The organism is Lysinibacillus sp. NPDC047702 (assembly GCF_050272555.1).
In the GTDB taxonomy this organism is placed as follows: domain Bacteria; phylum Bacillota; class Bacilli; order Bacillales_A; family Planococcaceae; genus Lysinibacillus.
This window is the reverse complement of sequence record NZ_JBNNMG010000003.1, coordinates 57,672-173,014: the sequence shown is the minus strand read 5'-3', so window position 1 is coordinate 173,014 and position 115,343 is coordinate 57,672. Positions and strand designations below refer to the sequence as shown.

Sequence of the window (115,343 nt, the reverse complement as noted above, 5' to 3'; positions counted from 1 at the left end):
GATCTGTTTGGAATGTAGTTTCTCATGATGTAAGAAAGAGTACTTCTATTGATAGCCTTTAGGCTATTGTGAATTTTTGCTCTGCCTTCGGCAGTAAAGTTACATACCACTTGGGAGAAACCAAGTGTCTTTCTCCAACGTTGTGCATGGATGGGGACAAAGACCATATTTTGTATTTTAAATAGTTTGGACTTGTAACCCCCATATCTTTTCTGTAAAGTCTTCGTCATCTCATGGAAACTTGCCTCTGTTCGAATATTCTTTAGTTGATTGTATAACGTCTTGCGTAAATGTAGATTTAACTCATTCAAGTTGATTGTAATTTGAGTTGCAGCTGAGTAATAGTTTTGGATTCCCATTACAACGGTATTAAAGTTCCAAACTGTCTGAATGCAAGGCTTTCTCTTGATTACTTTTATTGCTTCTTTAATCTTTTGAAAAGCATTTGCTTTAGCCTTTTTTGACATATCAGACTTTGCTACATAACCAAATCTGGTCTTACCTTTTCTTATGGCTTTCATTGAAAACCCTAGAAACTCTGATGAGTTTTTCTTCAAATTAACTACCTTTGATTTTTCTTCACTTGTTTCCAAGTGTAATCTCTTACTCAAGAAATCTTTTAACGCATTGTACATTTTAATTGCTTGTGACCTTGTGCGACACATTACCTTAAAATCATCCGCATAGCGGACAATAAAACACTCTTTCAAACTCGATTTCTTTAATTGCTGATACTTACTACCATTGGTCGAGTAGGTATATTTACTTTCAAATGTTTCCCACTGGTCACTAACCCACCAATCCAACTCATTTAACACAATGTTAGATAATAATGGCGACAGAATACCACCTTGCGGTGTACCTTTTGTAGGGATACCTTCTCCTACAATCTCTGCTTTTAGTAACCTAGATATAATAGAAAGAAGGGATTTATCCCTGATACCTAATGACCACATTTGTTTTAAAAGTTTGCTATGATTTACATTATCAAAGAAACCTTTAATATCTACATCAACACAATGATATAGTCCAGATTGGTTAATCAGAAATTCAAGTCTAACTTTAGCGTGATGAGTGTTTCTGTTCGGTCTAAAACCATAACTATGTTTATGGAATTTAGCTTCACAAATTGGCTCTAAAATTTGCAGTACGCATTGTTGAAAAATCCTGTCCCAAATCGTAGGTATTCCTAGTGGTCTAGTTTTATCTACTCCTTTTGGGATGAAAACCCGTCTAACTGGTTGTGGTTCATACCATTTGAACATAGCTTGAACTTTTTCTATTACATCTTCTACTCGTAGATGCACAACATCTTTAATTGTTAATTTATCAATTCCAGCAGTTTCACTACCTGTATTTCTTTTGATGTTTCGGTAGGCTAGACGTATATTATCCTTAGAACTCATTAATTCTGTTAAATTATAGAAATGATGACCACAAACACTTTGAGCGTAGAGTGTATCGAAGCAATCTTGCATACCATAATACTCATTGTGTCTCAGTTTCTTCCGTTTCAATAAGTCGATGACTCCTTTCGGAGTTAAACCTCTTTTAGTCTCACAAGAACCTTATTAACTTATTAATCAATAAAGAACTGCCTTACTTGGTTGAATAAATCTTTATTAGTCTAGTGGCTATCCCTCCATGTGGATTAAACATTTCATTGGTACTATGCCACCACTTTCACTGATATTAAAGCAAGTTATACAACAACTAGTTTCATTGATGTTTTCCTCGCCAACGTTTCATTAGAAGTAAGTCCTCCACGTTATCAGCTTACAACGTTGAATTATATCTATTATAGAATGAACTTAGGTGCTTCCTCTAAGCCTGTTAACTCTCATACGCCTGTAACGTATCATGGCTTTTCATATTAGCTAGTTTTACTCACCCACAGCTAACCTCACAATTTGGTGATATACACATTTCTATGTATTGCAGTTATAGACCCGTACATTCAGAAGTTCGTCAGCTTAACCTTTTCTTGTAGGTTTATTTGCATCCTCACCATATCCATTCAACTCAAGCATCATGAACTACACCACTCCATCGAGTAGGCTTTCGTCAGCCGTACTGTTACGGTAATTTCTCACGCCTTTTCACCGAGCTTATAACACAATCATTCTTACTAAATCCAGTGCTATTCGATTAAGAGAGAACCCTTCCGAGCGTTACCTCATCATTTGATTCTTCGATATAACCCTTCAATTCCGTAAGGAACTGTCTAGCCTTTACCTGAGTGATGTGACCACCCTCAATTTAAGCTAGAAACATTTCGCACAGCCAAGCTGCATCATTAAAACAGCTAATGTCGAAATCTCTTTCTTCAATGGCGTAGATGAGCACATCATTCAAATGATCATGAAGGAGCTGAATAAACAATGAAGCATGATTTTACGAGCGTGCAGAACATCTATATTATTTGTGGTAAGACAGATATGCGAAAAGGCATTGATGGACTCGCTACACTTATTCAGGATTCTTTTGAACTGGATCCCTATAGTGATTCCATCTTCTTATTTTCTGGAACGAGCAAGGATCGCTATAAATGTTTGTACTTCGATGGGGATGGCTTTGCCATACTTTATAAACGGCTAGAAAATGGGAAACTACAATGGCCAAAAGATGAAAAGGAAGTGCGTAACCTCTCACAGCAGGAGCTTCGTTGGCTCTTAGAAGGATTATCGCTCCAGCAGCCAAAGGCAATTTCGAAATCTGCAACAGGTGTCTTTTAAATCTATTCACCTAAGTGGTATAATCATCCATAACTTATACTGAATGAAATGGGGTGAATGATTTGGAAAACTCTTCGACAACAGAAAAAGTAATCCAGTTACTTGAAGAACAATTAGCATACATGAAAAAACAAAATGAAGAGCTTTCAATAAAGCTAGATCATTCGTTGTCCCAAAACAAGGCATTAGCGGAACAAATTCGCCAATTAACAAAAGCTTTATACGGTTCTAAATCGGAAAAATCAAAGTATCAAGCACCGGATGGGCAAGGCTCTTTATTCGAAGACGACCCATCTTTTAGCGAATCTGAGCACACAGAAGAACAAAGCACGTCAACTGTTACGTATACAGTTGTTCGTAAACTACATAAGAAAAAACGAAATGATTCGTTTCGTGCTGGAATGGAAATAGAAAAAATTCATCATCATCCTGAAAACACACAATGCGACTGTTGCCTTGGTCAAATGACCGAAGCCGGTACAACGATTGCGCGTGAAGAAGCAAAATTCATTCCAGCAAAAATGATGCGCATCCAGCATATTGAACATACCTACGAGTGCAAGCACTGTAAAATGGATGCCACATAAAAAGCACAAATGAAACGTGGGAAAGCTCCGCAAGCTGCCATTCAGCGAAGTATTGCAGGACCAACTGTTTTAGCAAAGCTTATTTACGATAAGTTTATTCAGTATTTACCTCTTTACCGTCAGGTGAAAGAGTGGGAACGTTATGGGCTTCTTACAAATGATAAAAACCTATCAAACTGGGTTATTCGTGCTGCAGAAGATTGGCTTCTACCGATTTATGAACAGATGAAGCAGATGTTAACGATGAAATCAGTACTGCATGTGGATGAAACATATGCGCAAATTATCAATCGGTCAGACGGAAAATCAGGACAATCAAATGCCTACAATTGGGTGTTCCGCAGCGTGCCAAACCAAGGTCCTATCATTGTCCTTTTCCAAAGTGCTTTATCAAGAAGTCGTACTGTATTAGAAGACTTTACAAAAGGCTTTAAAGGAACCGTGATTTGTGATGGCTATTCTGCATACGGGAATCTACCTGGTATCACGTTCGCCAACTGTTGGGCGCATGTGCGACGATACTGGCTGAAAGCTGATAGCAAAAACGGGCAAATTGGTGTGGATTTCTGTGACCAACTGTATCACCTAGAACGTCAATTTAAGCATCTTTCACCAGGTAAACGCCGAAAATCACGACAAAAACATTCAAAACCAATTGTAGAGAAATTCTTAAAATGGGTGGATGAATCACCTTTCTTCGGAAAAAATGCCTTAGCTAAAGCTGCCGAATACACATTAAATCGTGTACATGGATTAAAAGCTTTTCTGTTCGATGGTCGAATTGAGATAGATAATAATCCAGCTGAAAATGCGATTCGCCCAAATGTGATTGGTCGCAAGAACTGGCTTTTTTCTGTTAGTGAAGCCGGTGCTAAAGCGAATGCGATCTGTTTAAGTTTAGCTGAAACAGCCAAAACAAACGGCATTGATTTCTATCAGTACCTTGTGAAGCTATTAACGGAGCTACCAAATTTACCGATTCAACAACAGCCAGAGATCTTACAAGATTACATGCCTTGGTCGAAAAATATCCAAGCCACATGTTCAAAATAGCCAGCTATCTGAAAAAAACTCAGATAGCTGGCCATTCGTCATGCGTACCGATAAGGTGCGCTTATTTTTGTATTTCGGGCTTACGTATCATTAAAACAACTGGTATTGAAATCTCCTTCTTCAATGGCGTAGATGAGCGCATCATCCAAATGATCATGAAGGAGCTGAATAAACAATGAAGCATGATTTTACGAAAGTGCAGAACATCTATATTATTTGTGGCAAGACGGATATGCGAAAAGGCATTGATGGTCTCGCTACACTTATTCAGGATTCTTTTGAACTGAACCCCTATAGCGATTCCATTTTCTTATTTTCTGGAACGAGCAAGGATCGCTATAAATGTTTGTATTTCGATGGAGATGGCTTTGCCATACTCTATAAACGGCTAGAAAATGGGAAACTGCAATGGCCAAAAGATGAAAAGGAAGTGCGTAACCTTTCACAACAGGAGCTTCGCTGGCTTTTAGAAGGATTATCGCTCCAGCAACCAAAAGCTATTGCAAAATCAGCAAAAGGTGTCTTTTAAATCTATTTATCAAGATGGTATAATCATCCGTATCCGATACTGAACGAAATGTGGTGAATGATTTGAGAAACACTTCTATTACAACTGATAAAGTTGTTCAACTTCTTGAAGAACAATTAGCGTATATGAAACAGCAAAATGGAGATTTATCTAAACAAAATAAAGAATTACTGCAACGAATTGAAGCGTTGACTGAACAAGTTCGCCAATTAACAAAGGCGTTATACGGTTCTAAATCAGAAAAGTCAAAGTATCAAGCACCGGATGGGCAAGGCTCTTTATTTGAAGATGATCCGTTTTTTAGCGAACCTGAGCACACAGAAGAACAAAGCACGTCAACTGTTACGTATACAGTTGTTCGTAAACTACATAAGAAAAAACGAAATGATTCGTTTCGTGATGGAATGGAAATCGAAGAAATTCATCATCATCCTGAAAACACACAATGTGACTGTTGCCTTGGTCAAATGACCGAAGTCGGTACAACGATTGCGCGTGAAGAAGCAAAATTCATTCCGGCAAAAATGATGCGCATCCAACATGTTGAGCATGCCTATGAGTGTAGGCACTGTAAAAAAGATGTCCTGCAAAAAGCACAAATGAAACGGGGAAAGCCCCACAAGCTGCCATTCAGAGAAGTATTGCAGGACCAACTGTTTTAGCAAAGCTTATTTACGATAAGTTTATTCAGTATTTACCTCTTTACCGTCAGGTGAAAGAGTGGGAACGGTATGGGCTGCTTACAAATGAGAAGAACCTATCAAACTGGGTTATTCGTGCTGCAGAAGATTGGCTTTTACCGATTTATGAACAGATGAAGCAACTGTTAACGATTAAATCAGCACTGCATGTGGACGAAACGTATGCGCAAATTATCAATCGGTCAGACGGAAAACCAGGGCAATCGAATGCCTACAATTGGGTGTTCCGCAGCGTGCCAAGCCAAGGACCAATCATCGTTCTTTTTCAAAGTGCATTATCGAGAAGTCGTACTGTACTAGAAGAATTTACAGAAGGCTTTAAAGGAACCGTGATTTGTGATGGTTATTCGGCATACGGGAATCTTCCTAATGTCACATTCGCTAACTGTTGGGCTCATGTGCGACGTTATTGGTTGAAAGCCGATAGCAAAAACGGGCAAATTGGCGTGGATTTCTGTGACCAACTGTATCGCCTAGAACGTCAATTTAAGCATCTTTCACCAGGTAAAAGAAGAAAATCACGGCAAAAATATTCAAAACCGATTGTAGAGAAATTCTTAAAATGGGTGGATGAATCGCCGTTCTTCGGAAAAAATGCCTTAGCTAAAGCTGCCGAATACAAATTAAATCGAATACATGGATTAAAAGCTTTTCTGTTCGATGGTCGAATTGAGATGGATAATAATCCAGCTGAAAATGCGATTCGTCCAAATGTGATCGGTCGCAAGAACTGGCTTTTTCTGTTAGTGAAGCTGGTGCGAAAGCAAATGCCATCTGTTTGAGTTTAGCAGAAACAGCCAAAACAAACGGCATTGATTTTTATCAGTACCTTGTGAAGCTATTAGCGGAGCTACCAAATTTACCGATTCAACAACAGCCAGAGATCTTACAAAATTACATGCCTTGGTCGAAAAATATCCAAGCCACATGTTCAAAATAGCCAGCTATCTGAAAAAAACTCAGATAGCCGGCCATTCGTCGTGCGTACCGGGAAGGTGCGCTTATTTTTGTATTTCGGGCTTACAATATAGGATTTTAAAAATACAAAAAGTGACCGATATATACAATACACGCTAAAGGTCGAATGATATCATACATAATTAAGAAGTTACTATAGAATAGAGGAAATAATAAGATGAATATACTAGAAAATAAAGTTGTATTAGTAACAGGTGGTACGGGGTCTTTTGGTAAAAAGTTTGTCAAACAGGCCTTAAAACTTAATGTGAAGAAAATTATTATATTTAGTCGAGATGAATTGAAGCAGTACGAAATGAGACAACAATTTCATGATGAACGTATTCGTTTTTTTATAGGGGATGTTCGCGATAAGGAGCGTTTAGTTCGTGCGTTTGATGGAGTAGATATTGTTGTTCATGCTGCTGCGATGAAGCATGTGGATGCCTGTGAATATAACCCGTTTGAGGCGATAAAAACGAATATTCATGGAGCACAAAATATTATCGAAGCTGCTATTGACTGTGGTGTCGAAAAAGTAATTGCTTTGAGTACAGATAAAGCATGTAGTCCAGTTAACTTATACGGGGCAACAAAGCTTGCTTCGGATAAATTATTTGTTGCGGCTAACTCTTATGTTGGTTCAAAAAAAACAGGTTTTTCTGTCGTGCGTTATGGCAATGTGGCTGGTAGTCGGGGAAGTGTAGTCCCCTTCTTTAAACAAGTAAGAGAAACTGGAACAATACCAGTGACTGATCACCGTATGACACGATTTTGGATTACTTTAGATCAAGGCGTTCAGTTTGTGATTGATAGTCTGGAACGCATGCATGGTGGTGAAATTTTCGTACCTAAAATTTCAAGTATGAAGGTGATGGATTTAGCTAAAGCGATTGCGCCCGATTGTGATATAGAAATAGTAGGTATTCGACCTGGAGAGAAGCTACATGAGGCTATGATTATGGAAGACGATGCCCGACATACTGTAGAATTTGATGATCATTATGTCATTCAGCCAGAGTTTCCATGGTGGTCTAAAAAATTTGCAGAGGGAGGCAAGACATTACCGGAAGGATTTGCATACACGAGTGATAATAATACGGAATGGTTAACGATTGAACAATTGGAAAAGCTGTCGGAGGAAATATCATGATTGCGGTTATAGGTGGAGCAGGCTATATAGGTTCACATACAGTGAAGTATTTAATACAGCAGGGAAAAGATGTAGTAGTGTTTGATAATTTAAGCACGGGTCATAAAGAATTTATCCCTTTAAATATTCCTTTGGTCGAGGGTGATTTAGCAAATAAAGAGGATTTACAAGACTTGTTTAACCAATATCCTTCAATCGATACAGTTGTTCATTTCGCTGCTTTTGCATATGTTGGCGAATCTGTTGAAAAACCAGCTATGTACTATCAAAATAATGTTGTCAATACGATTCATTTATTGGATATGATGCTACACTATGAAGTGAAAAATATTGTGTTTTCTTCTACCTGTGCAACTTATGGTAACCCTATAGAGTGGCCGATAACGGAGAAGCATCCACAAAATCCGATTAACCCATATGGCCGTACAAAATTAATGATGGAGCATATTATAGAAGATTATTCACATGCATACGGTTTGAAATTTGTGGCACTTAGATACTTTAATGCAGCTGGTGCCGATATTGAATGTAAAATTGGTGAATGGCATGAGCCAGAGTCACACTTAATTCCACTTGTGTTAGATGTTGCAATTGGAAATAGACCGTCTATCTCGATATTTGGCAGAGATTTCGATACCGTGGATGGTACCTGTGTTCGTGACTATATTCATGTTACAGATTTAGCAGATGCACATAGCAAAGCTGTTGATTATTTAAAGGGGAATGGTGAAAATCTTACATTAAATTTAGGTAATGGTTTGGGTTATTCTGTGTTAGAGATTATTCAAATGATTGAGAAAGTCACAGGCTGTAGCATTCCAACTGTACTTACAGAGCGTCGCGCAGGAGATCCGGCGAAACTTATTGGCTCAGCAGTAAAGGCTGGGGAATTACTAGGTTGGCAACCGCAATATGACTTAGAGAAGATTATTGAAACGGCATGGCAGTGGCATGTGAAGCAATTTGGAGGCACAAAATGAAACGTATATTAGTAGCAGGTGGAGCAGGTTTCTTAGGCTCGCATTTAATTGATAGACTTGTAGAACAAGGACATACAGTTATATGTATGGATAATTTACAAACAGGTGCAATGGCTAATATTAGCCATGTACTAGATAAAATTCAGTTTGTTCAGCATGATATTACAGAACCTTTTCCTGCATTAGGACAGTTTGATGAGATTTATAATTTAGCTTGTCCAGCTAGCCCTATACATTATCAGGCAGACCCTGTTCATACATTTAAAACAAGTGTATTAGGTGCTCTGAATATATTAGAGCTTGCTCGTAAAACAGGTGCAAAAGTATTTCAGGCTTCTACGTCTGAGGTTTATGGAGACCCTTTAGTACATCCACAGCCTGAGCAATATTGGGGACATGTTAATCCGATTGGCATCCGCAGTTGCTATGATGAAGGAAAGCGCGGTGCAGAAACGTTATTTTTTGACTATGCACGTATGTATGATATCGAAATTAAAGTAGTCCGCATTTTTAATACATATGGTCCAAGAATGGATGCTAGGGACGGACGTGTTGTGAGTAATTTTATAGTCCAGTCCTTACTGAACAAACCTTTAACTATATATGGTGATGGCAAACAGACACGCTCTTTCTGCTATGTAGATGATTTGATAGAAGGTTTTTTACGATTAATGGTAACAATAAAAGAAGTTACGGGTCCTATAAACCTTGGTAATCCAAATGAATTTACAATGCTTGAACTCGCAGAAAAAGTTGTGAAATGGACAGGAAATGATACACCATTACAATTTGAAGAGCTTCCGCAAGATGACCCAAAACAACGTCGACCGATCATTGCTGAAGCACAACGTATCCTAGATTGGGAGCCGAAAGTCATGTTAGATGAAGGGCTTCAGAAAACAATCGCTTATTTTGCGAGTAAAGTGTAGGAGAGATGAATGATGCAAAGAGTACGTAAGGCAGTAATCCCAGCAGCTGGCTTGGGAACAAGATTTTTGCCTGCAACAAAAGCACAACCGAAGGAAATGCTACCAATTGTAGATAAACCTACGATTCAATATATTGTAGAAGAAGCAGTAGCATCGGGAATTGAAGATATTATTATCATTAGTGGACGCAACAAACGTTCAATCGAAGACCATTTCGATACGAATTATGAATTAGAACATACATTGGAAATGAAAGGGAAGCTAGATGATCTTAGAGAAATCGAAGCTATTTCAAATCTAGCGAATATACACTATATACGCCAAAAAGAAGCAAAGGGCCTTGGAGATGCCATTTATTGCGCACATCGTTTTATCGGAGATGAGCCATTTGCTGTTTTATTAGGCGATATTATTTTGCAAGCACAAACACCTGCGTTAAAACAATTAATTGATACATATGACCGTGAAAAGGTTTCCGTTATTGGTGTTCAACAAGTACCGATGGAAAGTGTCCATCAATATGGTGTCATTGATCCTGCTACAGATATACAAGAGGGCAAGGCAATGGAAGTAAAGGGCTTTATTGAAAAGCCTTCGAAAGAGGAAGCTCCCTCAAACTACGCTATTATGGGGCGCTATGTTCTAACACCTTCTATTTTTGAAAAATTGAACGAAACTAAACCTGGTGCAGGTGGAGAAATCCAGCTAACGGATGCAATCCAATCTTTAAACGAAGAAGAACGAGTAGTTGCACAGGATGTTGTAGGGCAATTATATGATATCGGTAGTAAGATTGGCTTTGTCCAAGCGACGTTAGACTTTGCACTGCAACGTGAGGACTTAAGAGATGATGTTCAAGCTTACATCAATATGAAAGCAGGGGTAACAAAGTGAACGTAGCTATTATTGGAACGGGATATGTCGGCTTAGTAACAGGCGCCGTGTTATCAGAAATCGGGCACGTTGTTGCTTGTTTAGATATTAACGAAGAAAAAATTAATACACTAAAAAAAGGGCAATCACCAATTTATGAACCGGGATTAGATGAAATACTAGCACGTAATATTGCGGCAAGTCGTTTATGCTTCACAACAAATGCTCAAGAAGCATTTGCACAGGCAGATATTATCTTTATAGCTGTCGGTACACCTCAAGGAGAAGATGGGGCAGCGGATTTGTCTTTTATCGAACAAGCAGCTAAAGATATTGCGATCAATGTAGATCATAATGTGATTGTTGTTGTGAAAAGTACGGTTCCCGTAGGTACGAATGATAGAGTGGAAGAAATACTTCATGCGAATATGCTAGCGGGTTTACAAATTCATGTAGTATCTAATCCGGAGTTTTTACGAGAAGGGCATGCAATTAACGATACATTTTACGGAGATCGTATTGTGATAGGAGCAGAAAATTCAATTGCTAGTGAAAAGGTAGAAAGTTTGTTCAAATCACTAAATATACCAATTATGCATACGAATCGCCGCAGTGCAGAAATGATTAAATACGCATCAAATGCATTTTTAGCAGTTAAAATTAGTTACATCAATCAAATTTCTAATTTATGTGATGCACTAGGCGCAGATGTGAATGCAGTAGCAGATGGCATGGGCATGGATCATCGAATAGGTCGTGCGTTTTTGAATGCTGGATTGGGCTATGGTGGATCATGTTTTCCAAAAGATACAGAAGCCTTAGCATACTTGGCACGTGAAAATGATGTGAAATTAAGTATTGTAGAATCAGCTATACAAGCAAATGATGAACAACGCTATATTTTTGTGGAAAAGGTATTAAACCATTTTAATCGAGATATTGTAGGGAAAAAAATGGCAGTATTAGGGCTAGCATTCAAGCCAAATACAGACGACATGCGTGAAGCCCCGTCTATAATGATTATTAAAGAATTAGTGGCAAGAGGTGCTGGAATTTCAGTGTATGACCCAGTTGTAAAGAAATCCTCGTATTTGGAGAGTGTAGAAGTAACGTATGCTGCTACTAAGGAAGAATGTGTGAAGGAATCCGATGCAATCTTACTAGTTACCGAATGGCAAGAGTTTATCGAAGCAGATTGGGTTAAACTAAAGTCGTATTCTAACAATGCGATTGTCTTTGATGGAAGGCATACACTTAAAATTTAGTGACTACTGGAGGTGGATGAAGTGAGCAATTTTCAAGTTGAAGTACTGGAAAGTAAGCTAGGAATGCCTACTTTACAAGTAGAGGTAGATGATAAGAAACTGATGCTTCATAGTAAATATAATCCGATCCAAGAAGCGGAGCGTTTTATTGATTCTTTGAAAGAAAGAATCGAGAATGCGGAGCATATTTTGTTCTATGGAGTGGGACTCGGTTATCATGTACGTTATTTTTGCGAACAGTTCCCTGAAAAACTAGTGTCAGCTTACGAGCCAATTACTGATATTGCTAACTTATGTTTGAAATTACAATCTAGAACTGGATTCCCGAAAGAAAAATTAGTACATTTTTTAACAGAAGATAAAGAGAATTCATTACAAGAAAATTTACAGCAATTAAGAGAATTAGTACATCGAAAATTTATAATTATTACTTTACCTGTATATGAAAGACTTTTCTCTGTGACAACCGAACAATTTAATCAGTCATTCCGAGACTTCTTACTAATGGTAGGGAATGATATGGCAACAATTGCTAAATTTTCGAGACGTTGGACTGTAAATGCATTGATGAATCTCCCTCATACATTGAAAGACCCGAACTTTTTGCTACAAAAGAAGCAATTTTTTAAGGGGAAACCGGCGATCATTGTGAGTGCCGGGCCTTCTTTGGATGAGGAATTAGAAAACTTGAGCTATATAAAGGAGAATGGTTTAGCCTATATTTTTGCAGTGGGATCAGCCAATATGACACTTATTAAACATAATATTTATCCTGATGCTGTTATTACATATGATCCACAACAACATAACTATAGACTGTTCGAAGAAATTACTAGTCGAGGCATTAATTCTATACCGATGATTTATGGTACTACTGTTGGTTATGAAACATTGACTCATTACAGAGGACCGAAGCTGTATTTTGTAACATCGCAGGACAAAATTACACAAAAATTTCATAAAGAACAGCTACCTATTATATATGATGCACCATCTGTCGCACTAATAGCAATGCAGCTATTAAATGTACTTGACGTTAGTAAAATTATACTTGTTGGTCAAAACTTTGCATTTAAACAAGACAAATTTTATGCTGAAGGCATTGCTCGCTATGATGCTGAAAAAAAGGCTATATCTGATAACTCAATTCAAGCAAAGGATATCGTCACTAAGTTTGAAGTAGAAGATGTGCATGGAGGAAGCGTACAAACAACCTCGAATTTCGTACAAATGAAAGCAAATATGGAATTGTATTTACAGTATGTCAAAATGCCAGTTATAAATACAACAAATGGTGGAGCGGCCATTAAAGGAACGGACTATCAATCACTGAAGCAATTAATAGCTGAGGAATTAAAAAACTCAGTTGTAATGGATGATTGGTATAAGACATCGGAATCCAAAATTTCTAGCATTGTAAATAAGACATCGATAGGAGAGTACCGAAGTGATTTTGATTCTTTTGCACAGATTTTCGAAGAATTGAAAGTGTTTCTAATCGAGTTTAAAGAAGGACTTTATAATTTGGAAATGACTCAAATTCAAAAGAAACTAGAACATGTGGATAATCTTTTTCAACAATATCACCAAAATAGTTTCTATCAAACGTCTATTGAACAAATAGCACAGCGCTCAAATGAAAAGTTAACGGCAGAGTTAAAGCTTGTTAGTAGGTTAGACACTTCGGAAGAAAAGGCAGCAAGAGTTATCGAAGTGTATATGAATTACTTGGGTAATTGTCAGTTAATTCACAAAGATATTGCTAAAGTCGTAAGTAATTATACAATTCCGAGCATTGATGAATTACTTGATACGAAAAATTACATAGCGACTTCAGGTATATTCCAATACGAGGGAGAATGGCATAAAAAGATGCCATTTAAAGTAGAGATGCCGCCCAACCTGACTGATGGAGAAAAAATAGTATGGTATGAACAAAAGCTACTAGAAGACCAAATTGAACTGCCAATTTCATTTGTAGAGGCAGCTCATAAGGGCTCTAAAATTCATTTCCGTTTTAGTGGAGAAAAGGTAGTATTATATGGGAAGAATCAATCAAAAAATACATTAAAACTTAGAGTGCAGGTAGATAATAAGAGTACTACAATTACTATTAAAGAAACTACTGAAGAAGATTTGTATGATTTATTCATCCGAAAGGAAATATGTGCATTCACAGGTCTAAAAAATGAAATGCATAACATCACAATTGAAATACTGTCTGACAATCCGAGTTTTCTGTTTCAGGCTATTGGAATTGAGAAAGCGGGACGAGCGTATCATATTCATGAAGTTGAACATGTTGAGGATTTAGAAATTGGTAAGCGCATCCGTTGTCATTATAAAGCTACTCACAATACAGTTGGTGAGTTTAATTATATAGGTAAAGAAACAGCTAATTATCTACCAGCAGAAGCTTCTGCAGAACCAAATGGTGATTTTTACTTTATTATGGTAGATGAAGTTAGCGGACTAAAAAAGTTAATTTCTGATCGTAATATCCAAAATTTTATTTCATGGAAAACTATAAAATCCGGAATAACAAATTTTAAAATTTCGAAGGAAAGATTTAATTTAAGACTGTTAATTGATAGCAATAAATCTGATCGAGATATAAAAAGCGAATGGAATAGGTATATAGTTTCTACTAGTGATTCTATACAGTGGAATTACATGGATTGCTCTTCCTGGACATTGACAGAAGGTAGAGAATATAAAGAAAGGCGTATTTCAAGAGGAGGTGCCTTTGTTGGAAACTACTTATTAAATGAAGTGAATCAGGAAGAAGTAGAAAGTCAATTCAGAGGGTTCAGACCAGTTGTTACTCAAAAGAAACTATATAAATAAAGGATGAGATTAAATGGACTGTAAAATAATTGCGGAAATAGGTTGTAATCATAAGGGCAATATTGAAATTGCAAAAGAATTAATAAGGCAAGCTGTTGAGTCTGGAGCAGATGTAGTGAAATTTCAAAAAAGAAATAATAGAGAATTATTATCTGAAGAACAATATAGTGCACCACATCCAAACCCTGAAAATTCATATGGTAATACTTATGGTGAACACCGTGAATTTTTAGAGCTATCTTTAGAACAAAATAAAGAACTAAAAAGGTATTGTGAGGAATTAGGTATAATTTATAGTACATCTGTATGGGATTTAACTTCGGCGAAAGAAATTACCTCTTTAAATCCGAAATTAATAAAAATACCTTCTGCAATGAATAATCACTATGAAATGTTAGAGTGGCTTTGTGATAATTATGCAGGAGAGATACATGTTTCTACAGGAATGACTAGTTATGAAGAAATAGATAAACTTGTTAACTTTTTTGTAAATAAAAAACGTAATAAAGATATTGTTTTATATAATTGTACTTCTGGTTATCCAGTACCGAATAAAGATATTCGGTTAATGGAAATTGTTCGTTTAAAAGAGAGGTATGGGAAGGTTCTTAAAGCGATTGGTTTTTCGGGTCATCATATAGGGACAGCAATAGATATAGCTGCTTTTACACTAGGTGTAAATTGGATTGAACGCCATTTCACACTTGATAGAACATGGAAAGGAACAGATCATGCAGCGTCTCTTGAACCACAAGATTTAAAAGAGTTGAATAATAATATTGAATATGTTAAAGAAGCTCTACATTATAAGACAGAAGAAATTCTTGATATTGAAATGGTTCAAAGGAAAAAATTAAAATATGGAGTACCTTTAAAATAATGAATACAAAAAAATATAGAACTGTTGCATTAATTCCAGTAAGGGGTGGAAGTAAATCTATCCTATTGAAAAATATCAAAAAAATAAATGGTCGCCCTCTTGTATTCTGGTCGATTGATGCAGCAATAGAGTCAGAATGGATCGACGAGGTTTATGTTTGTACAGATAATGTTGAAATAAAAAAAACTGTATTAAATTATGATAAAGATGATCTAGGAAAATTAAAATGTATTGATAGAAACGTAGAGAATGCTACTGATATTTCCACAACAGAGTCTGTTATGGAAGAATTCGTTAGTGTTGTGCCATCGGATACATTAATATTAATCCAAGCAACTAGTCCATTAATAAAGGCTGTAGATTTGAGTGAGGCTTTACAGCAATATTATGAGAAGCAATACGATAGTCTTTTGTCAGTAGTAAGACAAAAGAGGTTTATATGGAACGAAGAGACTAATGGATTAGTAACTCCTAGTAATTATTCTTTGCAAAACAGACCGAGAAGACAAGAATTTAACGGTCAATTAGTGGAAAACGGTTCTTTCTATATTACAAAAACTGAAGAATTTATAAAATCTAAAATAAGAATTTCAGGAAGAATAGGATACTATGAAATGCCTGAAGAAACCTATTATGAAATTGACGAACCACAAGATTGGATAATCGTTGAACAACTTTTAAAGCTAAAGGGGAGAAATACATCTTTTTCTAAACGGCATTCTAAAGTTAAGCTATTTGCCACTGACTGTGATGGTGTTTTAACTGATGGGGGAATGTACTATACAAACGAAGGTGAGGTAATGAAAAAATTCAATACTAAAGATGGTATGGGGTTTGAATTATTAAGAAAAAAAGGAATAATTACAGCCATTTTAACTGGAGAAGATTCAGATATTGCTTTAAAACGGGCAAAAAAAATCCAAGCTGATGAAATTTATTTAGGTTGTAAAGATAAAGTTGCGGCGATGAATGAATTATTAAAAAAGTACAATTTAAAATTTAGTGAAGTAGCATACATTGGTGATGATATTAATGATTTAAAGTTGCTAAAAAAAGTAGGGATGAGTTTTGCAGTAGCTGATGCGTTGGATGAAGTGAAATTAGTAGTAGGTCAGGTTACTGATAGAGATGGTGGTAATGGTTCTGTTAGAGAAGCTATAAATTATATTCTTCAACAACCTGATTAATAATGTTTTATAAGGATTTGAGAATATGAAATTAGAAGATTTTATAGTATATTCAGATACTTTATTAATAGATGCCTTAAAAAAAATCGACAAAAATACCAAGGGATTTGTTTGTATAGTTGACTCTAAGTATATTTTAAAAGGTGTTTTAACTGACGGAGATATTAGGAGAGAACTTATTGAAAATGGGAATTTGTATCAACCAATTCCGAAATTTATTAGTGTGAAATATGAATTTTTATATGAAGATGAATCTTTTGATTTTATTGTAGAAAAGTTTAAAAATGATAAAATTATTTTTCTTCCTATTATAAGTAGAGAAGGAATGTTAGTTAATGTTTTAACAAAAAAACAATTACATGAACTACTAATTCAAGGGCGAATTCTAGACTTAAAAATGGATTTTGAAAACTATAATGAAGCAAAAGCTTTTGAAATTCATAATAGACCTTGGGGATTCTATAAAACAGTAATTTTAAGTGAATTTGTACAAGTGAAAATTTTGCAAGTATTCTCTTGTCAAGAATTGAGTTTACAATTTCATAATAAGAGAGAAGAACATTGGGTTGTTGTAAAAGGTAAAGGCAAAATGACAATTGGCGATAGCATTAGAGAAATATCAGAGGGAAGTTACATTTTTATTCCTAAAGGGTGCAAGCACCGTGTGAAAAACATTTCTGAAACCGAACCATTAATTATCTCAGAAGTACAGTTAGGTGATTATTTTGGGGAAGATGACATTATTCGAATTGAAGATATTTATAAAAGAATATAGTGAGGATAAGTATAACTATGAAGAAAAAGGTTTTTATATGGGGAGCAACTCCATCAATTAAACAAGAATTTGATGAAATAGTATTTGAATATGAAGTAATAGGGTTTATTGACAATAATGCGGATAAGATAGGAGGGAAATTATTCAATATACCTATATATGGTCCAAATTTTGTGAACAATGAGATTTATAAAATATTTATTTTAAGTATTTCGGGGTGTGATTCTATTATAGAGCAACTTGAAAAAATGGGGATTTCGAAAGAAAAAATTGATAAATATTTTGTGGAATACAAAGTCATACCTCGAATTAATTTCTTGAAAAATTTATCGTTAATGTTCGAAACGTTGAAACTTAACGAAGCTGTTTCTGAAGTGGGTGTATTTCAAGGAGATTTTGCCCAAAAAATCAATAAATATTTTAAAGAACAACGATTATATTTATTTGATAGTTTTGAAGGATTTGACGAAAAAGATATTGTTTACGAAAAGAGAAATAATTTGTCTAATTCAAAAGCAAATCATTTAAGTAATACTTCAGAACAAGTTGTATATGCTAAGATGCCATATAAAGATAAAGTTAAAATAATTAAAGGTTACTTTCCTGAAAGTGTAAAAGATTCGCAAATACCAGGAAGATTTATGTTTGTAAATATAGATTTGGATCTATATAAACCAACATATGAAGGATTAAAATATTTTCAAGATAAAATTGTGAAAAATGGAGTTATTTTAGTACATGACTATTTTAATAGCGAATATTCAGGTGTGGAAAAAGCTGTAAAAGAGTTTTTGAAAATAACAAATGAATTTTCTGTGATGCCTATTGGAGATATGTGTAGCATTGCCTTAATTAAGAGGTAAGAATATTGGATGATATGTTAAATGAGAGCATAATAATAAAGCTATCAAAAAGATAAAACGCATATCTCTATTTGCGTGTCTAGAGTATATGCGAAGTAACTAGTAACTATGGGGATATGCGAAAGTTTTGCACTGAAAGATTGAAAAAAATAAAATACAATAAGGAGAGAATTAGTGTATGAACTACAAAGATAAACAATCTACCTTTATATCTATGGATTTAAAAGAGATGCGACCTGAAGGTTTTTTGAATACAATATTAGATAGGCAACTAAATAATATTCGTGCAGTAGATAGTGGAAGTGGATGGAAAACTCGTGAACTATGCCCATTATGTAAATCAACAAAAAAAACATTTCAATTTACAAAATATGATTTTGAATTAAATCAGTGTAATGATTGTGAAATAGCTTTTTTTAATAAAATACCAGTAAATACGAATGATTTATATTCGGCACCACATGCTATAGAATATGCACAGGAAGCTTATTTGAGTAATGTCGATTATAGAAAAGTTAGATTTGCTGAAGAACGAGTAAAAATGATAGAAGAAAATTTAGGTAAAAATATTAGTAATTTAAATATTTTAGATGTAGGGTGCGGAACAGGTTGGTTTCTTGAAGTTGCAAAAGAACATGGAGCCAACTGCAGCGGATTAGAGCTAGGAGAAGAACTAGCAAGGTTTACTTCAGAGCGTATAGGAATCCCAGTTTGGAATTGCGATCTTAAGAACTTAAATGTAGATGAGAAGTACGATGTTATTACAATGTTTGATCTTATAGAGCATGTTGAGGATCCACTGGATTTAGTGAAAGTTGCAAAAGGTTTATTAAAAGAAGAGGGAATTATTTTAATTTTCACACCTCAGTTTGATTCAGTTGCTATTCAAACTATGAAGGATAAGTCTAATTTAGTAATGCCAGCCGAGCATCTTTCATATTTTAATGAAAAATCTGTTGAAGTTTTAGCAGAATTATCGGATATGGATTTAAATTATTTTGAGACAAAAGGAATTGATTTAGGAGATTTAAAAGCTTTTTATGAATATTCAAATCAACCTAATTTAGCTGAGTCTTGTGAGACTTTATATGACATAATACAACCTTGTATTGATGAATCAAAGTCTGGTAATCATTTAAGAGCAATATTAAAGAAAAAATAACAAAATAGATGCGTATCTCTACTTAAAAAATGTAAAGGTTTTTAAGGAGGGCTTTATATTAATGTTCAATTTAATTAGAGAAATAGGAGCTAGATGGAAATGGTCAAATAATGCTGACCGTCTAGGACCAGATATGTTGGGAACTCATTTTAAATTATATATATCAAGTTTACAAAAAAAAATTTGTGAAAAAAAATTCTTATATTATGGAAAGAATGCTGATTTTAGAATAGGTGCTTATGCTATAGGTTGTTCTAACATTAAATTAGGTGAAAATGTCGTAATTAGACCGGGGTGTATGTTAATAGCAACAAAAGAGGGACAAATTAATATTCAAAAAGATGTATTGATAGCTCCTGGCGTGCATATATATGTAACTAATCATAAATTTGAGGATACTTCGATAGCTATATGTTATCAAGGAATGACTGAATCAAAATCAGTATTAATTAAAGAAGGTAGTTGGATAGGGGCAAATTCAATTATTTTGCCTGGAGTAACAATTGGCAAAAATGCAGTAGTTGCAGCTGGTAGTGTTGTTACAAAAAGTGTGAGTGATTTCACCATCGTAGGAGGAAATCCAGCAAAGGTTATAAGGAAAATAGAAAATTAAAATTATCATTATTTCAGAAAGCATATGCAGTTGAAAGAGGATCTAAATATTGGAAAGTGCTTAAGTCACTGTACATCAATCGAGCAGGTCAATCCGATGTAAAATAAATGATAATTTTTGAAAAAAAGCCACTTTAAAAGTGCTTTTCTATGGAGGTACGTAATGAATTATTATATTTTTGGTGCATGTGAACCAGGGAAAAAAATGTTAGAGCTACTTACGAAATTTGAAATAAATAATAATGTCTTGTTTATTGATAATGGTAAATCAAAAAGCACTTTTTGTGGTATACCAGTAAAGCATCCAGATGGTGTGGAATTACATCAGAACAAGGATATCATATTTATATGTAGCTATTCCTCTTATGATGAAATGAAGAAGCAATTAATTGTTAAAGGGCTAAGAGAAGATATAGACTTCTATTTTATAGAAAAATTCCATCAGTTAATATGGAACCTAGACCAATTTGAAAATAGCATTAGTCAAATTAAAAGAGATAAAATACGTTATCATATAGTGGAAAGAGAGGATTTAACTCGTAAAAAAACAAGTGATACTATTTTTCTGTTAGGGAGTGGCTCTACTATAAATAAAATCACCGAGAAGCAATGGGGATTTGTTCAGAATCATGATTCTTGGGGGTTTAACTATTGGTTAGTTCACAATTTTAAACCTACTTTTTATTCTTTTGAAATAGGAGCAGAAAAAGTAAAACACCACTTGAAAAATGTTATACATAATTATTTGATCCAATCCAATAGAAAAGATTCTTATCCTTTGGATTTTATTAAAGATGTTACGGCTTATAAAGAAAAAGATTTAGATTTATTAAATGAGAGGGTTGATAGTATTCCAATTATCAAAGATATGAACCTGCCTTGCAGAAGTGAAGAAGAATTGAGAGATTCAATTTTGTTTCTTGATAAATTAGACATTCTACAAAAAAATATATTTGTAAAATTAGGGACTACAATTTCTACGCTAATTGTAAATGCTTTCATACTAGGTTATAAAAATATCGTATTATGTGGAATAGACTTGGATAATTCAGGGTATTTTTATGATGGATACAAACCGCTACAAGTTGATACAGAATATATTATACCGAACAATCGAAAGGGTTACTTACGTACACTTGAAGCATTAAATACGTCTACAGGTAATATAGCGACAGATAAGATCATAAAAATAATAAATGATTTACTCTTAAAACCAAATGGAGTGAAACTATTCGTAGCAATGAATAATTCAGAGTTAAATCCAGAAATCCCATTATATGACCAATGGGAATAGGGGGCTTATATTTAAAAATTATTTACTTGAATAATAAGTAGGTCAATTTACTGAAATCGTATTTAAGAGGAACGTGTAGGTAAAGTAAATGCATATTGCTTGTTCGATTAATAAAAGTTATATCCAGCATTGTAGTGCAATGATTTTATCTGTTTTACAATCTACGATTGCAGAGGAGATACATATCCATGTTTTGCATAAGGAACTAAATCATAACGATGAAACTTTGATGCAAAACTTATTTACTAATAAATATAATGTGAAATGAGCATCTATACATCCAAACCTTATCCGGACTTTTATTGGGAACATTAATCTCAAAAGAAGTGGAAAGGGTTATTTATATTGATTCTGATTTTATTATTAAAGATGACTTGCTACAAATTTTGGAAATAGACATTCAAGATGATTCAGTTGCTGCAGATTGTTAATCTGGAAGGAATCATGTATGAAGTTTTAGAGTTAAATCATCGCCTAGACTATTTCAATGCAGGGTTTATGTTAATAAATTTAAAAATATGGAGAGTGCAAAACTTCTTTGATAAGTTCTTAGAATATACAGAAAAATCATCAAAAGTTAATATTTGCGGATCCAGATATATTAAACGGGGTATTACGTGGTAATTGGTTGAAATTACATCCAAAATGGAATGTTCAAAACAGTGTTTTGTATAAGGAAAGTCTGTTTTTAGAATATTTTAATGAAAGAGTATATTAAGGGATATTTATAAAACCTTCTGTAATACATTATTCTGGAAAGGAAAAACCATGGGACTTTACTAATAACCTAGTTATGGAGTCTACATACTATTATTATTTATATTAATTAGAACCATGGAAAAACTATCTTCCAATTAGAAATTAGTAATTTGAAAAACAAGAAAATTTATGTATTTGGGATTGGTGATTTTTCTCAAAAAATATTTAAAAAGTTCTTTATGTATAACGTGGAAATAGAAGAATTTATGGATAATAATTCTTTAAAATGAAAAAAACATTTAATGGGAAATAGATTATTAAACCTGAGTCATTTTTTAAGAAGAAAATGACAGATGAAACAATTGTAATTATTGCGAGTATGTATGCAACCGAAATTCTTAATGATATTAAAAATAACTTTTCCTTAGATTCTAAAATTGAATTGTTTGATGCAAATGTATATTGGGGGTAATTTAAGATGAAAAGTTAAATAACCTCCCTTTTTCATAAGTACTTAGATTAGAAGCAGATTTTGGATGAACCCACAAAGAGAATAAAATCGAACTCTTTAATTTCGTGTGATATTGTAAATTGTCTGTTTGCCCCTTTAGGTCAATCTACAAGGGGAGGAATAATATTACCGTAAATAGTAATATGGAAGTGAAATACTTGAAAAGTGAATGTGGGGAGATAAATTGATGCAAATTGCATGTTCAATAAATAAAGAGTATATACCACATATGTGCGCTATGCTTCTGTCAGCATATCAAAATACTAGTGTAGGAAAGTTAAATGTGCACGTATTGCATGCGGACCTGGATGAAAAAGATCAGTGTAAGATTATAGATGAATTCACTAAATACGAAAGGCTAAGTCTCCACTTTTATGAAATCGATCAATCTATTTTAAATGGTATCCCTATTGTAGCAGAACACTTAAGTGTCGAAACTCTATATAGGTTATTAATGCCTATAGTTCTTCCAAACAAGGTAGAAAAAATATTATATATAGACTCGGATATAATTATTAAAAATGATTTGTTGAAAGTTTGGAATGAAAAAATAGAAGAGCATTATATAGCGGCAGTTGTGAATTTAGAGGAGAGAATGTATAAGATTCTTGAGTTGAATAGTCCGATGGATTATTTTAATGCAGGTTTTATGTTGATTAATTTGAAAAAATGGAGAGAAAATGATTTTTTAAATGTTTGTTTAAATTATGTTCGGAAAAATATAGATAAGATTATTTTTGCAGATCAAGATATCTTAAATGGTGTATTAAAAGGAAATTGGAAAAGACTTCATCCGATGTGGAATGTAATAAGCGGTGTAGTTTGGAACAAGAAAATGTTTGAAGAATATTTTGATTTAGCAACATACGAAAACATTATTAATAATCCGTCAGTTATACATTATACAGGGTTAATTAAACCTTGGCATATCAATAGTGAGCATTATTTTAAAAAAGAGTATTATATATATGCTAATCAGCTTAGTTGGAGAAAAGACTTACCAATAGGAATGAAAGAACTTAAACATAGTGATTTATACCTCTTCGGAACAGGTGTATATTCCTTGAAAGTAACTAATATATTGAATAATTTAGGAATTCGGTTACTTGGATACCTAGATAATGATAAAGCAAAATGGAATGGTTTATTTGAGAATAAACCTATTTTCAAACCGGATAATATATTATTAAAGCATTATGAAAGAAAGGTTATTATTATCATCGCAAGTTCTTTTGAAAGTGAAATTCTTCAGAAGATACATAGAGAGTACAAACTAGATTCATATATGAATGTAATTAGGTTTAGTGATTTGCATACTATTAAATAGTTATCGATTCTTACATAGAAAGGGAATAATCTAAAATGATTACACCAATTAATATTGTTTTTGCAGCAGACAATCATTACATTCAACATCTTTCTGCTGCGTTGACTTCTCTATTTGAAAATACTAAGTATGCTGAAAATTTGATAATAAATATTATCGATGGCAATATTTCTGAGGGAAATAAACAATTCTTATATAGATTGACGAAGCAATATGGGAGCAATCTTCAATTTAAAGATATTAATACAGAATTACTTAATGGATTAGTTATAAATGGACACATAACAGAAGCAACATACTATCGTATTTTAATACCATCTTTATTTGATGAAAGTATTTCAAAAGTAATTTATTTAGATTGCGATATTATTGTAAGAGGAGATATTGTTGATTTTTGGAATCATGATATCCAGTCAAAATCGCTTGGAGCAGTTAGAATCTATGAGTATAATGAGCAAGATGCTCTCGGTACCCCTGAAACTTCCAACTATTTTAATGCAGGGATTTTATTAATGAATCTTGAAAAATGGCGAAATGAAGATATTACAGGAAAAGTATTAAATTTTATTTTGAAATATCCTGAAAGATTAATTAGTTGGGATCAAGATGCCCTAAACGGGGTTCTGTATGAAGATTGGATTGAAGTGGAATTGAAGTGGAATTTACGTAGTCAGCTAATGGATTATGACTATGCAACAGCTGGTTTACCATCTGAAAAATCTTTTATTCAACTGAAAAAGAATCCGTCGATTGTTCATTTCACAACAGTATCTAAACCTTGGCATTATATAAATAACCATCCTTTTAAAGAAGAATATTTTTATTATCTCGATAAAAGTAATTATCCATATGAGAAATATCCTGAAGAAAAAATACTTTTATCAAAAGAAATTATTCTTTTTGGTGCTAGTAATAAAGCAATGGAAGTAACAAAAAAGTTGGCTAACGTTAATTTAGAACCTTCATATTATATTGATAATGATTCTAATAAATGGGGAGCAACTTTTGAGGAGAAAGAAATTAAAGAACCGAAAATTATATTAGAGAATTTAAATAATACAATTATCATCATTGCCAGTCAATATGTCGATGAAATTACTAATCAATTAATTGGAATGAAGCTCGTTGATAATGAACATTTTTTTAAAGATATTACTTATTTAAGTTTATTAAGAGGTTAATAAAGTGCGAAATAGATAATAGGTGACAGACTAACTAGAAGTTTTTATTGTGTCAGTAATTAATTCTAATATACTAGGAGATATAAATATGAAAGATACCGTATTATTTGGCGCTTTTTAAAATGGAAGAGAGTATCCTTAAGATATTGCTGGGAAGTAAAGAAATGGTTCTATTGACAATGAAGAGAATAAATGGAGAATGCAATTCAATTCAATTCAATAGATTACTGGTATATGGACCGACTTTTATTTACGAACATGAAGTAGAATTTATTATTACAAGGACCTATGCTAATGAAATTGTGGATTAACTTCAAGAACATAACTTTTTTGATTTCTCGGTATTTTCTATTCAATTACAAAAATCAAATTTAATAAATAGTAGATTGAAAAAACATTCTTTACCAACCATTTCGGTAGGGAAATTACTTCAAGATGTAGGTGGGGGGGGTATCGATTAAATATTTAACTTTTTTATCAGGTGGTTCGTTTGTAATGGATTATTTCTTTTAAAGGCAGTAATGTAAAGATGTAACTTTCGAACATATCTTGAAATTGGAACATGGACAGGTGAAAGCATTGCAGCTGTAGTAGAATTAGCAGGTAAATGTTACAGCATTTCCCTTCCAGATGACAATCAAGCTCAAATCACAACGTTTGAGAATTATTGTAATAAGGCTAACTTTAGTCGATATTTTTCAAATGATAAAGATAATATTGTTCATTTTTATGGGAATTATTCGGAATTTGATTATAGCCAATTAAAAGATAAAAGTGATCTTGTTTTTATAGATGGAGACCATTCATATGATGCAATTAAACAAGATACTAAAAACATATTTGAGTTAGTTGGTTATGAAAATTCGATTATTGTATGGCATGATTTAAAAACGATTAGAAACCAGGTTGTTCAAACTATTTATGAGGCAATTCATTCGGTATTTCCACAGGAGTACGCTAAAAATTTATTTGCAGTTCATAGTAATATTTGTGGTGTCTATATTCCAGAAAACTACAGGGCAAATTTACTCTAGAAAGTGACGCGGAATCTCTGTGTTCATATGAAGTTAGTGTAAAGCCGAAACTGAATCATCTTTGAATTTGAAGAGTTGGAACACAATATAAAATACGGCCTTTATTTTTTGAGATTTGGTGGTGAGAAAATGAAAATAATACACTTAACAAGTGGTAATATCACAGGTGGGGCTGCAAGAGGAGCTTATTTTCTCCATAAATCATTAAAAGAACAGGGAGTAGATTCTCGCTTTTTTATTGTAGATAGGTTATTCGAAGATGAATTTGAAGACGTAGAATATTTATTGACGGATGTAAAAGAAAAATTAGAACGATATCGTAATAGAAAGTTTGAACAATTTGTATTAAGTGAATACCCTCAAAAAAACTCTTTTTTTAGTTTAGGTAAGGGAGTTTTCGACGAGAAAATACTTGAACTCTCTCAAGAAGCAGATATTATTCACTTACATTGGATTAATGATCAAATGCTGAGTTTAGAGACTTTGTCTAAAATTAATATACCCATTGTTTGGACTTTCCGAGATATGTGGCCATTCACAGGAGGTTGTCATTACTCTAACGGTTGTGAAAAATATAAAGTTAATTGTGGTTCATGTAAACTACTTAATAGTTACGTTAAGCATGATGTTACAAATTGGATTTACCTTAGGAAATTGCAAAATTATCATAATGTACATCCTGTGGCAATCAGTCGCTGGTTAGCTGAGTGTGCAAATTCTAGTAGTTTATTAAGTGACAAGAAGGTACATGTAATACCGAATAGCATTGATTCAAATGTATTTATGGCATTTAATAAAGTATCTATTCGCCAAAAGAAAGGCCTACCATTAGATAAAAAAATAATAGCTTTTGGAGCTATTAATGCATATGGGGATGAAAGAAAAGGATTTAAATTATTAATTGATGCATTACAGTTATTGAAAAATAAAAAAGACTATCATTTAATTACATTCGGTGGCGATGGCTCAGAGGCATTAAAAGAAGTAGGCATTTCTTATACTGATTTTGGTATTGTAAATGATAATTATATGTTATCTCAAATATATTCAGCTGCTCATGTTTTTATTGCTCCTTCTATTGAAGAAGCATTTGGAAAGACAATCGTAGAATCTATGTCATGTGAAACACCGGTAGTCGCTTTCAATGCGACAGGTCCTGCTGATATTATTAAACATGGAGAAACAGGTTATTTATCTCATGCTTATGAAGTAGACGATATGGCTAAAGGAATAGAGTTTATTGCACATCATCCAGAATATGAGCTTTTATCGGAGAAATCTCGTCAAGAAGTAGCCCTAAATTATCGTCCAAAGAAAATGGCTAATCTGTATAGACAATTGTATCAAGAAATCCTTCAAATACCAATAAATAAGAAAAAAGAAGAATCTATAGTAGAAGAAGGTAAGGAAATTTTTGATATTCAAATATATGTGAAAAGGTTCGAAAAATCCGTTGAAGTTCAATGGGACGAACAAAAGAAATGGTATGTTTTTGATAATAAGAGAGATCAAGTGTTATCAAAAATTGGTGGCAGGAAAGTAGCTATTTACGGTACGGGGGAATTCGGTAAAGAAGTATTAACTATATTGAACTTTTATAATATTCCAGTTGATGTGTTTATAGATAGTAATAAATCTTTACATGGTGAAATTGTAGAATCTTATCGTATTAACTCTCTTGAGGAATGTAAGGATTATTTTGTATTTATTGCTTCAACATGGTATACGGAAATTGAACGAGTGCTTTGTGAAAATGGATTTACACTTAAGGATTATGTCATTTGTATGAAATAAATAAAGTTAGAGGTAAACTATTTATGAAAAAAGCTTTGATTACTGGGATTACAGGCCAAGATGGTGCCTATCTAACAAAATTCCTTTTAGGTAAAGGATATGAGGTACATGGACTTGTCCGCCGTGCATCGATTGAACGTTATGATCGAATTGAGGAGTTTCTAAATGATGATCGATTAATGCTACATTATGGCGATATGACTGATTCTTCTAATATAATCCGTTTAATGTCTGATATTAGACCGGATGAGGTTTATAATTTTGCAGCGATGAGTCATGTACATGTCTCTTTTGATACCCCAGAATATACAGCCAATGCTGATGGGGTGGGAACATTACGCTTATTAGAAGCTATACGCATTTTAGGACTTGAACAAAAAACTAGAATATACCAAGCCTCAACTAGTGAATTGTATGGAAAAGTGCAGGAAACGCCACAGTCTGAGACAACACCGTTTTATCCTCGAAGTCCGTATGCTGCAGCAAAAATGTATGCATACTGGATTACAGTGAATTATCGTGAAGCATACAACATTTTTGCATGTAACGGAATTTTATTTAATCATGAATCACCGTTACGTGGAGAAACATTTGTGACAAGGAAAATTACGATCGCTGTTGCGAATATTAAGAATGGTAATCAGGATTGCTTATATTTAGGAAACCTTGATGCAAAACGTGATTGGGGATTTGCAGGAGATTATGTTGAAGCTATGTGGTTAATCCTTCAGCAAGAAAATCCAGAAGACTTCGTTATAGCGACAGGAGAAACTAGAACAGTTCGTGAATTTGTTGAGTGTGCATTTAGTGAAGTAGGTATTAATATTGAATGGCGAGGGACAGGTATTAATGAGAGAGGAATCAATCGTGCAACAGGTCAAGTTATTGTCGCGGTTGACCCTCAATTTTTCCGTCCAACTGAAGTAGATTTGCTGCTAGGTAATCCAACGAAGGCAAAAGAAGTGCTAGGATGGAAACCAAAGACAAGCTTTGACGAGTTAGTTAAGATGATGGTTGCAGAGGACTTGAAAGAATAAAATACCTTTAACAGCGTTTATGACGAAATATATTTGATTGTAACGGAGGGGATTATTTGACTTTAATATATGAAATTTTAGAGCAAAGTGATTTAAAAGATAAAGAAATTTATATTTTTGGAGCAGGATCATATGGAATGCAGGCTAATAGTGAATTGCAAGCATTGAATATTCAAGTTAAAGGTTTTATAGATAATGCCATTGAAAAACAAGGGACAAAGGTTCAAAATAAGTTAGTTTATTCAGTTGAAGAGGTTATGAAAGAACAACCCAGTTTTTCTAAAAAAGTTATTATTGTATGTAGCATGTATCATAAGGAAATCGGGAAACAGCTTGAGGATTTAAAATTAAAAGAAAATCAACAATTTTTCATAAAGTATTTTTATGAAAATGATGCTAGTATTAATTGGCTGAATTTTGCTAACGCAGGTATGCTTCATCCGGGTAACATTGAGTTATTTGATTATGCAATACGTCATCTACCATCTGAAAACCCTATAATTGAAATTGGATCATTCTGTGGGTTATCAACAAATTTAATGAATTATTTTTTAGGAAAATACGATAAAAATAACAACATATTCACAAGTGATAAGTGGTTGTTTGAGAATAGTTCTGGTAATTATTATTTATCTATTACTGCTAAAGAATATCGGGAGTTTGTTTTTGAAAGTTTTAAAAGAAATATCAAGTTTTTCTCAGCAAATCGTTTACCCCACAGTATAGAAGAATTATCAGATGACTTCTTTGAATTGTGGGATAAGGATAACGTAGTTACAGATGTTTTTAGCCGTCAAGCTTTGATGGGAGGACCAATAGCGTTTAGCTATATTGATGGAAATCATACCTATGAATATGCGAAGCGTGACTTTTTGAATGTAGATAAATATTTAGAAGTTAACGGCTATGTTCTGTTTGATGATTCGTCAGATAGAAATGAATTTGGTTTGACACCATTGATGCAAGAAATTATGGAAAATGAAAAATATACACTTATTTCTAAAAATCCGAATTATTTATTTAAGAAAATCAAGTAGAACTCATCTGAATAATTAATATTATTGGAAATGCAATGAACGGTGAGGTAGATTCCTCGTCACTTTTTCTATAGTAATAGCAACTTTAGTTACACGTAAAATTACACTGGCAGTTGTCTATATAAAACGTGACAACCAAAATGTATATCTTAGGTAACATAGATGCAAAGCGTGAATGGGGCTTTGCAGAGGAGTATGTTGAGGTTATATGGCTTATTTTATAATAGGACAAACTTGATGATTTTGTAATAGCCATTGGAAAAACGAGAACAGTAAGAGAAATTTTTAAACGTTGGCAGGTACTATGATTGAGTGGCAAGGTCAGGGGATTCATGTGGCTACAGAGAAAGTAATTGCCGCTGTTGACCGCCCCGCTTTTTCGCACAACTGAAGTAGAATTATTGTTAGGCAATTCAGCAAAGGCGAAGAAGTTTTAGGGTGGTAACTAAAACGAGCTTTGATGAATTAGTTCAAATGGTGGTTCAAGAAGATTTGAAAAGAATAAAAAACTAAAACGAAGCGATGAAGGGGGAAATAATAGATACCTTTGTCGCTTTTTAATGTAGTTTGATCGTAGTTTGCCGATAATAATAATAGATTGAAGTAAAAGGTGAGTATGCAATGGATAAACAATCAAAAATATACGTAGCTGGCCATAGGGGATTAGTTGGCTCTGCAATCGTTCGAAAACTAAATTCTACTGGGTATTCAAATATAATAACTAGAACAAGCAAAGAATTAGATTTACGTAATCAGGTAGAGGTAGAGACATTTTTTGAAGAGGAACAACCAGAGTATGTATTTTTAGCCGCAGCGAAAGTCGGTGGAATTTTAGCAAACTCAACATACCCAGGGAAATTTTTATATGATAATTTAATGATTCAAACGAATGTTATTGAAGCTGCACGTCAATTTGAGGTGAAAAAGCTTCTATTTTTAGGAAGTACATGTATTTATCCGAAAATAGCACCACAGCCACTAAAAGAAGAGTATTTACTAACAGGTGAATTAGAATCTACAAACGAGGCATATGCAATAGCTAAAATTGCAGGCATTAAAATGTGTAATGCTTATAATAAAGAATATGGAACAAATTTTATTAGTGTAATGCCAACTAATTTATATGGACCAAATGATAATTTCGATTTGCAAAGTTCACATGTATTACCTGCACTTATAAGGAAAATCCATGAAGCAAAGGTTAATAAGGAATCGACAGTTTCTGTTTGGGGATCGGGTGGACCACTCCGTGAGTTTTTGCATGCGAATGATTTAGCTGATGCTTGTGTTTATTTAATGAAACATTGCGATGCTGAGCAGGTTGGGGAATTTATTAATATTGGTACGGGAAAAGAAATATCTATAGAGCAATTAGCATTATTATTATGTGAAGTTATTGGCTATGAAGGCAGGCTAGTATTTGATAGTAGTAAGCCAGATGGCACACCAAGAAAGCTAACAGATGTATCTAAAATACATCATCTTGGTTGGAAACATTCGATTGAATTGAAGGAAGGAGCTCAAGATGCGTATAGTTGGTATCTTGATAATGTCATAAAGTCATGAATAATGGACCGAAAATTAGTATAATAACAGCTTGTTATAATGCAGAAAACACTATTGAGCAAACGATTCAAAGTGTACTAGGGCAAACCTATAAAAACATTGAATATATTATTGTTGATGGAGCATCTACTGATGGGACGATGGAGATTGTGGAGAAGTATAGAGACAACATAGACGTAGTAGTTTCTGAGTCTGACAAGGGGGTATATGATGCTTTTAATAAAGGTGTAGAGTTAGCAACAGGAGAATTTATAAATTTTATGAATGCAGATGATTATTTATCGACAAACGGTATTATTGAAGAAATCGGATTGTATTTACATAATCATTCAAATGTAAAGTTATTACATGGAAATGTAAAGGCTATTGATGAAATTACAGGACATTGGCATTATAGAGGACAAAGCTTGTCACTAAAGGATTTTGAAAAAGGACAGATGTGTCCACACCAATCTGTATTTACTTATAAGGAACTTTTCAATGAGTTTGGAGGATTTGATTTAGCGTACAAAATTTTAGCGGATGTTGATTTTACAATAAAGACTTTTAAAAATTATGAAGAGTATATTGAATATGTTCCAATTGAAGTGGCACATTTTAGATTAGGCGGTCTAAGTAGTTCCCTTCAACATGAGAAAGACATGCATTATGAGAATGCGATAATTCATTTCAATCACTTTGGTAATATACCGGATTATGTAAAGTTTAATTTGGAAAACTTCGAAACTAATCATATCAATAGTACTTATAGGCAGTGGTTGGAAAATTTTTTGATTGGTAAAAATGACCGGTTAAATATAAGTAATTTTAATATCGCGATATTTGGTACAAAGAAAAATGCTACATATCTTTATCATGATTTGAAAGTACGAGGGGGCAAAGTAGTATGTTTTCTCGACAATGATGACAAAATGCATAATCAGCTATTACATGATATACGGATTCAATCACCTAGTATTTTGAATGAAGAAGAGATAGATGTGATTGTAGTTTCAATTGAAAGGTACGGAGCATCACAAATAGTCAAAAAACAATTGCAACAAAGATTTAAACATTTAAAAGTTTGCACTTGGCATGAACTTGTTTGATAAAAATAGTAGATAAGAATCTTTTAAGTGCAAATATATTATCATAAAGTGGTTATGGTATTTAATTTTTGTTATGAACGGCAATGAAGTATATTCAAATCACTGCAACTTTATTCATACATCAAGTCGCTTGACATCGAACCTTTATCGATATGATTTCGGCTTATGAAGCAGAAAAGAGAGCTTAGCTAGTAGGGAGCTTATCATATCTTCCCCTCCGCGTAAAGCGTGATTATGCAGGATATTATTCAAACCCTACATTGCCTTTTATAGCATTTGCTAATTGCCATAACCAGTAATGATAAAAATGTTTTAGTGGGAGTTTGTAAGGGGTTTTATAATATCAAAATATAATACCACTACAACAATTTATAATAAAATAATTTGTGTGAGATTAGGGATGTGATGGAATATGCTTTTTTTAGAGAAAGTAAATAATAAAAAGATTATTTTATTTGGTATAGGCTCATCTGCTAACAAGATTACGAGCGTTTTAAAAAGATTAAATGTGTGTGTGAATTTTTATACAGATAATAATTCAAGTAAATGGAACACTTATTTTGAAGGTATACAAGTAATATCTCCAGATAAAATTGATAAAGAGAAGCATATTGTTATTATAGCGAGTATGTACCAAACTGAAATTGCATCCCAGTTAGATAGTATGGGGTTATTAGAGCATCAAGATTACTTATATCCAGGTAATATTATAAAATCAAATTGGAATTATCTTTACATATTTGAAGGTGGAAAAACACCTAAAAAAGGTAATATGTTCTTTCTTGATGATTACATAAAGCAGTATAGTGGAAAGATAGATATTAAATATATGATTAAAAATCAGCAAATGAAGGATTTTATATTACCCAAATCTTCTTTTCGAAATCAGTACCCTAGCTTTATATTTCCACAGCAACCAAGACCGAGTGGGGATGTATTTTTGTTAACTATAGAGAACGGATTTACATATGGTCTCAATGGGGCAACGTTTGATGATGAAGGTAATATGATCTATGAGTTATCTACGAATAGTATATTGAATATGAATATATGGGATGCTCGACGTGTGAAACAGTACGATTTTGAGAAGATGAAGAATCCTAATCCAATTGTTATAAAGCTAGATGGTAAAGTTGGAGTTACAACAACAAAATGGAGCGGCAATAATTATTATCATTGGATGGTTGAGGAGTTACCACGTTTCAAGTTATTAAAAGATAGTGGGATTGAATTAGATTATTATTTAAGTAACTATCAAGGTTATAAGTACCAAGATGAATCATTGCGGTTATTAGGAATAGATGTAAAAAAAATAGTGAATTCAAGTGAAAATTATGCTATTCAAGGCAATCAGTTGATTGTTCCTTATAGTCCAGCGTTTGATTCTGGGTATGTAGCTACTTGGATCTGTGACTTTTTAAGAGAAGGCTTTTTAAATAAAAATATTCTGGCTAAAAACGATTTGAATAAATTGTATGTAACGCGTGGTAAAACGGGGAATAGAAACATAGTAAATGAAGATTTACTAATTGAGATGTTAAAACATCAGGGCTTTATCATATGTAATATGGAAGATTATGGTGTAACAGAACAGGCACAGCTATTTCATAATGCAGATGTAATTGTCTCTGCGCATGGGGCAGCATTAACTAACCTAGTATATTGTAGGGAGGGAACGAAATTATTGGAAATATTTAATCCAATCTATGTACCTACAATGTATTGGGCTTTGTGTAGTCAAATAGGTATTGCTTATTACTTTTACTTAGGTGAGCGAACAGATTGGGAATGTAATGAGACCAAAACAGAAATATTGATTACTAAAGATGTTGTTGTAAATTTAGAAGAGGTTGCACGCTTTTTAAGCGAAAATAATTTATGAATAGAGATAAGGGTGAGTTTGTGTACATTTCAGCAGTAATACCTGCTTATAATGCAGAAAAGTTTATCGGTCGAGCAATAAAGAGTATTATTAAGCAGTCCTGTACTGTAAAGGAAATTATTGTTATAGATGATGGGAGTGAAGATAAAACAGTAGAAATTGTACACGAATTATCACAAACATATCCATTGATAAAATTGCATACACAAACAAATGCTGGAGCTTCGTCAGCAAGGAATAGTGGTATTCATGAAGCTACTGGCGATTGGATATTATTTTTAGATGCTGATGATGAATGTTCTGAAAATCTAGTTGAAACTTATTTAGCTAAAATAAATGAAGCTACAGAAGATATTTCAGCAATTTATACTGCTTATTATCAAATTAACGAACATTCTAAAGTTATTTCTTCGCAACTGAGCGGTAAGCGCTTAAGTGCGATAGAGGGCTTTTGCGATACTTTAATAAGAAATCCTATTATTTCTCCTTCAGGTGTATTAGTGAATAAAAAGCGTTTACATGAATTGCATGGGTTTAATACGCAAATTAAGTATGTAGAAGATGTTGATCTGTGGGTGCGTTTTTTAGATAGCAATTATTCAATAGAATATATTGATAGGCCTCTTTCTTACATTCGACGTCATTCAAATAATACTACCTCTAGTATGAGTACTTCACATAATGCAGAAAAGTTAATAATGGATCAATATGGTTTGGATTATATTAAAGAAAAAATCTATAAACGAAGTTATACAATGGAGAAAAACAGTTTAGATTTTGCTTTATTTTTAATTCGTTATAAGCAGTGGAAGCAATGCGAAGAACTGTTAGAAAATACTCGAGTTTTAGAAGATTCATTGCACTATGTGACCTATTGTTTCTTGAAATCTATTGTTTATATTGAAGAAAAACGATTTGATGAGGCATTGGCTGAATATGAAAAAATACTTGCTGCAGATATAACCCACGGGGCAGCATTGAATAATTCAGGTGTTATTTATGCGATGAATGGCAATAAAGAAAAAGCGATTAATAATATAGAACAATCTCTGTTGCTATTTCCTGGTTATTTAGATGCTCAGCATAATATGATGCTGATAGAAAATAGTGAAAAAGATGAATCACTTTTTAGATTTACTTTGCGTGAACTAAGACCAGTATTATTATCATACAGTACAGATTAAAGAAATGTGGTGAAGTGAGTGAAGCTAATTCTACTTTCAGGTGGATCTGGTACAAGACTATGGCCACTATCTAATGACTCACGTGCAAAGCAGTTCCTTAAAGTATTACATAACGAGCAAATTGGTGAAGTAGAGTCGATGGTGCAACGTGTGTATCGTCAATTGTCAGAGATTGTTGCTGTGGAAGACATGATTGTGGCAACGAATGCTGCACAAGTAGATATGTTACGGAATCAGTTAGGTGATATTCCGATTGTCGTAGAGCCAGAAAGACGTGATACATATCCAGCAATCGCACTAGCATGTACGTATCTTAATTCAGCTTTAGGGATGAAGGAAGATGAGGTTGTTGGAGTAGTTTCAGTGGATGCCTTTGTAGATGTTGCTTTTTATCAACAGGTGAAGAAACTTGAAAAACTTGTTATGGCAACCGATTCTGAGATTGGTTTATTAGGGATAAAACCTACATACCCTTCCTCTAAATATGGCTATTTAATACCTAAGCAATTTACTGAATTCATGCAAGTTGCCCGTTTTGTTGAAAAACCGTCTGAAGAAGCTGCGGAAGTGTTAATTGGTGAAGGTGCTTATTGGAATAGTGGTGTATTTACTTTCCCTTTAAAGTTACTATTAAATAAACTTAGCAAAGATGGATTTTCAGATTCATATGAAGAATTACTAGAGCAATTTTCAAGATTACCGAAAAATAGCTTTGACTATGAAGTAGTAGAAAAACTCACTAAAATAACTGCTTTAACCTATGATGGTTATTGGAAAGACTTGGGTACATGGAATACATTAACAGAAGAGATGTCTCAACAGGTTATTGGAAATGGTGGATTAAGTGAGGATAGCTACAATACGCATATTGTTAATGAGCTTGATTTACCTGTTAAAGTACTTGGGATTTCCAATGCAGTAGTTGCTGTTAGCGCTGATGGTATTTTAGTAACAGATAAGCCAGCAAGTTCGCGAATGAAAGATATGCTGCATGAGGGGCTATTTTCAAGACCGATGTATGAGGAACGTCGTTGGGGTTGGTATCGAGTGCTTGATGTTACGAGAAAAGATGGGCGCGAGATTTTAACGAAAAGACTTTGTGTTGAGGCAGGGAAAAACTTAAGTTATCAATATCATAACTATCGATCTGAAGTGTGGACCATTATATCGGGAGATGCGATTTTTATCCTAGATGATGAAGCAAAAATGGTTTTACCTGGAGATGTATTAAGTATTCCACTTGGCTCAAAGCATTGTCTTTACGCATTGACGGATACAGAGCTGATTGAAGTACAGATGGGTGACCTTATAGTAGAAGAAGATATTGTGAGATTAGAAAAAGATTGGTCTGCAATAATGAAATCATTCGTTAATAAAAAGTAAAAAAGAGAAAAGCGACTTTCAATAATCAACTGAAAGTCGTTTTTTCTGTTATGCTAGAGATATGGAGAAAACGTTTTTTTTACCGATAAAAATAATATAATTATATGTCAGAAACCGAATGTTTATGGAGGTTCTAAATGATTCGCTTTATTAAACTTAGAGAAAAACATCTTGAACAAGTTCTGGAATGGAGAACGCAGGAAGATGTCACTCAATTTATGAACACAGATATTGAAAAAGACATGAATAAACAGAGAGAGTGGTTTAGAAGAATTTCAAATTCTGGAACCGATGCTTATTGGATTATTGAAATAAAGGAAAAACCAGTAGGCGTAATTTCTTTAAATAATATGGATCATGTGAATAAAAGAACGAGCTGGGGCTTCTATATTGGCGAAGAAAAATATCGCTTATATGGAGGCATTATACCACCATATTTTTATAATTATATATTTTTAACCTATGATTTTCACAAAATCACGGCAGAAGTAATGGAAGGGAATAGTAATGTCATCAAGTTGAATTTATTGCATGGTTATCGAATGGTCGGTGTATATAAAGATCATATTTTTAAAAATGGTTCGTATTCGGATTTGAATTTATTGGAGCTTTTAAAGGAAGATTGGCTAAAGCAAAATAAATTTCAAAAGTATGTATGTGAATTTGAAGAGTAAAACTTAGAATTGGAGAAAAAGTACATGAATAAATTACTATTAATCATTAATGAAATGCGAGAAGAAGCAGGGCATGGGTCTATTGAATCTTTGGAAGCCTCAATGGATTTAAGAGAGGATTTAACTTTAGATTCTTTCATGTTAGCGGAATTAACAGTTCGAATTGAAGATGAGTTTGATGTAGATATTTTTGAAGATGGTATTGTTCAAACGATTGGTGAAATCCTTGCTAAAATCGAAGGCGTATAACATGGAGAAGATTTTTTTAGTACATAATGAGATTGCCTATACCTATGAGAAATTGCTATTGGATTTGAACAACAAGGAAAATGAATCTCCTTATCTATATGTGAAGGACAATCATCCATACGATGTTTTTTTAGGGATTATTCATAGTTTGCTTTTTGACTATCCAATTGAAGTGTTAGATGGGGATTTTTCTGATAAAGAGATAATTGAATTGGGTATTAATGTTAATGCATTAACATTGACGACAAAACTAAAAGAACGCTTTAATTTTCAAAAGATTGATGAGGTTATGCAACGAATAAAAAATATAAAAAACTGGCAATTAACTCTTTATACATCTGGTACGACAGGGCGTCCTAAAAAGATGAGTCATTCCTTCTATACACTGACAAGAAACGTAAAAGAACATGCGAAATTTGAAAATGCTGTTTGGGCTTTTGCATATAATCCTACTCACATGGCTGGGTTACAAGTATTTTTTCAAGCATTTCTCAATAAAAACACTTTGATTTATGTTTTTGGGGAGTCTATGAAAAGGGCATCTGAATTGATAGAGGACTATGAGGTAACTAATATTTCAGCGACTGCAACATTTTATAGAAATGTTCTTCCTTACTTGCAAGGAAATACGTATTCGAAGGTTAAAAGAGTAACATTTGGCGGGGAAAAATTTGATTTATTTTTAGAAGATAAGTTAAAGGATGTTTTTCCTAATGCAAAAATGATAAATATTTATGCATCGACGGAGGTAGGGAGCCTATTCACAACGCAAAGCGAAACCTTTGAAATTAGAGAAGAACATCTGCAGTGGGTGAAAATTACAACACAAAAGGAATTATGTATACACCGTTCCTTGCTTGGGCATTCAGCTTCACTTTTATTAAATGATGAATGGTTTCACACGGGAGATCTTGTGGAGATTGTTGACGAAACACATTTTAAATTTCTATCACGTCAATCGGATATGATCAATGTAGGAGGTTACAAAGTAAATGCTCTTGAAGTGGAGAGTTTACTTGCTCAAGTACCAGGTGTTATCGATATTGTTGTAAAATCTAAAAAAAATAGTGTTACGGGGGAACTGCTTGTCGCGGATGTTATAAAAAGTGATGATACGGATGAAAAAGAGCTGAAAAGAGAAATAAAACAATTTGCAGCTACTCATTTACAACAATGGAAAGTGCCGCGCATTATTAAGTTCGTAGATGAACTACCTAGTGCACGAACTGGAAAGAAGGTCAGAACATGAAGTGGATTATTGTGACGGGTGATTCAAGAGGTGTCGGGAGAGAGATTGTTCAGCAAATACTAGCTGAAACGGATTTTGGCGTTATTGGTATTAGTCGTTCAAGTGAAGAAGTGGTTGGCGAGATGTTAGCAAAATACCCAAGTCGTTTCAAACCACTTTCTTATGATTTAACAGATTTGGATGGCGTCAAGCAATTATATATGGAAAAGATTCGTAAAATAGGCCCCATCTACGGGCTCGTTAATAATTCAGCAATGGCCTATGACGATATTGTTTCGAACTTAAATATACAACAATTGCAGACAATGTTCCAAGTGAATGTATTTGCAGCTATGCATTTATCGAAATATGCCATTAGAGATATGTTATTGCATAAAACGCAGGGCTCAATCGTGCATATATCCTCAATCAGTGCCCATACGGGATATAAAGGTTTGAGTATGTATGCAGCATCTAAGGGAGCAATAGAGGCATTTTCTAAAAATATGGCTAGGGAATGGGGGAGCAAAGGCATCCGTTCTAACTGTGTTGTACCAGGTTTTATGGAAACATCGATGAGTACTTCATTGACGGAGGATCAAAAGGCACGTATTTACCAAAGAACATCTTTGAAAAAGGAAACGGATATTTCAAGTGTAGCTAGTACAGTGCTTTTCTTACTTTCTGATCAAGCAAAGTCAATTACAGGTACAGTTGTTCATGTCGATAATGGAACAATATAAAAAAATTCTAAATTTATGTTGAAACATTTAGAGATAAATTAAACCATTGATATTAACTAAAAAGGGTGAGGTATATGATATCAGAAAGAAAAGTTGAAATTCAAAATTTATTTAAGGAAATAGAAATCCAATTTGGAGTGGATTTAGAAGTTGCTCACGAGTTAATCGAACAATATGGGAAACTTGTACAAGATGCAAGATACTTTTCTTTGAAAGCTACGTTATGTTTCTATCAAGGAGAGATAAATAAAGGAATTGACATTTTAAAAGAGGGATTGAAAAAACATCCATTTAATTTTGATATCTATTATAATTTAGGCTTTTTATATGGGGAAATAAAAGACTATTTAAATGCAATTAAACATTATTTATTTTCAGCTAAGTATTCTAATAACATAGATGATAAAAAGAGTGCTGATGAAAATGTTGAAAGGTTATTAAAAGAATTTGCTTTAACTGATGTAATGTTGAAGAAAGAGAAAATTGCAGAAATAGTAAAAAAGGTTAATGTTCAGGATGGAAGAATGTATCCATTGGATTTAAATGGAGAGAGTTTAATCAGAAGAATTATTAAGTATGAAAATGAGAAATCTTATTTAGTTAATATGTATCAATCTTTTCAAGTGACCAATATAAATAAAGAAAGCAAATTTTATTTCAAAACGGAGCTAATAAATGGTGAACAGGTAGAGGCTCATTATACGTTTAGTAGTGATACACCGTTTGTACTACCGCTATCATTAACTGAAGATGATACAGTTATTAAAGTCACGTATAATAATAAAATTGTTGATTTTGAAGAGAACACATTACCAATTAATAAGTACAATTATTTAAAATTTAATGAGCCTGGTGAACTAGTAATTGAAACAAATAAATCGATATTCATAGGAATTCCCATTCTTTTGAAAGTTAGAAAGGATAAACCGAAATTAGTTATGAAAATTTTTGTAGATGGTTTAGCCTATGATGTGTTGGAAGAAGAAGGATTAAAAAATATAATGCCTAATACAGCTGCTTTTTTCAAAAATGGCTTTAACGCTGGAAATTGTATTATTAATAGTGAATGGACATTACCAAGTAAAGCAAGTATAAATACTGGGACATATGCAACAAAACATAGATTATTGCATCCAGAATACCACTACTCTTTTGAAGAGCATAATAAATTAATGGCAGAATATTTTAAGGAAGCGGGTTTTTACACAGCGCGTTTTGATACAAATTGGCGAACAACAGCAGGTTTTGGATATTATAAAGGCGTCAACCGTTTGGTTTATGAGAGTTTTCATGGAGGGATGGATTGTAGGGACGTAGTAACAGAAGCTATTGAGCATATTTCATCTTTTAAAGATACAAATAATTACATAAATTTATCAATGATGGACCTTCATAATGTACCTGATGAAATAGAAAGCCATCTGTTTTCAGAAGTGAATACAGATATTACGGTGAAAAGAAATAAACGACAAAAAGGGTCTACATCTGTATTGACTAAGTATGATGAAGTGAAAATTTATAAATATAAACAAGAAATAAAGCGCATAGACATATTTTTAGGTATATTATTTGGCTTTATCCAAAAAAATTATGATAAAAGTGAGTATCTTGTCGTTTTACATTCAGATCATGGCCAAACTTTCTTAAATAAGGAAGGTACCTTATATCATAATAGCAGAATTAAAGTTCCTTTTATGATGCAGGGTAAAGATGTTCCTTCTGCTAATGTTTATGAGATAATTGAAACTGTTGATATATTACCAAGCTTACTAGCTTATTCAAATATTGAAGTACCTAAGGGGATAGATGGAAAATTACCAAAAGCATTAGGCGGTACTATTGAAAGAGATTATGCTTTTACACAAATTATTCATCCAAATCAGCCATATAAAGCAATAATTACTGAAAAAGACTTTACATTTATCTTAGAAACTAAAGAAAACGTAGACAAAAATCTGACAATATCATTTAATGAATATTCAACGAAATATATTAATAAAGATACGAAAGAAGATGTAAGTATTCTATACCCTAAAAAAGTAGAATTTTTCGAGTCATATATTTTCTCAAATATTAAAGAATTTATTAACTGGAATTAAATGGGTTTTTCCGGAGGCGGTATTATGAATAGTGTAAGTGAAAAGAATAATGTGAGTTATTGGAATGAATTTTATAAAAAGGTTGCTATTGAAGAAGAATCTACTTTTTGTTCTTTTATAAAAAAGGAAATCAACGAAGATGTAGTAATTATTGATATTGGTTGCGGTTCAGGCAGAGATACTCGCTCATTTGCAAAAGATGGATATCAGGTTTATGGAATTGATAGATCAACGGAAGCTATTAATATGAATAATGAAAACGTCAAGCATATTAGTAATATTGAATTTTTTAATATAGATATTGCTGATAAAAGTAACTTACAAAGGTTCTTGGAATATGTTTCTACAATAGAGGAAAATACGACAAAGAAATTAATGATTTACAGTAGATTTTTTTTGCATTCTATAAATAAAGAAACTGAATTGATTTTATTACATATCTTATCAAAGAATTTAAAGAGCGAAGATTTATTAGTATTGGAATTCAGAACTACTGAAGACGAAAAAATTGAAAAAGTATATAATAATCATTATAGAAGATATATTGACTCAGATGAATTAAAAAAAGATTTAGAAACTAAATATGGTTTTTTTAATCAGTATTATTATAAAGGCCAAGGATTGTCTATATACCAAAATGAAAATCCTTACTTAGCTAGAATGATTTTTAAGAAAAAATGATGTATTTGAAGTTTACTATTTAAATAGCATTATTTGGCATAATCATTGGATCATAAAAATGCTAAAACGAAGAAAAGCAGGTTTGTTTGTATTGCGATGTAAGTACACATGAAATGAGTACACAAATTTCGATGTTAGTTAGAAATTATTCCTGTACAGATTGCAGTAGTTAAGCATGTGCAATACATTTAATATTACCGTAACTGCGAAAAAGAAGGAACGGAAACACAGATTGTCACAGCGAAAATGACTGCTGCATTTGTATTCTTGCAATTTAGCTTAGTACTTTTGGTAAAAAGATTAATTATTAAGCCCATCAAGCTTAGCTGGGGTCGATTTATCTTGGTCACGAATAAAATATGCAGAAGTATTTTTAGAAGAACAGCATATATAAAACGTACTTGTAGATGCGGGAAATATATTTGAGTTACTTGTAACTGGAAATTCGGTATGGTGTTTACTTTCTAAGCTATTGAGCTAAATGGTAGAAGAGAAAGTGGAGCGCTAAAATATTACTTGTAAAACTGTGTTATGAACTAGCTACAAATGAAGGTAAATGAATAGAGTGGATCACAACGGATATATAAATTATATGAGTATGCTGTAAATCTAGGCTATAAAATAAAACTACACAAAGCTATGGACAAGAACTTAAACGCTTTAAATCCAACATCGATATTAAAAATTGATGTTGGATTTAAATTTGTCGTTCGAAATTTCTTTTAATTGGAGTTGCCCTGTTGCTAAATTGCCACTAGAAAAAGTTGATGGAGCCTACTTCTCAAGTGAAAGTTTATTGTCTTATCCAATTATCCAAGAAATCCCGTGTTTGCTCTTTACTAAGCTATCGTCACAATAAAAATGAAGGAATTTTAATTTATCGGAGGTTTCATATGAAGACTATTATAATCATTCAAGCAAGAATGGGTTCATCCCGCTTGCCAGGGAAAATTTTAAAGCCACTTGGTGATGTAGATGTACTGACATATGATGTAAAACGTTGCAGGGCGATTCATGGTGTGAGTGAAGTGATTGTCGCAACAAGTGATTTGCCGCAAGATGATACGATTGAAAATTGGTGTAAGGCTCATGATGTGGCGTGCTTCCGAGGGGCGGAGGAGGACGTGTTAGATCGTTATGTACAATGTGCTAAAATATATAAACCTGATTACGTTATGCGTGTAACATCGGATTGCCCTTTTGTTGATTATGAGATGGCTAGTGATATTGTTGCATTAATGGCAAGTAAAAGAAAAGATATTGTATTAATTGATGGGCATTTACCACGAGGATTAGCCGTTGAGATGATTTCTTATGAGGCTTTACTGCGTATTCATGAACTTGGCAAGGAGCCTCGTCATCGTGAACATGTAACGTATTATGCATATGAATATGCAGAACAATTTAAAGCGATTACTTATAAAGCCCCTAAGAATCGTCAGGCCCCTGAGTTTCGTATTACGTTAGATACAAAGGAAGATTACGATTTGATTTCAGCAGTAGCAAAACATTTTAAAAGTCCACTTATTTCGAGTGCAGAGGTTATTCGTTATTTACAGGAAAAACCTAAAGTTGCAATTCTCAATGCACATATTGAGCAGAAGCCGGTGATTTAATGATAAAAGTGATAATCCGCACAGATGCGTCTGTAAAAATGGGTACTGGTCATGTCATGCGATGTTTAACGATAGCTCAAAATTTACAACGTTGTGGCTGTGATGTGCGATTTTGGATGGAGCCACTAGCAGGAAATTTAATCAGTTTTGTCACTCAACAAGGCTATGAAACCATATTTCAGGCCGAAAAGGCTGAACTTTATATTATCGATCATTATAAAATTGATATTCAGTGGGAGCGTGATATCAGACAATTTACTAAAAAGATAATGGCAATAGATGATTTGGCAAGAGCACATGATTGTGATATATTGCTCGATCAAAATATGGTACCTAACTTTAAAGCACGTTATGACGGTTTAGTGCCTAAAAACTGTATTAAGCTACTTGGGCCAAACTATTTAATAATGCGTGATGAGTTTATTGCTGCTCGCCAAGAGTCACGTAAAAGAAGTGATGGTATCCAATACCTTCTAGTATTTATGGGTGGTACAGATCCAACAAATGAAACGTTGAAAATATTAGATGCATTAATACAAGTTGAGTTTGTTCATATTGATGTCGTAGTCGGTAATGGAAATATGCATAAAGAGAAAATTGAACAAATTTGTAGCGAGAGAGGCTATCATTACCACTGTCAAATAAACTATATGGCACAGCTAATGCTACAAGCAGACTTTTCAATTGGTACAGGAGGAAGTACGATGTGGGAGCGCTTCTATATCGGCTTGCCGTCATCAAGTACAATTGTAGCAGAGAATCAACGAATTACAACCAACTATGCTGCTAAACTCGGGGCAGTTATTAATTTAGGCTGGCATGAAGAGGTAACAGTAGAAACGTATAAAACTTTGTTAAATAATTTAAGAAGTATAAATGTAGAAGCTTTACAAAAAACGGGTCTACAATTAACAGTTACAGAACAATCGAATGCTTGGAGATTAAAAATAATGGAGTTGTTACGATGATTAAAATTGGAAATAAAGAAATTGGTAAGCATACAAAACCATTTATTATTGCAGAAATGTCAGGTAACCACAATCAATCTTTAGAAAGAGCCTTACATCTAGTGGATTTAGCGGCACAAGCAGGTGTAGATGCTTTAAAGTTACAAACCTATACACCGGATACCATAACATTAGATGTACATACCGATGAATTTTTTATTCAAGATGATGCAAACCTTTGGAAGGGAAACTCTCTTTATAATTTATATAAGGAAGCGTATACACCTTGGGAATGGCATGAGGCGATTTTTAACCGTGCAAAGGCGCATGGATTACTTGCATTCAGTTCACCATTTGATGAAACCGCTGTTGATTTTTTAGAAACATTGAATGTACCTGCCTATAAAATTGCTTCTTTTGAAAATGTGGATATACCATTAATTCGAAAAGTTGCACGAACAGGTAAACCAATAATTATTTCGACAGGTATGGCGACAGCTGCAGAGCTTGATGAAGCGGTTCGCGCTGCGAGAGCTGAAGGCAATCATCAAATTGTATTATTAAAATGTACAAGTACGTACCCAGCAACACCAGCTAACTCTAATTTAGCTACTATACCACATATGCGTGAACTATTTGGAACGGAGATCGGTTTATCGGATCATACGATGGGGGTTGGGGTTTCGGTTGCCGCAGTAACCCTTGGAGCATCCGTTATAGAGAAACATTTTACAACTTCTCGTACAGAGGGGGGAGTGGATTCTGCATTTTCCATGGAACCGCATGAGCTAAAAATGTTAGTTGAGGAAACAGAGCGTGCATGGCAAAGCTTAGGACAAATTCAATATGGGCCAACTGATGCTGAGAAGGATTCCACAAAATTCAGACGTTCTTTATACATAGGGGAAGATTTAAAAGCAGGCGATATTTTAACAGAAGAAAATGTTCGAAATGTGCGTCCTGGCCTTGGCTTATCTACGAAATATTATGATTTAGTATTAGGCAAGGCAATCAAAAAAGATGTGAAAAAAGGGACACCTTTAAGTTGGGAGCTTTTACTGTGAACGAAATACAAGAAATGGATAGACTATTCGATCGGCTTTTTCCTATAATGCACAGTATTACAGGACAAGGTGTTCGAGAGACAATCCAAATTTTAGAAGAATATATCCCGTTAAAATTGGAAGGGGTTCCTTCAGGCACTCAACTATTTGATTGGGAAATCCCTAAAGAATGGGTTATTCGAGGTAAACTCTGGGTTACTACTGACTGGTTACCACAGCATTTAGGTTTTGTTTATAACCAATATAATAACGATAGTGTGGACCAGTTTTTAGATGGTAAATTACCAAAAATTAATCCACCTATTATTTCTGCTTTAGAAAAGAGGAGTAGGTATGAAAAAATTAACTGAGTATTTATCCTATGGTCGCCAAGCTATTGATGAAGAAGATATACAAGTAGTAGTTGAAACACTGCGCTCTCCTTTTTTAACACAGGGTCCAATGGTTCAACAATTTGAACAGGGTATTGCAGAATATGTTGATGCAAAATATGCGGTTGCTTTTTGCAATGGAACCGCAGCACTTCATGCAGCTTGTTATGCAGCAGGCGTAAGAGAAGGCGATGAAGTCATTACAGCACCAATAACATTTGCGGCAAGTGCTAACTGTGTTCGTTATATGGGTGGAACAGTGGTTTTTGCCGATATTGATGCACGAACGTACAATATTGATCCGATTGAAGTGAAAAAGAAAATTACTTCTCACACGAAGGCTATTATTCCTGTAGATTTTACAGGTCAGCCTGCCGATATGGATGCAATCATGGACATCGCTCGTGAGTATAATTTAGTTGTTATTGAAGATGGTGCACATTCACTCGGTGCCGAGTATAAAGGAAAAAAGGTTGGTACACAGGCAGATATGACAATGTTTAGCTTTCATCCTGTCAAGCCTATTACGACAGCAGAAGGTGGCATCATCGTAACAAACAATGAAGAATATTATCGTAAACTCCAGTTATTCCGTAGCCATGGTATAGCGCATACTGAATATTCAGCTAATCAAGGTGGTTGGTATTATGAAATGACGGACTTGGGTTATAATTACCGGATGACGGATTTACAGGCAGCACTGGGTTTATCTCAATTGAAGAAGCTGGATGCTTTTATTAAACAGCGTCGCGAAATAGCAACTTTGTATACAGAATCATTCCAAAATGAAGAAAAAATAATTATACCTCAACAACTTGAAAGGACTAAATCAGGTTGGCATTTATATATGGTACAACTTGAGGGTGTTTCACGTAAATTCATATTTGAACAAATGCGAGCGTTGAATATCGGTGTGCATGTGCACTATATTCCTGTTTACTGGCATCCTTATTATCAGCAGTTAGGATATCAACGAGGATTGTGTCCTAAAGCAGAAAGCTGGTATGAAAAAGCGTTAACATTGCCAATTCATCCAAGAATGACAACAGAAGATTTAGCCATTATTGTGTCGAATCTTAAAGAATTGCTTGAATAGCCAGAGTAAATAGTAACAACTTTGGCTTGCTTTAAGTTAGGGCAAGCTTTTTTCAGGAGCTGAAAGCATGATTAAATTACAAACGATAAACACTATCTCAATTACTCAGGTTGATAGTCTACACGATGTTTCTCATTACAATCAAAGTACACTTCACGATATATTTGCAATTTAACGAGTTGCAAATGAAGTCATAAAAAGTGCAAATGTTCTACTAGTGATAGGTGTAGGGGGCTCCTTTCTGAGGAAAGCCGACCTACACCAATGTTAAGCTTTGCTGTGCGTTATTTAACGACATTTGCAGGTATCGTTATTACAGCAAGTCATAATCCTAAAGATTATAATGGTTTTAAAGTTTATCGTGAAGATGTAGCACAATTGACACCTCAGTTTGCAGATTAAATTGTTATGCATATGAAAAATGTTGAAGATATCTTTACACTTCCTTCTTTATAAAAAAGTTTTACTTTCATCAGGCTACTGCACAGAAATTCTAAAAAAAATTGATGATACATATCACCAAGCACTACAAACGTTAGTATGGAAATTAGAAAACACGAAAGATTTATCGATTGTTTATACACCGCTCCATGGATCTGGTCTTATCCCAGCGATGCGTGCATATTTTCCCACAGTAAGCTATCCGAAGCCTGAAGAACGAGCATCGTTCAATATGGCAATGAAACTTGGACAACAAGTTGGGGCTGATTTATTACTTGCAACAGATCCAGATGCTGATTGACTCGGAGTAGCTATTTACAAATGGAGAAGGAAATACATTACTAAGTGGTAACCAACTAGAGCACTTCTCTTGCAATATGTTTTAACAAGTAGACAAAAAGCAGGTATATTACCTGGTAATGCAGCAATGCTAAAAACAATTGTGACGTATGAATTAGGAACTGCGATTGCGAAATCTTATGATGTGGCAGTTATTGACACCCTGGCTGGCTTTAAATATATCGCTGAAAAAATAGCAGAGTTTGAGGCGTCTGGAGTAGATACATTTATCTTTAGTTATGAAGAAAGTTATGGATATTTGGCAGGTGACTTTGTATGTGAAAAGGATGCTGTACAAATAGCATTACTAACAGCAGAAATAGCTGCTTATTATCATGAAAAAAATCATACATTGTTAGACGCACTCAAGGCACTTTATGAAAGCTATGGACACTATCAAGAAAAGCTATTGTCTTCCACATTTGAGGTTGTGGAAGGACAGAAAAAAATAGCGAGTATAATGAAGAGATTACGCGAAATGCCATTAAAAGAAATTGACGGAATTTCTGTTGCAATCATAGAAGATTATGCAGCAGGGCTTGCAAACTTTGCAAATGGCGAAGCAAAACCATTGTCTTTACCAACAGCAGATGTTTTGAAATACATATTAGAATGGTTCCTGAATTTGTATTCGGCCTTCAGGTACTGAGCCAAAGTGTAAGATTTATATTGGTGTTTGCAAATTGACTGAAGAAGAAGCAGTAGAAAAAGTCAGCAGCATAGCACGATATGAAAGTAAAATTATAAATTGAAAGGACTTGAATTGAGGGGGAATTAATCGTAATAATATTAATCCATCCATCCATCCATTAATAGAAAGCAACTTCCTTGATACCTTTAATATTGATACAAACTATAAATACATTTTGAAGGCATTTTAAATTCTTGGCTCAATAAGAACTTTTTGGTGTGCAGGCAGTACATCTTTATTAAAACAAGCCATTGGTAGAGCATTTCATTTCACTAGAAAGAAATTTTTTAAAAAATAAAATGGATATTTTGATTAATAATATATGCCTAAAATTCTGAATCTTCTGCTAGGTACGAGGTTTTTAAAGTATTACTAAAATGTCATTTAGATGTTTATATAAACTGTATATTAGGACAATGTGAAAATGAATTTTACCGAAATTTCTGAAATTTTTAAGCGAGAACTGAGAATGAATTTATAGGTCTTTAAACGCCTCAATCATTTTTGTTTAACCAAAAACGTGAAACAATACAAAATGCTTCCGATAATATTGATAAGAAAAGAAAAGTTTAGGAGGTTGAGTACAATGCGTATCGCTGCGCAAGGACAATCTATTGATACAAGCTCTGCTACAAATAATGCGAAAGTTGTTAATGGGCAGGGAAGTGTAACATCTAATGTTTTTACTAAAGTCGATTCTCAACCAGTAGTAGAAAATATAACTACTGTTGTTGACGAGCAAGAAATTTCAAAAGAAAAACTTCTGCAAGCCATTGTTGCAGTAAATGATTTTCTGGAGATTAATCAAAGTTCTTCAAAATTTGTATACCATGAAGGCTTAGAACGTTATTATGTAGCGGTTGTGAACAGGGATACAGATGAAGTTGTCAAAGAGATTCCACCAAAAAAATTGCTCGACGCATTTTATGAAATGCAAAAAATGGTAGGAATGATTGTAGATGAAAAAATCTAATTGAAATAGTAGGAGGATGAATGGAATTATGATTAATCGTGTAGGTGGACTAGTATCAGGTATGGATATTGATGCTTTAGTAGAAAAAATAATGAATGCTGAACGTGCGCCATTATACAAATTACAACAACAAAAAACTAAATATGAATGGCAACGGGATGCATACCGTAGTATAAATACAAAATTAAACACATTTAGTAACTATACATTTGACAATTTAATAATGTCGAATAAATTTGTAACGAAAACGCCTAGTATAAGTGGTACAAACAGTAGCAAAGTATCTGCAAAGGCAGGTTCTGGTGCTGCTGGAAGCTTAGATATCCAAGCAGTCAAACAACTTGCAACAAATGCTAGTACGGGCGTTAAAAATGTACAAAATACGACACACCGTTATGTCAATGGCGGAGATACTTTAAATGATCTTGGTGTTACTGGTGGAGAGATTAAGTTAAACGTAACCACAACGGATACCAATGGTGTATCAACAACAAGTGAAAAAACAATCACATTCAGTCAAAATGAAACAATTGATAGCTTTGTTGCAAAATTACAGAGTGATGAAGTTGGTTTAAAGGACTCTAAATTTGATGCATCGACAGGAAGACTGACAATTGGTGGTAAAGATGTTAGTTACTCATTTGCAGATAGTGCGAGTGAGGAAAAGTTAAAAGAGTTTGGTTTTACAACTACTAATCAATCAACAGCTATTAAATTAGCTGATGGTAAAACGAATGCATCAAAAGAAACAAAATTAACTGACCTTGGTTTTACAACTGGTACATTAGCTTTAAAAGTCGGGGACGACGTAAAATCATTTACGATCGAAGCGGATGATACAATCGACTCGCTTCTAGGTAAATTAAACGCTATTGATTCTGGTCTGAAAGCATCTTACGATAAAAGTACAGGAAAGTTTTCTATTGCTGCTACAGATACTAAAAAGTCAGTAACAGCAGCAGATGATAGCTCCTATAAAATACTTACACAACTGGGTATTAAAAAAACAGCTACTACTAGCAATTCCCATTTTATCCAAGATACTTCACAAGGGCAACAAACAACAGGTAGTAGTAAATTAGGTCATTTAGGTCTGGGGCTTGATGGTGGTGAGGATAAGCTAACATTAAATGTTATACAAGCAAATGGAGAAATGAAAGAAACGTCAATTTCATTTACGAAAGATGATACGATTGATTCGTTCATTAAGCGTTTAAATTCTTCAGGTGCAGGCGTGACAGCAATTTTCTCAAATGGTCAAATAACTATGTCCACCAATAATACAGGTAAAGCAAAAGATTCGAATGTAACAAGTGAAATTCAAGTTGGAGGAGCAGCAGATAGTTCTGGGAAACAGCTTTTAGGCCAATTGGGTTTCCTTACACAAGGTCAAGTTACCAGTGATGGAAATATAGATTTAGCTGCGAATAGAAGTCAAAATGCAGTCTATGCAGTTAACGGTTTAGTCATGGAAAGTAGATCTAATTCTGTAAATATCTCAGGCTATGATATTAATTTGAATGGTACCTTCAATGAGGGGAATATTAATGATGCCAATAATTCTATAATTGGTACACCAACTGATGGAGTAAGTGTAACTTCTACTAATGACATCGATACCATGGTGGACAAAATAAAAGAATTTGTAAACAAATATAATGAGTTAATAGCGGGTATTAATGACCAGTTAACTGAGTCGAAATACCGTGCTTATGCACCTCTAACAGCGGAACAACGTAAGGATATGTCAGAAAGTGAACAAAAATTATGGGATGAAAAAGCAAAAAGCGGCCTTTTACGTAGTGATGCCATTCTACGTAGTGGGTTAAGTGATATGCGTAATGCGCTAGGTGGGCGAGTTAATGGCCAAGGGGATAATGTGATAGATACACTTGCCGAAATGGGTATCACCACTTCTAGTTCTTATAAAGATGGTGGTAAGTTAATTATTGATGATACGAAGTTACGTAAAGCATTAACAGATGACCCTGATCGTGTAGTAAATACGTTGACACAATCGGGTACAAAGGATATAACGACAGGTGAGGATACGCGCGGACTGTTAGTACGTATGCGTAAATCAGTTACGGACTTTATGCAAAAAATCGAGAGTAAAGCTGGACGTGCAACGATGACCGACGGTCAATTTGCATTGGGTAAATCTTTAATCTCAACCGATGAACGTATTACAAAATTACAAGAACGACTAAAAAATGTAGAGACTCGATACTGGAAGCAATTCACTGCAATGGAGCAAGCTATAAATAAGGCAAACTCACAATCAGGTGCTTTAGCGCAATTTGGTGGAAAATAAGGTATAATGTAGTTAAAAGGTCATGTAAAGGAGTTGTCTCAATTGGCAGCGCAAACATCAGCACATAATGTATATAAACAAAATAGTGTCACTACGGCATCACCAGGTGAGTTAACGCTTATGCTCTATAATGGCTGTCTTAAATTTTTGCATAAGGCAAAAGAGGCTATTGTTGAGAAAAACATCGTCGATAAAAACAAAAATCTTCAAAAAGCCCAAGCCATTATAAATGAATTCATGTTAACTTTAAATATGGACATTGAGGTTTCAAAAAATATGTTAGCATTATATGAATATATGAATAGACGTTTAATAGAAGCAAATGTAAAAAGCGATATTGCGATTATTGAAGAAGTGGAAGGCTTAGTCACTGAATTTCGTGATACTTGGAAGGAAGTACTTCGTATAAATCGACAACAACAATATGGGAATGCTAATCAAATATGATGGGTCCTATTGAAAAATTACTTGCGACATCAGCGCAACTTTATGAACACTTGAATGAAATAGCTGAAGGTGAGGAACGTGATACTTATATCGTAAAGATAGAAAACTTGCTCGATAAGCGGGGGCAACTCCTTGATGAGGTTTTGGCTTCTAGTAATGTAACACTTGAAGGTCATCAGTTAACACCACATCTAATTGAATTAGATCAAGGCATTCAAAGTAGACTTGAAAAGGTAATGATTGCTATCAAAATAGATATGAAGAACTTACAGCAATCAAAGAAGTCTGAACAACAATATTTAAACCCTTATAGTAATGTACGTGTTATGGATGGTATGTACTATGATGGTAAAAAATAGTATATATTTATTGTTCTTGTATAACTTAAGTGTAGGCAATGCTTGTATTTCACGGTACTAAAAAAATTAATAATATGAATTTTTATGATTTGTCAACAATATGGAGACCATCACCAATTGATGGTCTCCTTTATTATGAGAAAAGACCGAAACTAGAACACGTTTATGAAAAAACCTATATTTTTAAAGCGTTTTAAAGGTAGGAATAGACATAAGCCTATATGGTCATTATTTAGTTCATAAAACGGTAAAATATGTTACTTATTCCCTCTGGATGTAAATCGTGCATTCGTGTCATAATCAAGCTAAATAAATGTTTGGAAAAGTATTGGGGTGGGAAAATGATATTTAAGCGTCAAGAAGGCTTTCGATTTAAATTCGAAGAACCGATTACAATGACTTTTGCTATATATGAGGATGGCAGGGTCAATCAAGAGCAAACAGCCATGGCTGAGTTGCTTGATATTAGTCCACGTGGTTTAAAAATGTTTACTGAGGTGGATTTAGGCGTTAATCCTCCTCCTTTGGATCTCCGTTTTGTGCTTGATACTAGAGAGGTACGGGCTTATGGAGAAATCATTTGGAGTCGTCCTTTTGGAAATGGCAAGCAATATGGTGTGTTTTTCAATAATCAAGGGGCTGTTGAGGATTTGATTGTCGAAGAATTAAAATTGCGTCGAAAAAAAGAAGCGGCTGAGGCAAAAATTAAAAATAATTCGTAAATTTTTTGTGAAAAAAAGAATTAATTTAGAGGAATTCCACACACTTGTGTAGAATTAGATAGTATAGCAGTTATAAAGGAGGAGTTTACATGTTAAACTTTAACATTCGTGGTGAAAATATTGAGGTAACTCCAGCTATTCGAGAGTATGTAGAGAATAAAATCGACAAAGTTGAACGTTATTTTAACGAAGATGTTAACGCCAACGCTAACGTAAATTTAAAGGTTTATAATGACAAACAGACTAAAGTGGAAGTTACTATTCCAATGAAAAATTTAACTCTTCGTGCAGAAGAGCGTCATAATGATATGTATGCTGCGGTTGATTTAATCGTTGATAAATTAGAACGTCAGATTCGTAAGCATAAAACAAAGGTAAACCGTAAATTCCGTGAGCGCGAGGGTGCAGGCCTTTATTTTGCTACTTCACAAGCAACTGTAGATGCAGTACCTGAGGAAGAAGAATACTCAATTGTTCGTACAAAGCAATTTGATTTAAAACCAATGGATCAAGAAGAAGCTGTACTACAAATGAATATGCTAGGTCATGATTTCTATGTCTTTACAGATGCTGAATCCAATGGTACGAATATTGTCTATAAACGCAAGGATGGTAAATACGGCTTAATCGAAACAACTTAACTTCACAGGCATAGAGGCTCTCGCTATAGCGGGAGCTTTTTTTAGTCTATAATTCCAATAACAGCCTTACTGACTAGGGAGACTGTTTGCATGAAACTGTTACGCAATGGTAAAATGAAATTTGAGACTATATAGGAAGTGAAAAAATTCATGGCAAACCTATTAAATAAATTATTTGATTTCAATAAACGTGAGTTAAAAAAATTAGAAAAAATCGCTGACCAGGTAGAGAGCTTTGCTTCTCAAATGGAGCAGCTTTCAGATGATCAATTACAAGCAAAAACAGAAGAATTTAAAAAACGCTTTGCCGACGGAGAGAATTTAGATTCGATTCGAGCGGAAGCTTTTGCAGTTTGTCGTGAAGCATCGAAGCGTGTATTAGAGATGTACCCATTCCGCGTTCAAATTATGGGTGCCTCTGCACTCGATGAAGGGAATATTGCAGAAATGAAAACAGGTGAGGGGAAAACATTAACGGCTACAATGGCTGTTTATTTGAATGCCCTTACTGGAAAAGGAGTACATGTTGTCACAGTCAATGAATATTTAGCAAGTCGTGATGCTGCAGAAATGGGGGAGCTTTATAACTTCTTAGGCTTAACGGTTGGTTTAAACTTGAACAGCCTATCAAAAGAAGAGAAACGTGCGGCCTATGAAGCGGATATTACGTATGGTACGAACAATGAGCTGGGCTTTGACTATTTACGTGATAATATGGTGCTTTATAAAGAGGAGCGTGTACAGCGTCCACTTCATTATGCGGTTATCGATGAGGTAGACTCGATTTTAATCGACGAAGCGCGTACACCATTGATTATTTCAGGTCAGGCTGGGAAATCAGCACAGCTTTATAAACAGTCTAATGCGTTTGTTCGTATGTTAAATGCGGAAACAGATTACACATATGAGGAATCGACAAAAGGCGTTACGTTAACAGATGCTGGTGTAGAAAAAGCAGAGAAAGCATTTGGTGTTGACAATTTATTTGATTTAACACATGTTCGCTTAAACCATGCTATTAATCAATCGTTAAAAGCACATGTAAGTATGCATAATGATGTGGACTATGTTGTACAGGAAGGCGAAATTATCATTGTTGATGGCTTTACAGGTCGTTTAATGAAAGGTCGCCGCTATTCAGATGGACTACACCAAGCCATTGAGGCCAAAGAAGGCGTAGAAATTCAAAATGAGTCAATGACAATGGCGACAATCACCTTCCAAAACTACTTCCGTATGTACCAAAAGCTTGCTGGGATGACTGGTACAGCGAAAACAGAGGAAGAGGAATTCCGTAATATTTACAATATGAGTGTTATAGCTATTCCTACGAATAAGCCAATTGCTCGTGATGACCGTCCAGACTTAATTTTTGCTTCAATGGAAGGGAAATATAAAGCGGTAGCTGCAGATATTGCAGAGCGTCATAGAGCTGGACAACCTGTTCTAGTTGGTACAGTTGCGATTGAAACATCTGAAATTATTTCAAATTTATTAGATAAACATAAAATTCCTCATAATGTTTTGAATGCGAAAAACCATGAACGTGAAGCAGAAATTATTGCGAATGCTGGTACGAAGGGTGCAGTGACAATCGCAACGAATATGGCTGGTCGTGGTACTGATATTAAACCAGGGGAAGGTGTAATGGAGCTTGGCGGTTTAGCCGTTATAGGTACAGAGCGTCACGAATCTCGTCGTATCGATAATCAGCTACGTGGTCGTTCTGGTCGTCAGGGGAATCCAGGGGTTACACAATTTTATCTGTCACTAGAAGATGAACTGATGCGTCGTTTCGGCTCTGATAATATGAAATCCATGATGATGCGACTTGGTATGGATGATTCACAGCCGCTGCAATCCAAGGTTGTGTCGAAGGCAGTCGAATCAGCTCAAAAACGTGTAGAAGGCAATAACTTTGACGCACGTAAACGTTTATTACAATATGATGATGTATTACGCCAACAGCGTGAGATTATTTATAAAGAGCGTTATGATGTACTCGAAACAGAAAATATGCGTGTGCTTGTTGAGTCTATGATTCAAGAGACAATTGACAATGTGGTGGGCATGTTTACGCAAGGCGAGCAAAAAGATTGGAATTTAAAAGCTATTGAAGATTTTGTTGCTGCGAACCTGCTTGATGAAGGCGGGCTTAAGGTGGAAGATTTTCAAGGTAAAGCTGCAGAGGATATTAATCAGATGATTTCAGATGCAGTACATGTGCGTTATGATGAAAAAGAGACAAATCTTACACCAGAGCGAATGCGTGAATTTGAAAAAGTTATTTTATTACGTTCAATTGATACAAAGTGGATTGATCATATTGATGCAATGGATCAGCTGCGCCAAGGTATTCATCTTCGCGCATATGGTCAAAACGACCCCCTTCGTGAGTATCAACAAGAAGGCTTTGCTATGTTTGAGGATATGGTTGCTTCGATCCGAGAAGATGTAGCAAAATATGCGATGAAGGCAGAAATCCACAATAATTTAGAGCGTGAAGAAGTTGCCAAAGGTCAAGCTGTTAATCCGAAAGAGGATGGCGGTTCTGCTCCTAAAAAGCAACCGGTGCGTAAGGCTGAAAATATTGGACGTAATGATTTATGTCCATGCGGAAGTGGTAAGAAATTTAAAAACTGCCATGGTGCAGCTCAATAATAACTGAAAAAAGATCATTTTAGCCTCGTGTTAAAATGATCTTTTTCTATATTTAAAAATAGCTAATGAAGGAAAATAAGTAGAAAAAAGTCAGAATTTATAGACAATTGAAATATATGAGTATACAATAGCTGTAAATCAATAGGGATTTAGTTCAACAAAAAAATACTTTTTATCTCCTAATTCTATATTTTATAAGTAAAAGTAACTGTTTGGATAATAAAATAGATGTATTAAGTGCTAGCAGGAATATTAACAGAGGAAACTTATTCCCTCGTCATTGATTAGTTTGAACAAGCTTTCTTTGAAGAAAAGGGGGTGGTGTATGTGTGGATAAAAAAATCCTCGAGTAAACAGTCTGGGGGACCGTCTCGAGGATATACATTGGGGTATACCAATATATATTTAGTATATTCCCTTTTACTGCTGAATATAAACATAAATTTCATAAGGGGGAATATCGATGCATAAAGAGAACATTATGAGAAGTGAAACGATGCTGTATATGCCTGTGTATGATGCCTTTGGAAACTTGTGTACACGTGTAATAGAAAGGGATAATCAATTTATATCGAAATTACCGCCAACAAAATTGATGGACTTTAATTTACGTTATTTTGGCTCTAGTTTAAGGGGAGCTTTTGATGGCTCCAAAATGATACTTGGCAAGCTCAATAAGAATCCTATAATTGTTCATGAGCAAAGTAATAATGTTTGGTTTCCAAGTAGATCATATCGACGACCAGAATGTATGTGGTTTGCTGTACATCATATAGAGGATTATCAAGCTATAGATAAAAAGAACACAAAAGTATTTTTTATGGATGGTAATGAATTCGATGTAGATATTAGTGTGAATGTATTTGAATATCGAATTCAAAGAGCCTTTTTATTAAAATATAAACTGGAGAATCGTACTAAGCACCTACATGTTCAATATGATCGAGTAAAAGTCTTTCAACGTATGCCAACATTCAATACCTTGTATGAGAATGAAGTTCAATTTGAATAAACTGTTAGGCATCATGCTGATATTTTAAAAAAGTATGTTTTCTGACGTAAAAACGTTATAATAATAAAATACGGGGCTAAAGCTATTGGTATTTCTAATACATTTTTCAAGGATAGCCTCATTAATTATGTCCGGAGGATTTAACAATGATTGAATTAGCAGATGTACGTAATGCATTAGACACTTCAGCCAAAAAACTGGCGGATTTCAGGGGGTCTCTTTGACTTAGAAAATAAAGAGGCGCGTATTCAGGAATTAGATGAAATGATGCTAGAGCCAGGCTTCTGGGATGACCAACAAGCTGCGCAAGTTGTCATTAATGAAGGAAATGGCCTAAAAGCAATTGTCAATGAATATAAAGATTTAATAGAAACACATGAGAATTTAGATATGACACTAGAGCTTTTACGTGAAGAGCCGGACGAAGAATTGCAAGAGGAACTAGGGAAAGAACTAGTAGAATTTCAGCAAAAAATAAGTGATTTTGAGCTACAACTGTTATTAAGTGGCCCATATGACCAAAATAATGCAATTTTGGAGCTTCATCCAGGAGCAGGTGGTACAGAGTCTCAAGACTGGGGATCTATGCTTCTTCGTATGTATACACGCTGGGCAGAAAAACGTGGTTTTAAAGTTGAAACAGTGGATTATTTACCAGGTGATGAGGCAGGCATTAAATCAGTAACATTGTCCATTAAAGGTCACAATGCTTACGGATATTTACAGGCTGAAAAAGGAGTTCATCGTCTAGTGCGTATCTCTCCATTTGATTCTTCAGGTCGTCGCCATACATCTTTTGTATCTTGCGATGTCATGCCTGAATTCGATGACAATATCGAAATTGATATTCGTACAGAGGATTTAAAGATTGATACGTATCGTGCAACAGGTGCAGGTGGTCAGCATATTAATACAACAGACTCAGCTGTCCGCATTACTCACATCCCGACCGGTACCATTGTACAATGTCAGGCTGAACGCTCACAAATTAAAAACCGTGAAAAAGCGATGACAATGTTGAAAGGTAAATTATATCAATTAGAGCTGGATAAACAACAGTCACAGTTAAATGAAATTCGTGGTGAGCAGAAAGAAATCGGCTGGGGCTCACAAATTCGCTCATATGTATTCCATCCATATTCAATGGTGAAGGATCATCGTACAAATGAAGAAACAGGTAATGTAGGAGCAGTGATGGATGGCGATTTAGATCCATTCATTAATGCATACTTACGTTCAAAAATTGGCTAATAAGATCCCTTCAAGGGCACAGAAACTTTGTGCACCTGAAGGGAATTTTTTTATTCAATTTTAGAAAGGTGGATGATAGGGGGCATCATGACTAATGCTCTTTCGTTCATTCATGTAATACTTATAGAGCATTGATGCATTGACAAATTGTTTACTGATAGATGCATATTGAATAGGTAATTCTATTTGCTTATCGTTTTTTAGCGTGATAATACAGCCTAATTTACTCGGTATAATATTCGAAATGGCGTGAAGTCCAATCCAAATATTATGAATGGAGTTCGGAGAATAAGTTGGTAAAAAGATACATGGGAAACCATAATCAAAAGCTACTACGATTGGTAGTTTATGCTGATTGCCAAAAAAGCGTTTAGCGGAATATTTCGCAGCTTCATAGGTTGTTCCAAGTGAGATACAAGTTTTTCGTAGTACGTGCATAGGTTTACGAGTAACGATTAGCTCATTATGTTTGTCAATAACCCGTGTGAAGATTTTTGACCCATGTTGGACAGGTTCAAGTAAATAGGTGTTGAAAGACATTAAATATCCATTGACATAGTTTGTTTGCATAAATGGAGTTCCTCCTTTTTTCTATTGATAGCTGTAGTGTAGAGGATAAAATAAATTATTGACAATATAGATTAATCGTGAAACCTATTGATAAATGAAGAAAACGTGTAGAGAGTTTACTTTAAATGAACAGAGATTAGTGGCTAATCCAAGTTATTTTCAGTTCTTAAGCATTGCTTTTTAATTTCAATTTTCATATAATTTAGAAAAGGATCGAGGTGAGATCGTTGGATAAATATTATTCGTATACAGATTTTCTAAAAGCCGTTGGTCAGTCAAAGAAAGTTGATGAGGCAGAGAAATTATTGAACGAGATTTATTTAGATTTATTTTTAAATCAAATCCAGCGTATGCATCGTGAAGAGCAGCTCATGGTTCTGGTAGATAGAGCACTCGATGAAAAAGATGAAAAGGCATTTCATCTATACGCACATGAACTAACAGTATTACGCCAAGCAGCAAGTGAATAATATGACGAGCCCGCTCTCCCGAAAATTGGAGGGCGGGATTTTTTTGTGTACAAATTAGTAAAAGAATTAACTGGTAAAGTTGCTCGGAAAAAGGGGGGGATTTGCTCGATTAGTGACGGGAATCGCTCAATAAGAGTGGAATCTCCTTAATTGATGGGAGTCACTCAAAAAGAGTAGAGTGAGAAGAGTTGCTCAAAAGCGTAAATACTACTCAACAACGGGGAGGAACCACTAAGAAACATGTTCTCTGCTCAATATTTAAGAAAACTAGGCATTAAAAGGAATCCGTTCAGCTGAAGAGCTTGAAAACTGGATGAAGCGGCTATTATAGGAGTAGAAAGGTGCTCCACAATATACTTGAATGATAAATAATTATACTGTCATATTAGCGAAAGAGAAAACAATTTACAAACATTCGTTCGTTAAATGTTCGAAATTTTAGTGCTGCTATGCTAAAATAAATGTACAAATTGGAAGGAAAGGACGGGGGCGTGTGTGCAAGCATTTGATTTACAAGCGCCATATCAGCCTAATGGGGATCAACCACAGGCAATTGCAGAATTAGTGGAGGGTGTACGTGCAGGTAAACGTCATCAAACATTACTTGGTGCAACAGGAACAGGAAAAACGTTTACCATCTCTAACGTTATCCAGCAGATCAAAAAACCAACACTGATTATGGCACACAATAAAACACTAGCTGGTCAATTGTATAGTGAATTTAAAGAGTTTTTCCCGAATAATGCTGTGGAATACTTTGTCAGCTACTATGATTACTTTCAGCCAGAGGCCTATGTACCACAGACAGATACTTATATTGAAAAAGATTCAAGCATAAATGATGAAATCGATAAATTACGTCACTCTGCCACATCTGCATTATTTGAGCGTGATGATGTTATTATTATTGCTTCTGTATCCTGTATTTATGGTTTAGGTTCTCCAGAGGAATATCGTGAAATGGTTGTATCAATTCGTACAGGAATGGAAATTGAACGTAATCAGCTGCTACGAAAACTGGTAGATGTTCAGTATGAGCGCAATGATGTCAGCTTTACTCGCGGAACGTTCCGAGTACGTGGGGATGTGGTGGAAATATTCCCAGCATCCCGAGATGAACATTGTATTCGCATAGAGTTTTTCGGAGATGAAATAGACCGCATTCGAGAAGTAGATGCGTTAACAGGTGAGATTTTATCAGATCGAGATCATGTCGCTATTTTCCCAGCATCCCACTTCGTTACACGAGAAGAAAAAATGCGAAAAGCCATTGAAAATATTGAAAAAGAGTTGGAGGAACGACTTGCTCTTTTACGTGCTGAGGATAAATTATTAGAGGCTCAGCGTTTAGAGCAACGCACTCGCTATGATTTAGAAATGATGCGTGAGATGGGCTTTTGCTCAGGGATTGAAAACTATTCGCGTCATTTAACATTACGTGAAGCGGGAGCGACTCCTTATACTTTGCTTGATTATTTCCCTGATGACTTTTTACTGGTAGTTGATGAAAGTCACGTTTCACTGCCGCAAGTTCGAGGAATGTTCAATGGTGACCAGGCACGTAAAGGTGTACTAGTCGATCATGGTTTCCGTTTACCGTCAGCTCTTGATAACCGCCCTTTACGTTTTGAAGAATATGAGAAACATATACATCAGGCTATTTATGTATCGGCAACACCTGGTCCATATGAGCTTGAGCATACGCCGGAAATGGTGCAGCAAATTATTCGTCCAACTGGGCTGCTTGATCCACAAATTGACGTACGTCCTATTGAAGGGCAAATTGATGATTTAATCGATGAGATTCAGGGGCGTATTGCTCGTGATGAACGAGTGCTCGTTACAACGTTGACGAAAAAAATGTCAGAGGATTTATCAGCTTATTTGAAAGAAATGGGCTTAAAGGTGGAATATCTGCATTCTGAGATTAAAACACTCGAACGTATTGAAATTATTCGTGAGCTTCGTAAAGGGACTTATGATGTGTTAATTGGCATTAACCTTTTGAGAGAGGGGCTAGATATTCCTGAGGTGTCACTTGTGGCAATTCTAGATGCTGACAAGGAAGGGTTTTTACGCTCGGAACGCTCATTAATTCAAACTATTGGACGTGCTGCACGTAATGCCAATGGTCATGTCATTATGTATGCAGACAATAGAACGGATTCCATGAAAAAGGCCATTGAGGAAACGAAACGTCGTCGTTTATTACAAATGGCGTATAACGAAGAACATGGTATTACACCAAAAACGATTGTTAAGAAAATCCCTGATGTGATACGTGCGTCACAGGTTGCTGAGGAAGAGGAATCCTATGTAACAAAGGCAACAAAAGGCAAAAAGCTGACAAAGGTGGAGAAGGAGCAATTATTAGCTTCACTAGAAGTAGAAATGAAGGAAGCGGCAAAAGCACTGGATTTCGAGCGTGCTGCTGAGCTTCGCGATACAATATTTGAATTGAAGGCAGAAGGGTGAATGACTTGTGAAAAATACTGAAATCGTCGTGCAAGGCGCACGAGCACATAATTTAAAAAATATTAATGTGACAATTCCACGAGATCAATTAGTTGTATTAACAGGTTTATCAGGCTCAGGGAAATCGTCATTAGCATTTGATACGATTTATGCTGAGGGGCAACGTCGTTATGTAGAGTCTCTTTCTGCCTATGCTCGTCAATTTCTCGGTCAAATGGACAAACCAGATGTTGATGCGATAGAGGGCTTATCCCCTGCTATTTCGATTGATCAAAAAACAACGAGCCGTAACCCGCGTTCAACAGTGGGTACGGTAACAGAAATCTATGATTATTTACGTTTACTGTATGCACGTATTGGCAAGCCTATTTGTCCAAATCATGGCATTGAAATTACTTCCCAAACGATTGAGCAAATGGTCGATCGCTTATTAACGTATCCAGAACGAACAAAGATGCAGCTTCTCGCGCCAATGGTATCTGGACGTAAAGGGACACATGTAAAGCTATTGGAAGATTTAAAAAAGCAAGGCTTTGTGCGTGTCCGTATTGATGGCGAATTACGAGATTTAGATGATGCCATTGAACTTGATAAAAACAAGAAGCACTCCATTGAAGTCGTAGTCGATCGTGTTGTGATGAAGGAAGGTATTGCAGCTCGTCTTAGTGATTCCTTAGAAACAGCGTTACGCTTAGCAGATGGACGTGTTCTTGTCGATGTCATGGAGCATGAGGAGCTATTATTTAGTGAGCATCATGCCTGCCCATTATGTGGATTTTCTATTGGGGAGCTAGAGCCACGCATGTTTTCATTTAATAGTCCTTTTGGTGCCTGTCCAAGCTGTGATGGACTAGGTTCAACACAAGAAGTCGATTTAGATTTAGTAGTACCAGATTGGGATCGTACATTATTAGGAAATGCTATAGCTCCGTGGGAACCAACAAGCTCCCAATATTATCCACAGCTACTAAAGGCAGTATGTGATCACTATGAAATACCGATGGATGTTCCTGTAAAGGATATTCCAAAAGAAAAAATGGATAAAATTTTATACGGTTCTGGTAAAGATAAAATTCATTTTCATTATGAAAATGAGTTTGGTAATGTCAGAGATCAAATGATTGAATTCGAGGGCGTTGTACGCAATGTGGAACGTCGCTTTAAAGAGACAACGTCTGATTATGTCCGTGAGCAGATGGAGAAATATATGGCTCAGCAAGCTTGTCCTTCTTGTAAAGGCTATCGCTTAAAACCAGAAACATTAGCTGTGAAAATTGCTGATCAGCATATTGGAGAAGTGACGCAGTATTCCATTCAGGAGGCAAATGCATTTTTCAAAGAGCTGGATTTATCAGAAAAGGATATGAAAATTGCTCGACTTGTCTTACGTGAAATTGGAGAACGTCTCGGCTTTCTTGTAAACGTCGGTTTAGATTATTTAACATTAAGCCGAGCGGCAGGTACACTTTCAGGAGGAGAAGCTCAACGTATTCGCCTTGCAACGCAAATCGGCTCGCGCTTAACAGGTGTTCTCTATATTTTAGATGAACCATCCATCGGCTTGCATCAACGAGACAATGATCGTCTTATTAATACATTGCAAAATATGCGTGATATTGGTAACACGCTTATTGTAGTCGAACATGATGAGGACACAATGCTAGCAGCAGACTACCTTATTGATGTTGGGCCTGGTGCGGGAGTTCATGGAGGTCAAATTGTGGCGGCAGGAACGCCACAGGAAGTCATGGGTAATGAGAAATCTTTGACAGGGCAATACTTAAGTGGCAAAAAGTTCATTCCTTTGCCAATTGAGCGACGTCAGCCAAATGGTCGTAAACTATCCATTAAAGGTGCCAAGGAAAATAATCTACGTAATGTGAAAATCGATATACCTCTTGGTCTATTTGTAGCAGTGACAGGGGTTTCAGGCTCAGGAAAATCTACGCTAATAAACGAAATTTTATATAAATCATTGGCCCAAAAGCTAAATCGATCAAAGGTTAAGCCTGGAGAGCATAAAGAAGTGACAGGGATGGAGGAGCTTGAAAAAGTTATTGATATTGACCAATCTCCAATCGGTCGTACACCTCGTTCTAACCCTGCAACTTATACAGGAGTTTTTGATGATATTCGTGATGTTTTTGCTACAACAAATGAGGCAAAGGTACGTGGTTATAAAAAAGGACGTTTTAGCTTTAATGTTAAAGGTGGCCGCTGTGAGGCATGTCGCGGTGACGGGATTATTAAAATAGAAATGCATTTCCTACCAGATGTTTACGTACCTTGTGAGATCTGTCACGGTAAACGCTACAATCGTGAAACATTGGAAGTGAAGTATAAAGATAAAAGTATTGCAGATATTTTAGATATGACCATTGAAAATGCAGTAGTATTCTTTGAAAATATTCCAAAGATCCAACGTAAGCTACAAACAATTGTGGATGTTGGATTAGGCTATATGAAATTAGGACAGCCTGCTACTACCTTGTCTGGCGGTGAGGCACAGCGTGTGAAATTAGCCTCTGAATTGCATCGTCGTTCTACAGGAAAATCGTTCTACATTTTAGACGAGCCGACAACGGGCTTACATGCGCATGATATTGCACGTTTACTTGTTGTTTTACAGCGCCTTGTAGAAAATGGCGATTCAGTGCTAGTCATCGAACATAATTTAGATGTCATCAAAACAGCAGACTACATTATCGATCTAGGGCCTGAAGGTGGAGACAAAGGCGGTACGATTGTGGCGACAGGTACACCAGAAGAAGTCGCTGAAGTCAGTGGCTCGTATACAGGTAAATATTTAAAGCCAATATTAACAAGAGATCGTCTACGTATGGAAGCTGTTTTAGCCAAAGCTTCTCAATAAAGTCCCAAAAAGTTCGCAAATTTCCTAAGGAGATTTGCGAACTTTTTTAAGATAAAGGGCATACTGCGAAGGCGGATGTCGATAAAAATTAAAAGTTGGGTGATAAAACGTGAAAGTTAGTCGATAAACTTCAAAAGTTGGGTGATAAAAAGTAAAAGTTTATCGATAAACTTTAAAAGTTGGATGACATTCTATTCAAACGTATGTCATGTGAATAAATTGATTGGAGTGGAGGCTGGACGCCTCCAGGAAAGCGCCCAGCCGGAACGGAAATCAACCACACGTTATGGTGATGAGCCTAAAATAAGATATATCCCCAATTTTTTCATTTCTATGGTGAAACTTTTCACAAAATGAATCGTATAAATAATATAACGAACTGAGGGAGGCTATTTTATTTATGCAAAATGAACGTCAAAGAATTTTAGAACTTGTGGAAAAAGGAACAATTTCAGCGCAAGAGGCGATTACATTATTAGAAGCATTGGAGCAACCTAGCAAGTCTACTCAAAATGTTATGAATGATGTGTCAAAAGAGGGGGAGCAATCCTCAACAGAAAAAGAGTCACTTTTCAATGAACAAACTAAAGAACAGCAGAAAAAAGATACTGATTTTATGAAATATTTCCAAGATGAGATGCAGGATTTCCGTAAAGATTTGACGCAGATAGGCTCACTCTTTATGGATATGATGAATACAGCTGTAAAAAAAGTAAAGGAATTTGATGTTTCTTCCCCGTTTGGCGATAAAATAGAATTTACGCATACGGAAGAAGTGACAGCTGAGCATGTGGACAGTGTAATTGCTGAATTACCAAATGGCAATTTTTCTTTGGAATCTACTGAAGGGGACAGCTTCCAAGTCATTTGTAAGGTGAAGGCACCACTTATTAATGATAGTGAAGAAGAAACACGTAACCATTTCTTAGAGCAATTCGTAGTAAAAGAAGATGAAGGTTCGTTAAGAATTTTAAGTCAATTAAAGCTTGTTCAAGTGAATGTTAAAGTCCTTGTACCGAAGGAGCAGTTGGAAAAATTATCAGTTCGTTTAATGAACGGTAGTGTATCTTTACAAGATATAGGCTTCGAACATTTAAAAGTGAAAACATTAAACGGTGCCATTAAGGGCTCTAAGTTTAATTTTGAGAAAGCTAAGGTAGATTCTTCGAATGGATCGATTGAATTAACGAATGTTCGTGGTAAAGATTTAGAGGCTGAAACATTAAATGGTCGTGTCTATTTAGATGGGGCATTGGATGAGATTGAAGCAAAATCGGTCAATGGACATGTAGTTGTAACAACTTGCTCTACAAACTCATCGAAAATCAAAGCACAAACAGTTGCAGGTTCGGTTGAATTGTATATACCACGTACCATTTCATTAAGCGGCAAAATTGTCACAAATTTTGGGAAAGTAGATGTAGGCATTCAAGATGCATCAAAGATTGAATCACAGGATCAATTCTTATCAAAAGTCGTACGATTTGATAAAGAAGTAGAGAATGCGAATCGTCTCTTTATCGAAGGAGAATCTAAAACAGGTTCGGTTTTAGTTCGTTATACAACAACTGACGAGCAGCAGATTTAAGCTCAAAAAAGCATTCAAGTCATGCATAAACGTAGGCTTGAATGCTTTTTTTTTGTTCTATTTTCTGATAATTGAAGGTCGATTTACTGTTTTCTTTGATGTCGAGTTTTATAATAATTACGAGATAACAATGGTAATGAAAGAACGAAATAGTAGGAACTGGCACGGAATGAAATGAAACTGTAATAAAAAAACAGGAATAGAGTGCTATAATAGTATGAGAATACATCTTACATAGGTAAGAGATTTAGGTGGTTTAAATATGATAGAAATGAAGAATGTGACAAAGAAGTACCCAAACGGCGTTGTTGCGACAAATGGGATTTCTGTTAACATAAAGCAAGGAGAATTTGTATATGTTGTTGGGCCAAGTGGTGCTGGTAAATCAACATTTATTAAATTAATGTATCGTGAAGAAAAGGCAACTTCCGGTGAAATCACAGTGAATGGTATAGATTTAGCGAGTTTGAAAAATAAGAAGGTACCTTTTTTACGTCGTCAACTTGGTGTTGTTTTCCAAGATTTCAAGCTTCTACCTCGATTAAATGTTTATGAAAACGTTGCGTTTGCTTTGGAGGTAATTGAAGAAGAGCCAGTAGAAATTCGCCGTCGAGTGATGGAAGTATTGGAACTTGTCGGGCTAAAACATAAGGCAAGAATGTTTCCAAATGAACTATCAGGGGGCGAGCAGCAACGTGTTTCAATTGCACGCTCAATTGTCAATGTTCCGAAGGTTGTGATTGCAGATGAGCCTACTGGGAATCTTGATCCTGAAACATCATGGGAGATTATGAATTTATTTGAGGAAATTAATGCGCGAGGTACGACAATTGTAATGGCAACCCATAACCGTGAAATCGTGAATACGATTAGACGTCGAGTGATAGCGATTGAAGGCGGCATGATTGTCCGTGATGAGCACGGAGGTGATTACGGTTATGAAATTTAATACGGTAAAACGTCATTTTAGAGAAAGTATTAAGTCGCTTGGCCGTAATAGCTGGATGACCATTGCCTCAGTGAGTGCAGTAACAGTTACATTAATTTTAGTAGGCGTTTTTGCGCTTATTATGATGAATTTAAATAAAGTCGCATCTGATTTAGAGAATGATGTTGAAATTAAAGTATTGATTGATGAAACGGCAGATGAGGCTGCTGAAAAGGCGCTAATAGAAAAAATTAAAAAATTGCCAGATATTGCTGAAATGACCTATTCCACAAAGGAAGAAGAGTTAACCAAATTAGTAAAGGATTTTGGGGACGATTTTAAACTATTTGAGCAAAGCAATCCTTTACGAAATGTTGTTTATGTGAAAGCTTCAAATCCTCAGCAAACAGCTACTGTTGCAAAGAAGATTGATAAATTTGAGTATACATATGATGTTATGTATGGAGAGGGCAAGGTAGAAAAGCTTTTCAACTTCTTAAATATTAGCCGTAATGTTGGACTAGTGCTGATCTTAGGATTATTATTTACAGCTATTTTCTTAATTTCTAATACGATTCGTATTACTATTATAGCCCGTCGTGATGAAATAGAAATTATGAAGCTAGTAGGTGCAACGAATTCATTCGTTCGTATCCCATTTTTACTGGAAGGAATGTGGCTCGGAATTTTAGGCTCTATTATTCCGATTGCGGTTGTCGCAACCCTTTATCACAATGTATATAAAATTATAGCGCCTCGATTAAAGGGCGAACTAGTGCAAGTACTTGATTTTTCACCTCTAGTGTACCAAGTAAGCGGTCTACTATTACTAATAGGTGTACTAATCGGTATTTGGGGAAGTTTCATGTCAGTGCGTAAGTTTTTAAAAATTTAACTAGATGTTTGTAAAGCAGCTTTTATAGCTCAAACGACATCAATCTACATTACAAAAAAATAGTCGAAGGGGAGTTCAGTCGGTGAAAAGTAAGGCAAAAAACTCAATGAAAACACTTGCGGTAGTATCTGCACTATTTCTTTTTATCCAAACTCCATCAGCGTATGCAACTAGTTTATCGGATTTAAAAGATGAAAAAAAACAAGTCGAAACAAAGAAAAATGAATTAAATTCATCCATTAAAAATAAGACAAATGCAATCACTGCAAATGAAGACAAGCAACAAAAACTATTAGATCAAATTCAAACGTTGAACGCTGAAATCGACAAAACCAATAGTAATATCAAAAATGTTCTTGCAGAAGTGCACACTGCCAATGAAGAAATAAAAGCGTTAGAGGATTCGATAGCAGAACTTCTGCGCAAAATTGAAGAGCGTGATTTATTGTTGCAGGACCGTGCTCGTGCAATCCAAGCGGGTGGCTCTGTTAGCTATTTAGACGTACTACTAGGTTCTAATAGCTTCGTAGATTTTATCGATCGATTCTCTGCTGTAAATGCTTTAATGGATGCGGATCGTCAAATTATCCGTGATCAGAAAGAGGATAAGCAAACTTTAGAGGAACAAAAGAAGGTGCTAGAAAATAAACGCCAAAAGCTTGAAGAAAAACAAGCTGAACTTGAACGTTTAAAAGCATCCTTAGATGGACAAAAGACAGAGAAAAATAAATTAGTAGATCAATTAGAAAAAGAGCAGGAAAAACTCAAATCTGAAAAAGTATTACTAGAAAAAGAGTATTCAGAAGCACTTGAAATTAGTGAAGAGTTACAACAAAAAATTATTGATGAACAAAATCGTTTAGCGGAAATTGCTCGTCAGCAGGAAGCAAAACGCAAGGCAGCCGCTGCTGCAGCAGCCGCGAATGCAGGTAATCATGGGGGTGGTTCATCTACTGTCAATGCACCACAATCTGATGGTACATGGATTACACCTACAAATGGTCGTTTAACATCACCATATGGCTGGCGTAATATTGGTGCAGGTCCAGAATTCCACTATGGTGTGGATCTTGCCAATAAGACGGGAACACCAATATGGGCAGCAGCTGATGGTGTTGTCTCCTATGCGGCACCACTTAGCACATATGGCAATGTAGTCATTCTTACACACTCTATCGACGGTCAAATTTATACGACAGTATACGCACACTTAAATTCCTTCAATGTAAGCGTGGGTGCAGAGGTCTCTCAAGGTCAGCAAATTGCGACAATGGGCAGCACTGGTCGCGTAACAGGACCACACTTACACTTTGAGGTGCATATTGGTGCTTGGCGTGGACAAGCAGTTGGTAGTGTCAATCCATTGAAATACATTCCACTATAAAAAATAGTGAAGCTATACATTAGCATAGTCTAGTGTATAGCTTTTTTGATGTTCAAATAAAGCAGATGAATGCTTGCTAGATATTATACAAATCGGTTATTTAATGTTACAATTTACATATACCTACAGGGGTATGTGAATATAATGAAAATGCATTTTCTAAATGCTTTCTGAAGAATTTCTGAAAACAGTGTGAAATAACGGTTCACATTAATAATATATGCTATGCTAAAAATATCTTTTTTTGTGGAGGATTTTGGGTGATTAATACGGAATGGTTCTCTATTCGGACATTAACATTGCCAGCAACCGCTGTTGCACTTCTAATGGCTTTTGTCATTGTATGGCTAGTTTTACGAATGCAATTCCCGAAGAAATGGTCTGGGGTATATGGAGATGCCATTTTGACCTTTATACTTGTTTGGAAGTTTAGTGTCATTGTCACTGATACTAAAACTGTGATGGCTCAACCGTTTGCATTGCTTTATTTCAATGGAGGTACAATAGGTGTCTTTTTAGCTGTTATAGTAGTATCATTTCAGCTTCTTTGGAAGAAACAAAAAATACAGTTTGATGTAACAGGAGCAAGTGCCTATAGCTGGGCAACTATCTTAACACAATCGATTTATCAATGGCTAGTCGTATTACTAAATGATAATCCGACTAATAGCGAAATTATTACTTTAACTGTGCTAAGTGCACTAACAATCCTCATATTATGGAAAATATCTGCTATCAATTATGCTTTACTCATCTATACAGGTGGATTGATTATTGTAGCTAACTTTCAGCCGCTTGGGTTATGGCAACCGGCTGTAGGGATTAGCGTTATATTTCTTATAATGGATTTACGGTTGCAGCGTTTTGTAAAAAAATCTGAAACGAAAGACTGCTGTTAAAAAACAAAGATCATTGGAGGTTAATAATGAAGAAGAAAAATATTGGGCTACTAATTGTCGTATTGTTAGTAGTTGCGATGGTTGGTACATATGTTAGACAGCAAATTGATAAGGAGCGAGAAATTGATACAGCTTCACTAGGAAAGGAGATGGAGGAGCGAAATATTGGCTTGAAAAATGGAGACACACCACCAGATTTTACACTCACAAGTCTAGATGGAGAAGATCTAACATTGAGTAGTCTTCGTGGGAAAAAGGTTGTATTAAATTTTTGGGCAACTTGGTGTCCACCATGTAGGGCTGAAATGCCACATATGCAAAGCTATTATGAACAATATGCCAAAGAAGATAATGTAGAAATTGTAGCTGTCAATTTAACCTCGGCTGAACGTGATGTGACGGCTGATGCTAAAATTGATACAGTAATGACCTTTAGAGATAGCTTTGAATTAACCTTTCCCATTGTTCTTGACCCAGAGAATTCAGTTGGCTCAGATTATCAAATAATACCAATACCTACAACATATTTTATTGATTCTAATGGCTATATTCAACGAGCTATAAGAGGCCCGATGGATGCTGATATGTTAAAAAATTACGTGGATGCATTAGACTAAATTCACGAATAAATCTGCTCGTTTCTATTTAGAAGCGTAGCAGTTTTTTTATCTTGATTTAGCAGATCTTTACTGTACCGAAAGCGAAGCGTCAGGAACAGAACACTTGCATCTCTATCAGTGGCGAGATGAATGAAGTTATTTTCCTGTACAGCGGGCTCAAAGAAATCCGATAAATGACGCTGGGACGTAATTGGTGGAAATCATTGGAAAAATGCTATCTATCATTCAATAAATTATTTTGAAGCGTAATCTTGTATGTTTGAAAATTAAAAGTCATACAGTAAAGAGACGGAGGAGGGAAGATTTGCGCAAAATAATGGCTGGTGTCGGAGTACTGGCTAGTAGCTTATTGCTAGGTAGTGGATTTTATTTTGACTGGTTTAATTTAGGGACAGGGGATAAAAAAGAGCCAGTCGTCACAGAGGTTGAATCAATCAATGAAGCCATGAACTTGATTGAGGAGAAATCTGTATACAATACAAAAAAGGAATCGTTGGTGGAGGGGGCACTGCGCGGTATGGCAGATGCAATAAAGGACCCTTATAGTACCTATTATTCGAAGGAAGAGGCAGAGCAGCATCGACAAATGTTAGCTGAAGAAAGAGTGGGTATTGGTATTGAACTAACTGAGAATAATGGAAAGTTTATTGTTGTATCTCCTGTTCGTTCATCCCCTGCGGAGAAGGCTGGCATGCGCTCACTCGACGAAATTGTACAAGTTGATGGAGTTCGAGTAGATGGGAAAAAGATGAGTGAGTTAATGCAATTAATCCAAGGGGAAAAGGGCACGAAAGTTACCATTGTCGTTTATCGTCCTAGTGAAGATAAACATATAAAAATGACAATGGAACGAGCTGCAATATCGAATAAAACGGTATCTAGTGAAGTAATCAAGGTAGAAAACACTTCAATCGGCTATGTGGAAATCTCTATCTTCGGAGAAAAAACAGCAAATGAATGGGTTGCTGAAACAAATAAATTACTGAGAAATGACATTGAGGGACTTGTTATTGATGTACGGGATAATCCAGGTGGTTATTTACATAGCGTCGCAGCGCTACTGAGCACAATATTAGAAAATGGCAAAGTGTTTGCATATATGCAAAATGCTGAAGGTGCTATGGAACCATTAAAAACAGAAGCAAAAAGCTTTGACGAGAAATATTTACAAACGATGTACAAAATTCCGATTGTAATTTTACAAAATGCAGGTAGTGCATCGGCTAGTGAGGTTCTTAGTGGTGCTTTAAAAGGATGGGGGCGTGCATCCATCGTTGGAGTGAAGAGCTTTGGTAAAGGAACTGTACAAGAATCCTGGGCTCTATCAAATGGTGGAGAACTAAAACTGTCTACAAATAAATGGCTGACACCTAAGCGCGAATGGATTCATGGGCAAGGAATAGAAGCGAATTTAGTGATCGAGCAAAATGAATTATTTGCCTTCCAAATGCATCCATTGTCTGGCAAGTTTAAGGTTGGGGATATGAGTGAGGAGATTTCGTATACGCAAAATGCTTTGAAAAAGCTAGGGTATAAAATTGATCGCTTGGACGGTTATCTGGATGAAAAGACAGAGGAGGCAGTTATGCAGTACCGAGATGAGAAAAAATTAAAGCAGGCAGAGGATAATATTTATCTAGATTCTACATTCTTTAATAGCCTAAATGACACATTGAAGCAGTATAAAGTGGATCGTCAAAATGATCTACAGTTCCAAATGGCGACAAGCTTTTTATTGCACAATATAGAACAGTAGATAATAGAAATTTGATTTGTAAAAATGACATCCGCTGAATATAGTTAAGTAATGACAATATCTTTAGTTTGTACTACGCAAGTGTGTAGTCGTTTGATACAATAAATTCATAGTATTTAAGACAGAAACGGCGGGTGTTCGTATGGTTAGTAATATATTAATAGAAATTGTAACAGCGATTGGCCGCTTTTTACTCAACCCATTACTTTATATTGCTATTATTTTTGCAATTTTTTTAGGGTATCGTCGCGTAAAGCAGGAACGTAAATTTTTTAATAGACGCATTATTTGGGGATGGACAGAACTAGTTGGGCAATGGAAGCATGGTTGGCTTTATGCCCTTATTATTTCACTATTAAGTGTTGGTGCAGGTTTAACAGTACCTAAAGAGTTTTTATTATTACTGATAGCTATTTCAACTTTGGCACTAATCCTGTTTTTCATAAACGCACTTTCTCCTATTTATACGATGGGGCTTGCTGTTTTCGCGATATGGGGAATGTCTTATTACCAATGGACTTTTTCATGGTGGAAGATTTCAGTGGAAGGTGTAAATTTATTAGACGGTTCTATCGTAACCATTACTATTTTAGCAGGTCTATGTGTAATCGCTGAGGGTGTGTTAATTCGTCGAACAGCTATAAAGGTAACAACGCCTTGTGTGGAAAAAACGAAGCGTGGTATGCAGGCTATTGTATATCGTTCAAGAAATGTTTGGATATTACCAATTTTCTTTGTAATGCCTGGAGATATTATTCCATTAGCATTGCCTTATTGGCCACAATTCACATTAGGTGACAATCATTTTGCACTTGTCCTATTTCCTATAGTCATAGGGTTTTCTAAGCTTGCAAGAAAAGAATTACCAGTTTTGAAGCTACCTAAAATAGGGAAATCAGTGCTTATACTAGGACAACTTATTTTAATCGGTGGACTTGCAGCGTACTTTGAGCCATTAATCGGTTTTATAACCTTAGCAGTAGGTGTAGTGATTCGTGTCATTATTTCCTACTATTATGCGATGCAAGATAAAACTGATATTTATGCAGTTGCGCAAAGTACGAAAGGGGCTATTATTGCTGCAGTACTACCGGATTCGCCTGCTGAAAAAATGGGTCTGCTTGTAGGAGAGTGTATTCGTAAAGTAAATGGACGCCCTATTTTTACTGAGGCTGAATTATATGAAGCATTGCAATTAAACGCAGCACACTGTCGTTTAGAGGTATTAGACCTTAATAACGAGATACGCCTAACACAGCATGTAATCTATAGCAATGACCATTACCGAATTGGTTTATTGCTAGCTGAGCAGAGGGATATTTAATGGATGTTTTCGGGAAAATGATGTTAGCGTTATTTGTACCTGCATTACTTGTATTATTGTTTACTAGAATTACGTTTAATCGCTATGTTGCTTTGATTTTGGCGATTGCACTTATTGCGGCATCTGTCTATGCAGGCTATACTTCTCCACCTCTTATCTTTGTGATTGATGCATTTTCGTTAACAGTGGGTTTTTGGTTAGCCAGTAAAATGAAGCATAAAAAAGAATCCATTTAAACCTTAATTCCATAAAAGGTCAGTCCAAAGTGTGTATCGCTTTGGACTGACCTTTTTACATGAAATATCGTACGGCTGCCATAATAATGACGCCTGCTACAACTGTAATAGATAAGCTTTTTGTAAGAAGTGCAATGATTAAAGTAGGTACAAATGTAAGAAATACTGGCCAATCGAGGGTAACAAATTTCCCACTGTCAGTATCCAATAAATTTTCAATAACAAGAGCACTCAAAATGCAAACTGGAATAAAACTTAGCCATTTTAGGACAACTTCTGGGAGCTTTACATTGCGAACAAAAATAAATGGAATAACACGTGGTAACCAAGTTACAAGTGCGCAGCCAATGATTAGCCATACCATATAAGCAGTTGTTGTCATTTATCTGTCACCACCCCAATTGTCGCTACTATAACTGTTGCAAGAAGAACAGCCACATGTGAAGGGACAAGATAAGAAAGACCGTACATGATGACAATCATATAGCCAATTAACATGAGATAATGCATAATTTTATTTTTCCTAACACTGCTAAGCTGAAGGACAAGCAAGGCAACAAACATAGCTATTAAGGCAAAATCTAAACCCCATTTCTCCGGATTTGCCACCCATTGGCCTAAAAATGCGCCAGCAACACAGGAGAGAATCCAGAACAAATAGGCAGTGATGTTTAACCCATCCATCCATTTTCCATGCAATTTTCCTGTTTGCATTTGCTTTGTTACAGCTACACCAAAAGTTTCATCTGTTAGCAATGTACCAAAACCAACATTTCTAAGCATAGAATAGCGCGTAAAATGTGGAGCTATTGTTAAACTCATTAATAAATGACGTAAATTTACGACAAAAATGGTTACAATGATAGCAGAAGCAGGGCTATTTGTTAAAAGGAGTGCACAAAAGATAAATTGTGCAGAGCCTGCATAAATCAAAATAGTTAAAAGTGCAATTTCGAGTACTGATAAGCCAGAAGCGGAACCTACAACACCGAAAGCAAGTCCTATACTAATATAACCGAGTAGTGTGGGGATACAATCTTTTACGCCTTGTATAAAGCTGTCATTTGATGAGTTAGTTGCTTCATTTCGAAGCTCTGTTGTACTTGTCATAAATAGGTCATCCCTTCTGAAAAATTTCCATGTATACTAATGATGGAATAGTTTGATAGTTCTTGATGTTTATTAAAGTATACATATGTCTGATAAAATAAACAATAGAAAATGGTGAATAATAATGGAACAGATGAGTCGAAATTTAGCATTTCAATTAAAAAAAATACGACAGCAGCGCCATTTAAGCTTAGATGATGTTTCTAAAGCTACAGGTGTAAGTAAGGCGCAACTTGCACAGATTGAAAAGGGAGAAGCGAATCCAACTGTATCAACCATTTGGAAAATTGCTGCAGGGATGCGCATTTCTTTTTCCTCTTTATTACAGCCACCAACAGCTCATTTCATGAAATATAACAGTGATGATGCACCACATGTAGATGAAGATGAGGGGCGCTATCGCGTATATTCGATTATTCCTTATAATCCGGAGCGTGGTTGGGAGTTTTACAAGATCGAAATGGAGCCAGGTGCCTTCAGTAGGAGTGAAGCACATACAGAAGGGGTAGAAGAAACTGTAATTGTTATACAGGGACAAGCTGTTATTTCTGCTGGTGATATGCATGAATTGGTTAAGGAAGGGGATACATTGGTATTCTCAGGTCATCAGCCTCATGAATATAAAAATACTTCGGAAACATTAACGATTTTACATTTAATTTTGCAGTATAAATAGAGGTGTCGATTTTGAATGAATGGTTTACTGTAGAAAATATTGAACATGTGGCAGCACAATATCGAACGCTTGGTCCAGTCATTGGATTGCTATTACCTTTTATAGAAGCATTTTTACCGTTTTTACCTTTGGTTGTCTTCGTTGTGGCCAATGCCAGCGCTTTTGGATTATGGTTTGGTTTCTTGCTATCATGGCTAGGCTCTGTAGCTGGGTCATATGCAGTGTTTTTACTAGTTCGACATTTTGGCAAGCATCCGAAGCTGCGATTTGTCACAGGGAGTAGCAAGGTCAAGAAGCTAATTAAATGGGTAGATATGAATGGTATTAGCCCACTGTTTGTGTTACTTTGTTTTCCATTTACACCTTCTGTAATTGTCAACATAGTAGCAGGACTCTCCCATATTCATAAAAAATTTTATTTAGTGGTGTTGTTAGCAGGTAAGTTTGTCATGATTTTAGGAATGAGCGTGCTTGGCTATGATTTAAAATCGTTACTGACAAGCCCTGTAAGACTAATTATTGCAGCAATTGCCATTGTCTTACTTTGGTGGATCGGCAAGCTTATAGAGAAGCGATTAAACGCACGTGTGGAGAGAGATCTAAAGCAAGCGCGAAAATTGACGAAACATCATTAAGTATGGAAGTTGAATATACACATCTAGCCCCTTGTATCATGTAAAATGAGAGAAGGGGTTTTTATCTTATTAGGAAAGAGAGTTAATGCTCAGATAAAATGAAAAGTGCTCTGGTACAATCTGAATGGTGCTTGGGTAGAATGGAAAAGTGATCTGGTACAAGCTGAAAGTGCTCGGGTTGAAGAGAAAAGTGCTCCGATTCCAGTGGGAAGTGCTCGGGTCGAAGAGAAATCTGCTCTGATTCATGTGAGAAGTGCTCGAGTTGAAGAGAAATCTGCTCCGATCCATATGGAAATTGCTCGGGTCGAAGAGAAAAGTGCTCCGATCCATGTGAGAAGTGCTCGGGTCGAAGAGAAAAGCGCTCCGATCCATGTGAGAAGTGCTCGGGTTGAAGAGAAAAGCGCTCCGATCCAAGTGGAAAGTGCTCAGGTCGAAGAGAAAAGCGCTCCGATCCATGTGAGAAGTGATCGGGTTGAAGAGAAAAGTGCTCCGATCCAAGCTGAAAACGCTCATGCTTATCTGACATGAAACGTTCAAAATACAGATTTATCAATAAAAAATTATAGATACAGGAGGGGAACCGTATATGACATTACGTATTGTTTCAGGACGATCAGGAACTGGTAAATCAACATTTATCCATCAAGAGATTGTTGAGCAATTAAAATCAGAGCCATTAGGTCATCCGATTTTTGTGATTGTACCTGACCAAATGTCTTATTCAACAGAGTATGAACTAACGAATAAGCATGGCTTACAAGGCTTAATTCGTGCACAGGTTATGACATTTAAACGATTAGCATGGCTTGTATTACAGGAAACTGGTGGTATTGCACGAAAAGAAGTAAATGGTTATGGCTATCGAATGCTTATTCGTAAACTGTTAGAGGAACAAAAAGATGAATTTTCATTATTTCGCCAAGCTGCTGGAAAAAGAGGCTTTACGGAGGAAATTGAGACACTCTTACGCGAGTTTAGTCGCTATAGTGTCAATAGCTCAGTGCTTGCAGAAGTAACAGCATCATTAAAAGTCATTGATGCTCCACATACATTACAAGCTAAAACCAATGACTTACAAGTAGTTTTACAAGCTTTGGAAGCTCGACTTGGGACAACATATGTCGATAGTGAGGGCTATTATCCAATCTTAACTGAGCATTTGAAAGACTCAGAGACGATGAAGCAAGCAACTATTTATATAGATGGATTTACAGCTTTTACTGTGCGAGAGTTGGAGTTAGTCAAAGAGCTATTAAAGGTAACGCAACAAGTTACAGTTGTTCTGCCCTTTGATCATATGGATGAAGCTTATGATGAGCAGTCTTTATTTCATGAAGGTGCGTTAACAAATCAACGTTTACACGATATTGCAAATGAAGAGAGCATTGATGTTGATGCACCATTACATTTTTACAATACGTATCGTTTTCAATCAAAAGATTTACAGCATGTGGAAAAAGATTTTTCGAATATGTTACCCCAATCAATAGAAACTTCTGGTGATGTTAAGATATTTGAAGCATCCAATCGACGTGCTGAGATTCATGCCATTGCCCGGGAAATAACAAAGCTGACAAAGGAGGATGGATATCGTTATCAAGATATTGTACTTCTTTATAGACAAGCAGATGTTTATGATCCACTTATTTCAACAATTTTTCAGCAATATGAAATTCCTATTTTTACAAATTCCAAAAAGACTATGCTCCATCACCCATTAATAGAGCTTAGTCGTTCTGTTTTAGAAGTGATCACTTCAAATTGGAAGTATGAGCCAATTTTTCGTAGTGTCAAAACGGATTTATTTTTCCCATTACACGCTGAGCAAAATGTTTGGCGTGAGCGTGCAGATCGTTTAGAGAACTATTGCTTAGCACAGGGTATATATGGTGAGCGTTGGTTTGAGGAATCTCGATGGTTTTTCAAAAAATATCGTGGTCTTGAATTCCATTCGAAGGTGCAAACAGATGAGGAACGGGCTATGCAGGCGGAAATCGAGGCTATTAGAGATCAGATTCGACAACCACTAAAATCGTTACAAGACAAGCTAGAAGTCACGACAACAGGTAGAGATGTAGCGACTGCATTATTTGAGATGATTGAGGATTTAAAGGTCTTTGATAAGTTGCAAGCTATGAAAGACCGTGAATTGGATCGAGGTGATGCCTTAGCAGCTAGCGAGCATGATCAAGCATGGAAAGAATGGATCGCTGTGCTCGATCAGTTTGTGTATATGTTTGGGGAACAACAAATGACTGTAGAGGAAGCAGCAAAGATTCTAGATGAGGGCTTTGATACTTTAGAATTTTCCCGCATTCCACCTACTTTAGATGAAGTGATGGTAGCAACGGTTGATTTAGCTCGATTATCAAATATAAAAATCGCTTTCGTTTTAGGCATCAATGATGGAGTATATCCAACACGAATAGAGTATGAGGGATTATTATCAGATGTTGAACGGGAATGGTTTAACCAAATTGGGTACGAGCTTGCACCGACATCTAAAAATCGTTTACTTCAAGAAAATTTCTTAGTATATCGAGCTTTAACGACGCCGTCTGATAAATTGTACCTGTCATATCCTACAGCAGATGAAGAAGGAAAAGCGTTATTATCATCACTTTATATAAAGAAAATAATAGGTAATGAAAATACGTCAGGTCTATTAAGTGGAGTAGCTGTTGAGCGGGTTGTGATGGATCCAATTGAATTATTAGAAGATAATCCACTACCATATTTACGCCATCCACGCACAGCTCTAGCTCATCTTATGATGCAGCTACGCCAAGCTGAGCATAGCCGTGAACTTGCGCCAGAATGGCTGGCATTACAAAAATTTTATGAACAGGATCCTTATTGGGCACTGATTTTTGAACGGGTCCTCCAACCTATTACACATAAAAATGAAGCACAACCACTTGAAACATATATTACGCAGGAGTTATACGGTCAGAAACTAACATCCAGTGTTTCTCGGATTGAGAAATATTTTAGATGTCCGTTTTCGCATTTTACAACATATGGGCTTCGTTTAGAAGAACGTGCAGAATATAGATTAGAAACATTTGCAATGGGTGACTTATTCCATGAAGCACTGAAATGGATTACAGAGGAAACGCATCGTCAACAGCTGTCATGGGTACGTTTAACAAAACAGCAAATTAAACAATTGGCACGACAAGCTGTGGAGCAAATTGTGCCAGTCTTTTCTCATCAAATCTTACTATCCAGTGCGCGCTATCGTTATATTCAACGTAAGCTTATCCGTATTGTTGAACGGACAATGACGGCATTGACCCAGCATGCCAATGTTTCCCACTTTAAGCCAATTGCTATTGAGGCATCGTTTGGACCAGGCCAACATGAACAGCTCCCGCCTCTTGAAATCAATTTAACTGGTGGAAAGAAAATGTTTATGCGAGGTCGTATTGATCGAGTGGATAGCGCGTCTATTGATGATCGCTCTTATTTACGTATCGTAGATTATAAATCTTCAGCTCGTGATTTAGATTTAAATGAAGTCTACTATGGACTTTCTTTACAGGTCCTTACTTATTTAGATGTGGCAATGGAAAATAGCTCTTATTGGCTACCGGGCGAAACAGAGCCGGCAGGGGTACTATATGTACATGTTCATAATCCAATGCTAAAGCTTGACAAGGATTTAAGTGATAGTGAAATTGAAGAGGATCGTTTAAAGCAATATAAGATGAAGGGACTACTATCAGAGAATGCAGAGGCAATATTATCGATGGATGAGCAATTGGAAGAATCAAGTGGGCATTCGAAAATTATTCCTGTGTATATGAAAAAAGATGGTACACCTTCCGAATCTCAGTCAAGAATAGTACCTGTTAACGATATGAAAAATTTGCAGCATTTTGTGCGTCGAAAGCATCAAGAGGCTGGCAATGGTATTTTATCTGGAGATACTTCTATTAGTCCGTATAAATTAAAATCAAAAACAGCCTGTGATTATTGTCAATTTTCTGCTGTTTGTCAGTTTGATCCCTCTGATGGCAAGCAAAGCTATCGACAATTAATGCAAGAGAAGCCAAATGAAATCGTTGAAAAAATACGGAAGGAGATGAAGTAACTTGGTTCAAGCAATACCTGAAAAACCAATGAATGTTACATGGACTGACGACCAATGGAAGGCTATCTATGCAAGTGGCCAGGATACACTTGTGTCTGCAGCTGCGGGTTCTGGGAAAACAGCTGTACTAATTAACCGTATGATTGAAAAGGTCATAGCCACAGAGAATCCAATTAACGTAGATGAGCTGCTAGTTGTAACCTTTACTAATGCCTCTGCAGCAGAGATGCGTCATCGAATGGCTGAGGCGCTTGAAAAAGCAATTGCAGAAAACCCTACTTCCAATCATTTAAGACGTCAGCTAAGCCTAGTTAATAAAGCGCAAATTTCAACATTACATTCGTTCTGCCTAGCCATTGTAAAACAGTATGCCTATCTATTAGACATCGATCCAGGCTTTCGTATTGCTAATGAGGCAGAGGTTGCCTTGTTAAGGGATGATATTTTAGCAGATGTACTTGAAGCTGCTTACGATTCTGAGGATGAGGTACAAGTTCAAGCAATCTTTCGTTTAGTTGATAGTTTTACATCGGATCGTGATGATCAAGCCATCGAAACGTTAATTAGCAAGCTTTATGATACATCTCGTGTTCATGCAGAGCCGAAAAAATGGTTGGATAGTCTTCCTAAAACATATGAGTTAGCGGAGGATGTGACCATTGATGATTTAGAGTTGTCGAAATATGTGAAATTAACTGTAAAGCATAGTCTTGAAGAAGCGTTCGTGTTAATTTCTGAATTGCGAGCAATAACATTACAGCCAACAGGACCAGCTGCCTATGCTGAAACGGCAGAAATTGATTTTGCGATGATTCAGGAAGGAATTCGTATTAGCCGTGAGGGAAAATGGGAGGAGCTCTTTGAGTATTTTGCCACTGTTAAATGGTCAACGTTAAAGCGAGTGTCCAAGGATGCTTTAGTAGATGTGGAGTTACAGGAGCTTGCAAAGAAAAAGCGAGAAACTGCTAAAAAAATTGTTAATAAAATAAAAGAAACCTATTTTGTTAGAACGCCTGCCCGCCTGCTAGAGGAAATTCGTCTAATGGCTCCAACAATTGGCACATTAGTTGGACTGACAAATTTGTTTAGTGAACAGTTTCGTCTAGCAAAATTAGAGCGTGGAATTATAGATTTCTCAGATTTAGAGCATTTTGCACTTCGAATTTTAACAGAGGAAGTAAGTGGAGATTTACAGCCATCACCAGTTGCATTGGATCTAAAAAAGCGCTTTAAAGAAGTACTTGTGGATGAATATCAGGATAGTGCGACACGTTGCTAATTGAAAAGATTAGCCACTAGCATATTTGCTAGGAGAACTAAGAAATCAGATGAGTCGAATGATGAGGTAACGCTCTGAAAGGCTCGACCTAATCCTCCGAATAGCATCAGCATAGGCAATTATGAAGGTGTTATAAGCTCGGTGAAGTCAGTTGAATATCACCCTAATTACAGGAAAGCGGAGTGGAGGCACTTTGTGTGGTAGATAGACTGGGGTTCTATAAAAATACTCATGGTTAGAATGTAGGGAACAAAACTTCCTACTGACAAAATTCCGAATGTACGGCTCTAGAGATATAGGTATTCGAAAGGGTACACCAACTTATTGTTGGGTTAGTGAGGTGGAGTAAAATTTGTCTTTATGAAACACCTTATAGTGTTACAGGCACTATCCAGCTAACAGGGTTAGAGGAATGACTTAAAGGTATTAGATGTACAGATATGATTTCTTGGAACGTGGTAAGCTGGCTACGTGGAGAGATTGCACTCGTTGAAGCGGTATGAGGGGAAAACGTCTATAGTATAACCTCATTTTAAGCACAGTGAAAGTGATGGCACAGTACCAGTGAAGCCGTGATAATAAGCGGTGGAGGGATAGCCATTAGTCAATTTATGAATAACTAAAACATTACTTTATACTATCAGGTTCTCGTATGACTAAAAGAAATGCAATCGCCAAAAGAAGTAATAAAGTGGTGAGGGTATTGACTGAAACAGCAAACAAGAAAGTTTTAAAACGACAGTCCTTACGAAACAATGAATATTACGATATGCAACAAACCTTAGATGACCTTTACAAAGCAAGTCAAATGAACAAACGCTTTAAAAATCTGTATGAATTGATTATTAATAGAGAAAATATTTTACTGGCATATCGAAACATCAAGAAAAACAAGGGTTCTTTCACCAAAGGTATTAATGAATCGACAATCGTTACTATTGGAGAAAAAGACCCGAACGCATTAATTGATTATGTCAGAAAAAGACTTGAAAATTTCATACCACACAAAATAAGAAGAAAAGAAATACCAAAAGCTAATGGAGGGATTCGACCACTCGGCATTCCGACAATCGAAGACCGAATCATTCAACAATGTATTAAACAAATTCTAGAGCCAATATGCGAAGCGAAATTCCATAATCACAGTTACGGTTTTCGACCGAACAGAGGAACTTTACATGCATATTCTAGAGCAGTAACATTAGCAAACATCAACAAACTGCACTATGTGGTTGATATTGACATCAAAGGTTTCTTCGATAACGTCAATCATGGCAAACTTCTTAAACAAATGTGGTCAATGGGTATCCAGGATAAAAAGGTTCTCTCAATCATAAGTAAACTACTGAAAGCAGAAATTGTAGGAGTAGGAACACCTAATAAAGGGACTCCTCAAGGTGATATTTTATCACCGCTACTATCTAATATTGTGCTAAACGAATTAGATTGGTGGATAAGTAATCAGTGGGAAACGTTTGAAACACAGAAAAACTATGAGCGTAAAAGAATTATTGGTGGCAAGGTTAGACTTGATAGGTCAGTGAAATATAGTACCTTAAAAAGAGCCACAAGCTTGAAAGAAATGTTCATTGTGAGATATGCAGATGATTTTAAAATCTTTTGTAGAGACTATAAAAGTGCCTTCAAGATTTTCGAAGGTGTAAAAAAATGGTTAAAAGAAAGATTACATCTCGACATTAGTAAAAGAAAAATCAAAGGTCATTAATTTAAGGAAAAACTTCTCGGAATTTCTAGGCTTTAAAATGAAAGTGGCTAGAAATAAAAAGAAGCATACCGTAAAATCATTCATGACAAATAAGGCGAAGAAAAACGCAATTAGCAAAATCAAAGAAAACATCAAACGAATTAAAAAGAAATCTAATGCTTCAGAAGTGTCCAAACTCAATGCAACAATTCTAGGGCTTCATAACTTCTATCAGCAAGCAACGATGGTAACGAAAGATTTTAGTGAAATTGCATTTTCAGTCAAACGAACCTTATATAACAGCTTGAAGAAAGTTTCATCGGATAAAGGTGAGCCAAGTACGTACTACAAGAAACATTTCAAAGATTATCTTGGCAAGAAAAAGATATTCGTTGCGAAAGTAGCGATATTCCCTATCGATGGAATCAAATACAAAAGTCCAACAAACTTTACGCAAGAAATCAATAATTATACAGTTGAAGGTAGAAGTCTGATTCATAAAAAGCAAAAATCAGTATCAGAAGAAGTTGTAAAGTATCTCATGAAAAATCCTGTAATCAATCGTAGTATTGAATACAACGACAATCGTATTTCTAAATACATTGCTCAAAAAGGGGTTTGCTTGATCACAGGAGAAGCACTCATCCTGAAAAATATGGAATTACATCACATCGTTCCGAAGGCAAAAGGTGGAAACGATAAGTATGACAACTTAGTTTTTATAACGAAAGAAGTCCATAAACTGATTCATGCCACAACAGAAGACATAATTAATAAATACCTTCAAATGTTAGAGTTAACAAAACAAAGTTTGGACAAAGTAAATAAACTTCGTGTTAAAGCTGGAAATAAAGTATTAGTTTAAAGATTCATAATTGATGGAACGCCGTATGAGGGGAAACCCTCACGTACGGTGTGAATGGGGGGAAAAGCTAGAGATAACTTCAAAGGCTTACCTATCCATATCAAATATGCTCCAAGAAACAATTTTACAGCTTGTGAAAACAGGTGAAGAGCTAGATGGAAATCTCTTTATGGTGGGAGACGTCAAACAAAGTATCTATCGCTTCCGTTTAGCAGAACCAAAGCTCTTTATGCGCAAATATGGGGAATTTATGGAGACGCCTGATACGACTGGTATGCGCATTGATTTAAATGCAAACTTCCGAAGTCGGAAAGAGGTATTAAACGCTACAAACTATATTTTTGCACAGATTATGGGTGAGCGTGTTGGGGAAATTTTGTATGATGAAAAGGCCTCATTAAAACCAGCGGCTCCTTATGATGATAGGGAGGTGCCTGTAGAGCTTGTTATTATGCATCCCCCTTTGGAAGAGGAGCTGGAAGAAGAATCAGAGGATATAACAACAGAAGAAGCCTCAGAGCTAGAAGAATTAAAAAATTCACAGTATGAGGCTCGATTTATTATTGATCGTATTCGGCAGATGATGGAGGATGGAACGACTGTTTTCGATACTAAAACAAAGACTGAACGTCCGTTAAAATATAGTGATATAGTGATTTTAATGCGCTCCATGACTTGGTCAACGGACTTAGTAGAAGAATTTAAGCTTGCTGGAATTCCACTCTATGCAGAGTCCTCTAAAGGTTATTTTGATGCGTTAGAGGTTATGATTATGCTGAATGTACTGAAGGTCATCGATAATCCCTATCAGGATATTCCATTAGCCTCTGTACTCCGTGCTCCTTTTGTTGGCTTAACCGAAAATGAGCTGGCGAAAATTCGGTTAGCGGATACTAAGGCTCCATTTTATGATGCATTAAGGCAATTTATTCGCAGTGAAGGGCATGGTGTACAATCTGTCACATTTGAGAAGCTGCAACGTTTTATGCTGGCATTTGAGAACTGGCGAGATTTAGCACGCCGTGGCTCGCTGTCTGATTTAATTTGGAAAATTTACTTAGATACACATTATTATGAGATGGTTGGTGCCATGCCGAATGGCAAACAGCGTCAGGCTAATCTACGAATTTTACATGATCGAGCTTTAATGTATGAACAAACTGCTTTTAGAGGGCTATTTCGTTTTTTACGCTTTATTGATCGAATGCGTACACGAGGAGATGACTTAGGAACAGCCAAATCTATCGGAGAAAAAGATGATGTTGTGCGTCTCGTTACGATTCACTCTTCAAAGGGATTAGAGTATCCAGTAGTATTCGTTGCTGGGATGGGAAGACCATTTAATAAAATGGATTTCCATCTACCTTATTTATTCGATCAAGATTTTGGTCTTACTGTAAAGGCAATTGATCCAGATAACCGTATTATGTATACATCCTTACCATTTCTAGCATTGAAGGAGAAAAAGGAACTGGAAATGCGTGCGGAGGAAATGCGTGTATTATACGTAGCGATGACACGTGCAAAGGAGCGATTAATCTTAATAGGCTCAGTGAAAAATTGGAGTAAAACACGTGACAATTGGCAGGATGCACAAAGTCTATCCTTGGATGTTCCACTACAGGAGTATTTACGAGCAAGGGCAAATAGCTACTTCGATTGGGTAGGTCCTGCCGTTGCAAGACATGCTGATTTTGTATCCATTGCTACAACATCATATCAACCATTGGATGATGTCTCACATTGGTGGATACGTCCGATTAAAACTAGTCATTATATGTACGATATACATGCGATAGAAAATGAGGGGCAACAATTATTTGAAACGCCAGAGGATGAAGCCGTGCTGACAACAATTACGACACGCTTTCAAGCGCAGTATCCTTTTCAAAAATCCACACAGAAGCGTTCAAAAACATCTGTCAGTGAAATTAAACGTTTGGAAAATTTGCAACGGCAAAATGAGCCTGAATATTATTTTACTTCACCTACTAAGCAGCAAGCGACATCCATTGCACCAAGACCAACCTTTTTACAGCAACAACAGCTCACAGGTGCAGAAATAGGAACAGCCATTCATACGGTTATGCAGCATATACCTCAAAATGGTTTTCTGAATCTCCAAGAGGTACAGGAGTTTGTTGCTAATTTAGTGACAAGGCAGCTGCTGACAGAGACTGAGGGACAAGTGGTTTCTGAAGAGAAAATATTTAATTTCTTTACAACAGAGATTGGACAGCGCTTAAAAAAAGCACGACAACTCAGAAGAGAAATGCCGTTTACCATTAGTAGAGTAGATGAGGATGGTGATGCTCAAATTGTACAAGGTATAATTGATTGCTTATTTGAAGATGAAAATGGTAATTGGGTGTTGCTAGATTATAAGACAGACCGTATTCAATCTCATTTTGCGGAGGAGCCAGCGTTATCGAAGGAATTATTAGGACGATATGGTGTTCAGCTAAAAGTTTATAGTGAAGCGATTGAATCGATCCTTCAGATTCAAATTAGTGAAAAAGTATTGTACTTATTTGACATTGAACGATCCATACATGCGTAGACAAGACCATTGCAGTGAACAGAGCTTTTCTAACAGGGAGAGGCTCTGTCTCACTACAGTGTAAAAAGAAAGAGGAGGTTATGTTGTGGATTTCAAACCGACAATGTTGCAGGAGCGTATTGCAACATTAGATATTTTACGTGGTATTAGTTTGTTAGGGATTTTACTCGTTAATATGTTTGCTTTTTATTTACCGATGCCCTATATTGACCTAGCATCATGGTTTACAACACCATCAGATATCGTTTGGCAGCAAAATTTAGATATTTATGTACAGAGCAGCTTTTATCCCCTATTTGCAATGTTATTTGGCTATGGACTCGCTATGCAATGGAGAAAAGCACAGAGCCGTCAGCAAAACTTTTATACGATAGGGCTGCGACGACTTTCGGTCTTATTTTTATTTGGACTGCTGCATGCTTTGTTACTCTGGTGGGGCGATATTTTAATGATGTACGCTTTTTGTGGCGTATTTTTATTATTATTACTACGTCTTCAGTCAGTCTGGTTAGTGACAATTAGTGTGATTATTAATGGTGTTTTCCAAGCCTTTATGTTATTTGTTGTAGGATTTATTCATCTTGATACAAAGGTCGATGAGTATTTAAATATTACATCCGTTGAGAAAGCAATAACGGCTTATGGTACTGGTAATTGGATTGATGCCTTTATGCAGCGTTTAACTGATTTATCGATTCAAGCAGGTATCGGGATGTGGTTTGTCTCTTTATTTACAATTTTACCGTATATGCTATTAGGTGCTGCAGCGTCCAAATGGCGTTTAGTGGAGAGAGCAAGAGAACTGAAGTGGCTATGGCTGACTTTAGCGGTAAGTGGGTTGGCAATTGGTATATTTGTGAAAAGTTTGCCTGTTATGTTTACGCGTACGTATCTTTTTGATTACTTAAAGGTTTACATAGGTGGTCCGATTTTATCTATCGGTTATATAGGGCTTATTGTATTACTTTGCTTACTTCCTGTTGTTCCAAAGCTATTAAGCCCCTTTGCAAAAATTGGACGAATATCGTTAACAATGTACATACTTCAATCGGTTATTGGAACGATTTTATTTTATCAATTTGGATTTGGCTGGTATGGGAAAGTAAGTGTAGCAACGGGAGTGTTAATTGCACTAGGCATAATTATTGTGGAAATGATACTAGCAGAAATTTGGCTAACGAAATGGAGACAAGGTCCTTTAGAAGCGATTTGGCGTAAATTAACATATAAAATAAAATTGAATGAAGGTTAAGTATTTTCTGCTTCGATAGCATAAAGTATGAAGAATTAACAACAATAAAAATTGTTATCGCAAAAGTAAGGCAATTTCTATCATATTGTTGTATTATGTAGAAAAAAGAAGGAGCTCTTTAAATCATGAAAATTTTATCGTTTAAATTAGGTGGACATGTTAGTTTTGGACCGAAAGTAAAAAAAGAAGAAGCGGTATGGGATGTGCTCGCTATTCAAAATGAACTTCAAGTTCTCCCTTCTTTTTCCAGTTCGATTGTGGATGGCATTGCTTTAGGCTTTGATTTCGTTGAACAGATTCGTAAATTAGTAGAAGCGGCTGAAAAATCAGACCGTGCAGAAAGCTTTAAACGTGAATTTACAGTGATAGAATGGTTATCACCAATTCCACGTACACCAAAAAATATTATGTGTGTTGGTAAAAACTATGATGAGCATGCAAAAGAAATGGGTGCAGAGGCAGCACCAACAGATTTAATGATATTTACAAAATCTCCAACGGCAATTGCGGCTGATGGTCAAACAATTTCGATTCACGCAGATCTTTCTTCGAAACTAGATTATGAAGGTGAGCTTGCTATTGTTATTGGTAAACGTGGTAAAAATATACCGAAAAACTTAGCATATGATTATGTATTTGGCTACACAATTGCTAACGATATTACAGCTCGTGATTTACAAGAAAAACATAAGCAATTTTTCTTAGGAAAAAGCTTAGATGGAACTTGCCCACTTGGACCATACCTTGTGACGAAAGATGAGATTCCAAATCCACAAGATTTAACAGTTGTCACAAAAGTGAATGATGAAGTGCGTCAAAATGGCTCAACAAAGGATATGATGTTCTCTGTAGAAGCGCTCGTATCCATTTTATCTCAACATGTAACATTAGAGCCAGGTGATGTTATTTTAACAGGTACGCCAGCTGGTGTTGGTAAAGGCATGAATCCGCCACAATTTTTAAAGGCAGGAGATACTGTAAAAGTATCGATTCAAGGCATTGGTACATTAGTAAATCATTTTGAATAATTTATTCGAATCCGCGTGAGTTTTTGCTCCGCGGATTTTTAAGTATATTATGTGAACACTATTGTAATGTTTGAAACCCTTTCCATCACATGATAGGATAGAATTTGATAGAAAAAAGAATATGAGGTGAAAGAAAATGAGTTTTTTAATAAGAACAGATTTGCATATTACAACTTGGGTGGTTGCTATTGTCATTTTTTTAATTGCTTCATTTATGGGCAATAAGTCAAAGGGCTTACATATGACATTACGTTTATTCTACATTTTAATTATCATTACTGGACTCATACTATTTAATGAGGGAAGAAGTTTTGGCATGGGTATGCTTTATGGCTTTAAATTCCTTGGTGGTATTTTAGTAATTGGTATGATGGAAATGGTATTAGTTCGCCAAAAGAAAAATAAATCAACAGTTATGTTCTGGATCTTATTTGCTATATTCCTATTCATCACATTGTTCCTAGGCTTTAAGCTGCCAATGGGTCAAGATTTCTTAGCATAATCCTTGTAAAAGTCGTGAAGTTTTCGCTTCCCGGCTTTTATTTTTTGTAGAATGGTTATAGAGCTTCTTGGCTGCTCGGGTAGAGTGTAGAATTGCTCAGGTATATCGAAGAACCGCTCAGGTAGAGTGGCGAACTGCTCAGGTTTACCGAAGAATTGCTCGGGTAGAGCGAGACACTGCTCAGGTTTACCGAAGAACCGCTCGGGTAGACTGTAGAACTGCTCAGCTTCCCCAATAACGGGCATCAAAAGGAAAAGTTGACACCTTTTTGCCGTAATTCATTTTGCATTTTCGGAAAATATTTTGAAATGATAGCGACGTGACTGTTTTATTTGGTAAAATGACGATGGATTGGTTTGAAAGAGAGGGAATGAAAGTGAAATTCAAGAAGTGGATAAGTGCAACAGCTGCAACGCTTTTACTAGCAACTTCATTAATAAGTGCAGCACCAATAGCACATGCTGATGAAGTGTCGACAAGAACGATTGCAGAAGAAAGCATCTATGATTTACTCGTTGACCGTTTCTTTAATAGTTCGAGCACTAACGATTTTGATACAAATACGCAAGACCCTTCAAAGTTTGCAGGTGGTGATTTTACAGGTCTACAAGATAAGCTGAATTTCATTGGCGAAATGGGCTATACGATTGTTTCTATTGGTCCTATTTTTTCTACAGAGAAATATGATGGATCAATGCCAACAAGCTATTCGACAATCGAGCGTCATTTTGGGATATCAGAAGAATTTCAAAGTGTTATAGAGGCCTATAAAGCAAAAAATATGGCTATCATGGTTGATTTTCCACTCAATAATGTAAGTCCAAATCATGAATGGGCAAAAGATTCTGCGAAACAAGATTGGATTGCTTCTACAAATAATGGTCAAGTACAGTGGGACTTAACGAACAAAGAGGTGCAGGACGCGCTTATTAAATCAGCAACAGACTTTGTCTCTACATATGATATTGGCGGAATCCGTCTAACAAATATTGCAGAAGCTGATACAGCATTTATCAATGATGTAATAGCTGCATTAAAAGATGCGAAAAAGTCTCTCTATGTCATTTCAAATGAAGCAAGTGATGCCAATTTTGATGCAAGCTTTTCACCATCAACTGCAGATATTTACCGTAATATTTTTAAAAATGTTGATATGGATTCGTCCAAACTAATGGAGCCTATTACAGGTGAGAAACCCACACAAATTATGGTGGATTCGTTAGAAACGCACCGTTTTACATTCGATTCTGCAAATGAAAATATGTTCCCACCGACTCGCTTAAAAATGGCAATGGGTGCTTTATTTATGCTACCAGGGATTCCAGTTGTGCAATATGGTACAGAAATTGCAATGAACGGTGAAGCGAAGCCAGATACACATCAAATCTTCAATTTTAAAACAGATGAAGAACTCATCGATTATATTAAAAATGTCCAATCATTACGCAATAAATCAGCTACATTACGTAAAGGTGATTTTGAAATCATCACTAATGAAAATGGTTTACTAGTGTTTACACGTACATCTGATGAAGAGAAGTGGGTCATTATGGTCAACAATACGGGTAAAACACAGCGTGTGGATTTAACACCAGCCCAGCTAGGCGAAGGTAAAATGCTAAATGGTATTTTACATGAAGAGAAAGTCCGTATTAATGAAAAGGATGTTTATCCAGTTATTTTAGATCGTGAAATGGTGGAGATTTATCAGGTTAAAAATGATGAAGGATTCAATATACCTTATATGATAGCACTTGGATTAGTGTGGGTAATATTTATAGGGTTTGTCTTTGTAATTATTAAACGTGGTAAAGTACGACGTCAGGAGCAGGAAGTTCAATAAAAAATTGTAAACCCCTCTACACAGTTTGTCTGTGTAAAGGGGTTTTTGTCTTAAGCATGATAGCTTTTATTCGTAAAGAAGATGGCAATTGTACCTGGTCCTACGTGTGAGCCGATAGCTGAACCAATCATTGTTATTTGTATGTCTTTAGGAGAAAATCTTTCTTGGATGGCGGCTTTTACGTCGCTTGCAAAAGCTTCATCATCACTATGGCTGATACCAACAACTTTCTCAGAGAAATTTTCACCGCGCTCTTGCATTAATTCTAACATGCGAGCAATTGCTTTTTTGCGTCCGCGCGTTTTTTCAATGGGTACAAGCTTGCCATCTTCTACATTTAAAATTGGCTTAATACTAAGAAGCCCACCTAAAAACGCACTTGCCTTGGATACACGCCCACCTTTGGCAAGATAATCTAAATCCTCTACTGTAAAAAGGTGCTCCATTTGAGGGGCTAGGGCAGTAATTCTAGCTTCGGTATCCTCTAATGAAGCTCCTAAGTTTCGAAGACGAACCGCTTCTTCGACTACTAGCCCATGACCTAATGAAGCACATTTAGAGTCAATGATCGCCAATTTAAGTGATGGATATTGCTCTTGTACTTGATTGCGAATCATGACAGCAGTACTATAGGTGCCAGATAATTCTGATGAAAAGGCGATATAAATTCCTGCCTCCTCATTTTTTGCTAGACTTTCAAAGTGCTTAAGAAAAAGCTCTGGTGATACTTGTGATGTTTTTGGGCGGGCGCCTTGACGAATAGCATTGTAAATCTCCTTTGAATCAATTGACACGACATCATCATATTCATTGTTGTTCAAATGCACTCGTAATGGCAAAAGAACGATATCATTCTCTTCGTAGTAAGACTTTGGCAGATCACATCCGCTATCAGTAAATATTTTCATCATTTTGTCCCCCTACATTCAATTTTTCACTTTAATTTGAGTTACCCTAGTATTTTAATAAATAGACTAACATTGAGGTCTATACAGTACATGTTTGTGTGAAAAATTCCCTGAAAAAAATTTAAAACTTACTAACTATGATAATTTTAAGCGTTCAATGAGTATTTTAGCAATACCGTCATCATTATTGGATGTTGTAATTTCATTGGCAATATTTTTTAAAGTCGCAATCCCATTACCCATTGCTACACCAAGCCCAGCATACTCAATCATTTCTAGATCATTATCTTCATCACCGAATGCGATAATCCGATCGCGTGGTATTCCTAAATCCTTTGCGACGTGTGCAATTCCTACTGCTTTATTTAAGCCGCGTCGAACAATCTCAATAATATGAAGTGGCGCACCCCAGCGACGATGCTCAATAACCTCTGCATGTACAGCCTGCAAATGATCACGGATAATCATCGAGTTTACTTCATTTGCTTGAATCAGAAGGCTTGTTGGATTTTCTAATAAGTGGATATAGAGATCACCAAGCGTAATTTTTGGATTCCCCATATTAAATATATTTAATATCCGTTCATCCTCTGTATGCACATAAATATCATCCTTTACTTCAGCAATAATATTTTCGTATTCATAGGTATTGATCGAATCAACGACATCATGTACAACCCCTAAATCGATTGGCGTATGCACAGTCTGCCATGCAGCATTTTTTGGATGATGGACGTAAGCACCATTAAAATTTACGATAGGTGTTGTCAGGCCAAGCTCATGATAGTAGATATCACTTGCTCGATATGGTCGGCCAGTAGCAATCATAACCTGGTGACCCTGTTCCTTTGCCTGCAATAATGTTTTTTTCGTTTTTGCTGAAATTTGCTGTTGATCAGTTAATAAAGTACCGTCTAAATCTAAAACGATTAAATGAGGTTTCATAGCTCGTTGCCCCTTTCCTATAGTTTGAATAGTATCTCTTTGTTATCCATTCGTCAAAATTTTGTCACAGTGAAAAAAGTTTGCTAACATAAAGAAGAGACAAAAGTTGGGAGTGACAAAAATGATTGTAGAAAAAGAAATGTGGGGAAATATTCCATTATTGCATATACATAATGAACATATGAATGAAGAAACCCCTGTCGTAATTTTCTTACATGGCTTTATGAGTGCGAAAGAACATAACTTACATTATGCATATCAATTAGTAAAAAAAGGGGTGCGTGTCCTATTACCGGATGCTAAATTCCATGGTGATCGTAGCGAGGGTCTAAATGAGATACAAATGAACAACCATTTTTGGGATATTGTTCTAAATTCTATTCATGAGATTGAACAATTATATAATGGATTAAAGGATAAACATTTATTAGTACATGATAAAATTGGTATTGCTGGTACGTCAATGGGGGGGATTGTCACTTCTGGCTGCTTAAAACGCTATGGGTGGATACAAACTGCGGCAGTATGTATGGGAGCTCCAGGCTTTGTAAAATTAGGTGAATACCAGTTACAGCAGTTTGCTAATAGCGGGGTGCAATGGCCAATGTCAGAGGAAGAAATACAGCAGGCTAATGAGCTTCTTGCCACTTATGATGTCACACGAACACCAGAAAAATTTGCACATCGTCCAGTGCTATTTTGGCATGGAGAATTGGATAAAACAGTCCCTTTTAAAGAAACGTATGATTTTTATTTATCTTTGCGCAAATACTATGAGGCAAACCCTGAAGATCTAAAATTTATTGCAGATAAAAAGGCAGGGCATGCTGTGTCGCGAGAGGGCATGTTAGCAGCAACTGAATGGCTTGCGCAGCATTTGGCATAATAAGATGCATCTGCTATGATAAAGTTAACACTATGGTGAAAGGAGAAATGAAATGGATCAAGATATGAAAGATAGCATGTTAGGTGCACTAGAGAATGTAATTGACCCTGAGCTTGGTATTGATATTGTAAACTTAGGTTTAGTATATGATGTAGAATTAGATGATGAGGGTGCTGCAACTGTTACAATGACATTAACTTCTATGGGGTGCCCGCTTGGACCAGTTATTGTGGACCAAGTAAATACAGCTTTAGGTGAACTTCCAGAAGTAAAATCCACGAATGTCAATATTGTATGGAACCCACCCTGGTCAAAAGATAAAATGTCACGCTATGCCAAAATGGCTTTAGGTGTTCGATAATATCAATTTCGCCTTGGCGTAATTGTATCTGCCGCTATGTTTTCGCTACAGAAAACATTTGTAGCAGTCGCTTCGCTTTCGCTACTGAAAACATTTGCTGAATGAAGATAAATAAATCCCCGCTTATAACGGTAAGCGGGGATTTAACATGTAACGAATTAATCGATACGGCATATTTGCAATGGACAATTCTCACAGGCAATTTCATCCTTCAAAAATTGTAAATCGTGTATGGTAATATAGCCTTTATCAAAAGATAGAATATTATGCTTTTTTAAATCATTGAGCATGCGATTAATCATTTCTCGGCTCGTTCCACACAAATTTGCAATTTCAGTATTGGTTAAAGGGCAATCGATAATAATTGTATCATTTTCTAAGGGTTTGCCGTAGGTATTCGAAAGTCGAATTAAGGTTGAAAATAAAGCGCCTTTTTTACCATTTAACACTAAATCGCGTAAACGACTTTGATGTTTCAAATTTTCTGCCTGCAGCCACTTCATATATTCCACCATAAAAGCAGGTTGTTCTACTAATAAGAGCTCTAACGATTGACGGCTTAAAACATATAGCGTAGAATGCTCTAAAACCTTTGCAGTCATAGAATTATAGGATAGATTACAAAATAATGAACCCTCTCCAATAATACTGTCAGGGCCACAAATCCGAATGGTTAATTCCTTACCACTCTCCGTTTCTTGGCTAATTGACACAACTCCTGTTTTAATATAGTAGATTTCCTTCGCACGTTCACCCTCTAAAAAAATTTTATTCCCTTTATTCACTTTGATAAATACTCCGTGCTTTTGGAAAAGCTCATGAATTTTCTCATGCATATTATCCATTAATACCATATCTTCAACACATCGCTTTCTTTTTGTAATAATTGGCTATTATCACAAAAGAATGGTGAATTTCGATACAAAAACTAAGAAACATACTATTATTATAACGTAAATTTCCATTTTTAAGTGTAAATTTTTAGCGCTTTTTCTTTGCCATGTTTTATCGATTCATGTAAAATAAAGTTAGTCAAAAAAGGTCAAACATTTTTATAGTTAAAAGAATGGGTATAGAAATTATGCTGAACATTATTGAAAAGGAGAGCTAAATATGCAGTTTCAACAAACAGATAACAAAAAGCCTTTAGAGCAATTTGGACGAAATTTAATTGAAGAAGTTAAAAACGGCAAAATGGACCCAGTTATTGGTCGTGATGAGGAAATTCGCAATGTTATTCGTATTTTAACGCGTAAAACAAAAAATAATCCTGTATTAATTGGTGAACCTGGCGTTGGGAAGACAGCTATTGTTGAGGGTTTAGCACAACGAATTGTAAAAGGTGATGTACCTGAGGGGTTAAAAGAATGCGTGTTATATGAGCTTGATATGAGTGCTCTTATTGCTGGAGCAAGTTATAGAGGGCAATTTGAGGAGCGCTTAAAGGGCGTTTTGAAGGAAGTAAAGGAATCTGAAGGACGAATTATTTTATTTATTGATGAAATTCATACCATTGTAGGTGCTGGGAAAACAGATGGGGCAATGGATGCTGGAAATATGCTGAAACCAATGCTTGCACGAGGTGAGCTTCATTGTATCGGTGCTACAACATTAGACGAATATCGAATGTATATTGAAAAAGATCCAGCTTTAGAGCGACGCTTCCAACAAGTGCTTGTGCGTGAGCCTTCGATAGAAGATACAGTTTCCATTTTACGTGGTCTTAAGGAGCGCTTTGAGCTGCATCATGCGGTACGTATCCATGACCGTGCTATTGTAGCAGCGGCGGAGCTTTCAAATCGTTATATTACAGAGCGTTTCCTACCTGATAAAGCCATTGATTTAATTGATGAAGCATGTGCCATGATTCGAACTGAAATAGATTCTATGCCTCAGGAATTGGATGCAGTGACTCGTCGTATTATGCAGCTAGAAATTGAGGAGCAAGCGCTGCGCAAAGAAAAAGACGAGGCAAGTAAAAAACGTTTAGAGCAGCTGCGAGGGGAGGTAACAAAGCTCAAGGAATCATCGGATGGCATGCGCAAACAATGGGAAGCAGAAAAAGAAGCATTACATGGTATTCAAAAGAAACGAGAAAAATTAGACAAATATCGCCGTGATTTAGATGAGGCGGAAAGCAAATATGATTTAAACAAAGCTGCCGAATTACGTCATGGGAAAATACCTACTCTAGAAAAAGAAATTCAAGAAATGGAGAAACAGTTAGAGAGTGGTACAGAATCACGCATCTTACGTGAAGAAGTAACGGCTGATGAAATTGCATCTATTGTTTCTCGCTGGACAGGTATACCAGTAACGAAATTAGTGGAGGGTGAGCGTGAAAAGTTATTGCGCTTAAAAGATACATTGCATGAGCGTGTCGTTGGACAAGATAATGCTGTTCAGCTTGTCACAGAAGCGGTATGGCGTGCTAGAGCAGGTATTAAGGACCCACATCGTCCAATTGGCAGCTTTTTATTCCTTGGACCAACAGGTGTTGGTAAAACCGAGCTTGCCAAGGCATTAGCGGCACAGTTGTTTGATTCAGAGGATCATTTTATTCGTATTGATATGAGTGAATATATGGAGAAACATAGCGTATCTCGACTTGTAGGTGCACCTCCAGGCTATGTTGGCTATGAGGAGGGAGGACAATTAACGGAGGCTGTTCGCCGTAACCCGTATTCCGTTGTCCTACTAGATGAAATTGAAAAAGCACACCCAGATGTAGCAAATATTTTATTGCAAATTTTAGATGATGGTCGCATTACAGATAGCCAAGGTCGTATGGTTAACTTTACAAACACTGTAGTGATTTTAACTTCTAATATTGGCTCAAGCTATTTAATGGAGGCACAAGAAGATGCAGCAGTTGAAGATTTAGTGATGGCCGCATTGCGTCAGCACTTTAAACCAGAGCTGTTAAATCGTATGGATGATATCATTATGTTCCACGCACTTTCAGATGAACATTTTACTGCCATTGCTTGGAAATATGTTGAACAGCTTGTCAAACGAGTGGCAGAGCAGGAAATTACTTTACAGGTGGATGAAGAAGTAATTGACTGGGTTGTCCAACAGGGGGCAGATGCGCAATTCGGTGCAAGACCATTAAAACGCTTCGTTCAACGTTATATAGAAACAGCCGTAGCGAAGGAATTACTACGTGGTGAGGTATTACCAGGAGAAACATTGCATATTAGAATGCACGATGGACAATGTGCCGTTGAAAAATAAACAAGAAAAAACCTGTTTCACATAAAATGAAACAGGTTTTTTCTTGTTAAATTAATGATGGTCTGCTGCTTCTGGTACTGGATCGTTTGGCAAAATTGCACCAATAATGAAAACTAAGATAGAGAATACAACTGAAAGGATTGCACCTGTTTTAAAATCAAATGGTGCACCAAGTACAGAGCTTACTACGTAGTTTAACATTGATACTAGTAGGAATGACCATATGAATGTTACGATATATTGCATTAATTTCACCTCAACCGAACTTTTTATATCATAAAGTTTTACTACATATTCATTATCATATCATAACATAAATCGAAAAAAAAAGAATCTTTTCTGTGAAACATGGCGAAATTGTCACAACAATTATTTGGAAATTTTTAGTAGTAGTTATTCATTGTGTTCAAATAATGAAAGGGTTGCTTATTAAAAGCCTTCTTATCCTCTTTAATGTGGGAAAGTGCTCAATACAGAGGTCACTTAGCTCAAAAATATAGATGAACCACTCAATGAGAGAAACACAATCAAAAATAAGGATTAAACGCTCAGAAAAGAGCTCACTGCGCTCCATAGAAAGGACAAGCCGTTCAATTAAGTGCTAACCACATCAATCCATTCAAACTACCTTCCAGAACCTTCAAAGACATAGGGGAAATGGACATTAATTTTAATTCATCTTGCACCCTTCCTTCATTATGAGTTATAATTATGACCAGTTACTAATAATTGATAGTAAGAAAGCAGAGGGGTTGCTAAATGAACGCTGGTATTATAGGAATAGGTAAATATGTTCCAGAGAAGGTAATGACAAATTTTGATTTAGAAAAAATTATGGATACCTCAGATGAATGGATTCGAACTCGTACAGGGATCGAAGAGCGTCATTTTGCCGCAGACAATCAGGAAACTTCAGATTTAGCAGTTGCTGCTGCAAAAGAGGCTATTGCAAATGCCGGTATTACACCTGAAGAAATCGGTTTAATCCTAGTAGCAACAGTAACACAAGACCAAACATTTCCAAGTGTAGCATGTATGGTTCAGGAGCAAATTGGTGCAGTGAATGCAGCAGCGATGGACCAGGCTGCAGCTTGTGCAGGATTTATATATAGTGTAGTGACAGCAAAGCATTTTGTAGAGTCAAATGCTTATAAATATGTCTTAGTAGTAGGTGTTGAAAAGCTATCAAAGGTAATTGACTGGAATGATCGTAATACAGCTGTGTTATTCGGTGATGGAGCAAGTGCAGCGATAGTTGGACCAGTATCGGAAGGCAGAGGCATACTATCGTTTGAGCTTGGTGCAGATGGTACAGGAGGGAAAAATCTGTATTTAACACAGCAAGATACAATTGCCATGAATGGTCGAGAAGTGTTTAAATTTGCTGTGCGCCAGATGGGTGAGTCTGCTGTTAATGTTCTTGATAAAGCGGGCTTAACAAAAGAAGATGTAGACTTCTTAGTGCCGCATCAGGCAAATATTCGAATTATGGAGTCTGCTCGTGAGCGACTGGAGCTACCGGCTGAGAAAATGTCAAAAACCATTCATAAATATGGTAATACTTCAGCAGCATCCATTGGGATTTCCTTGGTAGAAGAGCTTGAAGCAGGTAAGATTAAAGATGATGATTTATTAGTACTTGTTGGATTTGGCGGCGGTTTAACATGGGGCGCTGTTGCATTGCGATGGGGAAAATAATAACGAAAAATGCTTGAGGGGAGTAAGACAATGAGTAAACGACGAGTAGTAATTACAGGAATTGGCGCAGTTACACCACTAGGAAATAGCATCGAAGAAACATGGGCTAATATTAAAGCTGGGAAATCAGGAATTGGCGAATTAACACGTTTAAATAAAGATTTATTCGCAGCAAAAATTGCCGCTGAAGTGAAAGATTTTGATATTGAAAAATATGTTGATCGTAAAGAAGCTCGTAAAATGGACCGCTTTACACATTATGCCCTTGCAGCGTCTATCATGGCAATGGAAGATGCACAATTAACAATCGATGAGGAGCTAGCACCTCGTGCGGGTGTTTGGATAGGCTCTGGTATCGGTGGTATGGAGACATATGAACAACAATTTTTAACGTTCCAAGAGCGTGGTGCAAGACGTGTAAGCCCATTCTTTATTCCAATGATGATTCCAGATATGGCTTCAGGTCAGGTGTCTATTTATCTTGGTGCAAAGGGCATTAACTCTTGTTCTGTGACTGCATGTGCTTCAGGTACAAATTCAATTGGTGATGCATTTAAAGTAATTGAACGTGGTGACGCAGATGTAATGATTTCGGGTGGAGCAGAATCACCAATCGTGACAATGTCTGTTGCAGGCTTCTGTGCCAATACAGCGCTATCTTTAAATACAGATCCAGAAGCAGCTTGCCGTCCATTCGATAAAAACCGCGATGGTTTTATTATTGGTGAGGGTGCAGGCATTGTTATTCTAGAGGAATATGAGCATGCCAAAGCCCGTGGTGCAAAAATCTATGCAGAAGTACTTGGCTACGGTGCAACAGGAGATGCTCATCATATTACTGCTCCTGCACCAGAAGGAGAAGGTGCTGCACGTGCAATGCTACAAGCATTAGCGGATGGAGGCGTGGAACCTTCACAGGTTGACTACATTAATGCACATGGAACAAGCACACCTTATAATGATTTATTTGAAACACAGGCAGTAAAAAAAGCCTTTGGTGAACATGCCTATCAATTAGCAATGAGCTCCACAAAATCGATGACAGGTCACTTATTAGGTGCCGCTGGTGGTATTGAAGCTATTTTTACAGCGTTAGCACTGAAAGAAGGTATTTTACCTCCAACAATTAATTTATATGAGCCAGATCCAGAATGTGATTTAGATTATGTTCCAAATGAAGCCCGAGAAGCAGACATTGTCTATGCGATGAGTAACTCACTAGGGTTTGGTGGACATAATGCTAGTCTTCTATTAAAAAAATACGAGGGATAATTAATAAATTTTAAAAAACGTCAGCCTAATTTACAAGGCTGACGTCTTTTTTTATCTTTTTTCGAATAGATGATTAATGAGAAATAAATTGAAAGGATGCTGTGACCATGTTCCGTCTCTTCTTATTTTTAATGAGCTATGGCTTAATAATTCTCTCCGTAGGGAATCTTATATTGTATTTAAATTATCGAACACTAGGATATTCCTGGATCGTTGTCTTTAAATTTATGATGCATACAACAGAATTTTATATAGCCCTTGGATCAGCTATTGTGCTAGGAGCTATTGTCTTGGGTCTCCGTTTTGAGAAATCTTCTAGCCAAGAAGATAAAGTGTGAACTTTAGTATACCCTAAAATTGGTCAAGCATTAGATCTAGCTCTTTATCTACGTGTACGGCCTAGACCCATTGCTTCTTCCATGCGTTTTAATGTAGCGCTTGCAATAGCATTTGCCTTTTCAGCACCTTCATCTAAAATAATATCTAATTCGGAGGATTCTACCAAATGATAGAACTTATCTTGGATTGGTGTCAGGTGATCAATAACTGCTGTGGCAACACCTTGTTTGAATCCACCATAGCCGACACCTTCATATTTTTGCACAAGATCCTCAATAGAAACACCTGAAATAGCCGATTCGATTGTTAGTAGGTTAGAAACACCAGGTTTATTTTCTACGTCAAATGCCACAATACCATCAGAGTCAGTGACTGCCGATTTAATTTTCTTCTCAATATCTTTCGCTGAATCTAAAAGCTTGATGGTTGCTTTTGTATTTGGATCAGACTTACTCATTTTTTTTGTAGGCTCCTGCAACGATTTAATGCGGGCTCCTGCCTTTGGTAATTGGATTTCAGGAATCGTTAAAACTTCACCATAACGTTTGTTAAAGCGCTCTGCAAGATCACGAGTTAGCTCGATATGCTGCTTTTGATCATCGCCTACAGGTACAATATTTGTGTTATACAGAAGTATGTCAGCCGCCATTAATGGTGGGTATGTTAAAAGAGCTGCTGATACACTTTCCTTACCTTGAGATTTGTCCTTGAACTGGGTCATACGTTCAAGCTCTCCAATTGATGCGACACATTGCAGCATCCAGCCTGCCTGCGCATGAGCCGGTACCTCTGATTGAATAAATAACGTAGACTTTTTAGGATCAATGCCAGTAGCGATATACGTAGCAGCAAGATTACGAATATTTTTACGTAATTCTTGAGGGTCCTGTGCCACTGTTATGGCATGTTGATCAACGATACAGTAGATGGCATTACCTTCATCCTGTAATGCAGGAAATTGCTTGAATGCACCTAAATAGTTCCCTAAAGTTACAATACCCGTTGGCTGTACGCCAGAAAAAATAGTTGTCATGTCGTTTCCTCCTTGAATTCATTACCTCAGAGTGAATGTCTATTACATAATTACCTAGCTGAGGCTGCTGTTTATTATTCAATAAAAAAACATCATGCGTCCTCATTAGTTTACTAATGAAGGGACGAATGATGTTTGAATCCGCGGTACCACCCAGCTTGCCAAATAAAGGCCACTCTACTCCGTAACGTGAAGGGACGAGCATTGCTATTAGACACACTTAGTCGTTCACAAAGCTAACTCAGAAGTCCATTCCAGATGCTTACACGATCTGTTTACAGCAACCACAGACTCTCTAAACGTGTAAAATGCATATGTACTACTCTTCGTCAAAGTTTTTAATTCATTCAAAAACAGTCTCTTACCTACAAGGGAATTACCAAAGACTTATTTGATGTATTGCAAAAAATTATATTATAAAGACTTAGTGAATTGCAAGTATGTAAAGTCAGACTTTTGGCGGTGTTTTTTTGCAGAAAAAAATAATATGCTTACTAAGCTATGTTTTTTATTAGAAAATGCAACCAAAATTATGCAATAAACGTCTAATTTGTACACACTGAATTGACATTATTCTCGTTTAATAATTATAAATGAGAACAATAACAAAGAAAAATTGAAGGTTTAAAATGCTTTGTAAATGGGAATATTAATAGTAGTTCCTTAGACATGCAAAGAAGTTCTTATAGTGAAAGCTGTAAATAGACAGAATATTTCGATGAGATAAGGTTTGTCTTTTTTTATTGGAACTATATTCAAACACCCTAGAGTACTGTATAATGGTTATGTAGTTTTACATTACATTAATTCTAATTTAACACACTGGTTTATAGATAACGAATAAAAGGAAGGATGTGTCAGTATGATCGTAACTTTATTTACTTCACCAAGTTGTACGTCTTGCCGAAAAGCGAAAGCATGGTTAGAGGAGCATGAAATTCCATATACAGAACGGAATATATTTTCTGAACCGTTAAGCATTAGTGAAATTAAAAAAATTTTACGGATGACAGAGGATGGTACAGATGAAATTATTTCAACGAGATCTAAAATTTTCCAAAAATTAAATGTTGATGTTGAAAGCTTACCATTGCAACGTTTATATGAATTAATTCAAGAACATCCAGGGTTATTACGTCGTCCCATTATTTTAGACGAAAAGCGTTTACAGGTTGGATATAATGAGGATGAAATTCGACGTTTCTTACCTCGTAAGGTTCGTGCTTATCAACTACAAGAAGCACAGCGCATGGTGAACTAATTTTCTCCATTACTGCATAGAATAAATAGTAGATGTTACAAATCATATTGTGACATCTATTTTTTTGTGTTTTACTTATGTAAAATCCTCTATATAAAGTATAATAATTAATAGGGAAAAGTCATATATTTCCGTTAAAGTATGTTAAACTTGATTTAAGATAAATAGTTTACTACAATTTCAATAATTCAAATATCTTCTGTGAAACGGTGTATATCCTTTTCATTTTATGACGGAACAGCATACAATAGAATTAGAGACAACTGTGAAATAAAAATTTATCATTCATCGGTTGCTCGACGGTTTTACTGTAGTGTAGTCAAAGGTTGAAAAACAAATGGAGTATGAAGGTTAAAAAAGATGAATAAAAGCATACTAATGAAACAAAACTGTTTTTCGACAAATGACAGTGAAGGGAGATGAGGTCTAGTGGACATCGAGCGTGTAAATGAAAATACACTCAAGCTCTTTATTACGTACAATGATATAGAGGATCGCGGCTATAGTCGTGAAGAAATTTGGTACAATCGAGCAAAGGGTGAACAACTTTTTTGGGATATGATTGATGAAGTAAACACGGATGATTATTTTGATGTAGAAGGTCCGATTTGGATTCATATCAATGCGTCTGAAGTAGGCTTGGAAATCATTGTCACACGTGCACACATATTAAAAGACGGTGAAACATTAGATGGTCATTCGCATTTTGATGAACAAAAAGATATGTATGCCCCTTTTGACGAAGTTGGAGAGGATCTTCTTAGCCAGCTAACTCAATTTGGTGACATAGATGAGTCAGAATTATTTACCGATACAGATATTTATGTTTATAAATTTAAAGACATTGATGAGTTAATCCCTGTAGCGAAACGTATGACAGACGAATTAGTGGATTCCTCATTATTCAAATATGAAGGTTGGTACTATTTAGTAGTTGATTTTACAAACGCAGACGAAGAGTTAAATCGTCACGACAGAAATGCTGTTATCAAAGAATTTTTAAGTCCATCAAATTTCACAATTCATCGCTTAGAGGAATACGGTGAAAAAATTATGGAGTTTAATTGCTTTGAAACAGTACGCAAATACTTTCATTAAATAAATAATTTAGCTTTTAGGCTGTAAACCTCTTGATGTTTATCAAGTTTGTTTACAGTCTTTTTTTAAGGCAAATTTTAAATTTCAAGAAAAAGCCGTTAAAAAGTTGCTGCTAGTAAAGTACTCCCATACAATTAGGCAAAAAGGAGACGATTGTATGTTAATTGCCTATAATGAGGAGCGTCAGCTTTTTCTCCCATATCAATATACGAGGGAGGACTTACAAAGATATAGGCAACATATGAAATTTTATTGTCCACAATGTCAGCAACCCGTTCTCTTAAAAATTGGTAAATATAATATCCCTCACTTTGCTCATCAATCAAAAAATAACTGTGCTAAGTTATTTTCAGAGAGAGAGTCACAACTTCACTTGCAAGGAAAAATGCAAATATTCGAATGGCTAAAAAAGATAGGGCATATAGTAATGCTAGAGCCTTATTTAAAAAAGTTTTCGCAGAGGCCAGACATACTTGTAATGAGTGACCAAAGGCAAGTTGCTATCGAATTTCAATGCAGTACAATCTCGCATGAAAAGTGGTTATTACGTACAGCTGGATATAAGAATAATGATATCCAAGTATTATGGCTTTTCCAGACACCTCTAAAAAATTCAACCTTACAAGGTATTCAAAAGCTTTTCATTTCTCCTATTTTGCAAAAAGTCATTGCGTATACAGTGTTGGGCCAGCCCTATTTAATGACCTATGATGCAAAGACCGCTAGATTTATTTATTGGACGAATCTTTTGCATGTTCATGGGCATACTTTTATAGGCAAAGTTCAAGATATGTCAATAAACAAGCAACATTTTCCATTTTATGAGCCAGTAGTGATAACAGTAGAAGAATTCCAGCTATATTGGCAGCTTTATAAAAGATACTGTCGGCAATACGTTTATCAGCGGCTGTTACATAATTATAAGGGTGTACAGGATGCATTTCTACGAAGCTGCTATGAATTAGGTTTTACTCTTACTACTATGCCTGAGTACGTAGGTATACCTGTAAAAGCTAGTGAGGCAATACCAATGTTCTCTATCGAGTGGCAAACCATTTTGCACCATTTTTGCCGAGGTATTCAGCAATTACCTCATGAACTAAATACGAGCGAGATTCGGTTATTTTTAAGGGAACAAAATATTGATGTTACAGATCGAGCAGTAGAGGCCATTCAAAATTACGGTGCCATACTTGCAAAAAATTCTCAAAACTATTTTCCTCCAGATATATGTGAGCATGTGTATGCACATTTATTTGCAATTGCCACAATATACTGAGAAAATATGAGAGTATAGGAAAAACTCACATAATAAGGGGGCTGGCACACATGGCTAGTAACAAAGTTTTAGTAAGAAATGAAGTTCCAGAAGAGCTGACTTGGCGCTTGGAAGACATATTTGCAACTGATGCTCTATGGGAAGAAGAGTATAAGGAAGTCGCAGAAATTGCCAAGAAGGCACCTAGCTATGCAGGTACTTTAAAAAATGGAGCAGACGCTTTATTAGCAGTTCTAACTTTTCACGACCATATTTATGAACGTGCAATGAAGCTTTACACATATGCCCATATGCGTTACGACCAAGACACAACGAACAGCGTCTATCAGGATATGAATAGTCGTATTCAAACATTAGCGACTAGCATCTCAGCTGCCCTGTCGTTTTTAACACCAGAGATTTTATCATTAAGCGAAGAGACAATAGAACAATATTTAGCGGAAAATAAAGACCTACAACTATATAAACAATCCTTAAAAGAAATAACGATGGCTCGTCCTCATATTTTGCCAGCAGAACAAGAAGCATTACTGGCACAAATGTCTGAGGTAACAGGTACAGCTTCAAATACATTTGGCATGTTAAACAATGCTGATTTAGTTTTCCCTAAAGTGAAAAACGAAGAGGGAGAAGAAGTTCAGCTTACACATGGAAATTATATTAAGTTTTTAGAAAGTAAAGATCGTTCTGTCCGAGAAAATGCCTTTAAAGCAGTGTACGAAACGTATGGCAATTTTAAAAATACATTTTCGGCTACATTAACTGGTAATGTGAAAAAGCACAATGTCAGTGCGCGTATTCGAAATTATGATTCTGCTCGCCAGGCAGCAATGTCCAATAACTTCATTCCAGAAAATGTTTATGATCAGTTAGTAGAAACAATCCATAAACATTTGCCAGCCATGCAGCGTTATATTTCATTACGTAAAAAGCTATTAGGCGTAGATGAGCTGCATATGTGGGATTTATTTGTACCCCTTGTTAAGGAAGTTGAGATGAAGGTCACTTATGATGAAGCCAAGGATATTTTAGTGAAAGCATTAGCGCCGCTTGGTGAGGAATATCAAAGCATTGTACAAAGTGGTTTTGATAACCGCTGGGTAGACGTTCTGGAAAACAAAGGGAAGCGCAGTGGTGCCTATTCATCAGGTGCATATGGAACAAACCCATATATATTAATGAATTGGCAGGACAATGTGAATAACCTCTTCACACTAGCTCATGAATTTGGTCATAGTGTACACAGCTATTATTCGCGTAACAATCAACCGTTTGTCTATGGAGATTATTCCATTTTTGTAGCTGAAGTAGCTTCAACATGCAATGAAGAGCTGTTAAATGATTATTTACTAAAAACTATTGAAGATCCGCAACAAAAAATATATTTATTAAATCATTGGTTAGATGGCTTTAGAAGCACTGTTTTCAGACAGACAATGTTTGCGGAGTTTGAACACCGAATCCATCAAATGGATAAGAATGGTGAATCTTTAACTGCAGAACGTTTAACAGAGGTTTATTATGATTTAAATAAACAATACTTTGGTGAGGATATTGTTTTAGATGAGGAAATTGGCTTAGAATGGGCACGTATCCCACATTTTTATTACAATTATTATGTTTATCAATATGCTACAGGTAAATCAGCAGCAACGGCATTAAGTAAACAAATTTTAGAAGAAGGAGCACCAGCTGTGGAACGTTATATTAATAATTTCTTAAAAGCAGGCTGCTCTGACTTCCCGATTGAGGTATTAAAGGCAGCAGGTGTTGATATGAACGTGGCACAACCAATTGATGATGCGTGTAAAGTATTTGAAGAACGTTTAGATGAGTTGGAAAAATTATTGTTGAATAATTAATTGAGGAGGCTGTAGGAAAATCACTACAGCCTTTTTTCTATCATAAGTCGATGAATAAAAAAGAAAAGAATAATGATTTTTTTTGATTTCTAAATGTTTGAAAGTGCACATCTTGGAAAAATACTGTCTGTAATCGCTTTCTATTTGACAAATTTGTGAATCTACTATCGGTATCATTGCTATATTTATTATTCCGTGATAAAGTAAATCATGTGAAATAAATCACAAAACAAACATACACCCCTTTGTTTGAACGTGAACATTTCTCCCATCCCCTTTGTGAAAAAGAAGCGTCTCTATCTGTCGAGGATAGAGACGCTTCTTGTATTTGTATTAAAAATATATCATTAAAAAATAGAGACCCAACAAAAATGTCGAGTCTCTATTCTTTAAGATAATAGTATAATTGCATTATTTAATACGCCATAGTGTAGCGTGATCTGTCTGAATTCGTTCAATCTTTTGTTGAAGCATACGTTTCTTTAATTCACGTTCGGCTGCTTGCTCTGTTAATGAGTAGATGAAAGCCACTTCATTTGTTGAGATTGTATGAAATTTCGAAAATAACTCTTCTATTGTTGGTAATGGTTGACGTACAAGCTGTTGGTCTAGCATCTCTTGTAAAATATGTTCATAAACTTCATAGGAATAGCTACCGCTAACTTTAAGACCCTCATCTTCAATGCATTCATTGAAAAATACAATACTCGGCACTTCTTCTACTTCCATTTCGCGTTTTATATATAAATCGCATTGGAAAGCACGTGCAGCTTCCTTTGAACCAAAATCCGCAGTGAATTCATTCATATCTAATTGAACATCCTCTGCAATTTTTAACAGGGTAGCATAGGAATTTACATCCTCATGGCTTAGTAATACATATTCTTGTAATTTCGACAAATAACGTGCACCAGAACGTTTCCCCTGTAACTCAGCTGCTTTAATAGCGATAGAAGGCAAAACAGGGTGATTGATGTCGAGTTCAATACCTGATACACATCCCTTTACACGCTTACTGAGACAATTCAACGATGAAAGCTCTGTGCTAAGGACAAAGCGCCATGTAAAGTAATGGTGGTATTCAAGCTGTAATTTACGAAGAATGGCTTGCATACTGTAAGCTTCAGGACAAAGTGGATCTACGAAAATATACAATTCAATAGGCTTATTAGCAGTAGTAATCACTGGAGTTGGCTCTTGTAGCATTTGAATATTATTCACGTAACAATTCCCCCTCATCGTCATTTGGCGTATTAATCATGTGATGAGCTGTTAAAACTAAACGTTGATAATAAGTTTCGCGGAACTTCCCTTCCAAGCCAACTTCATCCATTGCTTCGGACATACATTCAAGCCATGCTTGAGCACGATCGGGTGTAATTTGAAAATTCATATGACGTGCACGCATCATTGGATGTCCATGCTCCTCAGTAAAAAGATTCGGACCACCTAAATACTGTGTTTGAAATTGAATTTGTTTGCGGGCTGTCTCTGTCAAATCTTTAGGAAAGATTGGAATAAGATCAGGATGCTGTGCAACTCTTTTATAGAACGCATGAATGAGTTCTGACAGTTTTTCAGCTCCCAGCTCCTCATAAGGAACAGTGTATTTTCGAGTCATAAGTTAAATGCTCCTTTAATTCTTTATATCATAAAGTACAATTTTTGTATCTTCATTCACTAGAAGACTCTCAACTCTGACGGTGATGAGATGAAAGTTTGAACGCAACACACTATCGCCAAGGCAGAAGTGACACTTTGTCATCAGAAAAATGTGAAATTCTTGTGACTACCTTCATTCTATCAACGTCTTTTCGTTAACACAAACAAAGCGCTCTTTCGAATTGTTTTTTGCTAGAAAAGCACAAATTTCACCATCATGGGTGAAATTTGTTGAAAAAGATCGTAATAACAGTGATTATGCTATTAAACTGTGAAGTAATTCATCACTTTTTTGACATAATTCTGTGTTTCTTTGAAAGGTGGAATACCACCATATTTTGTAACACGTGATGCTCCAGCATTATAAGCAGCTAAAGCCAGCGTTGGATCATTATCGAATTTATCTAGCATTTGGCGTAAATATTTTGCCCCAGCCATAATATTTTGCTCAGGATCAAAAGCATCTGAAACGCCTAAATACTGAGCTGTTTTTGGCATTAATTGCATCAAACCTTGTGCTCCAGCATGACTTAGCGCTAAAGGATTAAAGTTAGATTCTTGTTTGATAACCGCAGCGATAAGCTTTTCAGGTACATTATACGTTGTAGCTGCCTTTTCAATGATTGAAGCATATTTATTCGCTCCTGTTAATGAATTAGCATACGCTTGTGAACCGATAACATCATCTGAAACATAGGAATCAAGCTTTGTACTAGATTGTGAGCTTGCTAATGCAGCTTGCAAATAGGCAGGTACGAAAACGGCATTAGAACCTTTATATAATAAAGCTTGTGCATTTTCAGATAAGTCACTTGGAAGTGCAGAGGAGCCATTTAATCCAAGTAGACTAGAAAATTTTGCATTACTAGCGGTTGTAGCGTCGCCAAGCAATTCGCCAATCATATCAGAAAATATGGAACTGCTGTCCGTAACGGTGCTAGAAGAGTTTTCTGTCGTTCCAAGTGTTTGCAATGCTTGAATTTCAAGTAATGTTTTAATTGATTGGATATCCAAGAAATTGGTCACCCTTTCTTTTGATATTGTTTTAGCAATTCATATTATTATTTTCTGTTTGTAAAGCCTTCATAAAGCGTGCGATTTTCTTATCTGTATCTTTTTTGTCAATATGATATTGCTGCAAAAATTCGTCGAAAATCACATTTCCTTTTGTTGCATCTTTTGATTCATATTCTACCTCATAATCGTCACACTGCAAATAGAAAGAATGATCTAAAACTAGAAGTCCGTCTTTGTATGGTATTTCAACACGATCAGTTGTCAGTGATCCAAAAACGGCTAGTTCATCAAGAGGAATTTGATAGAGAGCTAGCTTTTTTGCTACTTCCTGTGCATAAAAGCCTTGACCTTCTAACATTTGTTGAGCCTGCTCAGCAGTTAATACATCAGTCGTTTCTATATGTGTGTGCTCTTCACTTTTTTCTTTTAACGTACATTCATAATAATTGTCAATTTGTCTAATACGTAGCCCACTTTGTCTTTTTTTTATCATGTGTGAAGGCGTGTCGAAATAATGATTTATTTGACGATGAATAGCATTTTCTTGAATGCCAAATTCTTGCAGTAAATGCTCGTATTGTTGCTTCGTCAAAAGATTTTTAAATTCAATTTCAAGTTGTTGTGTCATATTTTGTTCACCTATCTATTTTTATTTTTCTCGTTTTGTTCAAGGCAATTAAAAAATGAAAGTTAACTGTGGGACAGATCCAAATTGCTGATCAACATAGCTATTTTGAATAAAGTATAATTTTTTGATTTAACATTTACACACTGCAACTATTTACCCTGTATGATAAAATAAGAGGAAGAGTAAGACGAAAAGGGGAACCACGTGTGCGTAAAATTTATACAATTGAAACATTGAATTTTGAAAACGATCAGCTTCATTTTAGTTTAAACGACAATGAAGTAAATTTACAGCTAAAACCTGCTGCACAATTAATAGCAGATTCTGATGACTTTGCTTTTATTTATTTACTTGATGCAGGAGAAGATTATCATTACTTGCGTTTTCCACCGAGTAGTTGGGAGAATCTTGTACATATTTTACAAAAAAAGCAAAATCCAAAACTGCAACTAGGTGAAAAAGTGATTGAACTTATAAATTTCTACGATGAATTAGAAATGCTCGTGTATAATATTGAAGGAAATTACAATTATGGAGCAGAATTTGTCCAAGCAGTGGAGCAGCACTTTAAGACAATTCTCGCTGAATAAAAAGACAAAACGAACAGACGGTGTTGGTTTTGTTCGATACCGAATGTCGGGAGGTTTTTGCGATGGGACAATGGGAAATATTTTTAAGTCCTTACAAACAAGCAGTAGATGAATTAAAAGTGAAGTTAAAGGGTATGCGCTCACAGTTTGGTATTGTCAATGCAAATTCACCAATTGAATTTGTCACTGGACGTGTAAAGCCTTTAGCTAGTATATATGACAAAACATTAGAAAAAGGACTAGCCTTTGAGCCATCTAAACAATTAGGCGATGAGCTGGGTGATATCGCCGGCCTTCGAATCATGTGTCAATTTGTGGATGATATTTCGACAGTGACGGAACTTATACGGCAACGTAAAGATATGCGTGTAGTAGAAGAACGTGACTATATTACACATAATAAACCAAGTGGGTATCGTTCCTATCATATGATTGTTGAGTATCCTGTAGAGACGATTCAGGGGAAAAAAGTGGTTTTGGCTGAAATTCAAATACGAACACTAGCCATGAATTTCTGGGCATCTATTGAGCATTCATTAAATTATAAATATAAAGGTATGTTCCCAGAGGAAATAAAAAATCGTCTTCAAAGTGCTGCAGAGGCCGCTTTCCGTTTGGATGAGGAAATGTCATCTATCCGCAGTGAGATTCAGGAAGCACAGGCTTACTTTAGTGAATACAAGGAAGCATCAAATCCTAATTTACTATCAGAGAAGGAGCGTGACACACAATGAAATTTTCCATTCAATCACGTAGAGATGCACAATCGAACGAATTAATGGAGCTAGCCAAAACATATTTACAGGATTTTGGCCTAACTTATGATGAGGAATCACCAGAAATTGTTGTTTCTATAGGTGGGGACGGTACGTTATTACATGCCTTTCACCGCTATTCACATTTATTAGATCAAGTTGCATTTGTGGGTATCCATACAGGGCACTTAGGTTTTTATGCAGACTGGAAGCCATCTGAATTAGAAAAACTTGTTCTTTCTATTGCCAAAAAGGATTTTAATGTAGTGGAGTATCCTCTATTAGAAGTAAAAGTAGAGCATCATAATGCGGAATCTAACACGTATTTAGCATTGAATGAGGCAACAGTAAAATCACCTGATGTTACACTAGTGATGGATGTAGAGTTAAATGGTAATCAATTTGAACGTTTCCGTGGAGATGGTCTTTGTGTGTCAACGCCTTCTGGTAGTACTGCCTATAATAAAGCCCTTGGAGGAGCCATTATCCATCCAACATTAGCAGCACTTCAAATCACTGAAATTGCTTCCATTAATAATCGCGTTTTCCGTACAGTTGGTTCACCATTAATACTGCCAGCACATCATCACTGTATATTACGTCCTGTAAATGATCAAAACTTTAATATGACAGTAGATCATTTACAAGTCACACAAGGAGATGTGAAGTCAATAGCCTTTAATGTAGCAAATGAACGTGTACGCTTTGCCCGTTTCCGTCCATTCCCATTCTGGGAGCGGGTTCATGAATCCTTTGTCGCAAATGAATAAGATGGATACAAGATTTACGCTACGTTTTATTGCAGAAAGGGAAGGTCAAATACTTCGGGAGGCCTTACAAGAGTGGCGTATCTCAAAGCGAGCGCTAACAGCCATTAAATTTGATGGCGGCTTATTAACAGTCAATAATGTGGAATGCAATGTCAGACATATCCTGCACATTGGCGATCAGGTGGAGGTGAAGTTTCCACCTGAAGAGAAAAGTGAAGGTCTCACTGTTGAATATGGTAATCTTTCCATTGTTTATGAAGATGATGCTATTTTAGTACTTAATAAACCAGCATATCAAAGTACGATTCCTTCAAGGGAGCATCCTTCTAACAGCATAGCCAATCTTGTATGCGGTCACTTTCAACAACAAGGTCTAGCATCTACTGCTCATATTGTGACGCGGCTCGATCGTGACACTTCTGGTTTGCTATGCATTGCTAAACATGCTCA

General features: G+C 35.8%; 98 protein-coding genes, 6 pseudogenes and 1 other annotated feature (2 of these 105 cut by a window edge). Of the genes and pseudogenes, 91 read left to right on the top strand and 13 right to left on the bottom strand.

The genetic code is table 11. The features are described 5' to 3' along the window. On the bottom strand, positions 1 to 1,478 hold the 5' portion of the coding sequence (gene ltrA / locus ACQKIM_RS03005; RefSeq protein WP_427538907.1) for a group II intron reverse transcriptase/maturase. Its footprint begins 295 nt before the window's first position; the window shows 1,478 of its 1,773 coding nt (coding positions 1-1,478); its start codon is at positions 1,476 to 1,478; its stop codon lies beyond the left edge, outside the window. Positions 1,479 to 2,381: 903 nt separating this feature from the next. Here ltrA and tnpB (ACQKIM_RS03000) point away from each other — a divergent pair. The 55 genes and pseudogenes from tnpB (ACQKIM_RS03000) (at position 2,382) to prfB (ending at position 59,724) form a co-directional block, all read left to right on the top strand. Then, the gene (gene tnpB / locus ACQKIM_RS03000; RefSeq protein WP_427538829.1) at positions 2,382 to 2,735 is read left to right on the top strand and encodes an IS66 family insertion sequence element accessory protein TnpB; all 354 of its coding nucleotides are present in this window, start codon (positions 2,382 to 2,384) and stop codon (positions 2,733 to 2,735) included. Positions 2,736 to 2,788: 53 nt separating this feature from the next. After that, positions 2,789 to 4,375 (top strand): annotated as a pseudogene (gene tnpC, locus ACQKIM_RS02995) (IS66 family transposase). A 175-nt stretch (positions 4,376 to 4,550) separates the two neighbouring features. Then, a complete protein-coding gene (gene tnpB / locus ACQKIM_RS02990; protein WP_427538826.1) occupies positions 4,551 to 4,904 on the top strand; it encodes an IS66 family insertion sequence element accessory protein TnpB in 354 nt (117 codons plus the stop codon). 50 nt (positions 4,905 to 4,954) lie between these two features. Next, positions 4,955 to 6,545: pseudogene (gene tnpC / locus ACQKIM_RS02985) on the top strand (IS66 family transposase). A 195-nt stretch (positions 6,546 to 6,740) separates the two neighbouring features. Next, a complete protein-coding gene (gene pseB / locus ACQKIM_RS02980) occupies positions 6,741 to 7,715 on the top strand; it encodes a UDP-N-acetylglucosamine 4,6-dehydratase (inverting) (protein ID WP_427538823.1) in 975 nt (324 codons plus the stop codon). Beyond that, positions 7,712 to 8,695, top strand: a complete 984-nt coding sequence (gene galE, locus ACQKIM_RS02975) for a UDP-glucose 4-epimerase GalE (protein ID WP_427538820.1) — start codon at positions 7,712 to 7,714, stop codon at positions 8,693 to 8,695. Before pseB ends, galE begins: the two co-directional genes overlap by 4 nt. Then, on the top strand, positions 8,692 to 9,624 hold the full coding sequence (locus ACQKIM_RS02970; RefSeq protein ID WP_427538817.1) for a UDP-glucuronic acid decarboxylase family protein: 933 nt from the start codon (positions 8,692 to 8,694) through the stop codon (positions 9,622 to 9,624). The genes galE and ACQKIM_RS02970 overlap by 4 nt, the downstream gene beginning before the upstream one ends. A 12-nt stretch (positions 9,625 to 9,636) precedes the next feature. After that, a complete protein-coding gene (gene galU / locus ACQKIM_RS02965) occupies positions 9,637 to 10,518 on the top strand; it encodes a UTP--glucose-1-phosphate uridylyltransferase GalU (RefSeq protein ID WP_427538814.1) in 882 nt (293 codons plus the stop codon). After that, on the top strand, positions 10,515 to 11,762 hold the full coding sequence (locus ACQKIM_RS02960; protein WP_427538811.1) for a UDP-glucose dehydrogenase family protein: 1,248 nt from the start codon (positions 10,515 to 10,517) through the stop codon (positions 11,760 to 11,762). Before galU ends, ACQKIM_RS02960 begins: the two co-directional genes overlap by 4 nt. A 21-nt stretch (positions 11,763 to 11,783) precedes the next feature. After that, positions 11,784 to 14,609: a motility associated factor glycosyltransferase family protein gene (locus ACQKIM_RS02955; protein ID WP_427538808.1), complete on the top strand. Its 2,826-nt coding sequence runs from the start codon at positions 11,784 to 11,786 to the stop codon at positions 14,607 to 14,609. 13 nt (positions 14,610 to 14,622) lie between these two features. Next, entirely contained in the window at positions 14,623 to 15,489 is an 867-nt protein-coding gene (locus tag ACQKIM_RS02950; RefSeq protein ID WP_427538805.1) for an N-acetylneuraminate synthase family protein, read from the top strand. Continuing rightward, complete coding sequence (locus ACQKIM_RS02945; protein ID WP_427538802.1) at positions 15,489 to 16,676, top strand: HAD-IIIA family hydrolase; 1,188 nt, start codon at positions 15,489 to 15,491, stop codon at positions 16,674 to 16,676. Before ACQKIM_RS02950 ends, ACQKIM_RS02945 begins: the two co-directional genes overlap by 1 nt. Before the next feature lie 25 nt (positions 16,677 to 16,701). Next, a complete protein-coding gene (locus ACQKIM_RS02940) occupies positions 16,702 to 17,451 on the top strand; it encodes a cupin domain-containing protein (protein WP_427538799.1) in 750 nt (249 codons plus the stop codon). A gap of 17 nt (positions 17,452 to 17,468) precedes the next feature. Continuing rightward, complete coding sequence (locus tag ACQKIM_RS02935) at positions 17,469 to 18,314, top strand: TylF/MycF/NovP-related O-methyltransferase (RefSeq protein ID WP_427538796.1); 846 nt, start codon at positions 17,469 to 17,471, stop codon at positions 18,312 to 18,314. A gap of 178 nt (positions 18,315 to 18,492) precedes the next feature. After that, the gene (locus tag ACQKIM_RS02930) at positions 18,493 to 19,476 is read left to right on the top strand and encodes a class I SAM-dependent methyltransferase (RefSeq protein ID WP_427538793.1); all 984 of its coding nucleotides are present in this window, start codon (positions 18,493 to 18,495) and stop codon (positions 19,474 to 19,476) included. Between the two features lie 61 nt (positions 19,477 to 19,537). Then, positions 19,538 to 20,089, top strand: coding sequence for an acyltransferase (locus ACQKIM_RS02925; protein WP_427538790.1), 552 nt, complete (start codon positions 19,538 to 19,540; stop codon positions 20,087 to 20,089). Between the two features lie 162 nt (positions 20,090 to 20,251). Continuing rightward, positions 20,252 to 21,382: a hypothetical protein gene (locus tag ACQKIM_RS02920; protein ID WP_427538787.1), complete on the top strand. Its 1,131-nt coding sequence runs from the start codon at positions 20,252 to 20,254 to the stop codon at positions 21,380 to 21,382. 88 nt (positions 21,383 to 21,470) lie between these two features. After that, on the top strand, positions 21,471 to 21,650 hold the full coding sequence (locus tag ACQKIM_RS02915) for a hypothetical protein (RefSeq protein WP_427538784.1): 180 nt from the start codon (positions 21,471 to 21,473) through the stop codon (positions 21,648 to 21,650). Between the two features lie 10 nt (positions 21,651 to 21,660). After that, positions 21,661 to 21,813 (top strand): glycosyltransferase, encoded by a 153-nt coding sequence (locus ACQKIM_RS02910; protein WP_427538904.1) that lies wholly within the window; start codon positions 21,661 to 21,663, stop codon positions 21,811 to 21,813. Beyond that, positions 21,788 to 22,100 (top strand): annotated as a pseudogene (locus ACQKIM_RS02905) (glycosyltransferase). The gene ACQKIM_RS02910 and the pseudogene ACQKIM_RS02905 overlap by 26 nt, the downstream one beginning before the upstream one ends. A gap of 679 nt (positions 22,101 to 22,779) precedes the next feature. Beyond that, positions 22,780 to 23,919, top strand: a complete 1,140-nt coding sequence (locus ACQKIM_RS02900; RefSeq protein WP_427538781.1) for a glycosyltransferase family 8 protein — start codon at positions 22,780 to 22,782, stop codon at positions 23,917 to 23,919. 35 nt (positions 23,920 to 23,954) lie between these two features. Then, entirely contained in the window at positions 23,955 to 25,100 is a 1,146-nt protein-coding gene (locus tag ACQKIM_RS02895) for a glycosyltransferase family 8 protein (RefSeq protein ID WP_427538778.1), read from the top strand. Between the two features lie 554 nt (positions 25,101 to 25,654). Then, entirely contained in the window at positions 25,655 to 26,134 is a 480-nt protein-coding gene (locus ACQKIM_RS02890) for a class I SAM-dependent methyltransferase (RefSeq protein WP_427538901.1), read from the top strand. A gap of 129 nt (positions 26,135 to 26,263) precedes the next feature. Further along, complete coding sequence (locus tag ACQKIM_RS02885; protein WP_427538775.1) at positions 26,264 to 27,928, top strand: glycosyltransferase; 1,665 nt, start codon at positions 26,264 to 26,266, stop codon at positions 27,926 to 27,928. Between the two features lie 23 nt (positions 27,929 to 27,951). Next, positions 27,952 to 28,965 (top strand): GDP-mannose 4,6-dehydratase, encoded by a 1,014-nt coding sequence (gene gmd, locus ACQKIM_RS02880; protein ID WP_427538772.1) that lies wholly within the window; start codon positions 27,952 to 27,954, stop codon positions 28,963 to 28,965. 56 nt (positions 28,966 to 29,021) lie between these two features. Beyond that, positions 29,022 to 30,002 (top strand): class I SAM-dependent methyltransferase, encoded by a 981-nt coding sequence (locus tag ACQKIM_RS02875; protein WP_427538770.1) that lies wholly within the window; start codon positions 29,022 to 29,024, stop codon positions 30,000 to 30,002. Positions 30,003 to 30,142: 140 nt separating this feature from the next. Next, the gene (locus ACQKIM_RS02870) at positions 30,143 to 30,226 is read left to right on the top strand and encodes a GDP-mannose 4,6-dehydratase (RefSeq protein WP_427538898.1); all 84 of its coding nucleotides are present in this window, start codon (positions 30,143 to 30,145) and stop codon (positions 30,224 to 30,226) included. 397 nt (positions 30,227 to 30,623) lie between these two features. Then, a complete protein-coding gene (locus ACQKIM_RS02865; protein ID WP_427538767.1) occupies positions 30,624 to 31,568 on the top strand; it encodes a GDP-L-fucose synthase family protein in 945 nt (314 codons plus the stop codon). After that, positions 31,565 to 32,656: a glycosyltransferase gene (locus ACQKIM_RS02860; RefSeq protein WP_427538764.1), complete on the top strand. Its 1,092-nt coding sequence runs from the start codon at positions 31,565 to 31,567 to the stop codon at positions 32,654 to 32,656. The genes ACQKIM_RS02865 and ACQKIM_RS02860 overlap by 4 nt, the downstream gene beginning before the upstream one ends. 412 nt (positions 32,657 to 33,068) lie before the next feature. Continuing rightward, on the top strand, positions 33,069 to 34,538 hold the full coding sequence (locus ACQKIM_RS02855; protein ID WP_427538761.1) for a glycosyltransferase family 61 protein: 1,470 nt from the start codon (positions 33,069 to 33,071) through the stop codon (positions 34,536 to 34,538). Next, positions 34,535 to 35,722, top strand: coding sequence for a glycosyltransferase (locus ACQKIM_RS02850; protein ID WP_427538758.1), 1,188 nt, complete (start codon positions 34,535 to 34,537; stop codon positions 35,720 to 35,722). The genes ACQKIM_RS02855 and ACQKIM_RS02850 overlap by 4 nt, the downstream gene beginning before the upstream one ends. A gap of 18 nt (positions 35,723 to 35,740) precedes the next feature. Next, entirely contained in the window at positions 35,741 to 37,105 is a 1,365-nt protein-coding gene (locus tag ACQKIM_RS02845) for a sugar phosphate nucleotidyltransferase (RefSeq protein ID WP_427538755.1), read from the top strand. Between the two features lie 137 nt (positions 37,106 to 37,242). Then, entirely contained in the window at positions 37,243 to 37,779 is a 537-nt protein-coding gene (gene pseH / locus ACQKIM_RS02840) for a UDP-4-amino-4,6-dideoxy-N-acetyl-beta-L-altrosamine N-acetyltransferase (protein ID WP_427538752.1), read from the top strand. A gap of 24 nt (positions 37,780 to 37,803) precedes the next feature. Then, entirely contained in the window at positions 37,804 to 38,028 is a 225-nt protein-coding gene (locus ACQKIM_RS02835) for a phosphopantetheine-binding protein (RefSeq protein ID WP_427538749.1), read from the top strand. Between the two features lies 1 nt (position 38,029). Next, a complete protein-coding gene (locus tag ACQKIM_RS02830; RefSeq protein ID WP_427538746.1) occupies positions 38,030 to 39,277 on the top strand; it encodes a class I adenylate-forming enzyme family protein in 1,248 nt (415 codons plus the stop codon). Next, positions 39,274 to 39,999, top strand: coding sequence for an SDR family NAD(P)-dependent oxidoreductase (locus tag ACQKIM_RS02825; protein WP_427538743.1), 726 nt, complete (start codon positions 39,274 to 39,276; stop codon positions 39,997 to 39,999). Before ACQKIM_RS02830 ends, ACQKIM_RS02825 begins: the two co-directional genes overlap by 4 nt. A gap of 74 nt (positions 40,000 to 40,073) precedes the next feature. Further along, positions 40,074 to 42,098 (top strand): sulfatase-like hydrolase/transferase, encoded by a 2,025-nt coding sequence (locus ACQKIM_RS02820; RefSeq protein WP_427538740.1) that lies wholly within the window; start codon positions 40,074 to 40,076, stop codon positions 42,096 to 42,098. A 24-nt stretch (positions 42,099 to 42,122) separates the two neighbouring features. Beyond that, positions 42,123 to 42,779: a class I SAM-dependent methyltransferase gene (locus tag ACQKIM_RS02815; RefSeq protein WP_427538737.1), complete on the top strand. Its 657-nt coding sequence runs from the start codon at positions 42,123 to 42,125 to the stop codon at positions 42,777 to 42,779. Between the two features lie 893 nt (positions 42,780 to 43,672). Then, the gene (locus tag ACQKIM_RS02810; RefSeq protein ID WP_427538734.1) at positions 43,673 to 44,395 is read left to right on the top strand and encodes a cytidylyltransferase domain-containing protein; all 723 of its coding nucleotides are present in this window, start codon (positions 43,673 to 43,675) and stop codon (positions 44,393 to 44,395) included. Next, positions 44,395 to 45,363 carry a UDP-2,4-diacetamido-2,4,6-trideoxy-beta-L-altropyranose hydrolase gene (gene pseG, locus ACQKIM_RS02805; RefSeq protein ID WP_427538731.1) on the top strand — a complete coding sequence of 323 codons (969 nt, stop codon included), beginning with the start codon at positions 44,395 to 44,397 and terminating at the stop codon, positions 45,361 to 45,363. Before ACQKIM_RS02810 ends, pseG begins: the two co-directional genes overlap by 1 nt. Continuing rightward, positions 45,360 to 46,406: a pseudaminic acid synthase gene (gene pseI / locus ACQKIM_RS02800; protein WP_427538728.1), complete on the top strand. Its 1,047-nt coding sequence runs from the start codon at positions 45,360 to 45,362 to the stop codon at positions 46,404 to 46,406. The genes pseG and pseI overlap by 4 nt, the downstream gene beginning before the upstream one ends. Beyond that, positions 46,403 to 46,756: a DUF4910 domain-containing protein gene (locus ACQKIM_RS02795; protein WP_427538725.1), complete on the top strand. Its 354-nt coding sequence runs from the start codon at positions 46,403 to 46,405 to the stop codon at positions 46,754 to 46,756. Before pseI ends, ACQKIM_RS02795 begins: the two co-directional genes overlap by 4 nt. Beyond that, on the top strand, positions 46,740 to 47,873 hold the full coding sequence (pseC, locus tag ACQKIM_RS02790) for a UDP-4-amino-4,6-dideoxy-N-acetyl-beta-L-altrosamine transaminase (RefSeq protein ID WP_427538722.1): 1,134 nt from the start codon (positions 46,740 to 46,742) through the stop codon (positions 47,871 to 47,873). Before ACQKIM_RS02795 ends, pseC begins: the two co-directional genes overlap by 17 nt. Positions 47,874 to 48,134: 261 nt before the next feature. Continuing rightward, positions 48,135 to 48,275 (top strand): annotated as a pseudogene (locus tag ACQKIM_RS02785) (hypothetical protein); the annotation flags it as partial. 19 nt (positions 48,276 to 48,294) lie between these two features. Then, positions 48,295 to 48,615, top strand: a complete 321-nt coding sequence (locus ACQKIM_RS02780) for a hypothetical protein (protein WP_427538719.1) — start codon at positions 48,295 to 48,297, stop codon at positions 48,613 to 48,615. 69 nt (positions 48,616 to 48,684) lie between these two features. Continuing rightward, the gene (locus ACQKIM_RS02775) at positions 48,685 to 49,302 is read left to right on the top strand and encodes a hypothetical protein (RefSeq protein ID WP_427538716.1); all 618 of its coding nucleotides are present in this window, start codon (positions 48,685 to 48,687) and stop codon (positions 49,300 to 49,302) included. Positions 49,303 to 49,930: 628 nt separating this feature from the next. Continuing rightward, entirely contained in the window at positions 49,931 to 50,317 is a 387-nt protein-coding gene (locus ACQKIM_RS02770; RefSeq protein WP_427538713.1) for a flagellar protein FlaG, read from the top strand. Between the two features lie 28 nt (positions 50,318 to 50,345). Beyond that, a complete protein-coding gene (fliD, locus tag ACQKIM_RS02765; RefSeq protein ID WP_427538710.1) occupies positions 50,346 to 52,631 on the top strand; it encodes a flagellar filament capping protein FliD in 2,286 nt (761 codons plus the stop codon). Between the two features lie 42 nt (positions 52,632 to 52,673). Further along, positions 52,674 to 53,078: a flagellar export chaperone FliS gene (gene fliS / locus ACQKIM_RS02760; protein WP_427538707.1), complete on the top strand. Its 405-nt coding sequence runs from the start codon at positions 52,674 to 52,676 to the stop codon at positions 53,076 to 53,078. Continuing rightward, entirely contained in the window at positions 53,075 to 53,437 is a 363-nt protein-coding gene (locus ACQKIM_RS02755) for a flagellar protein FliT (RefSeq protein ID WP_427538704.1), read from the top strand. Before fliS ends, ACQKIM_RS02755 begins: the two co-directional genes overlap by 4 nt. Positions 53,438 to 53,778: 341 nt before the next feature. Then, a complete protein-coding gene (locus tag ACQKIM_RS02750) occupies positions 53,779 to 54,159 on the top strand; it encodes a PilZ domain-containing protein (protein WP_427538701.1) in 381 nt (126 codons plus the stop codon). A gap of 89 nt (positions 54,160 to 54,248) precedes the next feature. Then, positions 54,249 to 54,800 carry a ribosome hibernation-promoting factor, HPF/YfiA family gene (gene hpf / locus ACQKIM_RS02745; protein WP_054770145.1) on the top strand — a complete coding sequence of 184 codons (552 nt, stop codon included), beginning with the start codon at positions 54,249 to 54,251 and terminating at the stop codon, positions 54,798 to 54,800. Between the two features lie 150 nt (positions 54,801 to 54,950). Next, complete coding sequence (gene secA / locus ACQKIM_RS02740) at positions 54,951 to 57,461, top strand: preprotein translocase subunit SecA (RefSeq protein WP_427538697.1); 2,511 nt, start codon at positions 54,951 to 54,953, stop codon at positions 57,459 to 57,461. A gap of 463 nt (positions 57,462 to 57,924) precedes the next feature. Continuing rightward, complete coding sequence (locus tag ACQKIM_RS02735; RefSeq protein ID WP_427538694.1) at positions 57,925 to 58,473, top strand: competence protein ComK; 549 nt, start codon at positions 57,925 to 57,927, stop codon at positions 58,471 to 58,473. A gap of 146 nt (positions 58,474 to 58,619) precedes the next feature. After that, a protein-coding gene (gene prfB / locus ACQKIM_RS02730) for a peptide chain release factor 2 (RefSeq protein ID WP_427538691.1) occupies positions 58,620 to 59,724 on the top strand; the annotation gives its coding sequence in 2 pieces (ribosomal slippage) (positions 58,620 to 58,694 and positions 58,696 to 59,724; 1,104 coding nt in all). Positions 59,725 to 59,784: 60 nt separating this feature from the next. Here prfB and ACQKIM_RS02725 read toward each other — a convergent pair. Next, positions 59,785 to 60,294 (bottom strand): competence protein ComK, encoded by a 510-nt coding sequence (locus ACQKIM_RS02725; RefSeq protein ID WP_427538688.1) that lies wholly within the window; start codon positions 60,292 to 60,294, stop codon positions 59,785 to 59,787. A 227-nt stretch (positions 60,295 to 60,521) separates the two neighbouring features. Here ACQKIM_RS02725 and ACQKIM_RS02720 point away from each other — a divergent pair, with 227 nt between their 5' ends. The 12 genes from ACQKIM_RS02720 (at position 60,522) to ACQKIM_RS02665 (ending at position 75,741) form a co-directional block, all read left to right on the top strand. Further along, complete coding sequence (locus ACQKIM_RS02720; protein ID WP_427538685.1) at positions 60,522 to 60,764, top strand: IDEAL domain-containing protein; 243 nt, start codon at positions 60,522 to 60,524, stop codon at positions 60,762 to 60,764. A gap of 495 nt (positions 60,765 to 61,259) precedes the next feature. After that, positions 61,260 to 63,239 carry an excinuclease ABC subunit UvrB gene (uvrB, locus tag ACQKIM_RS02715; protein ID WP_427538682.1) on the top strand — a complete coding sequence of 660 codons (1,980 nt, stop codon included), beginning with the start codon at positions 61,260 to 61,262 and terminating at the stop codon, positions 63,237 to 63,239. Between the two features lie 7 nt (positions 63,240 to 63,246). Then, positions 63,247 to 66,111, top strand: coding sequence for an excinuclease ABC subunit UvrA (gene uvrA / locus ACQKIM_RS02710; protein ID WP_427538679.1), 2,865 nt, complete (start codon positions 63,247 to 63,249; stop codon positions 66,109 to 66,111). Positions 66,112 to 66,511: 400 nt separating this feature from the next. Continuing rightward, positions 66,512 to 67,699 carry a DUF4097 family beta strand repeat-containing protein gene (locus ACQKIM_RS02705; RefSeq protein ID WP_427538676.1) on the top strand — a complete coding sequence of 396 codons (1,188 nt, stop codon included), beginning with the start codon at positions 66,512 to 66,514 and terminating at the stop codon, positions 67,697 to 67,699. A gap of 262 nt (positions 67,700 to 67,961) precedes the next feature. Next, positions 67,962 to 68,648: a cell division ATP-binding protein FtsE gene (gene ftsE, locus ACQKIM_RS02700; RefSeq protein ID WP_427538673.1), complete on the top strand. Its 687-nt coding sequence runs from the start codon at positions 67,962 to 67,964 to the stop codon at positions 68,646 to 68,648. Continuing rightward, entirely contained in the window at positions 68,638 to 69,522 is an 885-nt protein-coding gene (gene ftsX / locus ACQKIM_RS02695) for a permease-like cell division protein FtsX (protein WP_427538670.1), read from the top strand. Before ftsE ends, ftsX begins: the two co-directional genes overlap by 11 nt. Before the next feature lie 82 nt (positions 69,523 to 69,604). Beyond that, on the top strand, positions 69,605 to 70,906 hold the full coding sequence (locus tag ACQKIM_RS02690) for a murein hydrolase activator EnvC family protein (RefSeq protein ID WP_427538667.1): 1,302 nt from the start codon (positions 69,605 to 69,607) through the stop codon (positions 70,904 to 70,906). 260 nt (positions 70,907 to 71,166) lie between these two features. Further along, on the top strand, positions 71,167 to 71,805 hold the full coding sequence (locus tag ACQKIM_RS02685; RefSeq protein WP_427538664.1) for a hypothetical protein: 639 nt from the start codon (positions 71,167 to 71,169) through the stop codon (positions 71,803 to 71,805). Positions 71,806 to 71,831: 26 nt separating this feature from the next. Then, a complete protein-coding gene (locus tag ACQKIM_RS02680; RefSeq protein ID WP_427538662.1) occupies positions 71,832 to 72,422 on the top strand; it encodes a redoxin domain-containing protein in 591 nt (196 codons plus the stop codon). 307 nt (positions 72,423 to 72,729) lie between these two features. Next, positions 72,730 to 74,181 (top strand): S41 family peptidase, encoded by a 1,452-nt coding sequence (locus tag ACQKIM_RS02675; protein WP_427538659.1) that lies wholly within the window; start codon positions 72,730 to 72,732, stop codon positions 74,179 to 74,181. A 142-nt stretch (positions 74,182 to 74,323) separates the two neighbouring features. Continuing rightward, complete coding sequence (locus ACQKIM_RS02670; protein WP_427538656.1) at positions 74,324 to 75,505, top strand: PDZ domain-containing protein; 1,182 nt, start codon at positions 74,324 to 74,326, stop codon at positions 75,503 to 75,505. After that, positions 75,505 to 75,741, top strand: coding sequence for a DUF2198 family protein (locus ACQKIM_RS02665; protein ID WP_427538653.1), 237 nt, complete (start codon positions 75,505 to 75,507; stop codon positions 75,739 to 75,741). The genes ACQKIM_RS02670 and ACQKIM_RS02665 overlap by 1 nt, the downstream gene beginning before the upstream one ends. 55 nt (positions 75,742 to 75,796) lie before the next feature. Here the strand turns inward: ACQKIM_RS02665 and ACQKIM_RS02660 are convergent, their stop codons facing one another. After that, the gene (locus ACQKIM_RS02660) at positions 75,797 to 76,123 is read right to left on the bottom strand and encodes an AzlD domain-containing protein (RefSeq protein WP_427538650.1); all 327 of its coding nucleotides are present in this window, start codon (positions 76,121 to 76,123) and stop codon (positions 75,797 to 75,799) included. Further along, positions 76,120 to 76,851 carry an AzlC family ABC transporter permease gene (locus tag ACQKIM_RS02655; RefSeq protein ID WP_427538647.1) on the bottom strand — a complete coding sequence of 244 codons (732 nt, stop codon included), beginning with the start codon at positions 76,849 to 76,851 and terminating at the stop codon, positions 76,120 to 76,122. The genes ACQKIM_RS02660 and ACQKIM_RS02655 overlap by 4 nt, the downstream gene beginning before the upstream one ends. A 124-nt stretch (positions 76,852 to 76,975) precedes the next feature. Here ACQKIM_RS02655 and ACQKIM_RS02650 point away from each other — a divergent pair, with 124 nt between their 5' ends. The 11 genes and pseudogenes from ACQKIM_RS02650 (at position 76,976) to ACQKIM_RS02600 (ending at position 93,292) form a co-directional block, all read left to right on the top strand. Then, positions 76,976 to 77,527, top strand: a complete 552-nt coding sequence (locus tag ACQKIM_RS02650; protein WP_427538644.1) for a helix-turn-helix domain-containing protein — start codon at positions 76,976 to 76,978, stop codon at positions 77,525 to 77,527. Between the two features lie 11 nt (positions 77,528 to 77,538). Continuing rightward, positions 77,539 to 78,162, top strand: a complete 624-nt coding sequence (locus tag ACQKIM_RS02645; RefSeq protein ID WP_427538641.1) for a TVP38/TMEM64 family protein — start codon at positions 77,539 to 77,541, stop codon at positions 78,160 to 78,162. Positions 78,163 to 78,748: 586 nt separating this feature from the next. Next, complete coding sequence (addB, locus tag ACQKIM_RS02640) at positions 78,749 to 82,258, top strand: helicase-exonuclease AddAB subunit AddB (protein WP_427538638.1); 3,510 nt, start codon at positions 78,749 to 78,751, stop codon at positions 82,256 to 82,258. Between the two features lies 1 nt (position 82,259). Beyond that, a pseudogene (locus tag ACQKIM_RS02635) lies at positions 82,260 to 83,522 on the top strand (UvrD-helicase domain-containing protein); the annotation flags it as partial. Positions 83,523 to 84,189: 667 nt separating this feature from the next. After that, positions 84,190 to 85,263: a reverse transcriptase domain-containing protein gene (locus ACQKIM_RS02630; protein ID WP_427538635.1), complete on the top strand. Its 1,074-nt coding sequence runs from the start codon at positions 84,190 to 84,192 to the stop codon at positions 85,261 to 85,263. A gap of 43 nt (positions 85,264 to 85,306) precedes the next feature. Then, on the top strand, positions 85,307 to 86,107 hold the full coding sequence (locus ACQKIM_RS02625; RefSeq protein WP_427538632.1) for an HNH endonuclease signature motif containing protein: 801 nt from the start codon (positions 85,307 to 85,309) through the stop codon (positions 86,105 to 86,107). A 100-nt stretch (positions 86,108 to 86,207) separates the two neighbouring features. Beyond that, positions 86,208 to 88,667, top strand: a pseudogene (addA, locus tag ACQKIM_RS02620) (helicase-exonuclease AddAB subunit AddA); the annotation flags it as partial. 85 nt (positions 88,668 to 88,752) lie between these two features. Further along, positions 88,753 to 89,919, top strand: coding sequence for a DUF418 domain-containing protein (locus ACQKIM_RS02615; RefSeq protein WP_427538629.1), 1,167 nt, complete (start codon positions 88,753 to 88,755; stop codon positions 89,917 to 89,919). A 125-nt stretch (positions 89,920 to 90,044) separates the two neighbouring features. Beyond that, positions 90,045 to 90,947, top strand: a complete 903-nt coding sequence (locus ACQKIM_RS02610) for a fumarylacetoacetate hydrolase family protein (protein WP_427538626.1) — start codon at positions 90,045 to 90,047, stop codon at positions 90,945 to 90,947. A gap of 136 nt (positions 90,948 to 91,083) precedes the next feature. Continuing rightward, a complete protein-coding gene (locus ACQKIM_RS02605; RefSeq protein ID WP_427538623.1) occupies positions 91,084 to 91,449 on the top strand; it encodes a YisL family protein in 366 nt (121 codons plus the stop codon). A 370-nt stretch (positions 91,450 to 91,819) separates the two neighbouring features. After that, positions 91,820 to 93,292 (top strand): alpha-amylase family glycosyl hydrolase, encoded by a 1,473-nt coding sequence (locus tag ACQKIM_RS02600; RefSeq protein WP_427538895.1) that lies wholly within the window; start codon positions 91,820 to 91,822, stop codon positions 93,290 to 93,292. 50 nt (positions 93,293 to 93,342) lie between these two features. Here ACQKIM_RS02600 and ACQKIM_RS02595 read toward each other — a convergent pair whose 3' ends face one another. Together ACQKIM_RS02595 and ACQKIM_RS02590 are read right to left on the bottom strand one after the other, a co-directional pair. Next, positions 93,343 to 94,200 carry a DegV family protein gene (locus ACQKIM_RS02595; protein ID WP_427538620.1) on the bottom strand — a complete coding sequence of 286 codons (858 nt, stop codon included), beginning with the start codon at positions 94,198 to 94,200 and terminating at the stop codon, positions 93,343 to 93,345. A gap of 135 nt (positions 94,201 to 94,335) precedes the next feature. Beyond that, positions 94,336 to 95,145, bottom strand: coding sequence for a Cof-type HAD-IIB family hydrolase (locus ACQKIM_RS02590; protein WP_427538617.1), 810 nt, complete (start codon positions 95,143 to 95,145; stop codon positions 94,336 to 94,338). 121 nt (positions 95,146 to 95,266) lie between these two features. Between ACQKIM_RS02590 and ACQKIM_RS02585 the strand changes: the two genes are divergently transcribed. Beyond that, entirely contained in the window at positions 95,267 to 96,031 is a 765-nt protein-coding gene (locus tag ACQKIM_RS02585) for a prolyl oligopeptidase family serine peptidase (protein ID WP_427538614.1), read from the top strand. A 52-nt stretch (positions 96,032 to 96,083) separates the two neighbouring features. Continuing rightward, on the top strand, positions 96,084 to 96,392 hold the full coding sequence (locus tag ACQKIM_RS02580) for a metal-sulfur cluster assembly factor (RefSeq protein WP_427538611.1): 309 nt from the start codon (positions 96,084 to 96,086) through the stop codon (positions 96,390 to 96,392). A 158-nt stretch (positions 96,393 to 96,550) separates the two neighbouring features. Here the strand turns inward: ACQKIM_RS02580 and ACQKIM_RS02575 are convergent, their stop codons facing one another. Continuing rightward, positions 96,551 to 97,237 (bottom strand): Crp/Fnr family transcriptional regulator, encoded by a 687-nt coding sequence (locus ACQKIM_RS02575; RefSeq protein WP_427538892.1) that lies wholly within the window; start codon positions 97,235 to 97,237, stop codon positions 96,551 to 96,553. A gap of 268 nt (positions 97,238 to 97,505) precedes the next feature. Between ACQKIM_RS02575 and ACQKIM_RS02570 the strand changes: the two genes are divergently transcribed. Continuing rightward, positions 97,506 to 99,629: an ATP-dependent Clp protease ATP-binding subunit gene (locus tag ACQKIM_RS02570; protein WP_427538608.1), complete on the top strand. Its 2,124-nt coding sequence runs from the start codon at positions 97,506 to 97,508 to the stop codon at positions 99,627 to 99,629. A 51-nt stretch (positions 99,630 to 99,680) separates the two neighbouring features. Here ACQKIM_RS02570 and ACQKIM_RS02565 read toward each other — a convergent pair whose 3' ends face one another. Continuing rightward, a complete protein-coding gene (locus tag ACQKIM_RS02565; RefSeq protein WP_427538605.1) occupies positions 99,681 to 99,875 on the bottom strand; it encodes a YjzD family protein in 195 nt (64 codons plus the stop codon). A gap of 513 nt (positions 99,876 to 100,388) precedes the next feature. Between ACQKIM_RS02565 and ACQKIM_RS02560 the strand changes: the two genes are divergently transcribed. Continuing rightward, a complete protein-coding gene (locus ACQKIM_RS02560) occupies positions 100,389 to 101,327 on the top strand; it encodes a beta-ketoacyl-ACP synthase III (protein ID WP_427538602.1) in 939 nt (312 codons plus the stop codon). 30 nt (positions 101,328 to 101,357) lie between these two features. Further along, complete coding sequence (gene fabF, locus ACQKIM_RS02555) at positions 101,358 to 102,599, top strand: beta-ketoacyl-ACP synthase II (RefSeq protein WP_427538599.1); 1,242 nt, start codon at positions 101,358 to 101,360, stop codon at positions 102,597 to 102,599. Between the two features lie 382 nt (positions 102,600 to 102,981). Here the strand turns inward: fabF and trpS are convergent, their stop codons facing one another. Further along, positions 102,982 to 103,971, bottom strand: coding sequence for a tryptophan--tRNA ligase (gene trpS / locus ACQKIM_RS02550; protein ID WP_427538596.1), 990 nt, complete (start codon positions 103,969 to 103,971; stop codon positions 102,982 to 102,984). Positions 103,972 to 104,088: 117 nt separating this feature from the next. Continuing rightward, positions 104,089 to 104,313, bottom strand: a binding site (T-box leader). A gap of 523 nt (positions 104,314 to 104,836) precedes the next feature. Between trpS and spxA the strand changes: the two genes are divergently transcribed. From spxA to pepF, 4 genes are all read left to right on the top strand, one after another. Further along, a complete protein-coding gene (spxA, locus tag ACQKIM_RS02545; RefSeq protein ID WP_427538889.1) occupies positions 104,837 to 105,232 on the top strand; it encodes a transcriptional regulator SpxA in 396 nt (131 codons plus the stop codon). A gap of 429 nt (positions 105,233 to 105,661) precedes the next feature. Continuing rightward, positions 105,662 to 106,330: an adaptor protein MecA gene (gene mecA, locus ACQKIM_RS02540; protein WP_427538593.1), complete on the top strand. Its 669-nt coding sequence runs from the start codon at positions 105,662 to 105,664 to the stop codon at positions 106,328 to 106,330. A gap of 157 nt (positions 106,331 to 106,487) precedes the next feature. Beyond that, positions 106,488 to 107,609, top strand: a complete 1,122-nt coding sequence (locus ACQKIM_RS02535) for a competence protein CoiA (RefSeq protein ID WP_427538590.1) — start codon at positions 106,488 to 106,490, stop codon at positions 107,607 to 107,609. A 50-nt stretch (positions 107,610 to 107,659) separates the two neighbouring features. After that, a complete protein-coding gene (gene pepF / locus ACQKIM_RS02530) occupies positions 107,660 to 109,471 on the top strand; it encodes an oligoendopeptidase F (RefSeq protein WP_427538585.1) in 1,812 nt (603 codons plus the stop codon). Positions 109,472 to 109,882: 411 nt separating this feature from the next. Here pepF and ACQKIM_RS02525 read toward each other — a convergent pair whose 3' ends face one another. The 4 genes from ACQKIM_RS02525 to ACQKIM_RS02510 form a co-directional block, all read right to left on the bottom strand. Then, a complete protein-coding gene (locus tag ACQKIM_RS02525; protein WP_427538582.1) occupies positions 109,883 to 110,692 on the bottom strand; it encodes a DsbA family protein in 810 nt (269 codons plus the stop codon). Beyond that, a complete protein-coding gene (locus tag ACQKIM_RS02520) occupies positions 110,685 to 111,092 on the bottom strand; it encodes a globin (RefSeq protein WP_427538579.1) in 408 nt (135 codons plus the stop codon). Before ACQKIM_RS02520 ends, ACQKIM_RS02525 begins: the two co-directional genes overlap by 8 nt. Before the next feature lie 305 nt (positions 111,093 to 111,397). Next, positions 111,398 to 112,147, bottom strand: coding sequence for a lytic transglycosylase domain-containing protein (locus tag ACQKIM_RS02515; protein WP_427538576.1), 750 nt, complete (start codon positions 112,145 to 112,147; stop codon positions 111,398 to 111,400). A gap of 31 nt (positions 112,148 to 112,178) precedes the next feature. Next, complete coding sequence (locus ACQKIM_RS02510; protein WP_427538573.1) at positions 112,179 to 112,778, bottom strand: CYTH domain-containing protein; 600 nt, start codon at positions 112,776 to 112,778, stop codon at positions 112,179 to 112,181. A 206-nt stretch (positions 112,779 to 112,984) separates the two neighbouring features. Between ACQKIM_RS02510 and ACQKIM_RS02505 the strand changes: the two genes are divergently transcribed. The 4 genes from ACQKIM_RS02505 to ACQKIM_RS02490 form a co-directional block, all read left to right on the top strand. Further along, entirely contained in the window at positions 112,985 to 113,368 is a 384-nt protein-coding gene (locus ACQKIM_RS02505) for a hypothetical protein (protein WP_427538570.1), read from the top strand. Between the two features lie 62 nt (positions 113,369 to 113,430). Next, the gene (locus tag ACQKIM_RS02500) at positions 113,431 to 114,102 is read left to right on the top strand and encodes a GTP pyrophosphokinase (RefSeq protein WP_283870885.1); all 672 of its coding nucleotides are present in this window, start codon (positions 113,431 to 113,433) and stop codon (positions 114,100 to 114,102) included. Further along, on the top strand, positions 114,099 to 114,893 hold the full coding sequence (locus tag ACQKIM_RS02495) for an NAD kinase (protein WP_427538567.1): 795 nt from the start codon (positions 114,099 to 114,101) through the stop codon (positions 114,891 to 114,893). Before ACQKIM_RS02500 ends, ACQKIM_RS02495 begins: the two co-directional genes overlap by 4 nt. A 1-nt stretch (position 114,894) precedes the next feature. Next, positions 114,895 to 115,343 carry the 5' portion of an RluA family pseudouridine synthase gene (locus ACQKIM_RS02490; RefSeq protein ID WP_427538886.1) on the top strand. It continues 460 nt past the right edge of the window, so the window shows 449 of its 909 coding nt (coding positions 1-449); the start codon lies at positions 114,895 to 114,897; the stop codon falls past the right edge of the window.

What these genes read in the sequence shown, in the direction of transcription:
- pepF (WP_427538585.1), top strand. Translation starts at nt 107,660, where the DNA reads ATGGCTAGTAACAAAGTTTTAGTAAGAAATGAAGTTCCAGAAGAGCTG.
- ACQKIM_RS02610 (WP_427538626.1), top strand. Translation starts at nt 90,045, where the DNA reads ATGAAAATTTTATCGTTTAAATTAGGTGGACATGTTAGTTTTGGACCG.
- ACQKIM_RS02660 (WP_427538650.1), bottom strand. Translation starts at nt 76,123, where the DNA reads ATGACAACAACTGCTTATATGGTATGGCTAATCATTGGCTGCGCACTT.
- ACQKIM_RS02585 (WP_427538614.1), top strand. Translation starts at nt 95,267, where the DNA reads ATGATTGTAGAAAAAGAAATGTGGGGAAATATTCCATTATTGCATATA.
- ACQKIM_RS02520 (WP_427538579.1), bottom strand. Translation starts at nt 111,092, where the DNA reads ATGACTCGAAAATACACTGTTCCTTATGAGGAGCTGGGAGCTGAAAAA.
- ACQKIM_RS02595 (WP_427538620.1), bottom strand. Translation starts at nt 94,200, where the DNA reads ATGAAAATATTTACTGATAGCGGATGTGATCTGCCAAAGTCTTACTAC.
- ACQKIM_RS02930 (WP_427538793.1), top strand. Translation starts at nt 18,493, where the DNA reads ATGAACTACAAAGATAAACAATCTACCTTTATATCTATGGATTTAAAA.
- ACQKIM_RS02860 (WP_427538764.1), top strand. Translation starts at nt 31,565, where the DNA reads ATGAATAATGGACCGAAAATTAGTATAATAACAGCTTGTTATAATGCA.
- ACQKIM_RS02830 (WP_427538746.1), top strand. Translation starts at nt 38,030, where the DNA reads ATGGAGAAGATTTTTTTAGTACATAATGAGATTGCCTATACCTATGAG.
- ACQKIM_RS02885 (WP_427538775.1), top strand. Translation starts at nt 26,264, where the DNA reads ATGAAAATAATACACTTAACAAGTGGTAATATCACAGGTGGGGCTGCA.
- ACQKIM_RS02950 (WP_427538805.1), top strand. Translation starts at nt 14,623, where the DNA reads ATGGACTGTAAAATAATTGCGGAAATAGGTTGTAATCATAAGGGCAAT.
- pseB (WP_427538823.1), top strand. Translation starts at nt 6,741, where the DNA reads ATGAATATACTAGAAAATAAAGTTGTATTAGTAACAGGTGGTACGGGG.
- ACQKIM_RS02575 (WP_427538892.1), bottom strand. Translation starts at nt 97,237, where the DNA reads ATGGATAATATGCATGAGAAAATTCATGAGCTTTTCCAAAAGCACGGA.
- ACQKIM_RS02870 (WP_427538898.1), top strand. Translation starts at nt 30,143, where the DNA reads ATGTATATCTTAGGTAACATAGATGCAAAGCGTGAATGGGGCTTTGCA.
- ACQKIM_RS02600 (WP_427538895.1), top strand. Translation starts at nt 91,820, where the DNA reads ATGAAAGTGAAATTCAAGAAGTGGATAAGTGCAACAGCTGCAACGCTT.
- pseI (WP_427538728.1), top strand. Translation starts at nt 45,360, where the DNA reads ATGATTAAAATTGGAAATAAAGAAATTGGTAAGCATACAAAACCATTT.
- ACQKIM_RS02810 (WP_427538734.1), top strand. Translation starts at nt 43,673, where the DNA reads ATGAAGACTATTATAATCATTCAAGCAAGAATGGGTTCATCCCGCTTG.
- ACQKIM_RS02560 (WP_427538602.1), top strand. Translation starts at nt 100,389, where the DNA reads ATGAACGCTGGTATTATAGGAATAGGTAAATATGTTCCAGAGAAGGTA.
- ACQKIM_RS02970 (WP_427538817.1), top strand. Translation starts at nt 8,692, where the DNA reads ATGAAACGTATATTAGTAGCAGGTGGAGCAGGTTTCTTAGGCTCGCAT.
- tnpB (WP_427538829.1), top strand. Translation starts at nt 2,382, where the DNA reads ATGAAGCATGATTTTACGAGCGTGCAGAACATCTATATTATTTGTGGT.
- ACQKIM_RS02920 (WP_427538787.1), top strand. Translation starts at nt 20,252, where the DNA reads ATGAATTATTATATTTTTGGTGCATGTGAACCAGGGAAAAAAATGTTA.
- ACQKIM_RS02665 (WP_427538653.1), top strand. Translation starts at nt 75,505, where the DNA reads ATGGATGTTTTCGGGAAAATGATGTTAGCGTTATTTGTACCTGCATTA.
- ACQKIM_RS02510 (WP_427538573.1), bottom strand. Translation starts at nt 112,778, where the DNA reads ATGACACAACAACTTGAAATTGAATTTAAAAATCTTTTGACGAAGCAA.
- galE (WP_427538820.1), top strand. Translation starts at nt 7,712, where the DNA reads ATGATTGCGGTTATAGGTGGAGCAGGCTATATAGGTTCACATACAGTG.
- addB (WP_427538638.1), top strand. Translation starts at nt 78,749, where the DNA reads ATGACATTACGTATTGTTTCAGGACGATCAGGAACTGGTAAATCAACA.
- ACQKIM_RS02580 (WP_427538611.1), top strand. Translation starts at nt 96,084, where the DNA reads ATGGATCAAGATATGAAAGATAGCATGTTAGGTGCACTAGAGAATGTA.
- ACQKIM_RS02735 (WP_427538694.1), top strand. Translation starts at nt 57,925, where the DNA reads ATGCATAAAGAGAACATTATGAGAAGTGAAACGATGCTGTATATGCCT.
- ACQKIM_RS02565 (WP_427538605.1), bottom strand. Translation starts at nt 99,875, where the DNA reads ATGCAATATATCGTAACATTCATATGGTCATTCCTACTAGTATCAATG.
- ACQKIM_RS02825 (WP_427538743.1), top strand. Translation starts at nt 39,274, where the DNA reads ATGAAGTGGATTATTGTGACGGGTGATTCAAGAGGTGTCGGGAGAGAG.
- ACQKIM_RS02895 (WP_427538778.1), top strand. Translation starts at nt 23,955, where the DNA reads ATGATTACACCAATTAATATTGTTTTTGCAGCAGACAATCATTACATT.
- ACQKIM_RS02755 (WP_427538704.1), top strand. Translation starts at nt 53,075, where the DNA reads ATGATGGGTCCTATTGAAAAATTACTTGCGACATCAGCGCAACTTTAT.
- ACQKIM_RS02750 (WP_427538701.1), top strand. Translation starts at nt 53,779, where the DNA reads ATGATATTTAAGCGTCAAGAAGGCTTTCGATTTAAATTCGAAGAACCG.
- ACQKIM_RS02680 (WP_427538662.1), top strand. Translation starts at nt 71,832, where the DNA reads ATGAAGAAGAAAAATATTGGGCTACTAATTGTCGTATTGTTAGTAGTT.
- ACQKIM_RS02855 (WP_427538761.1), top strand. Translation starts at nt 33,069, where the DNA reads ATGCTTTTTTTAGAGAAAGTAAATAATAAAAAGATTATTTTATTTGGT.
- ftsE (WP_427538673.1), top strand. Translation starts at nt 67,962, where the DNA reads ATGATAGAAATGAAGAATGTGACAAAGAAGTACCCAAACGGCGTTGTT.
- ACQKIM_RS02590 (WP_427538617.1), bottom strand. Translation starts at nt 95,145, where the DNA reads ATGAAACCTCATTTAATCGTTTTAGATTTAGACGGTACTTTATTAACT.
- hpf (WP_054770145.1), top strand. Translation starts at nt 54,249, where the DNA reads ATGTTAAACTTTAACATTCGTGGTGAAAATATTGAGGTAACTCCAGCT.
- pseH (WP_427538752.1), top strand. Translation starts at nt 37,243, where the DNA reads ATGATTCGCTTTATTAAACTTAGAGAAAAACATCTTGAACAAGTTCTG.
- galU (WP_427538814.1), top strand. Translation starts at nt 9,637, where the DNA reads ATGCAAAGAGTACGTAAGGCAGTAATCCCAGCAGCTGGCTTGGGAACA.
- ACQKIM_RS02850 (WP_427538758.1), top strand. Translation starts at nt 34,535, where the DNA reads ATGAATAGAGATAAGGGTGAGTTTGTGTACATTTCAGCAGTAATACCT.
- pseG (WP_427538731.1), top strand. Translation starts at nt 44,395, where the DNA reads ATGATAAAAGTGATAATCCGCACAGATGCGTCTGTAAAAATGGGTACT.
- ACQKIM_RS02770 (WP_427538713.1), top strand. Translation starts at nt 49,931, where the DNA reads ATGCGTATCGCTGCGCAAGGACAATCTATTGATACAAGCTCTGCTACA.
- ACQKIM_RS02780 (WP_427538719.1), top strand. Translation starts at nt 48,295, where the DNA reads ATGTTGAAGATATCTTTACACTTCCTTCTTTATAAAAAAGTTTTACTT.
- ACQKIM_RS02670 (WP_427538656.1), top strand. Translation starts at nt 74,324, where the DNA reads ATGGTTAGTAATATATTAATAGAAATTGTAACAGCGATTGGCCGCTTT.
- ACQKIM_RS02630 (WP_427538635.1), top strand. Translation starts at nt 84,190, where the DNA reads ATGACTAAAAGAAATGCAATCGCCAAAAGAAGTAATAAAGTGGTGAGG.
- ACQKIM_RS02935 (WP_427538796.1), top strand. Translation starts at nt 17,469, where the DNA reads ATGAAGAAAAAGGTTTTTATATGGGGAGCAACTCCATCAATTAAACAA.
- ACQKIM_RS02500 (WP_283870885.1), top strand. Translation starts at nt 113,431, where the DNA reads ATGGGACAATGGGAAATATTTTTAAGTCCTTACAAACAAGCAGTAGAT.
- trpS (WP_427538596.1), bottom strand. Translation starts at nt 103,971, where the DNA reads ATGACAACTATTTTTTCTGGCGTACAGCCAACGGGTATTGTAACTTTA.
- ACQKIM_RS02945 (WP_427538802.1), top strand. Translation starts at nt 15,489, where the DNA reads ATGAATACAAAAAAATATAGAACTGTTGCATTAATTCCAGTAAGGGGT.
- ACQKIM_RS02605 (WP_427538623.1), top strand. Translation starts at nt 91,084, where the DNA reads ATGAGTTTTTTAATAAGAACAGATTTGCATATTACAACTTGGGTGGTT.
- fabF (WP_427538599.1), top strand. Translation starts at nt 101,358, where the DNA reads ATGAGTAAACGACGAGTAGTAATTACAGGAATTGGCGCAGTTACACCA.
- ACQKIM_RS02865 (WP_427538767.1), top strand. Translation starts at nt 30,624, where the DNA reads ATGGATAAACAATCAAAAATATACGTAGCTGGCCATAGGGGATTAGTT.
- ACQKIM_RS02495 (WP_427538567.1), top strand. Translation starts at nt 114,099, where the DNA reads ATGAAATTTTCCATTCAATCACGTAGAGATGCACAATCGAACGAATTA.
- pseC (WP_427538722.1), top strand. Translation starts at nt 46,740, where the DNA reads ATGAAAAAATTAACTGAGTATTTATCCTATGGTCGCCAAGCTATTGAT.
- gmd (WP_427538772.1), top strand. Translation starts at nt 27,952, where the DNA reads ATGAAAAAAGCTTTGATTACTGGGATTACAGGCCAAGATGGTGCCTAT.
- ACQKIM_RS02570 (WP_427538608.1), top strand. Translation starts at nt 97,506, where the DNA reads ATGCAGTTTCAACAAACAGATAACAAAAAGCCTTTAGAGCAATTTGGA.
- ACQKIM_RS02835 (WP_427538749.1), top strand. Translation starts at nt 37,804, where the DNA reads ATGAATAAATTACTATTAATCATTAATGAAATGCGAGAAGAAGCAGGG.
- ACQKIM_RS02820 (WP_427538740.1), top strand. Translation starts at nt 40,074, where the DNA reads ATGATATCAGAAAGAAAAGTTGAAATTCAAAATTTATTTAAGGAAATA.
- ACQKIM_RS02915 (WP_427538784.1), top strand. Translation starts at nt 21,471, where the DNA reads ATGCATATTGCTTGTTCGATTAATAAAAGTTATATCCAGCATTGTAGT.
- ACQKIM_RS02650 (WP_427538644.1), top strand. Translation starts at nt 76,976, where the DNA reads ATGGAACAGATGAGTCGAAATTTAGCATTTCAATTAAAAAAAATACGA.
- fliD (WP_427538710.1), top strand. Translation starts at nt 50,346, where the DNA reads ATGATTAATCGTGTAGGTGGACTAGTATCAGGTATGGATATTGATGCT.
- ftsX (WP_427538670.1), top strand. Translation starts at nt 68,638, where the DNA reads ATGAAATTTAATACGGTAAAACGTCATTTTAGAGAAAGTATTAAGTCG.
- ACQKIM_RS02725 (WP_427538688.1), bottom strand. Translation starts at nt 60,294, where the DNA reads ATGCAAACAAACTATGTCAATGGATATTTAATGTCTTTCAACACCTAT.
- ACQKIM_RS02925 (WP_427538790.1), top strand. Translation starts at nt 19,538, where the DNA reads ATGTTCAATTTAATTAGAGAAATAGGAGCTAGATGGAAATGGTCAAAT.
- ACQKIM_RS02940 (WP_427538799.1), top strand. Translation starts at nt 16,702, where the DNA reads ATGAAATTAGAAGATTTTATAGTATATTCAGATACTTTATTAATAGAT.
- ACQKIM_RS02900 (WP_427538781.1), top strand. Translation starts at nt 22,780, where the DNA reads ATGCAAATTGCATGTTCAATAAATAAAGAGTATATACCACATATGTGC.
- ACQKIM_RS02815 (WP_427538737.1), top strand. Translation starts at nt 42,123, where the DNA reads ATGAATAGTGTAAGTGAAAAGAATAATGTGAGTTATTGGAATGAATTT.
- ACQKIM_RS02705 (WP_427538676.1), top strand. Translation starts at nt 66,512, where the DNA reads ATGCAAAATGAACGTCAAAGAATTTTAGAACTTGTGGAAAAAGGAACA.
- secA (WP_427538697.1), top strand. Translation starts at nt 54,951, where the DNA reads ATGGCAAACCTATTAAATAAATTATTTGATTTCAATAAACGTGAGTTA.
- tnpB (WP_427538826.1), top strand. Translation starts at nt 4,551, where the DNA reads ATGAAGCATGATTTTACGAAAGTGCAGAACATCTATATTATTTGTGGC.
- ACQKIM_RS02535 (WP_427538590.1), top strand. Translation starts at nt 106,488, where the DNA reads ATGTTAATTGCCTATAATGAGGAGCGTCAGCTTTTTCTCCCATATCAA.
- ACQKIM_RS02655 (WP_427538647.1), bottom strand. Translation starts at nt 76,851, where the DNA reads ATGACAAGTACAACAGAGCTTCGAAATGAAGCAACTAACTCATCAAAT.